This is a genomic window from Streptomyces sp. P3 (genome assembly GCF_003032475.1).
Classification (GTDB): domain Bacteria; phylum Actinomycetota; class Actinomycetes; order Streptomycetales; family Streptomycetaceae; genus Streptomyces.
Genome location: NZ_CP028369.1, coordinates 7,562,121 through 7,676,666, shown reverse-complemented (window position 1 = coordinate 7,676,666; position 114,546 = coordinate 7,562,121). Strand labels below are relative to the sequence as shown.

Genomic DNA, 114,546 nt, shown 5'->3' with positions numbered 1-114,546 from the left:
GCGGCTGCTGCAGGACCACGGCGTGCGCGGGATCGCGTGGCGGGCCGCCCAGCTGCCCACCGACCAGCACCGCGACAAGGTCGCCGAGTGGCTGGACATGCTCCTGGAGAGCGTGAAGCGGCCCGAGTCGTGATCCGGGGGAGAACTGTGAGCATCGCGAAGGAAATGCGCCGGCTCAGCGGCGAGCTGGTCTCGGAGCTGACCCTCCCGGCCCCCGCCCCGCCGGCCGACCTGTACACCGCTCTGTGCGACGGGATGAGCAGACGGCGCGGCCGCCCCGTGCACTTCCGGATGGCGCCCTTCCCCGCGGACACGGCCAGCGGGCTGTGGCTCGACATGGCCGACCAGGACCTCGTCGTCATCGAGGAACGCACCGCGCCCGACCACCAGTTGGTGATCCTGGGGCACGAGCTGTGGCACATGAAGGCGGGGCACTGCAGCCATCACGTCGAGGGCGCCGCGGTCGCGGCGCGTTTACTCAGCGACGGAGCGGACCTGCGGGCGACGGTGCGCAGCGTGGCGGCGCGCACCCGTTTCGACCTGGCCGACGAGCGGCAGGCCGAGAGCTTCGGCCTGCTGCTGGCCAGCAAGTGCCGCACCTGGCTGCCGGGGTCGTCACCCCGGGGCCGGGGTCAGCGGGATCACCTGGCGGGCCGTATCGAGGCCTCTCTCGGGTACTTGGGGCCGCAGAGCTGAGCGGCGGCGCCGTCGGGGGCGCGCGCCGGGCGCGTTCGTGAGGTGACGGGAAGTGGCGCGCTCCGTGCCGATCCGAACCTCCGGCGGCGCGTACCCGGACCCTTCACGCAGCTCAGGAGCGGTTTCTCGCACGGAGTTCCGCGTGGGCGGCGCGTGCGCTGAGCGGGCGAACCGACGTGGAGGACAGCCGGATTGTCAGTGGTGGGCGGCAAGCTGGGGGTGCGCCGCCGCACGGTGGCGTACGCGCCGTGGGGGCGCGTGGCAGACGACGACGCCGACACGGGGAGAGCCGACCGATGCCCACCGCCGTACTGACCGACCGCGAACGCGCAGCCGTCCAGGCCTACCTCCGGCTGCTGCACACCGTGCGCGCCGCCTTCGGCGACGAGGAGGGCGGCGGGACCGCAGGCGCCTCCCGGCCGCCGCACGACCGGCGGCCTCCGGTGGTGCCGCCGGCCGTGCTGGCGGAGGCCGAGCAGGCGCTGGCCGACGCGGGGCTGACCGGCAACGAGGAGGAGTTCTTCCGGCTGCTGCACACCTGGTGCCCCGGCAGGTGACCGCGGGCGGCGGCCGTCTCAGGCGTGCGGCACCGTCACCGCCGTGGCCACCAGCCCGTGCCGTACGGTCCAGCGGCCGTCGAAGTGCTCGACGCGACGTCCGCCGACCACCGGCCCGGGGACCAGCAGCCGGGCCCGGAACCCGCCCTGCGCTCCGGCGGCCGGTCCGGTGTCGACGGCGGCGGGGTCGGCGTCCGCCGAGAGGTCGATGTCGGCCTCCTCGAAGTCCAGCCACTTACGGGTGAGGGGGAACCAGGCCTTGTAGACGGACTCCTTGGCGCTGAACAGGAGCCGGTCCCAGTGCACCTCGGGACGGTCCGCGGCCAGCCGCTCGAGCCGCGCCGCCTCCGCGGGCAGGGCGACGGCGGACAGCACCCCCTCGGGCAGCGGCCCGTGGGGTTCGGCGTCGATGCCGAGCGAGGCCAGGTCGGCGGCCCGCACCAGGGCCGCCGCGGAGTAGTCGGCACAGTGCGTCATGCTGCCCGTGACGCCGTCCGGCCAGTGCGGCGCTCCGCGCAGGCCGGGCAGCACGGGCTGTGCGGGCACCCCCAGTTTCTCCATGGCGCGCCGGGCGCAGCCGCGGACGATCGTGAACTCGCGGCGCCGCTTGTCGACCGCCCGCACCAGCAGCGCCTCCTCCTGCGGGTACAGCGGCGTGTTCCCGAACTCGCGGACGCCCTCCTCGCCGAACGCCTCCACCGCCACCACGGGAGCGGGCAACAGTTCACCGATCACGAGTTCTCCGCCTCCCGGGGCAGGATGCGCCGCAGGCGGCCCGGCGGCTGCGGCCGCTTGCGCCACTCGCGGGGGTAGCCCACCGACACCTCCTCGAAGCGGACGCCGTCCTGCCGGGTGGTGCGCGGGATGTGCAGGTGGCCGTAGACCATCGCCTCGACCCGGAACCGGCGGTGCCAGTCGGCGGTGAGGGCGGTGCCGCACCACATGGCGAACTCGGGGTGCCACAGGACGTCCATGGGGTGACGGTGCAGCGGGTAGTGGTTGACGAGGACCGTCGGCAGGTCCTCGGGGATCGCGGCGAGTCGCCGGCCGGTCTCGGCGACCCGGGCCCGGCACCAGGCCTCGCGGCTCGGATACGGGTCGGGGTGCAGCAGGTACTCGTCGTTGCAGACGATGCCCGTGCCCTCCGCGTAGGCCAGCCCCTCCTCCTTGGTCGTGCAGCCGGCCGGCAGGAACGAGTAGTCGTACAGCAGGAACAGCGGCGCGACGACCACGGGGCCGCCGGGGCCCTCCCACACCGGGTAGGGGTCCTCGGGGCTCGTCACGCCGAGGTCGCGGCAGAGCTCCACCAGGTGCTCGTAGCGGGCGACCCCGCGCAGGGTGACCGGGTCCGTGGGGAACGTCCACAGCTCGTGGTTTCCGGGAGCCCAGACGACCTTGCGGAAGCGGCTCGCGAGGGTCTTCAGCGCCCAACGGATGTCGGCGGTGCTCTCCGAGACATCGCCGGCGACGAGCAGCCAGTCCTCTTCCGTCTCGGGGACCATGGCCTCGACGAGGTCCCGGTTCTCCGCATGGCCGATGTGCAGATCGCTGATGGCCAGCAGTCGCCCGGCGGCACCGGCCGTCGACGTCACTTCGCACCCCCCGCCCAGGAGCCCACGCTCCGTATCCACATGCACACACCAGTGTGCACACGAGAACACATTCGCGGCCGCCGTACAAGGTCGAATCACGTCGTCCGCGGCGGCCGCACAGGGCTTCACCTGCGCCAAAGCGCCCCTTTACCGGACCGGGCGCCGCACGTGAACAAGATCGGCGATTCCGTGACACCCGCGTTGCACGCGGCGCCCCCGGGAAGCCGTATGATCGCCCCAACACCACCGCCATGGACGTCCCTTCCGCAGGGCGGTTTGGTGACCCACCATTCCCCCTGCCCGGGCCGGGCCTGCTTCGCCCTGCCCGCGAACCGTGAAAGGCGGCCTCGCATGGTCTCTCGCGTACGCGTCTGGCTCAACCGCACGTACGCGGAGAACGTGTTCTTCACGGATCAGCTGCGACGAAATCCCAGCGACCGCGCCGTCGAGATCCATGCCACGCACGGTGACGCCGACTCCCCCGTGCTGGCCGCCGCCGACACCGCCGAGCTCGAGCCGGAGGGCCTCTCCCCGGCCGCGTACGTCGAGTACGCGCTGGCCCAGTGCCGGCGCCGCGGCATCGACGTCTTCGTGCCCCGCCTGCACCAGTCGGCGATCGTGGCGCACCGCGCCGACTTCGAGGCGGTCGGCACCGCGCTGCTGGCCCCGCCGCCGGAGGCCGTCGCGGTCTTCCACGACAAGGTGATCGCGTACGAGGCCGTGCAGGCGATCGGCGTACCCGTGCCGCCGTGGTACCGGATCCGGTCGGCGGACGAACTCGTGGCCGCCGTCGAGGAGTTGGAGGAGGCGGGACACAAGCCGTGCTTCAAGCCGGCGTCCGGCGCGGGCGGGGTGGGCTTCCGGATGATCACCCGGGCGCCCTTCTCGCTGACGCACCTCACCGGGTTCCCGAGCCCCTACGTCCAGCTGGACGCGGTGGTCGGGGTGCTGAAGCAGGCCGAGGAGCAGGACGGGGAGCAGGTCGACTGGCTCGTCATGCCGCGCCTGGAGCAGCCGGAGGTGTCCGTGGACTGCCTCACCGGCCCCGACAACAGGGTGCGGATGGCCATCGGCCGGACGAAGAACGGCCGCCGGCGGGGCTTCACCCTGCACGAGCAGTGGCTGGAGCCTGCGCGGCTCATCGCCGAGGGTTTCGGGCTGCACTACCTGTCCAACATCCAGTTCCGGATGTTCGGCGACCGGCCGGTCCTGATGGACGTCAACACCCGCCCGGCGGGCGGACTGCACCAGCTGTCCCTGTGCGGGGTCAACGCCCCCTGGGCCGCCGTGCAGTTGGCGCTCGGCGAGGATCCGGGCGACGTCGTGCCGCCCTTCCTGGGGCAGGACTACACAGTGGTGTCGGGGCCGCGGCCGCTGCGCGCGGTGACGCTGCCGCACCAGCGCGTGGACGAGGTGGCGGCCGAACCGCTGCTGCCGGCCGTGCCCGCCCCGGCCGACTCCGTCGAGGTGCCGGCCGCGCAGGCGCTGCCGTTCTAGAAGGCCCCGAAACGGATATTTCTCTCACCGGTATGGACCAATCCCGTCCGTCGCCTTGACAGCGGGATTGGTCCATACCAACTTTGTTGCGCACCCCCTGCACTCCCCTGCACTCCCGAACACCCCCATTCCTTCAGGGAGATCGCGTGCGCAGCACACCCCTCGGACGCCCGTGGCGTCGCTTCCTCGCCCTGCTCGGCACCGCCGGGCTCGCCCTCGCCGGCGCCGTGGCCCTGCCGGGCACCGCCCAGGCGGCCAACGTCCTCACCAACCCCGGATTCGAGTCGGGCGCCCTGTCGCCCTGGACCTGTACGGGCGATCTCGGCTCCGTCGTCTCCTCGCCCACCCACAGCGGATCCAAGGCCCTCACGGGGGCGGTGAGTTCGAGCGACAACGCCAAGTGCAGCCAGACCGTCTCCGTGAGGCCGAACACCGCCTACGCGCTGACCGGCTGGGTGCGCGGCTCCTATGTGTACCTCGGCGTCGACGGCGGCGCCTCCACCTGGACGTCGTCTCCCTCGGCGTACAGCCGGCTGTCGGTGTCCTTCACCACCGGGGCCTCGCAGACCAGCGCCACGATCTACGTCCACGGCTGGTACGCCCAGGGCGCCTACCACGCCGACGACGTCAGCCTCGACGGACCCGGCGGCGGGGGCGGCACGGACACGCGGGCCCCGACCGCGCCCGGCGGGCTCACCTCGACCGGCAAGACGTCCTCCAGCGTGTCGTTGTCCTGGAACGCCGCCACCGACGACGTCGGCGTCACGTCCTACGACGTCTACAGCGGGTCCGCGGAGGTGCTCACCGTCTCCGGCACGGCCGCCACGGTCAGCGGGCTGTCCGCGAGCACCGGGTACACCTTCACCGTGCGGGCCCGCGACGCCGCCGGGAACACCTCCGCGGCCTCGAACTCCGTGTCCGTCACGACCGACGCGGGCGGAGGCGGGGGCACCGGCTTCAAGCAGGCCGCGCCCTACCTGTTCGAAGGGTGGGGAGACCCGCCGAACGTGTCCACGGTGATGAACGCGACCGGCGTCAAGTGGTTCACCATGGCGTTCGTGCTGGACGGCGGCGGCTGCAACCCGATGTGGGACGGCAACCGGGCGCTGACCGGCGGGGTCGACCAGAGCGTCGTCAACCAGATCCGCTCGGCGGGCGGTGACATCGTGCCCTCGTTCGGCGGCTGGCAGGGCAGCAAGCTCGGCGCCAACTGCTCCTCGGCGAGCGCGCTGGCGGGCGCCCTGCAGAAGGTGATCGACGCCTACTCGCTCAAGGCGATCGACATGGACATCGAGAACACCGACGAGTTCGAGAACGAGGCCGTGCAGGCACGGATCCTCACCGCGCTGAAGACCGTGAAGGCGAACAACCCCGGTCTGAAGACCGTCGTCACCTTCGGGACGTCGACCACCGGGCCGACGTACTACGGCAACCGCCTCATCGAACAGGCCAGGTCGCTCGGCGCCGACATCGACGTCTTCACCGTCATGCCGTTCGACTTCGGCGGCGGCTCGGACATGTACGGCAACACCGTGCACGCCACCGAGGGCCTGAAGAACAAGCTGAAGTCCACCTTCGGCTGGGACGACGCGACCGCCTACGCCCACGTCGGCATCTCGGGCATGAACGGCCTGTCCGACCAGCAGGAGAACACCACCCCGGCGATCTGGACCCAGATCCGGGACTGGGCCAACGCCCACCACATCGCCCGGCTCGCCTACTGGGCCGTCAACCGCGACCGGCCGTGCCCGGGCGGGGGCGTGGTGAGCAACTGCTCCGGCATCGGCCAGAGCACCTGGCAGTTCACCTCCATCACGGCCGGCTTCACCGGCTGAGCCTCCCGGCGAGAGCCGAGGAAGCCCGGCCGAAGCCTCCCCCACGGCCGTGGAAGTCCCCCGGATCCCGGTCCGGGGGACTTTTTTCCGCCGGAGGTGTATCAGGGGCGCACCTGCGGACTCTCAAGGGTGAAGGGCCACCGGGGGAGCGCCGGCCCTTGGGGGGAAGCACAGGGATCGACGGGGGAAGCCCCCGGGGATCGACGGGGGATCCTCGGGGCACGGGGGATCGGGTCGGTCGGCCGCTGTCACGGGGAGCGGCCGACCGACCCGATGGTGCGTCAAGGACGCATGCCCTGGGCGCCGCCTACCCGGGCCCGCGGTGCGGGACGGGCGCTATTCGCCCCGGCGCAGTCGCAGGGTCAGGATCTGGAAGGGGCGCAGGGTCACCTCGACCGTGCCGTCGCCGGGCACGGCAGCCGCCGCCTCGTCCTGCAGCGGCCGTTCCAGCAGGTCGGTGACCTCCGCGCCGGCCAGCGGGAAGCCGGTGCGCAGCACGCCCCGGGCCCGTCCGCCGCGGGACTCGTACAGCCGCACCACGACGTCGCCCGACCGGTCGTCGGCGAGCTTGACGGCCTCCACGGTCACGCCGTCGCCGTCCACGGACACCACCGGCTCCGCGGCGCCCGCCGACTCGGCCACGCGCAGCGGCAGGTTGAGGGCGTATCCCTCGGCGACCGCGTCCGCGATGGTGGCGCCCGGCAGCAGGGAGTACGTGAACCGGTGCCTGCCCTGGTCGGCCCCGGGGTCGGGGATGCGCGGAGCGCGCACCAGGCTGAGGGCGACCGTGGTCGTCGTGCCGCCGTCCTCGCGGACCGTGCGGGAGACGTCGTGGCCGTACGTCGAGTCGTTGAGGACCGCGACGCCGTAGCCGGGTTCGCCGACGTGCACCCAGCGGTGGCCGGAGACCTCGAAACGGGCCGCCTCCCAGCTGGTGTTGGTGTGGGTGGGCCGCTGGACGTGGCCGAACTGGATCTCGGCGGACGAGTGCGGCGCGCGGACGTCGACCGGGAAGGCGGCCTTGAGGATCTTCTCGGCCTCGTGCCAGTCGAGGTCGGTCTCGATGTCGACGCGGGGGCTGCCGGCCCGGAGGGTGATCGTCTGGGTGAGGGTCGAGCCCCTGCCGAAGGACCGGGTGACGCGCAGGGCGCCGAGCAGCGGGTCGTCCTCGACGACGGTGACCGAGTCCGGGTCGAGCAGGTCGGTGAAGCGGTTCCTGTAGTGCTTGTCGATGTCCCAGGCGTCCCAGTAGTTGGGCAGGTCGGTGTGCAGGCGGAGCAGGTTGCCGGGGCCGGCGAGGACCTCGCGGTCCGCCCGCAGGTCGCGCACCGAGGACAGCGTGCCGTCCGCCGCGACCTCCACGCGGACCAGGCCGTTGTCGAGGGTCAGACCGCAGACCGTCACCGGCTGCTGCGGGGACTCGACGGCGGCCGCTGCCAGGGGCGCGGTGCCGCTCGCGGGGACCTCCACGTAGGCCGGCGCCCCCGCGGAGGTACGGACGACCTCGGCGCGGTCGTACGGGCTGGTGTTGAACACCCGGGTGGCGCCCGTGCCCAGCGCGGCGACCGCCTCGGCGGTCAGCGTCTCCAGCTCCCCGGCGACGCGGGCGTACTCGGCCTCCGCCTCGCGGTGCACCCAGGCGATCGAGGAGCCCGGCAGGATGTCGTGGAACTGGTGCAGCAGCACCGTCTTCCAGAGCCGGTCGAGCCGGTCGTACGGGTAGGCGTAGCCCGGCGCGTGCAGCGCGGCCGTCGTCGCCCACAACTCCGCCTCACGGAGCCGGTGCTCGGATCGCCGGTTGCCCTGCTTGCCGCGTGCCTGCGTGGTGTAGGTGGCGCGGTGCAGCTCCAGGTAGAGCTCGCCGACCCACACGGGGGCGTCCGGGTACTCCTCACGGGCCTTGGCGAAGAACGCGTCCGGGTGCTCGACGACGACCTTCGGCGAGCCCTCCAGGTCGGCGAGCCGGCGCGCCCGTTCCATGATCTCGCGGGTGGGACCGCCGCCGCCGTCCCCCCAGCCGAAGGGGGCGAGGGAACGCGTACCGCCGCCCTTCTCGGAGTAGTTGCGCACCGCGCGGTCCATCTCCTCGCCGCTGAAGCGGGCGTTGTAGGTGTCGACCGGCGGGAAGTGGGTGAAGATGCGGGTGCCGTCGATGCCCTCCCACCAGAAGGTGTGGTGGGGGAACTTGTTGGTCTGGTTCCAGGAGATCTTCTGGGTGAGGAACCAGTCGTTGCCGGCGAGCTTGGCGAGCTGCGGGTAGGCGGCGTTGTAGCCGAAGGAGTCCGGCAGCCAGACACCCCTGGTCTCCACGCCGAAGTGCTCGATGAAGAAGCGCTTGCCGTGGACGAGCTGCCGGGCGATGGCCTCGCCGCCGGGCAGGTTGCCGTCGGACTCGACCCACATGCCGCCGACCGGGACCCACTGTCCCTTCTTGACCGACTCCTGGATGCGCGCCCACACGTGCGGGTGGTTGTCGCGCACCCACTCGTACTGCTGGGCCTGGGAGCAGGCGAAGACGAAGTCCTCGTACTCGTCGGCGAGCGCGGTGACGTTGGAGAAGGTACGGGCCGTCTTGCGCTTGGTCTCGCGGATCGGCCACAGCCAGGCGGAGTCGATGTGCGCGTGGCCGACGCCGGAGATGGTGTGGGCGCTGGCGTGCGCGGGCCGGGCCAGCACCGGGGCGAGCACCTCGCGGACGGCTGCGGCGCTGCCGGAGACGTCGTCCAGGTCGAGGGTGTCCATGGCCCGGTCCAGGGCGTGCATGATCTCGTGGCGGCGCGGCTCGTGCTCGGCGAGGTGGACCATCAGCCCGCGCAGCACCTGGAGGTCGAGGTCGAGGTGCCAGACCTGCTCGTCGAGGACGGCGAGGTCGGCGCGGCGGAAGGTGTACAGCGGACGGTCGCCGGCCGTCAGCACGTCGCCGAGCGGGGTCGGCGCGGCGAAGTCGCCGGCCAGGATGTCGGGGTTGGAGGCCGCCTCGACGAGGTAGTCGACGCTCTCGCCGCCCGTCGCCGGGTTGCCGATCGGCACGTACTGGTTGAGCGGGTTGACGGCCTTCAGCGGTGTCCCGTCGGTGCGGTGGACGAGGGCTTCGGCCTGGTTGCCGGGCCAGTCGCCGACGAAGCCGAGGTCGATGACGGCCTCGACGCGCCGGCCGGCCCAGTCGGCGGGCACCCGGCCGCGCATCCGGAACCAGGTGGTGCCCCAGGGCGGGCCCCACGGGGTGTCCATGGCGAAGGGCTCGTACGCGGCGGCCGCGGCCTGGGCGAAGGGCACCGGCTCCCCCGGCGCCTGCCAGGCCTCGACCTCGAGGGGCACGGTGGCCGCGTAGACCGCGGGCTTGACGCGCTGGTTGTGGACGCGCTCGACGCGCTCCTCGATGCGGCGGCGTTCGTCATGCATGGGGAATCTCCAGTGGGGGACCACGAAGTGCGGGAGGCCTGAGGCCGGGTGCTGGACCCAGCGGGGGAAAGCGCTTTCCCCCGCTGGGACTACTTAAGGTACGCCAGCCCCGGATGGACGTCGGCGTAGGCCTCGACCAGCCGGCGCGCGACGTTCACCGAGTCGACCAGCGGATGCAGCGCGAACGCCTTGACGGCCCTCGCCCGGGAGCCGGACTCGGCGGCGGCGAGCACCTCGCGCTCGACGCCCTTCACCGCGCAGACCAGCCCGGTGGCGTGCTCGGGCAGCGGGGCGACGGCCACCGGATGGGCGCCGCCGGAGTCGACGAGGCAGGGCACCTCGATGACGGCGTCGGCGTCCAGCACCGAGAGGACGCCCTGGTTGCGCACGTTGAGGATCAGGGTGGTGCGCTCGTCACGGGCGATGGCCCGCATCAGGGCGAGGGCGACCTTCTCGTAGCCGCCGGAGAGGTCGTCGGCGTCGCGTTCGCCGGCGCCGGCGCTCTCCCGGTTCTCGGCCATGTAGGTGGCCTCGCGTTCGGCGCGGGTGCGGTCCCAGGCGGCCAGGGCCGCCGCGCCGGGGTCGCGCATCTCCTCGTAGAAGCGGGCCTGCTGGCCGGCGAGGAAGGCGCCGCGGGTCTTCTCGGCCTGCCGGTAGGCGCGGACGGCCTCCCGGTTGAAGTAGTAGTAGTGCAGGTACTCGTTGGGGATCGCGCCGAGGGACTGCAGCCAGTCGGCGCCGAAGAGCTTGCCCTCCTCGAAGGAGCCGAGCAGGCTGGGGTCGGCGAGCAGCCGCGGGAGCTCGTCGCGGCCGGCGATCCGCAGGCCGCGGACCCAGCCGAGGTGGTTGAGGCCGACGTAGTCGATCCACGCCTGTTTCGGGTCGGCGCCGAGGACCCGGGCGATACGGCGGCCGAGGCCGACCGGCGAGTCGCAGATGCCGATGACGCGGTCGCCGAGGTGGCGGGACATGGCCTCGGTGACGAGCCCCGCCGGGTTGGTGAAGTTGATGACCCAGGCGTCGGGGGCGAGACGGGCCGCCCGGCGGGCGATGTCGACGGCGACCGGGACCGTCCGCAGGCCGTAGGCGATGCCCCCGGCGCCGACCGTCTCCTGGCCGAGGACGCCCTCCGCGAGGGCCACCCGCTCGTCGTCCGCACGGCCCTCGAGGCCGCCGACGCGGATCGCGGAGAAGACGAAGTCGGCGCCGCGCAGGGCCTCGTCGAGGTCGGTGGTGGCGGTGACCCGGGGGGCGTCGGGTACGGCGGCGGCCTGCTCCGCCAGCACCCGGGCGACCGCCCGCAGCCGGCCGTCGTCCAGGTCGTGCAGGACGACGTGCGTGACGCGCCCCTCGCCGCGGTCCGTCAGGAGCGCGCCGTACACGAGCGGCACCCGGAAGCCGCCGCCGCCCAGAATCGTCAGTTTCACGCCTGCACCTTTCCTGCCAGGACCACCTCGACGCCCGCCTCCTCGAAGGAGGACCGGGTCGCCGGGTCGACCGGCCCGTTCGTCACCACCACGTCCAGGTCCTCGGGACCGCAGACCTTCGCCATGCCCGTGCCCGGGAACTTCGCCGCGTCGGCGAGCAGGACGACCTTGCCGCCGGCCTTGATCATGGCGCGTTTGACCGGCACCTCGACGACCGTCGTGTCCATCACCTGCCCGCCCGGGCGCACTCCGCTGGTGCCGAGGAAGAGCCAGTCGGCGTGCAACTGGCGCAGGTTGTCCTCGGTGAGGAAGCCCACCAGGGAACGGTACTCGCGGCGGACCATGCCGCCGAGGAGCACCAGCTCGATGCCCTCGTCGTCGGCGAGCTCCTCGTAGACCACCAGGTTGCTGGTGATCACCGTGAGTCTGCGGCCGTGCAGCTGCCGGGCCAGCCGGTAGGCGGTGGTACCGATGTCGAGCAGCACCGTCTGGCCGTCCTCGACCATCGCCGCGGCCCGGGCGGCTATCGCGTCCTTCTCGGCCACCCGCACCTCTGCCACCTCGGCGAAGGGCTGGTCGCCCTCCTCCGCGACGGCCCCGCCGTGCACCCGGGTGAGCAGGCCGTCCTCCTCGAGCTTGACCAGGTCGCGCCTGATCGTGGCCGGGCTCACACCCAGCTCCTCGGAGAGGTCGGTCACGGCTGCGGGGCCCCCGGCGCGCAGGGCCCGCAGGATGAGTTGATGTCGTCGTTCTGCCAGCACGACGTGAACACTACTCGTCATCTTCAATCAAATCCATGCTCACTTCTGCTGAGGTATTGACCAATCTCGCCGAGGGGCGCACGATTCCGGTCACTGAAATGAAGAGTTTTGACGAGAGGATGTGCGGTGGACGACGACCGGCCCGAGGTGCTGCTCACCGGGCTGCTCTTCTACGACCTCGTCCTCACGGGTCTCGGCAGGCCGCCGGCGCCTGGCGAGGAGATCTGGACCGGCGGCATGGGCTGCGGCCCCGGCGGCATCGCCAACCTCGCGGTCGCGGCGTCCCGCCTCGGCCTGCGGACCTCGCTCGCCACGGTCTTCGGCGACGACTTCTACGGCGCCCACTGCCGGGAGGTCCTGGCCGGGCAGGAGGGCGTGGACCTCGCCCTCTCCCGCACGGCCGACGGCTGGCACACCCCCGTCACCGTCGCCCTCGCCCTCCCTGCGGCCGGGCCCGCCGCGAACGGGGTCGCCGCCGCCGACCGGGCCCTGATCACCCACGGCCAGGAGCCGCCGTACTCGCAGGACGCGCTGATGGGCGACCCGCCCGAGGCGCGTACGGCCCTCGTGCACCTCGAGGCCGAACCCCGCGCCTGGATCGCCAAGGCGGCCGCGAACGGCACCCATGTGTACGCCGACGTCGGCTGGGACCCCACCCTTCGGTGGTCCGCCGACCTGCTGGACCAGCTCGCCCTGTGCCACGCCTTCCTCCCCAACGAGACCGAGGCGATGGCGTACACCCGCACCGACAGCGCGGTCGCCGCGCTCGGCACGCTCGCCGAGCTGGTGCCGGTGGCCGTGGTCACCCGGGGCGCGCACGGCGCGGTCGCGGTCGACCAGACGACCGGCGAGTACGCGGAGGTCCCCGCCCTGGACGTCGACGTCCTGGACGCGACCGGCGCGGGCGACGTGTTCGGCGCGAGCTTCGTGGCGGCCTCGCTCGGCGGCTGGCCGCTGGCGGAGCGGCTGCGGTTCGCCGTCCTCGCCGCCTCCCTGTCCGTGCGCCACCACGGCGGCGCACTCGCCGCGCCCGGCTGGTACGGCGTGCGGCGCTGGTGGCGCTCGCTCACCGACCCGGGGCTCGGACGGGCGTACGGCTTCCTCGCCGAGCGCATCCCGGCGGACGTGGGCCCGCCCGTGCGGCACGCCCCGGTCACCCCGCCCGTCCTGCGGTCCTGACCCGGGGATACGCGGAACGCCTCCCCACGCACGCCCCTCGAACGGCACCCCGTCTGCGAAGACGCGAACAGATCCGAAAGGCGGTGGGAGCTGTGCGGCTCTCACGAAGAGGCCTGCTGCGCGCGGGCCTGGCCGGCACGGCCGCCACGACGCTCGGCGGCCTGACGGCCGGCTGCGCCGTCCCGACCGGCTCGACCGGCCGGAACATGGTCCTGTGGTACTGGGACGGCGGCCTCGGCGACACCGTCGTCAAGAACGCCAGGTCCCGCTACGGCGGCTCGGTCGACCTGCATGCCATAAAGATCGGCGGCTACTACCGCTCCAAGCTGATCACCACGCTGGCCGGCCGCGCCCACATCCCCGACATCGCGGGGCTCAAGGGCGAGGACATGGCGTCCTACCTGCCCGACGCCGACCAGTTCGTGGACCTGCGCACGCTGGGCGCGGAGAAGTACCGGAGCCGGTACCTGGCGTGGAAGTGGGAGCAGGGTGTCGCCGACGACGGTTCCCTGGTCGGCTTCCCGATCGACTGCGGTCCGGTCGCGCACCTCTACCAGTACGCGGTCTTCCGGAAGGCGGGCCTGCCCTACGAGCCGGCCGACGTCTCCCGGGAGCTGAACACCTGGGAGAAGTTCTTCGCGGCCGGCGAGCAACTGCGCAAGCGGCTCCCGGGGACCTCGCTGCTGACGGACGTCAGCAGCGTCTTCGAGAACGCGGTGCTGCAGGGCAGCGCGCGGTACGTGGACAAGGACCGCCACTTCATCGGCGACCAGGAGCACGTGCGCCGCGCCTGGGCGCTCGCCGTCGAGGCCAAGCAGCGCAAAATCGTCTCGAACCTGGTCAGCGGCACCCCGGACCAGCTGTCGGCCGTGGAGGACGGCAAGCTGCCCAGTCAGCTGGGCGCCTCCTGGGCCACCAACGACCTCAAGACCGGCGTGCCGAGGACCAAGGGCCGATGGCGGGTGGCCGACATGCCCGTGCGGCCCGCCAACAACGGCGGTTCGTTCCTGTCGGTCACCAAGGCGTGCCGGGAGCCCGAGCAGGCGTTCGCGATCATCAGCTGGATGCTGGACCCGGGCAACCAGGCGCAGGGCTTCCTGGACGCGGGGCTCTTCCCCTCCACCCCGGCGTCGTACGGCCTGAAACAGGTGCGCGAACCCGACGAGTTCTTCGGCGGGCAGGTCACGATGGACGTCTTCGGTCCGGCCGCGCAGAAGATCGCCGTCGCCTACAACAGCCCCTTCGACGTGGCACTCGGTCAGCCCCTCAAGGACGAGATCAAGAACGTCGGCGTCCTCGGCAAGGACCCGGAACGAGCCTGGAGTGACGCCATGAACACCTGCCGGCGCATCGCGAAGCACCTGGGGGTGAGCCTCTGATGGCCACCCTCCCCGCAGTCGACAGACCCCCGGCCGTCGTGGCGCCCGCGCCCGCCGTCCGGCCCCGCCAGGGGTTCCGCAGGTACTGGCACCTGTACGCCGCGATCTCGCCCTTCTATCTGCTGTTCCTCTGCTTCGGCCTGATCCCGGTCGGCTTCTCGCTCTATCTGTCGTTCCACCGCTGGGACGGCCTCGGCTCGATGGAGTGGGCGGGGCTGTCGCAGTACCGGTACCTGCTCGGCGACTCCCAGTTCTGGAGCTCGATCGGGACCACGGTCGTCATCTGGGCGCTGGCCACCTTCCCCATGATCCTCCTGGCGATGGTGACGGCCGTGCTGCTCAACTCGGCGGTCCGTCTCAAGACCCTCTACCGGGTCGCGTACTTCCTGCCGAACGTCACCTCGGTGGTGGCGATCGCGATCGTCTTCGGCTCGGTGTTCTCCACCAACTTCGGCCTGGTGAACGCGTTTCTGCAGGCCGTCGGCTTCGAACAGATCGCCTGGCTGAACACCCCGTGGGGCATCAGGATCGCCGTCGCCACGCTGATGACCTGGCAGTGGACCGGCTACAACGCGATCATCTTCCTGGCCGGCCTGCAGACGGTCCCCGGCGAGCTGTACGAGGCGTCGCGCATGGACGGCGCGGGTCCCGTGCAGACGTTCTTCCGGATCACCCTGCCCATGATGCGCCCGGTGCTGCTGTTCGTGCTCGTCGTCTCGACGGTCACCGGTCTGCAGAGCTTCTCCGAACCCCAGGTCCTGCTGCAGAACACCTCGAACGACTCGACGTTCTCGGGCGGTCCGGGACACGCCGGCCGGACCATGGTCCTCTACTTCTTCCAGCAGACCTTCGACAACAACGACTTCGGCTACGGCGCCGCCGTGGCGTGGGGCATCTTCCTCGTCGTCGTCCTCTTCTCGATCATCAACTGGCGGCTGGTGCAGCGCCGGGGCGAAGACTAGGGAGGCCCGCCCACCATGGCATCCAGCCACACCACCCGGCGTACCAGGGGGATCGACGGATCCCGCCGCACAGGGATCGCGCTGCACGCGGTCCTCGTCGTCGGCGTCCTGCTCTCGGCCTTCCCGTTCTACTGGGCCGTGATCATGTCGACGCACACGACGTCCGAGATCTTCTCCTACCCGCCCAAGCTGCTGCCGGGCACGCACTTCCTCGAGAACCTGCGCAGCCTCTTCGACAGCATCGACTTCGTCGGCTCGATGCTCAACTCGCTGCTGGTCGCGGGGTCGGTGACCTTCCTGGTCCTGTTCTTCGACTCCCTGGCCGCCTTCGTCTTCGCCAAGTTCGACTTCCCGGGCAAGCGGCTGCTGTTCGTGCTGCTCATGTTCATCTTCATGGTGCCGGCCCAGCTCCAGGCGATCCCGCAGTTCGTCATCATGGCAGGGCTCGGCTGGATCGGGTCGATGACGGCGCTGATCGTGCCGGCGGCCGCCAACGCGTTCGGCATCTTCTGGATGCGCCAGTACATGCAGGGCGCGATCCACGACGAGCTCCTCGACGCGTCCCGTATCGACGGCGCGCACTTCCTGCGCCAGTACTGGCACGTGGCGCTGCCCGTGGTCCGGCCGGGCCTCGCCTTCCTCGGCATCTTCACCTTCATGGGCCAGTGGAACGACTACGCCTGGCCCCTGATCGCCCTCACCGACCCGGACAACGTGACCCTCCAGGTGGCGCTGTCGCAGCTCAACGGCACCCACGGCACGACGGACTACGGAATGGTCATGACCGGCGCCCTGCTCGCCCTCGTCCCGCTGCTGATCGTGTTCGCGGTCGGCGCCCGCCAGATCATCGGGGACCTCGCCAAGGGGGCCGTCAAGTGAGGGACCCGCTGCTGGCGCTGCGGCCCTGGTCGGCGCCCGAGGTGACCTCCTGGGGCCGGCTGCCCATGAACGCCGTCGACCGGCGCGTCGGAGCACACTCCCTGGACGGCGACTGGCGCTTCCTGTTGCTGCCCGCTCCGGACGCGCCGGTCGGCGGCCGCTGGTCGAGCGCGGCCGTGCCCGGCGTGTGGACGATGCAGTCCGTCGAGGGCGCCGACGACCTCCCGCGGTACCTGAACATCCGCATGCCGTTCGCGGAGGTGCCCCCGCTGACGCCCGCCGCCAATCCGACGGGTGTGTACGAGCGGGGTGTCGACGTCCCCGCCGAGTGGGCCGGACGCCGGATCGTGCTGCAGGTGGGGGCCGCCGAGAGCGTGCTGCTGGTGCACGTCGACGGGCGGCCGGTCGGCGTGTCCAAGGACTCCCACCTGGCGGCCGAGTTCGACCTGTCGGGCGTCGTGCGCCCCGGCGGGCGGGCCCTGCTCAGGCTGACGGTGGTCAAGTGGTCGGACGCCTCGCACATCGAGGACCAGGACCAGTGGTGGCACGGCGGGATCACCCGCTCGGTGCTCCTCTACGCCACCGACCCGCTGCACCTGGCCGACGTGGCCGTGCGGGCGTCGGCCGACGGCGAGCTGCGCGTCGACTGCCGGGTGCGGGACGCGGGCGGCGCGCTGCCCGCGGGATGGCATGTCAGCGGCGAGCTGGACGGGCTGCCGCTGACGCGGGACGCCGGTTTCGACCTGGCCAACGCGCGGGAGGAGCGGGTCTCCGCCTTCCTCGGTGAGGTGCGGCTGGGCACGCGCGTGACCGGAGTGCGGACCTGGACCGCCGAGACTCCCGAGCTGTACGGCCTGACGGTGCGCCTGCACCGCGCGGACGGCTCCGTCGCCGACACCTCCCGCCACCGGGTGGGCTTCCGGGACGTGACGATCGCGGGCCGCGACCTGCTGGTCAACGGTGAGCGGATCTTCATCCGGGGGGTCAACCGGCACGACTTCCACCCGCTCACCGGACGGACCGTGTCGCAGGAGGACATGCGCGCCGATCTGGTCGTGCTCAAGCGCCACGGCTTCAACGCGATCCGCACCGCGCACTACCCGAACGACCCCGCGCTGTACGACCTCGCCGACGAACTCGGCTTCTACGTCGTCGACGAGGCGGACGTCGAGTCCCACGACCACGCCCACGAGATCGCCGACGACCCCCGCTACCTGAACGCGTTCGTGGACCGGGTGTCACGGATGGTGCTGCGCGACAAGAACCACCCGTCGGTCATCGTCTGGTCGCTGGGCAACGAGTCCGACTACGGCGCCAACCACGACGCGGCCGCGGGCTGGGTCCGCCGCCACGACCCGACCCGGCCGGTGCAGTACGAGGGCGCCGCCAAGCGCGGCTGGGCCGACCCACAGGTCGCCTCCGACATCGCCTGCCCGATGTACGCGCCGCTGGCGGACTGTGTGGCGCACGCGCTGTCCGGGCGGCAGACCAAGCCGCTCATCCAGTGCGAGTACTCCCACGCGATGGGCAACAGCAACGGCACGCTGGCCGACCACTGGGCCGCCATCGAGGCCACCCCGGGTCTTCAGGGCGGGTTCATCTGGGAGTTCTGGGACCACGGCATCCTCCAGGGTGTGAACGACGCGAGACCGGTCGGGCGTGGGGGCGCCGGGCTCTATGACAACGGTGTCGCCGCGCCCGGGTACCGCTGGGCGTACGGCGGCGACTTCGGCGAGAAGGACCACGACGGCGCGTTCATCGCGGACGGCGTGGTCTTCCCCGACCGCACCCCCAAGCCGGTGATGTCCGAGCACCGCGAGCTCGCCGCGCCGGTGCGGCTGCGCGGTCTGCGGGAGGACGGCGTGGTGGTCGCCAACCACCAGCACTTCCGCGGTCTGGAGTGGCTCGCGGGCGAGTGGGAGCTCTCGCTCGCCCACGGCGGCACGCTCACCGCGGCCGCCCGGCTGCCCGACCTGCGGCCGGGCGGGTCGGCCGTACTGCCGCTGCCCTTCGACCTTCCGCCGGACGGCGGTGAGGCGTGGCTGACGCTGCGGGTGACGACGGCGCGGGACCTGCCGTGGGCGCCGCGCGGCACCGCGGTGTGCGCGCCGCAGGTACGACTGCGGACGGCCGGGCCCCTCGATGCGCCCGCGGGGTCCGGCCGGGTCGAGACCGACGCCGCCGGACTCCTCGTCCACCCGCTGCTGCGGGCCGCGCCGACGCTGTCGCTGTGGCGGGCGCCCACCGACAACGACGAGCTGGGCGGGATGGCGGGGCGCTGGCGGGCGTGGGGCCTGGACTCCCTCGTGCGCGGGCTGGTCTCCGTGCACCAGGAGGGCGACGGCGTGAGGGTGCTCGCCGAGTACACGGGCGCCGGCGGTGTCGTACGGCACCGGCAGGTGTTCACACCGGTCGAGGGCGGGCTGCGGATCGACGAACAGGCGGAGCTGCCCGAGGAGTTCGACGACGTGCCGCGCGTCGGCTCGGTCTTCGAGACGGTCGCGGGGCTGGACCTGCTGGAGTGGTTCGGGCAGGGGCCGTGGGAGTCCTACCCCGACCGCTGCTCGGGTGCGCCGGTCGGTCATCACTCGCTCGCCGTCGACGAGGCCTTCACCCCCTACCTGCGTCCGCAGGAGAGCGGCGGCCGGCACGGCGTGCGGCGCTTCACGCTCTCGGCGCCGGACGCCACGGGGCTCGCGGTCACGCTGGACGAGCCGCGCCAGGTCTCCGTCACGCGCCACCGCGCCGAGGACCTGACGGCCGTCGCCCACCACGACGAGCTGACCGCGCGGGAGGGCTGCGTCGTACACGTGGACGCCGCGCACCGCGGCCTCGGCACGGCGTCGTGCGGTCCCGACACCCTCCCCTCCTACCTCGTCCCGGCAGGCGTCCACCGCTGGAGCTGGATCCTGCGCGTCCTGTGAATCCCCCTGTCCGGTAACGGACTTCGCACTTCGCAACGGAGCAGCACGTGTGTACTTCGCATGCCCGGTCCCAGGAGGACCCCGTCCCGGCCGACGCCGGCAGACGCGGCTTTCTGCGGGCCACCGCCCTGCTCGGCGCCGCCGCGACGGCCGGCCTCGCGGTTCCGACCGCCGCAGAGGCGGCCCCCGCCCGGTGGCGCCCGGACCCCGACAGCCGCCGTTTCACGCTCGCCGTCATGCCCGACACGCAGTACCTCTTCGACGGGCCGAGCATCGACAAGGCGCCGGTCGAGGCGTCGCTGCGTCATCTGCTGGCACGGGGCGGGGACGAGAACATCGTGTTCCTGTCCCACCTGGGGGACCTCACCCAGAACGGCGCGAAGGCGGAAGTCGCCGCGATCAGCGAGGCGTTCGGGCCGCTGGACCGGCGCGGGGTCGGCTACAGCGTGCTGGCCGGCAACCACGACGTGAAGTCGTCGACGACCGACCAGCGCGGCACGACCCCGTACCTGGAGGCCTTCGGCCCGCGGCGCTTCCGGGGAAAGCCCACCTTCGGCGGGGCCTCCCCCGACGGCTACAGCACCTTCCACCTGTTCCGCGCGGGCGGCCGGGAATGGATGGTGCTGGCGCTCGACTGGCGGCTGTCGGAGCAGGGGTACGCCTGGACCGCCGGCGTCCTCGCCCGGCATCCGAGGACGCCGGTGGTGCTGACCACGCACGAGCTGGTCCTCGCGGACGACTCCCTCTCGGCGTACGGGCAGCAGCTGTGGGACCGGCTGATCGAGGACCACGACCAGATCTTCCTCACGCTCAACGGGCACTACTGGCCCGCCGGCCGCGCGACGCGGAAGAACGCCGCCGGACACGACGTCCATCTGCATCTGACGAACTACCAGAACCGGTACTTCGGCGGCGCGGCGATGATCCGCCTGTACCGCTTCGACCTCGACCGGAACGTCATCGACGTGGAGACCCTCTCCCCCTGGATCCTGGCCCGGGCGGCGAAGGGCCTCAACGAGCTGGAGCGGCAGGAGCTCGAACTGAGCGGCGATGCCGACCGGTTCACGGTCGGCATCGACTTCGCCGAGCGCTTCGCCGGGTTCGACCCGGTGCCGGCCCGTCCGGCGCGGCCCGTGTCGAAGGTCCTCGTGCCGGGCACGGCCGCGTACTGGCGGTTCGACGGACACACCGACGGCTCGGCCGTCTCCGGGACCGTGCGTGACCTGTCCGGGCGGGGCAACGACCTCACGGTCGTCGCGGTCGGCGGCGGCACGCTCGGCTGGTCGTCCGACCACCATCCCGACCAGCCCGGACACGGCAGCCTGGAGTTCCGGGGCTTCAAGTCCCCGCTGCGGGGCGCCTGTCTGCGCACGGTCGACGGCGCCCCGCTGAACTCGGCGACCTTCGCGCAGGGTTACACCATCGAGGCGTTCTACCGCCTTCCCGCCGACTGGGACCCGGCGCACCATGCCTGGTCGGGGCTGGTCGGCCGGACCGGCACGGGCGGCGCCGCGGGCAAGTCCGCCGACGACCCGGACGAACCGCTCGCCACCCTCTCGCTCTCCGACGACCGGGAACCGCAGTGGGCGACGCGTCCGCTGAACCAGCAGGGCATCGCCACCAACTGGGGCCAGGAGACGCCGCTGGAGACCTGGTGGCACCTCGCCGTCGTCAACGACGGCCGGCACACCACGCTGTACGTCGAGGGCTGTCCCGTGGTCCGCAACCCCAAGGCGGTGGCCGTCGGCATCGCCTCCGTCGGGCTGCCGTGGCTGCTCGGCGGCTACACGTACGCCGGACGGATCGACCAGATCCTGCACGGCCGCCTCGGCGACGTGCGCATCGTCGAACGGGCGCTGCCCGTGACCTCCTTCCTGAACCACTGAGACCCATGGACGTTCCGATGACCGAGCAGCAGCTGCCCGCCTGGGCCGACCCGTCCGTCTCCCCCGCCGCGCTCGACCCCCAGGGCGTGTCCCGGCGCCGACTCCTGTGCCGCGCCGGACTGTTCGGCGCCGCGTTCACACTGGCCGGCGCGGCCGCGCCCGCCCTCGCCGGTCCGGCCGCGGCGGGCGGGAGGGGCTGCGGCGGCGAGGACCCGCGTCTGGCCTATCTCGTCGGCGACCACCACGTGCACTCGGTGTACAGCCACGACGCGAAGTACACGTTCTCCCAGCAGGCGCGGGCCGCCGCCCGGTACGGCCTGGACTGGATGGTGTTCAACGAGCACTCCAACTTCGGGCACGCCCGTCACGGCGCCGCGCTGGAGCACCAGGAGATCGTCAGGGCCCGCGCCGCGAACCCGCGACAGCTGATCTTCCAGGGGCTGGAGTGGTACATCCCGGCCGCCGAGCACTGCACGGTGTTCGCCGCGCCCGGCCCGCACGAGGTCGACCTGCTCACCCGGTTCGAGCTCGCCTACGACGGCAAACTGCTGGGGTACGACAAGGGCGGCGCCGCCGACGCCGACACCGCCCGCAACGAGGCGCACGCGGTGAAGGCCGTGAAGTGGCTGGCCGAACAGCGTCGCACCGGTTACGTCGACGACGTCCTCGTACTCGCCAACCACCCGCTGCGGCTGGGCATCGACTCCCCGCACGAGATGCGCGGCTGGCGCGACGCGGCCCCCGAGATCATGATCGGCATGGAGGGCGCGCCCGGCGCCCAGGGCGCGGCGCTCCCCGGCCGGCGCGGCGCCACGTCGATCCGCGGCGAGTACGAGAACAAGCCGTCGGCGCAGTCCTGGGCGGGCTATCCGGCGGACGCGTACCTCACGTACGGCGGCTTCGACTGGGCGACCGCGACCGTGGGCGGCCTGTGGGACTCGATGCTGGCCGAGGGCCGGCTGTTCACGATCACCACCAACTCCGACAACCACCGGACCGTCTTCGACACCTGGAAGAACGGCGACTGGCCGGCCGGGCAGACCTTCGACGACACCGGCAGGCTGCCGGACCCGGTGGACACCGACACCCCGCAGCCGGGCAGCGACTTCTGGCCGGGCCAGTTCAGCCGCACCCATGTGGGCGTCACCCGGTACGGCTACCGCGCGGTGATGACGGGACTGCGCGAGGGCCGCGTCTGGCTGGACCACGGGCACCTGCTGGACGGACTCGAGGTGCGGCTGCGGCGTCAGTACGACGGCGGCCGGGGCGTCACCCTCGGCGGACGGCTGCGGGTGCGCAGGGGCGAGAAGCTCACCCTGGACATCACGGTGACCACCGCCTCCCGCCCCAACCCGCAGGGGATCCTGCCGGAGTTGGCGCACGTGGACGTGATCCGCGGCGCGGTGCGCGGCCCGGTGGCCGACCGCGACTCCTGGCGGGCGCCCGACACCAGGGTGGTGCGCTCCACCGACGTGAGCGGCCGCACGGGCACGTACACCCTGCGCGTCCCGCTGCCGGTGGGCGACGAGTCCTTCTACGTCCGGCTGCGCGGCAGCGACGGCAACCGCAGTGGAACCGGTTACCTGGGCGCTTCGGTGGACCCGCGAGGCCCGGTCCCGCACGAGCCGGGCAACGGCGACCCGTGGGCGGACACCTGGTTCTACTCGAACCCGGTCTTCGTGGACGTCGTGAGCTGAGGCGCGTCGCCGAAGGGGGTGCGGGGAACCGCGCGGCCGGCGACGACCGGTCCGCGGTTCCCCGCACCCCCGCACCCCGCTCTGCTCGGGATCGGCCCTTATCCGTAGAACCGCGAGAGGCTCTGCAGCACGGCCGCGGGCTTCGCGCCCCCCTCGATCTCGATGGCCCCGTCGACGGTGATCTGCACCCCGCCCGGGACGTCCTCGACGTCGGTCAGCTTGCCGACGAGACGGATCCGCGAGCCGACCTTGACCGGCGAGGGGAAGCGAACTTTGTTCAGGCCGTAGTTGACCTTGGTCGTGACGCCCTGGACGTCGAGCAGCTCGGTGAAGAGAGGGATGAAGAGGGAGAGGGTCAGGTACCCGTGGGCGATCGGCGCTCCGAAGGGTCCTGCCGCGGCCTTCTCCGGGTCCACGTGGATCCACTGGTGGTCCCCGGTCGCGTCGGCGAACGTGTCGATGCGCTCCTGGGTGACCTCGATCCACTCGCTGGTGCCCAGGTCGCTGCCGGACAGCTTCCTCAGCTCGTCCAGGCCATTGACGATGATGCTCATATACCGTTCCTCACAAAGGAGTTGCTCATGGCGGAGTCGTTCAGGAATGGGTGCCGAACCGGGAGCGCACCCGGGCTTTGAGGAGCTTTCCGGAGGCGGTGCGCGGCAGTTCGTCGGTGATCACCACCGACTTGGGGATCTTGTACCTGGCGAGCCGGCCCGCCAGGAAGGCCAGCACCCCGCCGGGGTCGAGAGTGACGCCCTCGCGGGGCACGACGACCGCGCGGGGCACCTCGCCCCACTTGTCGTCCGCCACCCCGATGACCGCGCACTCCACGATGTCGGGGTGGGCCAGCAGCAGGTCCTCGATCTCGGCGGGGTAGATGTTCTCCCCGCCCGAGATGATCATGTCCTTGATGCGGTCGACGATGTGCACGTAGCCGTCCTCGTCGACCCGGGCGGCGTCCCCGCTGCGGAACCAGCCGTCGGCGAAGGCCGCGGCCGTCTCCTCGGGCAGCCCCCAGTAGCCGGGCATGACGTGCGGGCCGCGGACCACGACCTCGCCGGTCTCGCCGGTCTCGACGGGAGCCAGGTCCGGCCGTACCACCCGAACGTCGCTGAAGAAGTGCGGGACGCCCGCCGAGCCGGCCTTGCTGACGGCGTGCTCGGCGTCCAGGAAGAGCGTGCCGGGCGAGGCCTCGGTCATACCGTAGCCCTGCAGGAAGGTCAGGCCGCGTTCCTGGTAGGCGGCGATGAGCGGCGAGGGCACCGGGGAGCCGCCGCAGGTCAGGATGCGCAGCGAGGACAGGTCGGCGGCGGCCCAGCGCGGGTGCCGGGCGACCTGGTCGAACATGGTCGGCACCCCGAACATGAACGTGATCCGGTGCTGCTCGATCAGGTCGAGGGTGGCCTCGGGGTCGAAGGCCTCGACGAGGACGCAGCAACCGCCCTTGAGGAGCACCGGCAGGGTCAGCATGTTCAGTCCGGCCGTGTGGAACAGCGGCGCGGAGACGAGGGCGCGTTCGTCGGCGATCAGGTCCGTGTCGACGAGGACGTTGATCGCGTTCCAGGTGAGGTTGCCGTGGGTGAGCATCGCCCCCTTGGGGCGGCCGGTGGTCCCCGAGGTGTACATGATGATGCAGGTGTCGTCGGGGGCGACCGGTGTGTCGATCGGCTCGTCGGGCGCCGAGTCGAGGGCCTCCTCGTACTCGGCCCCCACCTCCAGGTAGGTCCGGACGTCCGTGTGCCCGGGCAGTCCGGCGACGAGGCCCGCGTGCGAGGGCCCGTAGACGAGGGCCTTGGCCCCGGAGTCGGCGAGCTGGTAGGCGATCTCGGGCCCGGCGAGGCGGGTGTTCAGGGGGACGAACACCGCGCCGAGGACGCCGGCGGCGAACAGGGTCTCCAGGTAGGAGGGGTGGTTCGGGCCGAGGTAGGCGATGCGGTCGCCGCGATGCACGCCACGGGCGCGCAGGGCGTGCGCCAGGCGCGTGGTGCGGGTGTGCAGGGTGCGGTAGTCCGTCGGCCGGCCGTCGTGGACCAGGGCGGTGCGGTGCGGGGTCTTGCGGGCCCGGCGGGCGGGCCAGGACCCCAGTCCCTCGTTGCGCATTGTCCACGCCCCTTACGGTGTGGTCAGCCCGAGCAGACGGGCGGCGTTCTCCTTGAGGATCTTCGGCTTCACCTCGTCCTTGATCGTCAGCTTGTCGAAGTCGGCGAGCCAGCGGTCGGGGGTGAGGACGGGGAAGTCGGAGCCGAAGAGGACCTTGTCCTTCAGCAGCGTGTTGGCGTACTGCACGAGCTGCGGCGGGAAGTACTTCGGCGACCAGCCGGACAGGTCGATGTGCACGCCCGGCTTGTGGGTGGCGACCGCCAGGGCCTCGTCCTGCCAGGGGAACGACGGGTGCGCCAGGATGATCTTGAGGTGCGGGAAGTCGGCGGCGACGTCGTCCACGTGCAGCGGGTTGGAGTACTTGAGCCTGATCCCGCCGCCGCCCGGGACTCCGGCGCCGATGCCCGTCTGGCCGGTGTGGAACAGGGCGATGGTCCCCGTCTCCTCGATCACCTCGAACAGGTCGTACGCCACCGAGCGGTCGTTGGGGAAGAAGCCCTGGATGCTGGGGTGGAACTTGAAGCCCTTCACGCCGTACTCCGCGACCAGGCGGCGGGCCTGCCTCACTCCCGCCTTCCCGCGGAAGGGGTCGATGGAGGCGAAGGGGATGAGGACGTCGGCGTTGGCGGCGGCGGCCTCGGCGACCTCCTCGTTGGGCACGGGCGCCGTCCCGGTCGCGGACTCGGCGTCCACCGTGAAGATCACGGCGGCCATCCGGCGCTCACGGTAGTAGCGGGCCGTCTCCTCCAGGGTGGGCTTCCGCTTCCCCTCGACCTTGAAGTAGGCGGAGGACGCGTCGTGCAGGTCGTCGTCCAGGGAGGAATGCCCCTTGGACGACACCTCGGCGTGGGTGTGGACGTCGATGGCGACGAGTTCGTCGACGTTCATGGCGGGGGTCTCGGCGGGGCTCATCACGCCTCCGGGAACGTGGGGGCCGGGATGCCGACCGACTCGAGTGCGGCGCCGACCGAGGTCGGGAAGACGTCGGCCAGCGTCTCGGGCGTCCAGCCGCCGTCGGCGTAGGCCGCGCGGATCTCCTGCGGATGCGACCAGAGTGCCACCTTGTCTCCGCCGATGCCGATGGCCTGGCCGGTGATGCCCCGGGCGGCCTCCGAGGCCAGGAACGGCACGAGCGCCGCGCAGTCCTCGGGGGTGCCGAAGCCCTCGCCCTTGCGCAGGAAGTCCGGGAACGGCTCGCCGTTCCTCAGGGCCTCGATGTAGGGGGCGAACGCCGGAATGGTCTCGGTCATCGCGGTAGCGGCCACCGGGACGATCGCGTTGACGGTGATGTTCGCGCGGCCCAGCTCCATCGACCAGGTCCGGGCGAACGCCGCGATGCCCGCCTTGGCGGCCGCGTAGTTCGTCTGGCCGAAGTTGCCGCGCTGCCCGGCCGGCGATCCGACGAGGATCAGCGTGCCGCCCTCGCCCTGCTCGCGCATCCGCACCGCGGCGGCGCGGGCGCAGGTGAAGGTGCCCTTGAGGTGGGTGGTGATCACCGCGTCGAAGTCGTCGTCGGTCATCTTCCACAGCACCTTGTCACGCAGGATGCCCGCGTTGGTGACCAGGACGTCGAGCCGCCCGAACTCCTCCACCGCCCGGTTCACCAGCCGCTCGGCGGCCTCGGTCGTGCCGACCGGGACCACCTCGGCGACGGCCCTGCCGCCCGCCTCGACGAGGGACTTCACGGCCCGGTCGGCGACCGCCTCGTCGACGTCGTTGACGACGACGGCCGCGCCGTGGGCGGCCAGGACGTGCGCGTAGGCGAGGCCGAGGCCCCGGCCGCTGCCGGTGACGACGGCGACCTTGCCGGTGAGATCGATGCTGGGCACGACGGTGTCCCTTCACATGGGGAGTACGGCCGGCCGCGGGAAGGCGGCCGGACGGCACGAGGGGTACGAGGGGTACGGCTTCGAGATTGAAGCTAAGAGCAATAATTGTCGTCGTCAATAGTTGTTGTCATCCCGTGCGTGCGTCATGCTGAAATCTGTACGACGAACCGCCCCCGGGAGGGGACCGAGACCAGGGAGCCCGCCATCGCCCGTCAGGACAACGCAGTCAACGTCGCCCCGATCGACGGGGACGAGCCGTGGATGCGCGCACTGCACGCCGACACGGGCTACCTGCTCTACCGCCTGGGGCTGCGCTCGGGCCAGCTCTTCAACACGTTCCTCCAGGAGTCGGGGCTGCGGCTGCGCCACTACGCGGTGCTGCGTTTCCTCGCCACCTCCGAGGGCGCGCTGCAGCGCGAGCTGAGCACACGGCTGGGCTACGACCCCAGCGCGATCGTCGGCCTCGTCGACGACCTGGAGAAGCTGGGCTTCGCCGAGCGCAGGCCGTCCCCCGACGACCGGCGCAGCAGGATCGTCGTCCTCACCGAGGACGGCCGCGCGTTCCTGCGCGGCACCGACGAGGCGGGCCTGCGGGTGACGAACGAACTGCTCGGCCCGCTCGCCCCGGCCGAACGCGACGCGCTGCACACCCTGCTCCTGCGGATCGCCGAGGACGGACTCGCGTGAGGCCGTGAGCCCTCCCCGCGTGCCGCCACGCCGGCGCACCCGACCCCGTGAGCCCGATGCCGTGAGGAGGACCCGATGGACCGGCCGGCACCCACCCGGAACACCCGCTCCGCCCCCGACCGCCTGCTGGCGGTGCTCGCGGCGTTCGACCAGACGCATTGCGCGCTGTCCCTCACCGACATCAGCCGCCGCGCCGGCCTCACCCTCAGCACCGCCCACCGGCTGGTCGCCGCACTGACCGACTGGGGCGCCCTGGAGCGTGACGGGTCCGGGACGTACCACGTGGGGCTGCGACTGTGGGAGGTCGCGGCGCTCGCGCCGCGCGGCCTGGCGCTGCGGCAGGCCGCGCTGCCGTATCTGGAGGACCTGTACGAGGCCACCCACGAGAACGTGCAGTTGGCGGTGCGGGACGGCCACGAGGTGGTCTACACCGAGTGGCTGTCCGGACGGTCGGCGGTCGGCGTGCACATCCGGGTGGGCGCCCGCTGGCCCCTGCACGTCACCGGCGTCGGGCTCGCACTGCTGGCGCACGGCAGCCCGGAGCTCCAAGAGGCCTACTGCGCACGTCCGTTGACGTCCTACACGGCCCACACCATCACCGATCCCGTGCGGTTGCGCCGGACTCTGGCCGAAGTGCGGCGCACGGGCGTCGCGGTGAGCAGCCGTCAGGTCACGGACGACGCCCTGTCGGTGGCCGCTCCGGTGCGCGGCCCGGACGGCTCCGTGACCGCAGCCGTCTCGGTCGTGGTCCCGCACGCCGACGCCCAGGTCCCGGTCCTGGCCCCCGCGGTCCGCCTCGCCGCCCGCGGCATCTCCCGAGCCCTGGGCTGGCAGCCACAGGACCACCGCGACTGACCAACCGCCGCGACCACCTCCACCGCCTCGGGCCGGGCGCGAGGAAACCCGGTTGGCACGGTCGGCGTCCTTGGCGAGAATGGGCGACCATGATCGAGACTGGTTCGCTCGGCCCGGAGGACCGCGACGCCTGGGAAGCTCTGGCACGCGGCTACAAGACCTTCTACCGCACCGAGGTGACCGACGCGGTGTACGAGGCCACGTGGCGACGCCTGCGGGACGGGACCGAGGTGCACGCGGTCGTCGCGCGGCTGGAGGGAGACCTGGTGGGCATCGCGCACTACCTGTTCCACTCCACGGCCTGGATGGCGGACAGTTGCTACCTCCAGGACCTCTACGTCGACGAGGCGGCCCGCGGCCGGGGCGTGGCGCGGGCGCTGATCGAACGGGTGGCCGGCGCGGCGCGCGCGCGGGGCGCCTCCCGTCTGTACTGGACCACCCAGGAGGACAACGCCACCGCCCGCGCCCTGTACGACAAGGTGGCGGGCTTCAACGGGTTCGTCCGTTACGACTACCCGCTCGCGTAGGGCCCCGCGCGTCCCGGGCGCGCCGCACGCCCTCGGGGGTGCGGTCGGCAACTGCGTCCGCGCCTGCGCCTGCGTCCGCGGCGCGCTTTCACATGTTTGCGCGGTTCACACCCTGAACTTCCCCGGCGTGGACGGGGTTTCTTTGCTTTGACTCTTGACGGCCCTCGGGGCGGAGAGCACATTGGGCGCACCTTGAGAGCGCTCTCAAAGGTTGGGAAAGGCACCCGCGCCATCACTCCGTACCCGAGAGGCCCCCCCTCATGAGTGCAACCTCCGGCATCCCCCGACGGCGACGCGCGCTCATCGCCGTGCTCAGCACGCTCGGTCTGGCGGCGGCGGCCGCCGCGGCCGTCACCCTGCCCGCGAACGCCTCCGCGCCCACGCCGCCGTCCGGCTGGACGCAGGTCTTCCTCGACGACTTCACCGGAGCCGCCGGAACCGGCGTGAACACCTCCGACTGGCAGTACAGCACCGGCACTTCGTATCCGGGTGGACCCGCCAACTGGGGCACCGGCGAGGTCGAGACGATGACCGCCAGCACGGCCAACGTCTCGCTCGACGGCAACGGCAACCTGCGCATCACCCCGCTGCGCGACTCCGCCGGCCGCTGGACGTCGGGCCGCATCGAGACCACCCGCACCGACTTCCAGCCCCCGTCCGGCGGCAAGCTGCGCGTCGAGGCGCGGATCCAGATGCCGAACGTGACGGGCACCGCCGCCGAGGGCTACTGGCCCGCGTTCTGGGCGCTCGGCGCACCGTACCGGGGCAACTACCAGAACTGGCCGGGCGTCGGCGAGCTGGACATCATGGAGAACGTCCAGGGCCTGAACAAGGTGTGGGCGACGATGCACTGCGGCACCAACCCGGGCGGCCCGTGCAACGAGACGACCGGCATCGGCAACTCCGTCGCGTGCCCGAACACGACCTGCCAGTCCGGCTTCCACACCTACGGCATGGAGTGGGACCGCTCGGTGAGCCCCGAGGCGATCCGCTTCTTCGTCGACGGCGTGAACTACCACACCGTCACCGCGAACCAGGTCGACGCGACGACGTGGGCCGACGCCACGAACCACGGCTACTTCGTCATCCTGAACGTGGCGATGGGCGGGGCGTTCCCCGACGCCTTCGGCGGCGGTCTGGACGGCGACACCCAGCCGGGCCGTCCGATGGTGGTCGACTACGTGCAGGTGCTGCAGGCCGCGGGCACCGGCGGCGGCACCACGACGCCCCCGCCGTCCGGCAGCCGGGACGCCTACGGCACGATCCAGGCCGAGTCGTACGACGGCCAATCGGGCACGATCACCGAGTCCACCTCGGACACCGGGGGCGGGCAGAACATCGGCGCCCTCGCCAACGGCGACTGGGCACTGTACAAGGGCGTGAAGTTCGGCTCGTCCGCGGCCACCCAGTTCAGCGCACGGGTCGCCGGCGGTGCGGCGGGCGGCGTCAGCGGACTGGTCGAGGTGCGTCTCGACAGCCGCGGCGCCGCTCCCGTCGGCAGCTTCGCGGTGGCCGACACCGGCGGCTGGCAGAGCTGGCGGACGATCCCCGCGAACATCAGCGCCGTCACCGGCACCCACGACGTCTATCTGACCTTCACGAGCGGCCAGCCGGCGGACTTCGTGAACGTCAACTGGTTCACCTTCGGCCACTGACCGACGCCTCGACGACGCCGGGGGCCGACCTCCAACCGAGGCCGGCCCCCGGCCTCGTCAAGCGTGCCGCGCGCCGTACGCACGCCCCGCGCGAAGGCATCGCCCGCCCCACGCGCAGGCCCCGCCCACGCCCCACACTCAGGCCCCACGCGCAGGCGGCCGGCGCCGTCAGCCCTGTTCGGCGCGGAAGGCCACCGGGGTCTGACCGGTGTGCAGTTGGAAGAACTTGGAGAAGTTCGCCGGGTCGGGGAAGCCGACCGCCGCGCCCACCCGGCCGATCGGCAGATCTGTGTGGGCCAGCAGCCGTTTCGCCTCCAGGACGACCCGCTTGTCGATGAAACCCTTGGGCGTCTCGCCGGTGGCCGCGCGGACCGCCCGCACCAGGGTGCGCCGTGAGTAGCCGAGGGAGTCGGCGTAGGCGCTGACGCTGTGGTTGGCGGCGAACTCCTTCTCCACCGCGTCCCTGAACAGCGTGAAGGTCGTGTCCGCCTGACGCCGTGTCGCCTCCGCGCCGCTCGCCGCGAGATGCGCGAGGCGCAGCAGGAACGCCGTCAGCGAGTGCCTCAGCACCGCCGCGTGCAGGCTCAGCGGCAGGGTGCCCGCGGCCCCGTCGTCGTACTCCCGTTGCAGGCAGCTCAGCGCCGCGCGCAGCCCGGCGAGCTGCGCCTCGCTCGGATGCAGCAGCGGCGGCAGGTCGTAGCGGTAGAGGCCGGTCGCCTCGACGGTGGCGCGCGGCAGGAATCCGGGCTGCATGGTCAGGGCGGTCCCGCGGTACTCGCTCGACGTCGAGAAGCGGTGGACCTGGCCCGGGCGGATCCACAGCACGTCCCCCGCGGCCGCGTCGTACCGGGTGAAGTCGATCATGTGGCGGACGGGGCCGGCGTCGAACAGCATCACGACGTGGAAGTCGATGCGGTGCACGCGGTCCGGCGGGGCATCCGTGTGCCAGGAGCGGCCGCCGCGTGCGGGACCCATCGGGCCCACCTGCATGCCGATGCCGCCGACACTGTGCTCGACCGGGAAGGGAAAGGTTCTGATGCCGTCTCCGGCGCCGCCTTGGGTAGGTGTGTCCGCCATGTCCTGCTCGCGCCGCCCGGTTGCCGTCCCGGGTGCTCATCTGTCGCCCGCGGGTGTCCCACTTTCACCACAGCCTGACACAGGGAGACCTACCCGCCGAAAAGTCAGACTTTTAAGTTTGAACGCGTCCGAGCCGCTGACCCGGCTCCCGCCGAGGATTTCCCGAAGATGAGCACGCAGACACCGAACGACTTCGCATGGACCGACACCGACCGGCGTGCGGTCGGCACCGCCCGCCTTCAGGCGTCTGACGCCGTGCGCCAGACGGGCAACGGGCATCCCGGAACGGCCGTGAGTCGTCCGGCTCCGGTCGCCCGCACGATCTTCCAGAAGGTGGTGCGGCACGGTCCGGCCGCTCCGGAGCGGACCGTGCGGGACCGCTTCGTGCCGTTGCCGGGCGGCACCTCGCTGACCCTCCGCACCCGGCTCCGCCCCGCCGGCCGCGAGCCGGCGCCGGCGGACCTGAAGCGCTTCCGCGTCCGTCGCTCGAAGACGCCCGGGCACCCCGCGTACGAGCACCCCGCGTACGGGCACACCGCCGGCGTCGAGACGACGAACAGCCCGCTGGGCCGGAGTGCCTCCAACGCCGTGGGCATGGCGATGGCCGCTCGCTACCAGCGCGCTCCGCTCGACCCCGACGCCCGGCAGGGCGAGTGTCGGCGCTGGTGCGGCTGCCGGTGACGTACGTGTGGACACCCGACCCCGTCGGTCTCGGCGAGGACGGCCCCACCCCCGGGCCGGTCGAGCGCCTCGCGTCGCCGCGCGCGCCGCGGACCCACCGCGGCCCTGTGCCTGTGCCGTCCGTACGGGTCCGGGTCACCGTCGAGGCGGGCACCGGCCCGGCCTGGCACCGGTTCGCGGGCGACGCCGGGCGCATCGTCCCCCTCGGGTGCTTCGGCGCCTCCGCCGACGCCGGGACCCTGTTCGCCGAGTACGGCTTCACCGCCGAGAACGTCGCCGCCGCGGCCCGGGAATCCGTCGCCGCCGCCCGCGGTTGACCGCAACGTCAGAGAGAAGATGATCACAGTGACCGAAGCGACCGCGACAGCGGGAGCACTCAGGCGCCCGCCCGGGGAGGGCGGCTCCGCCCGGCCGGACGGCCCGTCCCGGCGGCGGATCGCGTACGGCGGCCGCCGGATCGCGGCGACCGGAGTCCGGACCGGCGCCGGGGCCGGGAAGGACCGGCGGCGTCCGCTGTGGACGTCCACCGGTGTGAAGCATCCTGCTTACAGGGACGCGCCCCACGGGGACGACCCGGTGGCGTCGGGCACGGCCGACACCAGGCCCGGGGCCACGCCGGAAACCGCCGCCGACCACGGCGTGGCACCCGCCGACACCGTCACCGGGAGCCCCGCCGGGACGCCCGCCGGCCTCGCCTCGGCGGAGGCGCCGGGCATCTCCACCGACGATGTGGTCACCCGGATGGAGGACGAGGGCGTCGCCGAGTTCGAGGCGGCGTGGCGGGACGTTCTGGACGCGGTCACGAAGTCGCCGACGAGCAAGGGAGTTGACGCGGAATGAGCAGCAGCAGTCTCGGCGCGGCCTGGGAGAACCCCCTGAGGGACCCCCGCGACCGGCGCCTGCCCCGCATCGCGGGCCCGTCCGGCCTCGTCATCTTCGGGGTGACGGGCGACCTGTCCCGCAAGAAGCTGATGCCGGCGGTGTACGACCTCGCCAACCGCGGGCTGCTCCCGCCGGGCTTCTCGCTCGTCGGCTTCGCCCGCCGCGACTGGGAGGACGAGGACTTCGCGCAGATCGTCCACGACGCGGTGCGCGAGCACTCCCGCACGCCGTTTCGCGAGGAGGTCTGGCAGGAGCTCGCCGAGGGCATGCGCTTCATCCCCGGCGACTTCGACGACGACACGGCGTTCAAGCAGCTCAAGACGGCCGTGGAGGAGCTGGACGCCTCCCGGGGCACCGGCGGCAACTTCGCCTTCTACCTCTCCGTCCCGCCGAAGTTCTTCCCCAAGGTGGTCGAGCAGCTCAAGAAGCACCAGCTGGCGAAGGCCCCGGAGGGCTCCTGGCGGCGCGCGGTCATCGAGAAGCCGTTCGGGCGCGACCTGGTGAGCGCCCAGCGGCTCAACGCGGTGGTGCACGACGTGTTCGAGCCCGACCAGGTCTTCCGCATCGACCACTACCTGGGCAAGGAGACCGTCCAGAACATCCTGGCGCTCCGCTTCGCGAACACGATGTTCGAGCCGATCTGGAACCGGTCCTTCGTGGACCACGTGCAGATCACCATGGCCGAGGACATCGGCATCGGCGGCCGGGCCGGTTACTACGACGGCATCGGCTCGGCCCGTGACGTCATCCAGAACCACCTGCTCCAGCTCATGGCGCTGACCGCCATGGAGGAGCCGGCCGCCTTCGACGCCGCCTCACTGCTCACCGAGAAGCTCAAGGTGCTGCAGTCCGTGAAGCTGCCCGACGACCTGGGCCGGCACACCGTGCGGGCCCAGTACGCGGGCGCCTGGCAGGGCGGTGAGAAGGTACGCGGTTACCTCGAGGAGGACGGCATCGACCCGTCCTCCACGACGGACACCTTCGCCGCCGTGAAGCTGAACGTGGACAACCGCCGCTGGGCGGGCGTCCCGTTCTACCTGCGCACCGGCAAGCGGCTCGGCCGGCGGGTCACCGAGATCGCGGTCGTCTTCCAGCGGGCCCCGCACTCCCCGTTCGACTCCACGGCCACCGAGGAGCTCGGGGCGAACGCCATCGTCATCCGGGTCCAGCCGGACGAGGGGATCACGGTCCGCTTCGGCTCCAAGGTGCCCGGCACCTCCATGGAGATCCGGGACGTCACGATGGACTTCGCCTACGGCGAGTCCTTCACCGAGTCCTCCCCCGAGGCGTACGAGCGCCTCATCCTGGACGTACTGCTCGGCGACGCCAACCTGTTCCCGCGCCACCAGGAAGTGGAAGAGTCCTGGAAGATCCTCGACCCGATCGAGGAGTACTGGGCACGGCACGGCAGGCCCGCGCAGTACCCCTCGGGCAGCTGGGGACCCGAGGAAGCCGACGAGATGCTCGCACGAGACGGACGGAGCTGGCGCAGGCCATGAAGATCGACCTTACCGACACCACCGCAAGCAAGATCAACAAGGCACTGGTGAAGGGCCGCCGCGCCATCGGCACACCGGCCGTGGGCATGGTCCTGACGATGGTCATCGTCACGGACGAGGAGAACGCCTACGACGCCATCAAGGCGGCCGAGGAGGCCTCGCACGAGCACCCCTCGCGCACCCTCGTCGTCATCAAGCGGCACGCCCGCACCCCCCGCGAGCGCACCCGGTCCCGGCTGGACGCCGAGGTCCGCGTCGGCTCCGAGGCCGGCACCGGCGAGACGGTCGTGCTGCGGACCTACGGCGAGGTCTCCGACCACGCCGACTCCGTCGTCCTGCCGCTGCTGCTGCCGGACGCGCCGGTCGTCGTGTGGTGGCCCGTCGACGCGCCGCAGAACCCGTCGAAGGACCCGCTGGGCGCGCTGGCCCAGCGCAGGATCACCGACCTGTACGCCGTCGAGAACCCGCTGCAGGCCCTGGAGACCCGGGTGCGTTCCTACGCCCCCGGCGACACCGACCTCGCCTGGACCCGCCTCACCCCGTGGCGCTCGATGCTGGCGGCGGCCCTGGACCAGGCCCGGGTGCCGATCGTCTCGGGCGCGGTCGAGGCCGAGGCCGACAACCCCGCCGCGGAGCTGCTGGCCCGCTGGCTGGAGGCGCGGCTGAAGGTCACGATCGACCGCGTCGTCACCGACGGCCCGGTCGTCACGGCGGTGCGGCTGGGCACCGCGGACGGTGACATCGTCATCGACCGCCCCGAGGGTCCGCTGGCCACGCTCACCCTGCCCGGCCAGCCCTCGCGCACCCTCGCGCTGAAGGTACGCACCACCTCCGAACTCATCGCCGAGGAGCTCAGGCGCCTCGACGCGGACGAGATGTACGCCATCGCCCTGCGGGGCGAGGGCACCAAGGAGACCCCTGCTCATGTCTGACACCCCCCGCCCCGACCGTCGGCCCGAATGGGCCGCCCTCCAGGACCACCGCGCCGGATGGCAGGCGAGTCTGCGGGACCTGTTCGCCGCGGACCCGCAGCGCGCCGAGCGGTACGTGGTGCGCGTCGGCGATCTGCGCATCGACTACTCGAAGCACCTCGTCACCGACGAGACGCTCGCACGCTTGCGTGAACTCGCCTCCGCCACCGATGTGTCCGGGCTGCGGGACGCCATGTTCCGCGGCGAGAGGATCAACCTCACCGAGGACCGCGCGGTGCTGCACACCGCCCTGCGGGCCCCGCGCGACGCGGTGGTCGAGGTCGACGGGGAGAACGTCGTCCCCGCGGTGCACGCCGTCCTCGACAGGATGGCCGGCTTCGCCGGGCGGGTGCGCTCGGGCGAGTGGACCGGCCACACCGGCCGCCGCATCCGCAACGTCGTCAACATCGGCATCGGCGGCTCCGACCTGGGCCCGGCGATGGCCTACGAGGCACTGCGCAGCTACACCGACCGCGACCTCACGTTCCGGTTCGTGTCCAACGTGGACGGCGCCGACCTGCACGAGGCGGTCCGGGACCTGGATCCGGCCGAGACGCTGTTCATCGTCGCGTCGAAGACGTTCACCACCATCGAGACGATCACCAACGCCACCTCGGCCCGCTCCTGGCTCCTCGACGGCCTGGGCGGCGACGAGAAGGCGGTCGCCCAGCACTTCGTGGCACTGTCGACGAACGCCGGGAAGGTCGCCGGCTTCGGCATCGACACGGCCAACATGTTCGAGTTCTGGGACTGGGTCGGCGGCCGCTACTCCTTCGACTCGGCGATCGGCCTGTCGCTGATGATCGCCATCGGCCCGGAGCGGTTCCGCGAGATGCTCGACGGCTTCCACCTCGTCGACGAGCACTTCCGCACCGCGCCCCCCGAGTCCAACGCCCCGCTGATCCTGGGCCTGCTGGGCATCTGGTATGGCAACTTCCACGACGCCCAGTCGCACGCCGTGCTGCCGTACAGCCACTACCTGTCGAAGTTCGCCGCCTACCTCCAGCAGCTGGACATGGAGTCCAACGGCAAGTCGGTGGACCGCGAGGGCCGACCCGTTCGGTGGCAGACCGGACCGGTGGTGTGGGGCACACCCGGCACCAACGGGCAGCACGCCTACTACCAGTTGATCCACCAGGGCACGAAGCTCATCCCGGCCGACTTCATCGGCTTCGCCCGGCCGGTCGACGAGCTCAGCGGTGAACTCGCCGCCCAGCACGACCTGTTGATGGCGAACTTCTTCGCGCAGACGCAGGCGCTGGCCTTCGGCAAGACGCCCGAGGAGGTGCGCGCGGAAGGGGTGCCCGAGGAACTGGTCGCCCACAGGACCTTCAAGGGCGACCACCCCACGACCACGATCCTCGCGACCGGACTGACCCCGTCGGTGCTCGGTCAGCTCATCGCCCTCTACGAGCACAAGGTGTTCGTGCAGGGCGCGGTGTGGAACATCGACTCCTTCGACCAGTGGGGCGTGGAGCTCGGCAAGGTCCTCGCCAGGCGCGTCGAGCCCGCCCTCACCGAGGGTGCCGAGGTCCCCGGACTCGACTCCTCCACCACCGCACTCGTCGCCGCCTACCGCGAACTCAGGAAGTAGAGAACTGACATGACATCGATGCAGCTGGGCCTGGTGGGTCTGGGCAAGATGGGCGGCAACATGCGCGAGCGCATCCGCCGCGCCGGCCACACCGTCGTCGGCTACGACCGCAACCCCGAGGTCTCCGACGTCAAGGACCTGGCCGAACTCGTCGGCCGGCTCGAGGCGCCGCGCACCGTCTGGGTGATGGTCCCGGCCGGCGCCGCCACCCAGTCCGTGGTCGACGAACTCGGCGACCTGCTCGAGCCCGGGGACACCGTCGTCGACGGCGGCAACTCCCGCTGGACGGACGACGAGAAGCACGCCGCCGAACTCGGCGCCAAGGGCATCGGTTTCGTCGACGCGGGCGTCTCCGGGGGCGTCTGGGGCCTGCAGAACGGCTACGCCCTGATGGTCGGCGGCGACGCCGAGCACATCGCCCGCGTGCAGCCGATCTTCGACGCGCTGAAGCCGGACGGCCCGTACGGCTACGTCCACGCGGGCAGGGTCGGCGCCGGGCACTTCTCGAAGATGGTCCACAACGGCATCGAGTACGCCATGATGCAGGCCTACGCCGAGGGCTGGGAGCTGCTGGAGAAGGTCGACTCGGTGGAGAACGTGCGCGAGGTCTTCCGCTCCTGGCAGGAGGGCACGGTCATCCGGTCCTGGCTGCTGGACCTCGCCGTCAACGCCCTCGACGAGGACACCCACCTGGACAAGCTGCGCGGCTACGCCGAGGACTCCGGCGAGGGCCGGTGGACGGTCGAGGCGGCCATCGACAACGCCGTGCCGCTGCCCGCGATCACGGCCTCGTTGTTCGCGCGGTTCGCCTCCCGGCAGGACGACTCGCCGCAGATGAAGATGATCGCCGCGCTGCGCAACCAGTTCGGCGGCCACGCCGTCGAGTCGGCGGAGAAGTAGGTCCGGCCGTGGGGGACCTTCTGCTGGTCCGCCACGGGGAGACGGAGTGGAGCAGGTCGGGACGGCACACCAGCTGGACCGACCTGCCCCTCACCGCACACGGCGAGGACCAGGCCAGGTCCCTCCTCCCGCTCCTCTCCGGCCGGACCTTCTCGCTCGCTCTGACCAGCCCGCTGCACCGCGCGACGCGCACCGCGGAACTCGCCGGTGTCCCGGGCCTCGCACCCGAGCCCGACATGCACGAGTGGGACTACGGCGGCTACGAGGGCGTCGCCACCGTAGACATCCACCGCACCCGTCCCACCTGGGACCTGTGGACGGACGGCGTGCCGCCCGGTCCGCAGGGCCACCCCGGCGAGTCGCCCGACGAGGTCGGACGGCGCGCCGACCGGGTACTGGACCGGGTGGGCCCGGCGCTCGCCCGCGGCGACGTCGTCCTTGTCGCCCACTCCCACTTCCTGCGGGTGCTGACGGCCCGCCGGCTCGGCCTGCCGCCAACCGAGGGACGGCTGTTCCAGCTCGCCACGGCCACGGTCAGCCGTCTGTCGACGGAACACGGACGACCCGTGATCGCCGAATGGAACGTACGGGCCTAGGCGGTTGACACCGCTCACGTGGGCCCGCCAGAGTCGCGGCTGATGGAGATCAACGCACTGACACCGGCCGAACGGCGAGTCCGGCGGGCCTTCGCCACAGGCACGACCGTGGACTTCCGTGAGGCCCCCGACGAGGCCGTGCGGCCCGACTGGGGCCGCGAACGGACGGTGCGGTCCCGCGTGTTGCGAGAGCTGCTCCTCAACGGCCCCCACCGGCCGGGAGAGGTACCCGCACTCAAGCTCATGGGAGCCCGGATCACCGGAGAGCTGGACCTGCGGTACGCGACCGTGGACAGTGTCGTCCGCCTCGGCCACTGTCACTTCGACACGGTTCCCCGCCTGGCCGGCGCCCACCTCAACTATCTCAACCTGCGCGACTCGGTCCTGCCCGGGCTGGCGGCGGCTCGCAGCCGCATCGGCGGCAGCCTGCGCCTGACGGGCTGCCGCTTCGGCGGCCCGGTGCACCTCGGCGGAGCACAGATCTCCGGAGCGCTGTTCCTGGAGCGGGCGGAACTGGGCGGCGCGGATCCCACGTCGGCCGTGCTCGGGCTGAACCAGGTCACCATCGACGACGACCTCTGTGCGCGAGGGCTGCGCGCCCACGGCGTGATCCGGCTCGACGGTGCCACCGTGGCCGGCTCGATCGACCTGGAGGGCGCCGAACTGAACAACCCCGGCGGCTTCGTCCTGGAGGCGGAGGCCCTCGACGTGGGCGCCAACCTGCTGGGCCGCCGGATGCGCGCGGACGGCCGGATCGATCTGCGCGGTTCCCGCATCCCGGGGCGGGTGGATCTGCTGGGCACGTCCCTGTCCAACCCGGGCGGCACGGCGCTGCGGGCCAGCAGCTGCGTCATCGGGGAGATCTGGCTGCGCGAGGGCCCCCCGGTCAAGGGCAGGCTCAACCTGCGACGGGCCGAGGTGGGCCAGCTCCAGCTGGAGCCGGAGATGCTGCCGGACCAGGTGCGGCTGCTGGACCTCACCTACACCTTCCTCACCCCGCACGAGCCCGCCGAACGTCGGCTGCCGATGCTGGAGCGCGACGACGGCGCGTTCGACCCGCACGCCTACGAGCAGCTGACGGCCGCCTACCGGCGCATCGGCGACGACCGGGGTGCCCGGGTCGTCCAGCTGGCCAAGCAGCGCCGGCACCGCCGCACCCTGCCCTGGTACGGCCGCGCGTGGGGCCGGCTCCAGGACGCGGCCGTCGGCTACGGGTTCCGTCCGCTGCGCGCGGCCGGCTGGCTGCTGTCCCTGCTGGCCGTCGGCTCGATCGCGTACGCCGGGCACCACCCGCCCCCGCTCAAGGCGGGCGAGGCGCCCCCGTTCAACCCGGTCTTCTACACCCTCGACCTGATGCTGCCGGTGATCTCCTTCGGGCAGGAGGGCGCGTACGCGCCGGCCGGCGCGTACCAGTGGCTGGCGTACGTCCTCATCGTGACCGGCTGGATCCTGGCCACGACGGTCGTCGCGGGTGTGACCAGGACGGTCAGCCGGCAGTAGGTCAGCGCACGGCGTGCTGGGCCGCGAGCCGCACCGTAGCGTTCGCGGCGCCGTAACCCTGGTAGCCGCCGTCGCGCTGGACGCGTCCGAAGAAGACGCGGCCGACGGTGTGGGTGGAGCAGTGCCGGAAGACGCCGTGCGCGTCCCGGTCGTAGAGGATGCCGAGATCGCGGTAGGTCTCCGGCTCCCCGTCGGCGGACTAGGAGAGGGTCACGGCCTGACCTCGCCCTCGCACCCGGAGCACTCCCCCTCGGCTCCGTGACTCCGGGCCCCTGGACGCCCTGCCGCTCCGGGGGTCCGGGTCCGCCCGACCACGCAGGCCGGGCACGCCCCCGCGTCCGGCCGGCGCACACCACGCCCGGCTGCCGGCGGGCGACGTCGCGGCCCGGGCCGGCGCGCTCGGGACGCCGGCCCATAGACACTGTCTACCCGCCCCTGGTAGACAGCGTCTATGAGTGATCCGGAGAAATCCGACCCCGATCTGCGCACCCGCCTCGTCGACGTCGGCGTGGACCTGCTCGCCCGGGAGGGCACTGCGGCCCTCACCCTGCGGGAGATCGCCCGCAGGGCCGGCGTCTCGCACGGCGCGCCCCGCCGCTACTTCCCCACCCACCTGGAGCTGCTGTCGGCGATCGCGCACCGCGGCTTCACCGACCTCGCAGCGCGGGTGACGGCCGCACGCGGCGGCGGGGCCCGCGGCCCGCGCGCGGAACTCGCCGAACTGGCCCGGACCTACCTGGAGTTCGCCCTGGAGAACCCCGGCATGTACGAGCTGATGTTCCGTCACGATCTGCTGGAGAGCGGCCACCTGAGGCTGCGCGACACCAGTCTGCCGCTGTTCGGCGTACTGGTGGAGCTGGTCACCGGGGCTCGCCCCGACGTCGGCGACCGCTCCGGCTCCGGCTCGGGTTCCGGCTCCGGCTCCGGCTCCGGTCCGGGGGCCCGTACGGTCGCGGCCGCGCTGTGGGCGAACCTGCACGGCATCGCCCAGTTGTGGCGCTGGGGCAGCCTCCAACTCGCCACCGGGACCGACGACTTCGGCCCCCTGCTGCGCACGGCTATCGACGCGCACCTCGGTCCGCAGGCGGGCGGGTGAAGGGCCTGGGCCGCTCCCCGGCGCTGACGCTGACCGCCAGTGCGGCCGGCGCCGCGGTGGTCGCGCTGGACGGCACCGCCCTCACCGTCGCCCAGCCCACTCTGCGCAGCGACCTCGACGCCTCCCTCGCCCAGGTCCAGTGGGCGGGCACCGGGTACCTGGTCGCGGTGGCCGGCCTGCTGGTGTTCGCCGGACGGCTCGGCGACCGCCATGGCCACCGCCGCCTCTTCGGTGCCGGCATGCTCGGCTTCGGCGCCGCCTCGGCGGGCCTCGCACTGGCGCCGGACGTGCGCTGGGTGATCGGACTGCGGATCGTGCAGGGGGTGTTCGGGGCCCTGCTGCAACCGGCCACCCTGGGCATGCTGCGGGACGCGTACCCGCCCGAGCGGCTGCGGACCGCCCTGGCCGTGCGCACCGCGTCCATCGGAGTGGCCGCGGCGGCCGGACCGGTGGTGGGCGGGGCGCTGGCCACGGAGTTCGGCTGGCGGTCCGTCTTCCTCCTCAACATCGTGCCGACCGTACTGTTCGGCGTCCTCGCCCTGGGCTCCCGGGAGCCGGCCCGCCGCGACCCGGGCGGGGCGCTCGACCTGCCGGGCGCTCTGCTGCTCGGGCCGGCTCTGGCCTGCCTGGTGCACACCCTCGTCACACTCCCCGCACTCAGCTGGTCGGCGCCCGTCGCCCTGGTCGCCGGCGTCGCGTTCGTCCGGCACGAGCGGCGTGCCCTCTCCCCGCTGCTGCCGCCGGGCGTGATCGGTTCACCGGCGGTGGGCGCGGCGCTCGGGATGCTGGTCGTCGCGTCGGCGGCGCTCAACGGCGCGCTGTTCGCCTGCGTCTACGTTCTCCAGGACGGCCTGGGACTCACCGCGCTGCACAGTGCCCTGCTCAGTCTGCCGCTGGCCGTGCTGCTGGTGGCCGCCGCGCCCGCTGCCGCGGTCCTGCTGCGCCGGGCCGGCGCCCGCGCCACGGTCGCGGGCGCGACGGCGGTCCTCGCCGCCGGACTCCTGGTGCTCGCCCGGGCCGTCGGGCCGCTCGCCTTCTGCACCGGGTTCGCCCTGGTGGGAGCGGGGTTCGGCGCGGTGATGGTGGCGGCGACCCATGTCGTCGTACGGCAGGCGCCCGCGGAGTCGGCGGGGGTCGCGGGCGGCCTGCAGCAGACGGCGATGAACATCGGGCCGGTGCTGGGCGTGGCGACGGCGACCGTGCTCATGGGCGTCGGGCCGGCCCCCTCACCTCTCCTCGTGCTGGCCCTGGCCGCCGCGGCGGCCCTGCCGATCTGCCGCGCACTGCCCCGCCGTCCGTCGGGCGCTCCCCCCGCCGCCTGCGTTCCCCCGGCCCGTCGACGCGATGCAACGCACATCGATCTTGACCTCGAAAGGGGTCCGCACGGCCGGTCCCTACGCGACGATGGGATGTGAGGCCGTCCGGGCGAGCCAGGCCGGGACCGCGCCTCGAGTGAACGCCAAAGGAGAACGAACGATGGCACTGCTGCGACAAGAGGTCGAACCGAGCGAGGCCGGGCTCGACCCGGAGGCGCTGGCCCGCCTCGACCGGCACGTCGCCCGCCAGGTGGACGCGGGGCGCCTGCCCGGATTCCTCCTGGCCGTCTCCCGCGGCGGCCGGGTCGCCCACCTCACCGCGTACGGCCGTCGCGACATCGCCGCCGGACTGCCCGTCGAGCACGACACCCTCTACCGGATCTACTCCATGACCAAACCGGTCACCTCGGTGGCCGCGCTGATACTGATGGAGGAGGGCCGGCTGCGGCTCGACGACCCGGTCGCCGACCATCTGCCGGCCTTCGCCGGGCTGCGGGTGTACGAGGCCGGCTCCGGCGCGGATCTCACCACCCGCCCGCTCGAGCGGCCCCTGCTGGTGAAGCACCTGATGACCCACACCGCGGGCCTCACCTTCGCCTTCTACCACTGTCACCCCGTCGATGCCCTCTACCGCGAGGCGGGCCTTGAGTCGGCGGTGCTGCCGGGCTCGGACCTGGCCGGGACGGTGGAGGCGTACGCACGGCTGCCGTTGCAGTTCGAGCCGGGCACGCAGTGGAACTACTCGGTGGCCACCAACGTCCTGGGCCGCGTCATCGAGGTCGTCTCCGGCAAGCCGCTGGACGAGTTCCTCGCCGAGCGGATCTTTCGCCCCCTCGGCATGCCCGACGCCGGATTCCAGGTCACGGCCGGACAGGCCGGCCGGCTGGCGGAGCTGTACGGCGACGGCGAGGACGGCATCGAGCCGATCTTGGGGCTGCCGTTGTCCGGCCGCCCCCGCTTCCTGTCCGGCAGCGGCGGCATGGTGGCGACCGCCTACGACATCCACCGTTTCACCGAGATGCTGCGCCGCGGCGGCGAGCTCGACGGCGTGCGGCTGCTGCGGCCGCAGACGGTCGACCTGATGACGTCCAACCACCTGCCCGGCGGCGTCGACCTGCGCGCCTTCGGCAGCCGCCCCGCCCACGACGAGCCCGGGAACGACGGTGTGGGCTTCGGCCTCGGCGTCTCCGTCGTCGTCGACCCCAGCCGCACCCAGGCGCCTTCGGGGCTCGGCACCTACGGCTGGAGCGGCGTGGCCACCACGACGTTCTGGGTGGACCCGGGCCACGACGTGAGCGTGCAGTTCCTGACCCAGTTGAGGCCGCGGCGGTCCCTGAAGCTCTACCCCGACCTCAAGCGGCTGGTGCACGAGGCGCTCACGGACTGACGCCGCGCCCGCCGGCCGCCGGCCGCCGCGGAATCCCGGACCCTCGGCCCTCACTCCCCCGGCCACGAGGTGAACTCCAGTCCCTCCTGCGCGAGTTCACGCAGCCACGCCTCGGAGCGGGCGGCGGTCCCGGCGGCCCGATGCAGGCCCGGTGGCAGGGAGCCGTCCAGAATGTGGCGGACGCCGAGGGCGAGCGGCCGGGAGACGCAGCGGGCCATCGCGCTCTCCGTCTCGTCGCCCGCCAGGTCCAGCAGATGACCGCCGTACCAGGAGCGGCTCGTGCCGGCGCCCTCTCCGGTCGCGTCGCCGGGCCCGGCGCCCGCCGCCGCGTCCGCGTGGACCTCCAGCGACACGGCGAGGACGACGCGGTCGCGGTCGGCGTCGGTGGTGGGGTGGGCGGCCGCCAGCTCCCGGGCCAGGGCCTCGATCCGGGTGTCGTCGCCCCTCCTCAGCTCCTCGAACACCGGCTCCCAGGCCCGCAGCCAGCCGTCCAGACGCAGCGTGCCGCGCACGAAGGTCAGCGGCCGCCAGGACGGCGGCAGCGCGTACTGCGCGATGAACGGGACGCTGTCCCGGTTGGGATAGGCCTCGAAGCTCTCGTCGCCCACCGTGAGGGCGCGGGTCGCCTCCCAGGGCCGGGCGGCCACGATCTCGGCCCCGTCCTCCACGTAACGGGCGGGCGCCCGCAGGGCGTTGAGGACTCCGAGGGGCGCCCAGCTGAAGCGGTACCGGAACGCGTCGGGGACCGCGGGCACTCCTCCGCAGTAGGAGGTGAGCCGGTACGACGCCGCCGTGTCGTCGCCGATCGCCTCCCGGGCCCGGGCGACGAGACGGTGCGCGAAGAGGTGGTCGACGCCGGGGTCGAGACCGGCCTCGGCGAGGACGACCGTCCCGGCGACCGCCGCCGCGGGCGCCAGCTCCAGGATCTCGTCCGAGACATAGCTGGAGCAGGCGAAGTGGGCCCGCCGGGCCACGCACGCCGACAGCAGCGCCGTGTGCCCGGACGCCGGCAGCATCGAGACGACGACGTCCCCGGGGGCCAGTTCGGCGCTCAGCGCGTCGAGGGTGTAGGCGCGCGGCTCGGCGCGGCCGGTGAGGCCCAGCCGGTGGAGCGCCTCGGCCGCCCGCCCGGCCGTGCGGTGCCACAGGCGCACCCGGTCGGTGTGGGCGCACAGGGTCGCCAGACCGCTGCCCGTGGACAGGCCCGCGCCGACCCAGTGGACGGTGCCGGAGGCGGGGACCCGGTCAGTCACGGCGGGACTCCCCCGAGGCGAGGCCGAGTTCACGGCAGGCGGCGTGGAAGCGGTCCAGGCAGCGCCCCCAGGGTCCGGCGACACCGAAGTCCAGCAGCACGGGGGTCAGGGCCGCGGAGAAGTCGGCGCTGGCCTCGCGGGGCAGCAGGGACGGCAGGTTGTCGATGGCGACGAGGTCGAGCGGGGGCTCCTTGCGCAGCCGGCGCACGGGGTCCGTCCACTCGGTGGTGCGGTCGTACACGGGCAGGACGTTGAGCGGCGAGCCCACGTCGCAGGTGACGTCGGAGAGGGTGCGCAGCCGCCGGGCGGGGTCGTCGAGGTCCTCCTCGCGGACGAACGGAGGCACCGGGGTCGTGGCGAGGACGCAGTTGACCAGGACGTCGTGGGCCAGCAGCGCGGTGCGGTCCAGGTCACGGGTCTCCGCCAGATCCCAGCGGTCGGGCTCGACGCCGGCGACGCCGAACGCGGCCCGAGCGCCCCGGCCACTGCGGCCCAGGGCGCCGACGACCAGGGCGGTGAACTCCTCGTCGCCGGGAGCGGGGCGCAGCACCTCGTCCCACTCGGCCTTCTCCGAGGGGCGCAGGGGCGCGGTGAGCCTGCCCCGGTGGTGCAGCACCGCCAGCGCCGCGCCGAGGTAGCCCGCCCAGTATCCGAAGGCGGCGAGGCGGCGGCCGTGGTCGTCGACCAGGTACTCGAGGTCGAGGAGGGCCCCTCCCCCGGCGGCGAACCGCCGCAACAGATCGCCGGCCCCCGGCTGTTGCTTGTAGGCGTGCCCGAAGAAGATGTGGCGGTGCGTCAGCTCGCGTGGGGCGTCCGGGAGTTCCTTCAGCCCGAGGACGACCGTGTCGCGCGGCGCGGACGTCCAGGAGCCGGTGGGGGCGATCCGTGCGCCGGCCGCCTCGTAGGCGTCGGTCGCGAACACGCGCTGCGGGGAGTCCTCGACGGTCAGCGCCACCCCGGCCTCGAGGAGGCGGCGGGCGTCGTCGGGGACGACCGGGGTGCGCCGTTCGGTGGTGCGGGCCTCGTGGCGCAGCCACAGGTGCAGTTCGGTCATACGCGGTTGACCTCCGGACGCGGGGCACCGGCCGTGAAGCGGTCGGCGCTCAGGGGGGCGACGTCCACGAAGGGTACGCGGCCGAGGTACAGGTCGCGGACGACCTCGCCGACCGCCGGGCCCTGCAGGAAGCCGTGGCCGGAGAAGCCGGTCGCGTACAGGAAGCGGGACACCGACGGCGCCTCGCCGATCAGGGCGTTGTGGTCCGGGGTGACCTCGTACAGGCCCGCCCAGCCGCCCGTGCGGCGCAGGTCGAGCAGAGCGGGGGCGCGGCGTTGCATGGCGTCGGCGAGGCGCGGGATCCACCGGTCGTGGGTGTCGGTGGCGAAGCCCGGCCGCTCGTCGGGGTCGGACATGCCGACCAGGAGGCCGGGGCCCTCGGCGTGGAAGTAGAGGGTGCTGCTGAAGTCGATGGTCATGGGCAGGTCCGGCGGCAGGCCGGGGACCGGTTCGGTGACCGCGATCTGACGGCGCAGCGGCTGCACCGGCAGGTCGACGCCGGCCATCGCGCCGACGGCCCTGGACCAGGCGCCGGCCGCGCAGACGACCGTGTCGGTGGTGATGCGGCCGAGGGTGGTCTGCACGGCGGTGATGGCGCTCCCCCGCCGTTCGATGCCGGTGACCGCGGTGTGCCGCAGGACGCGCGCGCCGCAGCGGCGGGCGGCGGCCGCGTACCCGTGGACGACGGCTTCCGGCGTGCAGTGGCCGTCGTCGGGCGAGAACGCGGCCGCGAGTAACCCGTCGGTGCGGATCAGCGGGGAGAGCCGGCCGGCCTCGGCGGGGCCGATGAGGCGGCTGGGCACGCCGAGCGCGTTCTGCAGCCGCACGCCCGCCTCGAAGGAGGCGACGTCCTGCGGGGTGGAGAGCAGGAACAGGTAGCCGACGCGGCGCAGCCCGATGTCGTGCCCGATCTCCTCGCCGAACCGCGCGAACGCCTCGAGGCTGCGCGCGCCGAGCCGGATGTTGAGCTCGTCGGAGAACTGGGCGCGAACCCCTCCGGCGGCCTTCGAGGTCGAGCCCGCGGCGAGTTCGTCCCGCTCGACGAGCAGGACGTCGCGGACGCCCGCGGACGCGAGGTGGTAGGCGATGCTCGTGCCCATCACCCCGCCGCCGATGACGACGACCGAGGCATGCGTGTTCACGCGAGCGGCTCCTTTCGGCGGCGCCCCGGCCCGTACGCCGGGGCCGGGGCGGTGGTACGCCGGGTCCGCTGTGATCCCTACCCGCGGGGACCGCGGTCCGAAGCGCGCTCAGGACCAGTGGGCCACCGCGTCCAGGTGGGGCAGCCGGTGGTCCATCCGCTCCCGCTTGGTGCGCAGGTAGGTGATGTTGTTCTCGCACGGCTCGATCAGCAGGGGCACCTCTTCGGCGACCCTGATGCCGTTGTCCGTCAGCGCCTCCCGCTTGCGCGGGTTGTTCGACATCAGGCGGACGGATTCCACGCCCAGGTCGCGCAGGATGTCGGCGGCCACCTTGTAGTCGCGGGCGTCGACCGGGAACCCGAGGGCGACGTTCGCCTCGACGGTGTCCAGGCCCTCCGCCTGCAGCGCCATCGCCCGCAGCTTGCCCAGCAGGCCGATGCCCCGGCCCTCGTGGCCGCGCAGATAGACGACGATTCCGCTGCCCTCGGCGACGACCGCCCGCAGCGCGGACTCCAGCTGCGCGCCGCACTCGCAGTGCTGGGAGCCGAAGGCGTCGCCGGTCAGGCATTCGGAATGCAGCCGGGTCAGCACCTCCTCGGCGCCTATCTCCCCGTACACCAGGGCGACTTGTTCGTCACCGCGGTCGTGGTCCATGTAACCGATCGCCTGGAATTTGCCGTACACGGTGGGCAGAGGGGCATTCACCACGCGTTCCACACCGGTGCGCTGCGGGGTCTTCGTGCCGAGTACGCCAATTTTTTCTGTCATGATCTGGTTCCTAAGCAGAGACGAAGGGCCGGGAAGAAATGAGTGGTTCGGACATACGGTCGGCGGCGTACGGACTGGTGCCGACGGACACTACCGAAGACGTACGGACCCGGGGCGCCGGCGTCTCGACGCAGGTGGCGGTTCTTCCCGTCGGGAGCTTCGAACAGCACGGCCCGCACCTGCCGCTGGCCACCGACACCCTGGTGGCCTGCGCCGTCGCGCGGGAGATCGCCGGGGCGTACCCGGTGCACCTCCTCCCGCCGGTGACCATCGCCTGCTCGCACGAGCACGCGGCCTGGCCGGGAACCGTCAGCATCTCCTCGGTGACCCTTCACGCGGTGGTACGGGACATCGCGGCGTCGCTGCGCCGCTCGGGCGTCGAGGCCCTGGTACTGGTCAACGGACACGGCGGGAACTACGTCCTGGGCAACGTCGTCCAGGAGTCCTCCGCCGCAGGCGAGCGGATGGCGCTCTTCCCGGCCCCGGAGGACTGGGAGGCGGCGCTGGTGCGGTCCGGGGTGTCGACCTCGCTGCTCACCGACATGCACGCCGGGGAGATCGAGACCTCGATCCTGTTGCACGCCCACCCCGAACTCGTCCGGCCCGGTTACGAGTCGGCCGATTTCGTCGCGGACGACCGCCGTCATCTGCTCACGCTGGGAATGTCCGCCTATACCGATTCGGGCGTCATCGGCCGTCCTTCCCTGGGGTCCGCGGAAAAGGGGAAGGAACTCCTGGCGAGCCTGGCGGATTCCTTCGGCGCGTATTTCTCCTTGCTCACCGCGGAATCCCCCGGCGCCTGAACGGCCGCGGCCACCCCGGCGGCCGCCGCGACCTCGTCGGGCTCGAAGAGCGGCGCGGACGGGGCCGGCGCCGGCGCGGACGGCTCCGCGCGGTGCGCCCCGTCGCGCGCGGGCCCGGCGCCGACGCTGCGCTCACGCAGTCCCGCGTACCAGCGGACGACGAGTACGACCGCCCCCGGCAGCGCCGCGACGAAGCTGAGCACGCCGTACACGACGGCGACCGCGAGGCCGGTGCTCGCGCCGAGCCCGGCCGCGCCGAACGCCCACGCGGTGACGCCCTCGCGGGGACCCCAGCCGCCGACGTTCAGCGGCAGGCCCATGGCGAGCAGGGCGAGGACGGCGATCGGCAGCAGCGTGAGCACGGAGGCGCCGGAGCCGGCGACCCGGGCGGCCACCACGAACATCCCGAGGTGCCCGGTCAGCACGACCGCCGAGGACAGGGCGACGCCCGGCCCGTTGCGCCGCGACACCAGCCCCTCGCGCGCCTCGGCCAGCGCCGCCCGCAGCCGCCCGCCGCGCCGCGGCGCGGCGGAGTTCATCCGGACGGCGAGGACGACGGCGAGCGCGCCCGCCCCGGCCAGCAGGACGATCGGCGCGATCTGGCGGGCGTCCGCCATGACCGGGGAGGGCAGGGTCAGCAGAACCGTCACGCCTGCCACGGTCAGCACCAGCTGTCCCGCGGTGCGCTCCAGGACGACGGCCCGCACGCCCCGTCCGACGTCGCCGGCGCTCTGCCCGTGCCGGACCGCGCGGTGCACGTCGCCGAGGACTCCGCCGGGCAGCGCCGCGTTCAGGAACAGGGCCCGGTAGTAGTCGGCGACGGCGGGGCCGAGCGGCAGCCGGATGCGCAGCGCGCGGGCCACCAGCGCCCACCGCCAGGCGCTGAACACGGTGGTGACGGCGCCGATGCCGAGCGCCGCCAGCAGGGTCGGCGTGTCGATCCGCCGCAGCCCGTCCAGGAAGACTCCGGTGCCCAGCTTCCACAGCAGGGCCGTGAGGATGACGACTCCGGCGACGGTCCCGAGGTGCGTGCGCAGCGCACGTTCGGCGAGCAGCGCCCGCAGCCGCGAGGGCTTCGTGTGCGGCTCGGTGACGATGACCCCGATGCGGGCCTCGGACACGGCCGGGCCGGTGCGGACGGCCACCGGGCCGCGCGGCGGCCGTCGCGCGGCCGGCAGGGCGCCCTCGCCCCACAGCACGGGCGCCGCGGCCGTCACGCGCGGGCCGACCGTCTCCGCGCTCATCCGGCTCCGCCCGTGGGGCGGGCCAGCGCCAGCAGGTCGCTGTGGTGCACGGTGACCTGGAGGTCGCCCGCCGCGCAGGCCGCGAGCCGGGCGGCCAGGTAGGGCTCGGCGCGCTCGGCCAGTTCGGGGCGCTCCTCCACGGCCGCGCCGACCCAGCCGCGCAGCCACTGGGCGGTCAGGCCGACGTTCTCCGGGCCGAGCCGCCACGGGCTGGGGTGCACCTTGACGGTCGCGCCCTGGTCGGCGAACGCCTCGCAGGCGACGTTGACCGCGTCGGGGCCGAGGAGTCCGTCGCGCCGCTGGTGGTCGTTGAAGGCCGCCGCGATCTCCTGGTCCAGCGGGTCCGGCGCGCTGAGTTCGACGCGTCCGGCGACCGACAGCGTCAGCAGCGCCGGGCAGCCCGCGCCCGCGCAGGCCGCGGCGAGCGTCTCGATCTCCTCGCGGGTGAGGACGTCGAGCAGCGCGGAGGCGGTGACCAGCGAGGCGCCGGCCAGCGCGTCCGGGGTGAGCCGGGCGACGTCGCCGCGCCGCGTCTCCACGGTGACCCGGCTGCCGTCGGCGGCGGCCCGCGGCGAGGCGACGGCCGCGAAGTGCAGGAGGTAGGGGTCGCGGTCGTGCAGGACCCAGTGCTGGGGGCCGTCCAGCCGGGGGGCCAGCCAGCGTCCCATGGAGCCGGTGCCGCAGCCCAGGTCGTGGATGGCGAGCCCGCTGCGGCCGGGCAGGTTGGCGAGCCGGATCCGCAGCGGGTCCAGCAGGTCCATCGCCCGGGCGGCGGCGTCGGCGGGCTCGCGCAGCTCCAGCCACTCGGGGGCGTACCGGGGCTGCTCCTCCGGCGCGCTGTCGCGCAGCCGCACGGTGGGCCGCTCGCCCGGCCGGCCGACCGGTCCGGCGCCGGCGATGACGGCCGGCCGCACGGGGCCGCCGTCACCGGGAACCAGGATCTCCGTCACGGAACCGGCCTCCGTGCGGCCCGGCTGGGCCGGGATGCCGCCCACGCGTCGCGCCACGTCGGCCGGGGTCGCCGTCGTCTTCCTCATGCCGCCCTCCGGGGATCGCTCGGGAGCCGGCCGAGCACGCCGGCCAGGCTCTGGGCGGTGCTCGCCCAGCCGTTCAGGGCCGCCCGGCGGCTGCGCGCGGCCGCCTTGAGACGGCGTCGCACGTCGGCCTCGCCGAACCAGCCGCGCAGTTCGGCGGCGAGCGCGGCCGGGTCCTCCGGCGGGACGAGGATGCCGGGGACGCCGCCGTCGGGGGCGCGGCCGACCGCCTCGGGCAGACCGCCGACGTCCGTCGCGAGGACCGGGATGCCGCGGGCCAGCGCCTCCGTGACGGCCATGCCGTACGTCTCGGCGTAGGAGGTGAGGACCATGAGGTCGGCGGCGGCGTAGGCGGCGTCGAGTTCGGCGCCCGCCTTGGGGCCCGCCAGCTCCAGCCGGTCCTCGAGGCCGTGTCTGCGGATGAGGCCGCGCAGATGGTCGACGTACTCCGGGTCCTGCCCGAGGCCGCCCACGCACACGCAGCTCCACGGCAGGTCCCTGGCCGCGGCCAGCGCCTCCACGAGCCGGTGCTGGCCCTTGCGCGGTGTCACCGAGGCCACGCACAGCAGCCGGGAGACGCCGTCGGTGCCGGAGGCGAGCGGGGCGATGTCGGCGCCGGGGGCGGCGACGTGCACACGCTCGGGGGCGAGGCCGTGGTGGGAGACGAGACGACGGACCGCCCACTCGCTGGTGGCGATCACCGCGGGCACGGCCCGCAGCACGGCCCGCTCCCTGGCGTCGAGTTCGGCCGCGGTCTGCGGTGCGAGTCCGCGCTCGTCGCCCAGCGGCAGGTGCACCAGGACGGCGAGCCGCAGCCGTTCGGCCTCGGGCGCGATGATCTCCGGCACTCCGCAGGCCACCAGCCCGTCGAGCAGGACGATCGTGCCGTCGGGGAACTCACGCAGCGTGCGCGCCAGTTCCGCGCGGTCGGCCGCCTGGGGCCGGGGCCACGAGCCGGCCACCAGGTGCTTGTGGACCTGCCAGCCGAAGCCGGGCAGATCCAGGCACAGGCGGCGGTCGTAGGCGTTGCCTCCGCTCGGGTTCGCCGCGTCGTCGACGCCGCCCGGCATCACGAAGTGCACGGAACGCAGGGACATGGGGATGATCCCGCCGATCTGGTGGAGCGCCGTCTGCGTGGGCACGTAGGCGAGCGGGGCCGCGGGCACGGCCTTCTCCAGGGTCGCATCGGTCACAGCGCACGCTCGTAACTCGCCCAGGCGATGTGCGACTCGTGCAGGGAGACGGCGATGGCGGTGATGCCCCGGGCTCCCTCGCCGAGCGCGCCCTTGTGGATGCGCTCGGCGAGCCGGTCGGCGACGACCTTGGCGAGGAACTCGGTCGACGTGTTGACCCCGGCGAAGTCGGGCTCGTTGTCGAGGTTGCGGTAGTTCAGCTCGCTGACCACGGCCCCGAGCTCCTGCGTGGCGAGCCCGATGTCGACGACGATGTTGTCGTCGTCGAGCTGCTCACGCCGGAATGTGGCGTCCACCAGGAACGTCGCTCCGTGCAGGCGCTGTGCGGGTCCGAAGACCTCGCCGCGGAAGCTGTGGGCGATCATGATGTGATCGCGGACGGTGACACTGAACAACGGACGACCCTCCAGGTGCGGCGCGTCTGGTCCCCCGGCCATCTGCCGCCGGGGGATGCCGTGTAGTACGGCTCCTCGGTTCCCCCCGTTCAGCCGGATCTCACTCTTTTCTCAGGTCAGGCGCTCCTGTCCGTACCCGATGCGGTGGCACAGGGCCGGGATCTCGCCGGATGCGAGCTTCGGCATGACCTCGGGCAGCTCCTCGAAGGCGCTGTCCCCGGTGACGAGGGCGTCGAGCGCGGGGTCGGCCAGCAGCTCCAGCGCGAGGGCAAGCCGGTCGGCGTAGGTGCGGCTGGAGCGGCGGGCCGGGGAGACGGTGCCGACCTGGCTGCTGCGGACGACCAGCCGGCGGGAGTGGAAGTCCTCGCCCAGCGGGAGGGACACCTTCCGGTCGCCGTACCAGCTCAGTTCGAGGACCGTGCCCTCGTCGGCGAGCAGCTGAAGGGAGCGGGCGAGGCCCTGCTCGGTCGCGCTGGCGTGCACCACGAGGTCGCGGCCGCCGAGCGCGTCCGCGGGGGTCGCGAAGTCGACGCCGAGCGCTTCGGCGATCGTCGCGCGCGCCGGGTCGGCGTCGACCAGCTGCACCCGCACGCCGGGGAAGCGGGCGAGCAGCGCGGCCACCGAGCAGCCGACCATGCCGCCGCCGACCACCGCGATCCGGTCGCCGGCCAGCGGTGCGGCGTCCCACAGCGCGTTGACGGCCGTCTCGACGGTGCCGGCGAGCACGGCGCGTCCGGCGGGCACCGAGTCCGGCACGACGGTCACCGCCGTCGCGGGGACGACGTACCGCGTCTGGTGCGGGTAGAGGCAGAAGACCGTGCGGCCGACGAGCGCCGCGGGTCCCTGTTCCACCACCCCCACGTTGAGATAGCCGTACTTCACGGGCCCGGGGAAGTCGCCCTCCTGGAACGGGGCCCGCATGACCGAATGCTGGCTCTCGGGCACGCCGCCGCGGAAGACGAGGGTCTCCGTGCCGCGGCTGACGCCCGACCACAGCGAACGCACCAGGACCTCGCCCTCCGCGGGGTCCGGAACGTCGACGTGGCGGATCTCGCCTTCTCCCGGAGAGCTGACCCAGAACGCACGTGCGCCGGTCGACATCCACATCCTCCTGAACGATCGGGAACCTGTTCACGTACCGAGGTGTGCACAGTCCGCGCACAGTACGCGGCACTGATCATCTCTGTCATCTGGCCGGAGGAACGTGCGGTGGCCCTGAACAACACTTACGACGCGAGGCTCGTCCAGCAGGAGACCGCTGTGGGAGCGGGCGTGCAGATCCTGTTGCTGGCCCTGCTCGGCACGGCGATCGGCATGGGGCCGGCGGGCTGGGTCACCGGCCTCGTCTTCGCCATCGCCACCTGGGCGGTCCTCTCCCGGGCACTGCACCGCTCGAGCCTTCGCTCCTTCGGCCCGGCCAACCGGGTCACGCTCGGCCGCGCGACACTGGTCGGCGGGGTGACCGCGCTGGTCGCGGACTCCTTCGAGAGCACGCCGCCGGTGACACTGCTGGTCGGTCTGACGGCCGTGGCCCTGATCCTCGACGGCGTCGACGGCAAGGTCGCCCGCCGCACCAACACCTCCACGGCACTGGGCGCGCGCTTCGACATGGAGGTCGACGCGTTCCTGATCCTGGTGCTCAGCGTGTACGTGTCGATGGCGCTGGGCCCGTGGGTCCTGCTCATCGGCGGCATGCGGTACGTGTTCGTCGCCGCGGCCCGGGTCGCCCCCTGGCTCAACGCCCCGCTGCCGCCGAGCACCGCCCGTAAGACGGTAGCCGCCCTGCAGGGCGTCCTGTTGCTGCTGGCCGGCGCCGATCTGCTGCCGTACGCCGCCAACTTCGCGGTCGTGCTGCTGGCGCTGGGCTCGCTGGTGTGGTCGTTCGGCCGGGACGTGCTGTGGCTGCGGCGGACCTCGCGGGTCGCGGCGCAGACCCCGTCGGAGAAGGTGCTGGAGCTCGTGTAGTTCGTCCTGACGCCAGGGGAGGGGCCCGGCCGTCCGTGAACGCGTTCTCACGGTCCGGGCCCCTCCCTTTGGGCTTCTCGTGCCCTCACGAGCGCTTCGGGCGCGTCCGTACGACGCCGTCCGAGTAGGTCCGCTGCGTCTCGAAGGTCGGCCGGCCGGTGTCGTCGGGGCGCTGCCCGAAGGCGACGTCGAAGTCCTCGTGCCCGCCGGGACCGGTCTTCCCGCCGGTCCAGGTGATCTCGGAGGCGGCCTCGGTGGTCGGGCCGTCGTCGGTCTTCACGGGCGTCCCGCGCCCACCGACTCGGCACAGGCCGTGGGGCGTTCACCGCAGCGTGCGCGGACGTCGGTTTCCGCCGCACGGCGTCGCCTCGGGCTTCGCCGCAGTCCGGCCGCCGTCACCGCCAGGGCGCCCAGCAGGGCGAGGACGGCGGCGGGGGCGAGGACGGCCCAGGGTGCGCGTTCGGCGTAGGGCTGGTTCTCGGCGAGCAGCAGGCCCCATTCGGGGGACGGCGGCTGCGCGCCGAGGCCGAGGAAGCCGAGCGAGGCCAGGGCGAGCGCGACGCCGGGCAGGCGCAGGAGGGCGTGGCGGGCGACCGGCGGCAGGACGGCGGGCAGGAGTTCGCCGGTGAGCAGCCGCCAGGGTCCGGCGCCGAGGGCCCGGGTGGCGGTGAGATGGAGGGTGGCCCGCTCCTCGCGCAGCAGTGCGCAGGTGTGCGCGGCGAGCGGCGCCCAGGCGACGACGGCCACGGCGACGACGGGCGTCCAGACTCCGCCGCCCCGGACGGCGGTGACCAGGAGCGCGGCGAGGACGGGCGGGACGGCGTTCACCGTGTCGACGAGCGGCCCGGACAGCCGGGGCAGCAGCCCGAGCAGGAGACCGGCGGTCAGCGCGATCGCGCTGACCGCGAGGGCGAGCGCGAGGGTGTCGAGGGCACCGTGCGCGACCCGGGCGAGGACGTCGCGCCCCAGTGCGTCGGTGCCGAACGGGTGTGCCGCGGAGGGGGCTCGGAGGCGGGCGCCGGTGTCGAGGGCGAGCGGGTCGCGGGGCAGGCCGGCCAGGACGACGGCGAGCAGCGCGACGGCGTGGGCGAGGGGCGGGATCCGGCGGGCGGGCGGCGCCGGCCGGTGCAGGGTGTGCAGGGCCCCGTCGCGCAGGGCGGGACCGATGAGCCGCCGGGCGGCGAGCCGGACCACGGCGGTGGTGACGGCCGCGAGCGCGACGAGCACGAGGACACCCGCCTGGAGGACGGGGAGGTCCTGGGCGATCGCGGCCTGGAGGGTCGTCCGGCCGAGGCCCGGGATGTCGAAGATCTGCTCCACGGCGACGGATCCGCCGGTCAAACCCACCAGGAACAGCCCCAGGTTGGGCAGCAGCGCGGGCACGCAGCGGCGCAGGGCCTTGCGGGCGACGCTCGGTCCGGGCAGTCCTCGGGCGGCCGCGGCGAGCGCCCAGGGCTCGGCGAAGGCGGCGGGCAGTTGGTCGTCGAGTAGCCGGCCGAGGACGGCCCCGGCGGGCAGGCCGAGGGCGAGCGCGGGCAGCACGGTCCACTGCGGGCCGTACCAGCCGAGGGCGGGCAGCCATCCCAGCTGCACGCCGACCACCGTGGCGAGGACCGAGGCGATCAGGAACTCCGGCAGCGCGGCGAGCACCGCGGAGCCGGAGCCGCCGGCGGGCCGGCCGTCGAGGAGCCGTCGCGCGCCCAGGCGCAGGGTGCGGGCGCACACGCCGGCGGCGGTGACCAGCGCGACGGCCAGGGCCACCGTCACCAGCAGCAGGGACGCGCCCAGGGCGGCGAGGACGTCGGGCGCGACCTCGGCTCCGGAGATCCAGGACCGTCCGGCGTCGCCGCGCGGCAGGCCCGCCAGCCACTGCCCGAGCAGGTGCGGCGGGCCGTCGTCCAGGCCGAGTCGGGCGCGGACGTCGGCGAGCGCCTGAGGGGTGGCGTCCCGGTCGGCGGACTGCGCCCTGAGCACGGTGAGCGCCGGGTCGGTGTGCGAGATCCACGGCAGCAGCCCGGTCCCGCACACCAGCAGCGCGGCCAGCACGGCACGCCACAGGAGCGTGCCCGTCCTCCTTCTCATGCCGTCAGCGCCGGGTCCCGGCGCTGACGAGGGTGCGCTCGTAGGGGTCGAGGAGCACCCCGCTGACGTCGTCGTCGACGCCGGTGACGACGCGCTGGTGGACGAGCGGGACGACGGCGTCGGTGCCGAGCACCGCGGCCTCGGCGGTCATGGCGGCGTCCTGCCGTTCGCCGGATCCGGTCACCGCCTGTGCCGCGGCGACGGCCCGGTCGACCCCCCTGTCGCAGAGCAGCGCCAGGTTGTAGCCGCCCGCGCAGGTGAAGTCGCTCGCCAGCAGCGACACCGGGTCACCGGTGTCCAGGAGGCTGTTGCGGGCCCCGACGACGGCGTCGAACTTCCCGGCGAGCGCGTCGGTCTCCAGCCGTGAGTACTCGCGCACCTCCAGCTTCACCGTGAAGCCGGCCTTCTCCAGCTGCTGCTTCAGCACCTGGGCGACTTCCGGGAGTTCGGGCCGGTTGTCGTAGGTGGCGAGGGTGACGAGGGCGCCGCCGGGGGTCGCGGGCCTCGCTCGTCCGGTGGGCTGGACGCGCTTGCCCGCGGCCCAGGTGACGGCGGGGCCGTAGAGGCCGGCGCCGGCGTCGGCGTGTCCTTCGTAGACGCCGTCGGCGAGGGCCGAGGTGTCGACGGCCGCCCGGGCGGCGGCGCGCAGCGCCGGGTCCGTGAAGACGCCCGACCGCGTGTTGAGGTGCAGGCCGGTGGTGCGGGTGGTGGCGGTCTCGTGGCGGGTGTCCGCGTCGAGGCCGGCGGCCTGCGCCACGGGTATCGCCTCGGCGACGTCGACCTGGCCGGTGCGCAGGGCGTTGGCGCGGGCGGCGCCGTCGGCGACGAACCGCACGTCGACGCCGGATGCCTGGGCCCGGCCGCCCCAGTGGTCGTCGAAGCGGTCGAGGACCGCTGCGGTGGCCCCGGTCACGTGGGTGAGTTCGAAGGGGCCGGTGGCGGTGCCGGCGGGGTCGACGGCGCCCTTCTTCGCGTATGCCTTCGGGGAGAGGACGGCGAGACCGGGACCGGACAGCCGCAGGGGCAGGACGGGGTCGGGCCGCGCGGTCGTGACGCGCACGCCCGCGGCGCCCTCCGCCTTCGCCGTGAGGGTGACGCCGGTGAGGGCGGCCGGGGCGGGCCCCGCGAGGGTGGCCCGGGTGAGGGACGCGGCGACGGCGGCGGGGGTGACGTCCGTGCCGTCCTGGAAGACGGCCTCGCGCAGGGTGAACAGCCAGGTGCGGTCGTCCTCGCGGCGCCAGGACGCGGCGAGCGCGGGGGCGGCGGCCCCGTTGGCGTCGAGGGTGGTCAGCCCCTCGGTGACGCCGAGCCTGCTGAGGATCGTCGCGTCGGCGCCGTACGGGGAGAGGTGCTCGGCGGGCGGGAAGGCGAGGGCGACGCGCAGCCGGGCGCCGTCCCCGGCGGCGGACCCCTCGCCGTCGCCGTCGCCTCCGGAGGCGGCGAAGCAGCCGGTGAGCAGCGGGGCGAGGCAGAGGGCGGCGAGGAGCCCGGGGCGGCGACATCGCGGGAAGGCGGGGCGGGCCGGGGGCGTGAGTGGGGCGGGCGGGACGGGACGGGCGAAGCGCATGGGGTTACCGGCCTGTGCTGCGGGGACGGGGGGAGAGGTAGGCGGGGAGGAGGGCGTCGAAGGGGACGTCGAAGTGCACGATGCCCTGGCCGCCGTCCGCCTCCTCCCGTTCGTCGTGCACGACGGCGCCGAGCGACCGCCAGAACGCCTCGGCGCCCTCGACGGCGGGGTCGGTGTGCAGATAGACGGAGCGGTACCCGCCGTCGGCGACCGCGAAGGCGAGCAGTTCGGCGACCAGTCGGCGGGCGAGACCGCGCCGGCGGTGCTCGGGACGGACGTAGACGCGGCGCAACTGCGCGGTCGTGCCGCAGGGGTAGCGCTCGGCGACGTGCCGGGGGTTCGGCGGATGTGCGGGGCCGCGGGAGTCGAGGGCGGCGGTGGCGACGACCTCGCCGCCGCTCCCGTCGCCGCCACTCCGGCCGTCGGTCGCGACCAGCAGGGTGTGGCGGTCGGGGGTGAGGTAGGCGGCGGCGGGATCGATGATGTCGCGGTGCCAGCGGGGGACGTAACCGCTGCCGAACTCCCGGTAGACGGTGTCCAGCATGACGGCTCGGGCGCCGTCCAGGTCCTCGGGGCCGGCAGGTCTTATGCAGTAATCACGCACTTGCACATCGTATGCAGTAAGAGGAGCGAGGGTGATCACGGCATCACCGCTCCGGGATATGGATTTGACAGAGATCATCGGGCACCCCTAAATCTAGCCACATGACATTCATTTTCAACAAGGCGCTGTGATGCGCGTCGCATTCGTGGGGAAGGGCGGCAGCGGCAAGACCACCCTGTCGGCCCTGTTCGCCCGCCGGTTGACGCACTCCGGCGCACCGGTACTGGCCGTCGACGGCGACATCAACCAGCACCTGTCCGAGGCCCTGGACCCCACGGCCGGCGCACCGCCGTTCACGGCCCCGCCGCTGGCCGCGCACCTGGACGACATCAAGGACCTGCTGCGCGGCGACAATCCGCGGATCGCCTCCCGCGAGGCGATGGTCAAGACGACCCCGCCGGGCCGCGGTTCACGGCTGCTGCGCCTGCTGGGCGACGACGAGCTGCACACCCGCCACGTCCGGCAGGTGGGCGGCGTCCCGCTGATGGTGACGGGCGCGTTCGACGAGAGCGACCTGGGAGTGGCCTGCTACCACTCCAAGCTGGGCGCGGTGGAGCTCTATCTGAGCCACCTGGTCGACGGCCCCGGCGAGTACCTGGTGATGGACATGACGGCGGGCGCCGACGCCTTCGCCTCCGGCCTGTTCGCCCGCTTCGACATGACGTTCCTGGTGGCCGAACCCACCCGCAGGGGCGTCTCCGTCTACCGCCAGTACCGCGACCACGCCCGCGAGTACGGCATCCCCCTCGCCGTGGTCGGCAACAAGGTGACCGGCGAGGACGACCTGCTCTTCCTCAAGGAGGAGGTGGGCGACGACCTCCTCACCCACGTCACCCTCTCCCCCTGGGTCCGTTCGGCCGAACGCGGCCACCCGCAGGGCGAGTTGGCGGAAGCCGACCGCCACGCCCTGGACGTCCTGCGCCACACGGTCGACGCCCGCCCGAAGGACTGGCCGGCCCTCCACCGCCACGCCGTCCACTTCCACCTGCGCAACGCCCGCTCCTGGGCGAACGAGGCGACCGGCCAGGACCTGGCGTCCCAGGTCGACCCCGACTTCACCCCGCCCCCGACCCCCTTGCCCTGACCGCCCCCGCGGCGCACCTCCCACCCTGCTCCACGCCCACCACAGAAACAGGAAACCCATGTCTCTCGACGTCTCCCCCGAACTCCTCGCCGAAGCCGAAGCCGGTCACCTCCGCGAGGAGGACTTCGTGGACACGATCCGCACGTCCCTCCCCTACGCCTACGGCCTCGTCTCCGACCTGGCCACCCGACTCCACGGCGGCATCGCCGAGTTCGCCGACAACCAGACCCCGCCCGCCTCCGAACAGGATCGCGGCCAACTGCTGCGCGCCCTCGCCAGCGACGCCATCCGCGGCAGCCTGGAACGCCACTTCGACATCACCCTCGCCTTCCAGAACTGCCACCGCGTCGCGGCCTTCCGCCCCGAAGCCCGCGGCAGCGCCACCCACACCCGCTTCACCTCCCAGCGCGCTCAGATCCTGAACCAGTCGGCGGAACTGCGGGACTGCTGAACCCGTGGCGGACCCGGCCTCGGCGGCCTCCGGGAAACCCGCCGACGCCGAGTCCGCGGCGGCGGACGGCGTCACCGACCTTCTTCCACTCCTCACACCGGTTGGTCTTGAAGTACTCCCCCTTGTGGAGGGTCACCCGCCCCGGACCCTCCAGGCTGTTGTCGGCGATGATCGAGCCGAACTCGCCGCCGGCGTCCTTGGCCCGCTCCCAGTAGCAGCCGAACTCACCCTCGGGACCGGCCGACTTGTACGTCCTCGGCTTGACGTCCTCGCCGACCAGGTACTCGCCCTCCCCCGAGAAGGTGGTCGCGGCGCCCGCTGCCTCGGCCTTCTTCGGCTGGGCGGTGACCGTCTCGCTGACGGTCTCGGTGACCGTGGGAGCGGGTCCCGCCTCACCCCGCGCCGTCTCGGTGACGATCACCGTCGGGCCGGGCACGGCCTTGGCGTCGACGGTGCCGCCGGACGCCGGCCCGCCACCGGCGGCGCCGATTCCGACGCCGACGAACAGAGCGACGGCGGCCGTCGCACCGAACTTGATCCGCTGTCTGCGCCGGGACGGTATCCCGAGCGAGGGCTGAGGGAGAGGCGGCGTCGCGGCCCAGCCGCTCCGCGGGTCGTGCGGGCGCTGCTGCGGTTCGGGGGTCGGGTTCGGCATGGCGCGCTTCTCCGTTTCGCCGATGTCCGGCCGGGTCCGTCCACGACGGAAGGGCCCGGCACGGGATCTCAGGGAACCTGCTCTGCTACCGCTTCCAAGCGGAAGCGTTCACAGATAACCTGGCGGCGGACGGGGCCCGCACCTGGCTCCAGACGTGCGCGCAGGCGGCCCGGCTGCTGGAGGCGAAGGGCCCGCAGTACCGGCACGTGGTCGTGGACGAGGCGCAGGATCCGCACCCGGCGCAGTGGCGTCTCCTGCGCGCGGCCGTTCCCGCCCGGACGACCTGTTCATCGCGGGCGACCCGCATCAGCGCATCTACGACTCGAAGGTCTCCCTGAAGTCGCTCGGCATCAAGGTGACCGGACGGTCGGTGAAGCTGCGCAAGAACTACCGCAGCACACAGGAGATCCTGCGCTGGTCCACCGCCCTGCTCGTCGGCCGGCCGATCGCCGAACTCGAGGACGCGAACCGCACCGACACGCTGCTCGGCTACCGCTCCGCCCTGCACGGCGACGGGCCCGTCGTGCACGCTGCGGCGCCCGAGGACGCCGAGCTGGACGCGCTCGTCGCCCGGGTGCGGGCGTGGACGGACGCGGGCGTGGGAGCCGGGGAGATCGGGGTCAGCACCCGCTTCAACAAGACGTGCGCGAAGGCGGTGGCCCGGCTGAAGGACGCCGGCATCCCCGCCGCGCCGCTGCGGTCCGCCGGCGCCTCGGCCGACGCGGCGGCCGTCCGGGTCGGCACCATGCACTCGTTCAAGGGTCTCGAGTTCCGCTGCGTCGCCGTGGTCGGCGTCAACGAGGACGCACTGCCGTTCCCGAAAGCGGTCACTCCCGCCGACGTGGACCCCCAGCAGCACGAGACCGACATGATGTCCGAACGCTGCCTGCTGTTCGTCGCCTGCACGAGGGCCCGCGACAGCCTGTACGTCTCCTGGTCGGGCGCGCCCAGCCCGTTCCTGACGGAGGCGGGCGTCTGAAAGGGGCTCATCGCAGTAGAGGGTGCAGTCGGGGTCTGTCGGTTTTCGAGGTCGCCGACACGGATCTCAGGCTCGGCTGCACTCCTGTCCGAGCGCGACGAGACGTGCGCCGCGGAACGAGCTATGCACCCGCGTTGTCATCGCGCAGGGAATGGATCATCCTCTGCAGGATCCGGAACGCGTCCGACTGCTCGGTCCCGGTCAGGCCGGCCAGCATTCTGGCCTCGACGAACCGGACGGCTGCGCTCGCCTTCTCGAGGCTTCGTCGGCCGCGAGGCGTGAGCCGCGTGGGAAGCGCCTTCCCGACGGGCGCCTCCGCAGGCCTGGTCACGTAGCCGTCTCGTTCCAGGGCCTGGAGCAGCACGTTCATCGTCTGCCGTGTCACGAACGCGCCCCGCGCAAGCTCGGAGTTCGACAAGCCCGGTCGTTGCGCCAGCAGCTCGAGGCAGGAGTAGTGCGTCACGCTCATCCCGAGCGGCCGCAGCACTTCCTCCATGGCCGCACGGAGGGCGCTCGACGCTTCTTTGAGCAGGTAGCCCAGTGACGTCTCCAGGTCGACGCCGACACCTTCTTGACTCATGTCAGCATTCTGACATAGGTTGATGCATGTCAGAAAACTGACACAGGAAGAAGGAGCGTCTCATCATGCCCGCCACCGGCCCCGACTTCATCTCGCTCCAAGTGCGCGACCTCGACGCTTCGCAGGCGTTCTACGAGCAGTACCTGGGCCTCGTCCGCTCGCCGGCCGGACCTGCGCACGCCGTCGTCTTCGAGACGAAGCCGATCGCGTTCGCACTCCGCGACGTCATTCCCGGCACCGACCTCGCATCCGTCGCTCAGCCCGGCATCGGTGCCGCGATCTGGCTCCACGCCACCGACGTCCAGGCCATCCACGATGCGCTCGTCGCCGACGGTCACACCATCGTCTCCGCACCGATCGACGGCCCCTTCGGCCGGACCTTCACCTTCGCCGACCCCGACGGCTACCAGGTCACGCTGCACGACCGCGCTTGATCGACCAAACGCCACCGGACGATCATCAGCGGCTGCGCCCTGGGCTCGTGCGTGACGCTGCCTTCTGATCAGGGCGGGCAGGAGCAGCAGGTAGGGCAGTGCGACGCGGCGGATGCGGCCGGGGCGCGGTCGCCGGGTCCCGCCGTCGCCCGGGCGTGCGGGAGGTTTCGCGACCTCGACGGTGGTGGTCATCGGGCTCACTTCGCCGGCATCTGCTGCTGGGCCTTGGCGAGTCGGGCCCGGACCGACTCGGTGGTGATCGCACGGCCGGCGGCGGCGTCGGCGAACAGTTCCTTGACGGCCGTGCCGACCGCCGTCTCGAACTGCGACTCGTCGGCCACCTGGGGCAGCGCTGCGGCACTCTTGGCCAGGGTGTCCTTGGGGCACACCGGGCCGGACGGCGACGAGGTGGCACCGGAACCCCGCGGGATCACACCGAGGCCGTCCAGACCCGGTCCGCGGCCGGCCGGCGAACGCGTCGGGGCAGGGAACGGGGGCCGGGCGGGCGAACGGACAGGCCGGACCGGGTGACGCACCGGGAAACGGACCGGGCGGACCCGTGAACCGGCCGGCCCGGCCCCGGGAGCACTCCGGGCAAGTCCGGTCGCACCACTTGACGCACACGTTCGGGTAGTTGAAGCATTCAGCGCTGAGAGAGCGCTCTCAAGCACGTGCCCGTTCACTTCCTTTAGCCAGCCGCTCCCGTGAGCGGCCCGCACCGAGGAGAGCCGCCCATGCCCCAGGCCCAGCCGCCGTCGGACACCCCGGCCGTGCGCCGCAGAGCCGTGCTCGCGGCCGCAGCCACGGCCGCAGCCGCCCCCGCCCTCACCTCACTGGCCGCCGCACCCGCCTCCGCCGCACCGGCGTCCGCGGGGTCGGACGGCGCCGCGTCGGCCGGCAGCGCGTCGGCCGACGCCTCGCGCGGCAGGCGTCCGTGCGCCCTGCCGGGCGGCGGCGACCTCGGTCCGAACGTCCTCGTCTTCGACCCGTCTACCCCCGACATCCAGGCCCGCCTCGACGAGGTGTTCCGGCAGCAGGAGTCGGCCCAGTTCGGCACCGGACGCTACGCCCTGCTGTTCAAGCCCGGCGTCTACCACGGACTCAACGCTCAACTCGGCTTCTACACCTCCATCGGCGGCCTCGGCCTCTCCCCCGACGACACCACCATCAACGGCGACGTGACCGTCGACGCGGGCTGGTTCGGCGGCAACGCCACGCAGAACTTCTGGCGTTCGGCGGAGAACCTCGCGCTCGTCCCGGTCAGCGGCACCAACCGGTGGGCCGTCGCCCAGGCGGCCCCGTTCCGCCGGATGCACGTCCGCGGCGGTCTCAACCTCGCACCTTCCGGCTTCGGTTGGGCCAGTGGCGGGTACATCGCCGACAGCCGGATCGAAGGCGAGATCGGCCCCTACTCGCAGCAGCAGTGGTACACCCGGGACAGCAGCGTCGGCAGCTGGCTCAACGGCGTGTGGAACATGGTGTTCTCGGGCGTCGAAGGCGCCCCCGCCCAGAGTTTCCCCAGCCCGCCCTACACCACCCTCGAGACGACGCCCGTCTCCCGGGAGAAGCCGTTCCTGTACGTCGACCGCGGCGGCTACCGCGTGTTCCTGCCCGCCAAGCGCACCGACGCACGCGGTGTGACCTGGGGCCGCGGCACCCCGCGTGGCAGCTCGCTGCCCCTGTCGCGGTTCTACGTGGCCAAGCCGGGCGTCTCCGCGGCCACCCTCAACCAGGCACTCGACCAGGGCCTGCACCTGCTGCTCACGCCGGGCGTCTACCACCTCGACCGGCCGATCCGGGTGAACCGCGCCGGCACCGTCGTCCTCGGCCTCGGCTACGCCACCCTGATCCCCGACAACGGCGTCACGGCGCTGAAGGTCGCCGACGTGGACGGCGTGCGGCTGGCGGGCTTCCTCGTCGACGCCGGCCCGGTCAACTCCGCGACCCTGCTGGAGGTCGGTCCGCCCGGAGCGCGGCGCGACCACAGTGCCGACCCGACCACCGTGCAGGACGTGTTCATCAGGATCGGCGGGGCGGGCGCCGGCAGGGCCACCACCAGCATGGTGATCAACAACCGGCACACGATCGTCGACCACACCTGGGTCTGGCGCGCCGACCACGGCGAGGGCGTCGGCTGGGAGACCAACCGGGCCGACTACGGGGTCGTCGTCAACGGCCACGACGTGCTGGCGACGGGCCTGTTCGTCGAGCACTTCAACAAGTACGACGTGCAGTGGTACGGAGAGCGCGGCCGCACGATCTTCTTCCAGAACGAGAAGGCCTACGACGCCCCGAACCAGGCGGCGATCCGCAACGGCGCGCTGAAGGGCTACGCCGCCTACAAGGTCGGCGACGACGTCACCGCGCACGAGGGCTGGGGTCTGGGCAGTTACTGCTTCTACAACGTCGACCCGACGATCGTCCAGCATCACGGCTTCGCCGCCCCGAACGTGCCGGGCGTGAAGTTCCACGACCTGCTGGTGGTCTCGCTCGGCGGCCAGGGCCAGTACGAGCACGTGATCAACGACCTCGGAGCGCCGACCTCCGGCACCTCGACGGTGCCGTCCACGGTGATCTCGTATCCCTGACCGCGTCCGGGACCCGGATTCCGGCGGTGCGGCGGGGCTGCCGCCCGGATTCCAACGGTGCGCCGGGGCTGCCGCCCGGATTCCAACGGTGCGCCGGGGCTGCCGCCCCCGGCCCGGTGCGGGCCGCGAACACCCTCTGTTCGCGGCCCGCACCGGGGAGCTGCCGGGACGGAACACCCGGCGTCCCCGCCCCGCGCCGGGAGCTACCGCGCCGGCGTCGTGGTCGGCGTCGTGGTCGGCGCCGGGACGTACCCCGTCGGGCGGGCCGAGAACGCGCCGCGCCCCTGGGTCCGGCTGCGCAACCGGGTGGCGTAGCCGAACAGTTCGGCCAGCGGCACGGTCGCGGTGACGACCGCCGAACCGCCGCGCACGGTCGAGTCGGTGACCCGCCCGCGACGGCCGGCGAGGTCTCCGAGGACCCCGCCGACCACTGCCTCGGGCACGGTCACCGTGACCTCGACGACCGGTTCCAGCAGCACCATCGCGCAGCGGCGCAGCGCCTCCCGGAGCCCGAGCCGGCCGGCCGTGCGGAAGGCCGTCTCGGAGGAGTCCTTCACGTGCGTCGCCCCGTCGGTCAGGGTGACCCTGAGCCCGGTGACCGGGTGTCCGCCGAGCGGACCCTCGGCGAGGGCGTCCCGGCAGCCGGCCTCCACGGCGCGCACGTACTCCTGCGGCACCCGTCCGCCGACGACGGCCGAACGGAACACGAACCCGGTCGCGGCGCCGCCGTCCCGGTCCGGCGATCCGGCGCGCTGCGGTTCGCCGTCCAGCGGTTCGACGTCGAGCACGACATGCGCGAACTGCCCGGCCCCGCCGTCCTGTTTGACGTGCCGGAAGACGACACCGGACACGCCTCGGGCGACCGTCTCGCGGTACGTCACCCTCGGACGGCCGACGGTGACCTCCACCCCGAGGCTGCGGCGGATCTTCTCCACCGCGACCTCCAGGTGCAGTTCACCCATGCCGGACAGCACCGTCTGACCGGTTTCGGGATCGGTCCTGACCACCAGCGACGGATCCTCCTCGGCCGACCGCGCCAGCGCCGACGCCAGACGGTCGGCGTCGGCGCTCGTACGCGCCTCCACCGCCACCGAGACCACCGGCGCCGCGACACCGGGCGGCTCGAGGACGAGGGGCGCCTCCTCCGGCGCGCACAGCGTCGAGCCCGCGCGGGCCGCCTTCAGCCCGACGACCGCCACGATGTCCCCGGCGACCGCCCGCTCCAGCCGGGCGTGCCGGTCGGCCTGCACCCGCAGGATCCGTCCGATCCGCTCGGTGCGCCGGGTGCCGGACTCCCACACCGCGTCTCCCTTCTCGATCGTGCCCGAGTACACCCTGAGGTAGGTCAGCCGGCCCGTGGGCGTGGCACCGACCTTGAACGCGAGGGCCGCGAACGGCGCGTCCGGGTCCGCTGGACGCTGCTCGCCGCCCGCGTCGCGCTGTTGGCCGGCACCGCGGTCCCCGCCGCCGGCCGGATCCGCACCGCGTACCGGCGGCACGTCCAGGGGCGACGGCAGATACGCGACGACGGCGTCGAGCAGCGGTTGGATTCCCCGGTTGCGGTAGGCCGAGCCGCACAGCACGACCACCCCGTCACCCGTGCGGGTGAGGTCGCGCAGGGCTCCGGAGAGGGTTCGCGCCGACAGCGTCCCCCGGTCGCAGAACTCCTCCAGGGCGGCCGGGTGCCGCTCCGCCACGGCTTCCTCCAGCCGCCTGCGCCGGCCCATCGCCTCCTCCCGCAGTTCGTCCGGAACGGGTGTGTCGACGGCCGCGTCGCCGCCGTCCGCGCTCCAGGTCAGCGCCCGCATGCACAGCAGGTCGACGACGCCCACGAAGGAGTCCTCCGCCCCGATCGGCAGCTGAACGACCAACGGCACGGGGTGCAGACGGGCGCGGAGGGACTCCACCGCGGCGTCGAGGTCGGCGCCCGCCCGGTCCAGTTTGTTCACGAACGCGATCCTGGGCACGCCGTAGCGGTCGGCCTGCCGCCACACGGACTCGCTCTGCGGTTCCACGCCCGCCACGGCGTCGAACACGGCCACCGCCCCGTCCAGCACCCGCAGGGACCGCTCCACCTCGTCGGCGAAGTCGACGTGCCCGGGGGTGTCGATCAGGTTGAGGCGGTGGCCTTCCCACTCGCAGCTGACGGCCGCGGCGAAGATGGTGATGCCTCGGTCGCGTTCCTGGGGGTCGAAGTCGGTGACGGTGGTGCCGTCGTGGACCTCGCCGCGCTTGTGCGTGGTGCCGGTGGTGTACAGGATCCGCTCCGTCACGGTGGTCTTGCCCGCGTCGACGTGGGCGAGGATGCCCAGGTTGCGGACGGCGGAGAGACGGGTGAGATCACGATCGAGGTTGTTGCGCACGGCCCTTGGCCTTTCGGGATGTTCCTGGGAACGGGCAGCGCGATGTGCCGGACGAGGCCGGAGGCGACGGACGGGCAGGGACGTCATGCCGCGGAACCGACGATGATGGACCGTCAGATGTGTTGCGGGGACTGCCTCTTGTGTCGCTCGGGCTTCGTCAGGAGATCCGGTGCCGGCCGCGCCGCGGGCACCGGACGGACGAGGACACGAGGATCACCTCGTAGCGGGAACGGGGAGCGACGGCAGCGGTGCGGTCACGCATGGCCGGGCTCCCCTCGATCGTCGCGGTACGGCGCGCCGCTGTACAAGCGGCCGCGCTCCGTCTGCGGTGAGTGTAGAAGCGAAGGGTGCGGCCCGGCACGCGATTTGTCGTCGGCCGGGGCGAGGGCCCCGGCACCGGCGCGCGGGAAAGGCCTACGCCGCCGGGTAGAACCGCCTGCGGACCCGGCGCAGCCAGGCGTCGGCGGCTCGCTCGTCGGGGTGGTCCGGCAGGACGCTGCGCGTCTCGGCGAACGCCTCCTCTACGCGGCGCAGCAACGGCAGGGCGGCGTCGGGATCGGCGGCGACCTCCTCGCCGAACCGGTGGTAGCTCTCCGGGTCCTCGACCCGGATCGTCAGCCGTCCCGCGGAGTAGAGCTCGTACCCCTGGGCGCACAGCCGCTTGAGATGGCGGGCGTGCTTGGCGCTGCGTCTGCGGCTGTCCGCCGCGGGAGCGCCCGCGCTGCGGTTCTGCAGTTTCCTGAACTGCTGGGTGGCGTAGCCGAGATAGGCGTCGCGGACCCGGCCGGCGCTGAGCAGGGTGGTGCGCAGGGCGATGAGTTCGTCGCCGAGCGGGGTGCGCACCTCGTACAGCTCGTCGGGCAGCCAGACGAGCTCCATGACGGTCGGGTTGCCGCCGAGTGCGAGCCGGCACCACTTCGCGGCCTCGTGCAGGGTGCGGTCGGGCGCCGTGCTGACGTGCGACTCCTTGGGAGTGTGCAGGCCGTGCAGTTCCTCGGTGGGGGCGGCGAACATGCCGAGCCGGTCCACGTCGGAGCCCTCGTGGGCGAGTCCGTAGGCGGTCGAGCCGACGATGCCGGACAGCAGGATGTTGGTGACGGTCACAGGTGCCCCCGGTCGTTCCCCGACGATGATCACCCCGGCGCCGCGATCGGGCGGCGGGATCGCCATGATGCCCTGCGCCCGGCGCTCAGCACCTCGTGTTTTCCCGGCGGGCCCGCGGCCGCGGAGCCGTCCCTCGCCTGCGCCGCGGCCTCACCCGTACGGATCATTGCGCTGGTCGAGCGGCCTGGCCGGTGGTGCCGTGGAGGGCAGGGCAGCCGACCCCGTCCTCTGGAGGTACCCGTGAGCACCCCTCGTCCGTCGCCCCGCCCGACCTGCCCGCCCCGTCCGTCGGGCCCGGCCGGTCCGACACGTCCGGGCCGCCCGGTGCGGGCTCTGACCGCCGTCCTGGCCGCGGGAACGCTGCTCGCCACGGCGACCGCCTGCTCCGGCGGGGAGGACGGCGCGTCCAGCCCGACCAGCGCCTCCGGCGTCGCGGCCTCGCCGGTGGCCGAACGGACGACCACCGCCTCTCCCGGGGACAGGACACTCACGTCGGCGGGTGCGCGGACCGCTCTGATCACCGAGGGCGACCTGGAGGACGACTGGAACCAGGTGACCAACGCGGCGTCCTGGGAGGACAAGCTGCTCATCGGCACGGTCGACGCCCAGCAGTTCCTCACGGGCCAGACGCAGGCCGCCGACTGCCAGCGGCTGCTCGACGGGCTGTACGGCGACGACCTGTTGGGCCGCCCGTCCGGCGCGTCGGCGCTCACCGGCTTCACCGAGGGCGACTCCCGGCTGCTCTACCAGGTCGCCGCCTACGACCGGGACGACCTCGACACATCACTGGACTGGCTGGGGTCGCTGACCACCGACTGCGACCAGTTCGAGGCGAAGGCCTCCGACGGCTCCACCCGCACCGTGCAGGTCGTCGAAGCCTCCCTCCCGAAGTCGGGGGACGCCCGTGAGGGCATCACGGTGACGGTGAAGGGGACCTCCGGCGGCTCGCCGGTCACCCTCACCCTGGACGTCGCGGCCGTGCGGGTCGGGAACGACGCGATCACCGTGACCAACGGCGGGTACGGCGGTGCGGACCACGACAGCACCAAGGACGCGGTGAGTCACGGCACCACCCGGCTCAAGGACGTCCGGGAGGGCCGCACTCCGGCCCCGGAGCCCAGCGAGTTCGACTGAGCGCGTCGGCTGAGCGGGCCTGCTCGACGAGCCGTCGGCCCCCGCCCGTACGCCGTCCTCCCCTGACAGTGGCCGGCCTCATCTCGTCGCCGGTCCGGCTCACGTGATACGTCGCAGGATGCGGTCCTTGAGGGGGGTGTAGGGCGGATAGGTAACGCGCAGCGTGTCGGCCTGGAGCGGCTTGTCGAGGACGGACTTGATGTGGCTGAAGGTGTCCAGGGAGTACGAGCCGTGGTAACGGCCCATGCCGCTCTCACCGACGCCTCCGAAGGGCAGTCCCGGTACGCCGAGGTGGGCGGTCGGAACACCGAAGGTCGACCACACCCTGCGTCATCTCGACCGGTGGCTGCGCCCGAGCAGGGTCTCGGTGCCCCTGTCACTGATGCCGTCCCGGGCCTGGACCCTGCGGGAGCCGCTGGGCGTCGTGCTGGTCATCGCCCCCTGGAACTATCCGGTCACCAGGCACACCGACACCGGCACCCTCGAAGGCGACCTCCGCGCCCTGCTCCGGGACAAGGCGGCTTCCCTGACCGGGAAGGAAGGGGGGTGCTGCAGACCCTGATCGGCGAGGCCCGGCACAACATCCCACTGGCCGAGGCCCTCACGAACACGTTCGTGCTGCCCATGCGCCGGCGCATGGAGGAGATCACGAAGCGTGCGGCGGAGCGAGGCAAGATCCCGCCCGTGGAGCACGCCGACCTGCTCGGCGATCTGGTCCTCGGCCCCATGGTCAGCAGGTTCTTCCTCACCCCCCTGCCGCCGGACCAGGTGGACGCCGCAACCGCGACGCAGACCGCCGACCGCCTCCTGCCCTTCCTCCTGCGCGCCGTCGGGCACACAGAGCACGCCTGAGCGAAGGCAGCCCCCGAACGAGTCCACGAAGGGCAGGGGCTACCGCGCAGTCGGGCTGGAGGCGGGCGGCGCCGTTTCACCCCCGCTCGCCGTCCAAGGACTCCTGGGACATCGAGAACAACCTCCGGGCACCCAGGCTCGGCACGCACGGCATCCAGCGGATTCATCCGCTGGATGCCGTCTTGTCGCCGGCCGGCCGGGGCGGGTGCCGCGGTGAGCCCGACGGCCTGCGCGCTTGCCCGGGCCGGTGCACAGGGACCCGGCTTCCGCGTGATCGCATCCGCAAGGCGCCCTTCTCGCCCAGAAGGCTGTGGAGTTCGTTCCCTGACCGAGACGGCCCCTCCAGTGGCCGGGACCCGATCATGAACGCCGCACCCCGGTAAACGGCCTTCAGGAAGAGGCGGGAGCGGGACCGACGGGACGCTGGACAGCACGTCCGAGTGCCGACATGATCGCGTTCATGACAGCCGAGGATGCCATTGTCGTCACCGCCGACCGGATCGCGGAGCTGTTGCAGGCGGGGGCCGCCCCGCACACGCCGCTGCGGGGCGCGGAGTGGACGGTGGGGGAGGCGGCGGCGCATCTCGCGCTGGCGGGGAAGCTGATGGCGGACATCGGGGCGGGCGAGGAGCGCCCCTACGGCGACGGGACGCCGGGCGGTCTCGCGGCGGCCAACCGTGCGGCCTTGGCCGTCTTCCCGCAGCGGGATCCGGCGGTCCTCGGCGCGGAGATCGCGGACACGGCCCGGGCCTTCGTCGCGGCCGCGGCCGGCCGCGGTCCCCAGGAGGCGGTACTGACGCCGATGGGGCCGATGAACATGGCCACCCTGGGCTCGTACCTGCTCACCCACCTGCTCGGGCACGGATACGACATCGCGGCCGCGCTGCGCGGGCCCCACATGGTCAACCGGGAAGTGGTCGCGTTCACGCTGCCCTTCATGCGGCTGGCCATGCCGCGTGCAGTGAACGCCGGCGCCGCAGGCCACCATGCCTGCTATCTGCTGCGCATCGGCCGCGACCGCTTCGCCGTCACCTTCGCGGACGGCGTGCCCACGGTCACCGACACCCCGCCCCGCCGGCCCGACTGCACGATAGCCATCGACCCCGTCGCCTTCCTCCTCCTGGCCCTGGGCCGCTGGACCGCCCCCACCGCCATGGCCCGCGCCAAGGTCTTCGTCTGGGGCCGCAAACCGTGGCTGGGCCTGCGCTTCCCGACGCTCTTCACAGCGCCGTAGACCAGCGGGCGGACCGCCGGCGCAACGGCCTCTCTTCGACTCGCCCCCGGGCACGTGACATGCGGTTTCGGCAGGCCGCCGAGGCCGGGAGCATCTCCGCGCTCCACGACGCGAATCGCTCCGTCACCTGCTGGATCGCAGTGCTGGTCGGCTTGTCGCCGGCCACGTCGAAGCCGAACCCGACCCGCGCGAGCGGGATGCGCTTCCCGATGCCGGCTGACCTACTCCGGCCTGGACAACACGGTTGCATCGGGAGAAGACCGGACGGCACCATCGCCGGACCGGGAACCTGCGGACTTCAAAACCCTTCAGCACGCGAAGGCAGCCGTGGATCACGGTCTCGGCCGCCCCCCAGGAGGAAACCGATCGGTTTCTCATTGATGCCAAACCGATCGTTTTCGTTATTCAAATCGGCCACGCCGTCCCCGGGAAGGCCCCGTCCTGATCACGAGCTGTCGGCATCGAGGCGGCCACGCCGACCCGGACCGGGCTCCCGGTGTTCCGGAGCTCCTGACGGTCGGCTCGCGGCCGCGCCACACGGTCACTCGCGCTGATCACCCCCAGCCGGCGCGCTTCGGTGTCGTGATGGATCGGCGTGTGTGACTCGCTCAGGGGCAGGCCCGTACCGCCGTGGCGGGCGGCGACGATCTCGGCGGCGATGGACAGGGCGGTCTCCTCGGGCGTGCGGGCGCCGAGATCGAGGCCGATCGGTGAGCGCAGACGGGCCAGTTCGGCGTCGGTGAGGCCGATTTCGCGGAGCCTGCGGTCGCGGTCCTCGTGGGTGCGGCGGGAGCCCATCGCGCCGATGTAGGCGGCCGGCAGCCGCAGGGCCGCTTCCAGGAGGGGCACGTCGAACTTGGCGTCGTGGGTGAGCACGCACACCACCGTGCGGTCGTCGGTCCGGGTGCGGCGCAGGCAGCGGTGCGGCCAGTCGACCACGATGTCGTCGGCCTCGGGAAACCGCGTCCGGGTGGCGAACACGGGGCGGGCGTCGCACACGGTGACGTGGTAGCCGAGGAACTTGCCCACGCGCACCAGTGCCGCGGCGAAGTCGATGGCGCCGAAGACGAGCATGCGCGGCGGCGGCACGCTCGACTCGACGAACACGCTCAGGCCTGGCTCGCAGTGCGGCCCTCCCCCAGACTCCGTCCGGGGCGACCCCCATCCCGCTCCGCTCGGCGCGACGTCGAAGGTTGCGGTGCGGCCGGCGTCGAGCAGGGTGCGGGTTTCGTCGACGACGGCGCGGTCCAGGTCCGGACGTCCGCCGAGTCCGCCTTCGTAGGAGCCGTCGTGACGGACCGCCAGCGCCCGTCCGAGGAACCGGGGAGGGCCGCAGACCACGCGGGCAAGTGCCGCCGCCTCGCCCCGGGCGGCGGCCGACAGCGCCGTCTGGAATGTCTTCCTGCCGGGTCCGTCGGAGGGCACCGGGGCGACCAGGATGTCGAGGACACCACCGCAGGTCAGCCCGACGGCGAAGGCGTCCTCGTCGCTGTAGCCGAACCGCTCGCGCACCGTCTCACCGTCGGCGAGCGCCTGCATGCACAGCTCGTAGACCGCGCCTTCCACACAACCGCCCGACACCGAGCCGATGGCCGTGCCGTCGGCGTCGACGGCGAGCGCGGCGCCCGGCCCGCGCGGTGCGCTGCCGCCCACGGCCACCACGGTGGCCACGGCGAAGTCCCGCCCTTCCTCGAGCCATCGGTTCAGCTCGTCCGCGATGTCCAGCATGGGAGTTACCTTCTCGTCGTGTCGTGTCGCGCAGACCGGGCCGGCGTCAGAGCAGCTTGTCCAGCGTGATCGGCAGGTCCCGGATCCGCTTGCCGGTCGCGTGGTACACGGCGTTCGCGATCGCGGCCGCCACGCCGGTCATGCCGACCTCGCCCAGCCCGATGATTCCCAGAGGCATCGTCCTGTCCGGTTCGTCGAGCCAGTCGACGTCGATCGGGGGAATGTCGGCGTGCACCGGCACGTAGTAGGAGTCGAGCCCGGCGCTCATGGTGCGCCCGCTGCGGGGATCGATCAGGGCCTGCTCCGACAGCGCCATACCGATGCCCATGACCACCGCCCCGCGCAGCTGGCTGGCCGCGGTCTTGGGGTTGATGATGCGGCCGACGTCGAACACGCCGAGCCAGCGCGAGATCCGCAGTTCGCCGGTGTCGGCGTTCACCCGCACCTCGCAGAACTGCGCGCCTCGGGCGGCCTTGGACCAGCGCTGGTCCTTCAGGAAGGTGGTCAGGAAACGGCCCTGACTGCCCAGCGCACCCAATCGGGTGTCCGACCCGACCGAGGCCTCGATGAACGGCCGCCGTGCCGCCCTCAGGGTGGCCGCCGGTTCCTGACCGGTCGTGCCCGTACGCCGGGCCAGGGCACTCACCTTGCGGGTCAGCTCGCCGCACGCGGCGAGGACGCTGGTGGCCACCGTCGCCGTCTGGTTGGAGTTGCCGGCCATCGGTCCGGACGGCAGGGCCGAATCGCCGTACTGGACTTGGACCTTCTCGTACGCGATGCCGAGCGCGTCCGCGGCGATCTGTGCCTGTACGGTCGCGGCGCCCATGCCCATCTCGTGGAAACCGCACTGCACGAGCGCGCCGCCGTCGTCGCTCAGCCGTACCTTGACATCGGCGACCAGGCGCAGGGTCGGGTGGTAGGCGGTGGCCGTGCCCGTCCCGACGAGCCACTCGCCGTCACGCATGGAGCGAGGTTGCGGGTTGCGGTCCGCCCAGCCGAAGCGTTCGGCGCCCCTCTCGAAGGCTTCACGCTGCATCCGCTGGGAGAACTTCTTGCCACCCGTCGGATCCGTTGCGGGCTCGTTGCGCAGGCGCAGGGCGATCGGGTCCATGGACAACTCGTAGGCGAGTTCGTCCATCGCCGATTCCAGCACGAAGCTGCCGATCGCCTCGCCGGGAGCGCGCAGCCAGGTGTTGGGCATCAGATCCATCGTGACGAGGTTCTGCCGGGTCAGCATGTTCTGGGCGCCGTAGAGGTGCCGGGCCGGCGAGGTGGTCGCCTCGAGCAGGCCCCCGGCCGAGCCGGTGCGGGTGATGCTGTCCTGGATCAGTGAGGTGAGCCGGCCGTCGCGGGTCGCGCCGAGCGCGATCCGGTTGGTCGAGGCGGTACGCCCGCCGGTGGCGCGGTTGACGGCCGTGCGGCTCAGCGCCAGGCGCACGGGCCGCCCGACGGCCTTGGCCGCCATCGCCGCGATGACCGTGCCCGGCCAGACGGCGAACTTCCCGCCGAAGCCACCCCCCAGGAACTCGGCACGGACTCGGACGTGGGACGCGGGCACACCGAACCGCCAGGCCAGGTGGTGGCCGGTCTGGTGGATGGACTGGGTGGTGTCGTGCACCGTGAGGTGGTCACCGTCCCAGACGGCGACCGTCGCGTGCGGCTCGATCGCGTTGTGCTGCAGGCCGGGCGTGGTGTAACGCAGGTCGAGCGACACCTCCGCAGCGGCCAGCGCCGCCTCGGCGTCGCCCTTCTTCTTCACGGCGGCGAAGGTGAGGTCGCCCTTCGCCAGGGTGGCGTTGGTCTGCTCGATGGCGAAGTCCACGCGCGCGGGCAGCAGGTCGTAGGTCACTTCGACGAGGGGCGCCGCCTCGTTCGCCGCCGCGGAGGTCTCCGCGATCACGATGGCGATCGGCTGGCCGTCCCAGAAGACCTGATCGGTGTTGAGATAGTCGACGTCGGTTCCCGAGACGTCGGGTCCCAGATTCCGCACAATGTTGAGTTTGCGGGGTGGTTTGATCCTTGGCGCGTTGAGGTGGGTGAGGACCGCCACGACGCCGGGCACCGCGGCCGCCGCGGCCGTGTCGATGCCGGTGATCGTGCCACGGGCGACGGTGGCATGGACCAGCTTCGCGTACGTGAGGTTCGGGTAGTGGTGCTCGGCGGAGAACCGCACCGCCCCGGTCACCTTCGCGTGGCCGTCCCGGCGGTCCACCGGCTGTCCGACCGCTCTCCCCACGGGTACGGAAGCGTCCGCGCCAGGGTCGGAGCCTGTCCAGGTGCGTGTGGTCACGATGCGCTCCGCTCAGCGTTGAGTGTCCGCAGCACGGCCACGACCGTCCGCTGGGCCAGGTCGATCTTGAAGGCGTTGTCGGACTGAGGAAGGGCGGGGGCGAGTTCCGCGGCGGCGGCCCTGGCGAAGTTCTCGTCAGTGGCTTCGGCGCCGAGCAGCAGCTCTTCCGCGATACGTGCCCGCCACGGCTTGGTCGCGACACCGCCGAGTGCGAGGCGGACCTCGGTGATGCGGCCGTCCTCGACGGCCAGCGCGGCGGCGACAGACACCAGGGCGAAGGCGTAGGACGCGCGGTCGCGGACCTTGCGGTAGCGCGAATGCGCCGCCACCGGCACCGGCGGCAGCTCGACGGCCGTGATCAGTTCGTCGGGGGCGAGGACCGTCTCGATGTGGGGGGTGTCGCCGGGCAGCTGGTGGAAGTCGGCGACCGGGATACGCCGGCTGCCGCGCACGCTCTCCACCTCAACGACGGCGTCGAGCATCACCAGCGCCACCGCCATGTCCGAGGGATGCGTCGCGATGCAGTGCTCACTGGTGCCCAGTACCGCACTGCCGCGGGAGAACCCGCCGATCGCGTCACAGCCGCTGCCGGGTGCACGCTTGTTGCAGGCGGAGGTCTCGTCGTAGAAGTACATGCAGCGGGTGCGCTGCAGGAGGTTCCCGCCGACGGTCGCCATGTTCCGCAGCTGGGCCGAGGCTCCCAGCAGGATCGCCTTGGCCAGGACCGGACAGCGGGTCCTGATGAGGGGGTCCGCGGCGAGCCGACTGTTGGACACCAGTGCGCCGACGCGGATGGTGCCGTCGGGGAGTTCCTCGATCCCGGTCAGCGGCAGGCGGGTGATGTCCACGACCGTCGCCGGGTGTTCGATGCCCTCCCGCATGAGGTCGACGAGGTTCGTCCCGCCCGCGAGGAATTTCACGTCCTCGCCGTCCGCGATCGTGCGCAGCACCGTGCCCACATCCGGGGCACTGAGGTAGGAGAACGGCTTCACTTCGCGACCTCCTTGATCGCCGAGACGATGCCGTTGTAGGCGCCGCAGCGGCACAGGTTGCCGCTCATCCGCTCCCGGATCTCCGCCTCGTCCAGCTCCCCGCCGCTGTCGGCGAGATGCTCGGTCGCCGCGCTGGGTATCCCTTCCTTGTGCTCGGCGAGCATGCCGATCGCCGAACAGATCTGGCCCGGCGTGCAGTAGCCGCACTGGAACCCGTCCGCGCGGACGAACGCCTCCTGCAGCGGATGGTCGATCCCTTCGATGGTCGTGATCTCACGGCCCTGGTACTGCACCGCCAACGCCAGGCAGGCGTTGATCCGCCGGCCGTCCACCAGCACCGTGCAGGCACCGCACGCACCCTGGTCGCAGCCCTTCTTGGTGCCGGTCAGGCCCAGGTACTCACGCAGCGCGTCGAGCAGGCTCACTTGCGGCGCGACATCCAGCCTCCGGGCGGACCCGTTGATCCGCAGCTCGATCTCCACCGTGTCATTCCTCCGGTTCACCCGTGGGCTCGTTCTCATGGGGGCCAGGGGGCCAGGCGGCCATCAGGCACATGAGCCAGGACCAGAGCTCCGCGGACTTCAGAAACCGCCGACCGGGGAGCCGAATCACGAGAGCAGGTCCATGATCTAAAACAGGAATGTAGCAGTTCCACCAACTACTCGCATCACGCTTGTCGCAATTTTATATTCCCACGCAACATCATTGATGCAAATCAGCACAAATCTGCAGGTCGGGCGTATGGTCTTCGGGGCATCACGAATCAACAACGGGAGTGGATACGTCATGGGCCGACCCCTGCGGGCCGATGCCGCGCGCACCGTGCGCGCGATTCTGGGGGCGGCCGAGCAGGTCCTCGCCAAAGACCCCGGGGCCTCCATGGAGCAGATCGCGGAGGAGGCAGGAGTGGCCAGAACGACCGTGCACCGGCGGTTCGCCAACCGCCAGGCCCTCATCGAAGCACTCGCCGCCTCGGCGAAGCGACAGCTCATGGAAGGCGTAGCGGACGCCCACATGGACACCGCCCCACCGCTCGTGGCACTCCACCGCGTCACGGCGAACGTGCTGCGGATCAAGAGCGTCTGGCCGTTCACCCTCGGCCACCCCCTCGCCGACTCCCCCCTCACGGCGGTGATCTGGTCCGAGGTCAACACCGGCGCCCTCGAGTTCTTCGCCCGAGCCCAGCGCGAAGGGCTCCTCTCCCCGGACACGGACCTCATGTGGGCGCGGCGGGTCTACTACGCCCTCGTCGACGAGGCCCAGCACGGAGGCGGCGCGGATCTCGACCCGGACCAGGTCCGGCAGAACGCGGACGCACTGGCAACACTCGTCGTCGACACGTTTCTGCGCGGGACGGGTCCCCACGGCTGAGCCGCCCGGCCGGCAGCTCCCGTCCCGTCCTGCCCTCCGCCACCGACCGTACGATCGCGGACAGTGCCCAGGCACAAGGCAGAAGAGCCAGGCGCACCATGCCTCGCGCCAGGAGACAGCACGGACAGGCCCGGCTGCCGTACACCTCCACCCACTCAAGTGGCGCCGACGGCCAACGTGCCGCGCCGGCGGACAGCACCGCCGCCACATTCAGCGGCCCGCCCTCGAAAACCGACAGGTGCATCCTGTCCACCGCGCCGCCGGAGAGCGACGTGCGTCACCTACGTCTTGAGGTATCCGCTCTCCTTCGCACTCTCATGTCGAGGTATTCACTCTCACTTCGAGGTGCCGCGCCCAGTCGGCCCGCGCCCGTACGCCGTCTTCTCCACGCCCGTACGCCGTCTTCCTCGGGATAGCGCCATGTGACATATTACTGGAGTGACCAAGCGACCGAGCGGTGACGTGGTGGTCGTCGGCGCGGGCATGGTGGGCGCGGCCTGTGCGCTGTACGCGGCGCGCGCCGGACTCGACGTGATCGTGGTGGACCGGGGCCCAGTGGCCGGCGGCACCACCGGCGCCGGCGAGGGCAATCTCCTCGTCTCCGACAAGGAGCCCGGGCCGGAGCTCCAACTGGCCCTGTTGTCCCTCCGGTTGTGGCAGGAGCTGGCCGAGGAGGAGCTCGCCGCGGCCGTCGAGTACGAGCCCAAGGGCGGCCTCGTGGTGGCGTCGACCGCGGAGTCCCTCACCGCGCTGACGGTCCTCGCGGCCGGGCAGCGCGCCGCCGGGGTGCGGACCGTCCCCGTCGACGCGGCTCGACTTCGGGACCTGGAACCCCACTTGGCGTCCGGACTCGCCGGCGGGGTGCTGTACCCGCAGGACGCCCAGGTCATGCCCACCCTCGCCGCCGCCCACCTGATGCGCGCCTCGGGCGCACGGCTGGAGACCGGCCGTGCCGTGACCCGGATCCTGCGCGGCCCCGACGGCGCGGTGCGGGGCGTGCGAACCGACCGCGGCGACATCCTCGCGCCGGCCGTGGTCAACGCGGCGGGCGTCGAAGGAGCGGAGGTCGCCGCCCTGGCCGGCGTCGGACTGCCCGTACTGCCCCGTCGTGGCTTCGTCCTGGTCACCGAGCCGCTGCCGCCGCGCGTACGGCACAAGGTGTACGCCGCCGACTACGTGGCCGACGTGGCGAGCGACTCGGCGGCCCTGCAGACCTCCCCGGTCGTCGAGGGCACGGCGGCCGGGCCGGTGCTGATCGGCGCGAGCCGGGAACGGGTCGGGTTCGACAGGTCCTTCTCGTTGCCGGTCGTGCGCGCCCTGGCGGCGGGGGCCACCTGTCTCTTCCCGTTCCTGGCTCACGTCAGGGCGATGCGCACCTACGTCGGCTTCCGCCCGTACCTGCCCGACCACCTGCCCGCGGTCGGCCCGGACCCACGGGTGCCCGGACTGTTCCACGCCTGCGGACACGAGGGCGCGGGCATCGGCCTAGCCACCGGCACGGGCCGGCTCCTCGCGCAGACGCTCACCGGAGCGAGCCCGGAGCTGGATCTGACGCCGTTTCGCCCCGACCGCTTCGACCGCCCGCACCGCGCGCGCCGTTCCCCGCCTCCCGGCCGCCCGGCCGGCCGATCAGACCGTGCGGAACCCCTCAGCGAGGAGGCCTCCCCGTGAATCCCCTGCGGTTGGTCCGGGCCCGTCCCGGCGCCCCGTTCACCGTCACCTTCGACGACAGGGCGCTCGAGGCGCTGCCCGGGCAGACGCTGGCCGCCGCGCTGTGGTCGTCCGGTGTCACGGCCTGGCGCACGACCCGGGGTGCGGGGCGGGCGCGCGGGGTGTTCTGCGGGATCGGAGTCTGCTTCGACTGTCTGGTCACCGTCGACGGCCTGCCCAACCAGCGGGCCTGTCTGGTGCCGGCCACGCCGGGAGCCGTCGTCCGCTCGCAGGCAGGGTCGGGCCACGATGAGTGAACGCCGCCCGGTCCTCGCGGTGATCGGCGCCGGCCCGGCGGGGCTCGCCGCCGCCCTGGCGGCCGCGGCGCGCGGCGTGCGCGTGGTGCTGACCGACTCCGCCGCCGAGGCGGGCGGGCAGTTCTACCGGCAGCCCGCGCGCGGCCTCGGCGCCCGGCGTCCCCGGGCGCTGCACCACCAGTGGCGCACCTGGGAGCGGCTGCGCGCCGGACTCGACACCCACCTCGGCGCGGGTCGCGCGACACACCTGAGTGATCGTCATGTCTGGTGTGTGGAGCGGCAATCGGGGTCATTCCTCGTGCACACGTTGCTCGGTCCGCGGCAGACGGACTCCGTCGCCGTGCGGGCCGACGCGGTACTGCTGGCGACCGGCGGATACGAGAAGGTCCTGCCCTTCCCCGGCTGGACCCTGCCAGGAGTGGTCACCGCGGGCGGCGCGCAGGCACTGCTCAAGGGAGGGCTGTCGCTGCCCGGCCGTACGGCCGTCGTCGCCGGCACCGGCCCGCTGCTGCTGCCCGTGGCGACCGGTCTCGCGGCGGCCGGCGCCCACGTCGTCGCCCTGGTCGAGTCGGCCGGCCCCAGGGGCCTCGCACACAGCGCCCGCGCCTGGGCCGCGGCCCCCGCGAAGCTCGCCGAGGGAGCGGCTCTCGCGGCACGACTGGCCCTTCACCGCGTTCCGGTGATGGCCCGTCATGTCGTGCTGGAGGCCCATGGCGTCGACCGAGTGGAGTCGGTCACCGTGGCCGCGCTGAACGCCGACGGCCGTCCCGCGCCCGGCGGCGAACGGCGGCTCTCCTGCGACACCCTCGCCGTCGGCCACGGTCTGCTGCCGCACACGGATCTCGCGGACGGGCTCGGCTGCCGCCTCGACGGACCGGGCGTGTGGGTCGACGCCGAGCAGCGCACCGACGTGCCCGGCGTCTGGGCCGCGGGCGAGACGACGGGCATCGGCGGTGCCGCGCTGTCGCTGGCTGAGGGGCACATCGCCGGACGCTCGGCGGCGGCGAGACTGACGGGGCGGGTCCCCGACCCGGCCGGCTGGGCCCCGGCCGCCCGGACCCGTGACCGGCTGCGGGCGTTCTTCTCCGCGCTGGACGACGCCTATGCCGCGCAGCCCGTCCGGTGGACGGAGCAGGTGACCGACGAGACGGTCGTGTGCCGCTGCGAGGAGGTGCCCGCCGGCGCCGTCCGCGAGGCCGTCGGCGCACTCGGCGCCGGTGATCTGCGCACCGTGAAGCTGCTGACCAGGGCCGGCATGGGCTGGTGTCAGGGCCGCATGTGCGAGCCCGGAGTGGCCGGTGTGGCGGGCTGTGCGCCCACTCCGGCACGACGGCTGCTGGCCCGCCCGGTTCCGCTCGGCGTCCTGGCCGCCCCGGCCGAACCTCAGGCCGAACCGTGACATGTCACACCTCACCCACGTCACCGCCAGTGAAGGGATCCGTGCATGACCGCCCCCGCCACCCCGTCCGTGCCCGCCACCCCGCCCGTGCCCGCCCGTCCCCCTGCCGCCGCCCCGGCTCCCGCCGCCTCCCGGCGGCGCCCGTGGCACGGGGTCCTCGTCGCCACCGCGCTGCCGCTCGACGACGACCTCCGCGTCGACCACGACCGGTACGCCGAGCACTGCGCCTGGCTGGTGGCGAACGGCTGCGACGGCGTCGTGCCCAACGGCTCCCTGGGCGAGTACCAGGTGCTCACTCCCGAGGAGCGCGCCAAAGTGGTGGAGACCGCGGTCGCCGCCGTGGGCGGGGCGCGCGTCATGCCGGGCGTCGCCGCGTACGGCTCCGCCGAGGCCCGCCGCTGGGCGGAGCAGGCGGCCGGGGCCGGCTGCTCGGCGGTGATGCTGCTGCCGCCCAACGCCTATCGCGCCGACGAGCGAGCCGTCGTCGCCCACTACGCGGAGGTGGCCCGGGCGGGCCTGCCGGTCGTGGCGTACAACAACCCCGTCGACACCAAGGTCGACCTGGTGCCCGAACTGCTGGCACGGCTGCACGGCGAGGGTCATGTGCACGCCGTCAAGGAGTTCTCCGGCGATGTGCGCCGCGCCTACCGCATCGCCGAACTCGCACCCGAACTCGATCTGCTGGCGGGTGCGGACGACGTGCTGCTGGAGCTGGCCGTGGCCGGCGCGAAGGGCTGGGTGGCCGGCTACCCCAACGCACTGCCGAAGGCCTCGGCCGAGCTGTACCGGGCAGCCGTCGCGGGCGACCTCACCACCGCGCTCCCCCTCTACCGCCGACTGCACCCGCTGCTGCGCTGGGACTCGCGCGTCGAGTTCGTCCAGGCCATCAAGCTCTCGATGGACGTCGTGGGCCGGCACGGCGGCCGCTGCCGTCCGCCACGGGTCCCGCTGCTGCCGGACCAGGAGGCGGCCGTCCGGGCGGCCACCGAGAAGGCCGTCGCCGCCGGTCTCGCGTGACCCGTCCTGCCACGGCGCGCACGCCACGAGGAGACTCCCCGGGGACGCTCCCCTCACACACCACGCCGGCAGACGACAACCGCCCGGCGGCCGACCGCACGGCACGGAAAGGCACCTCATGCGCAGCAAGCTCGTCCTGCACGCCGTCGACTCGCACACCGAGGGCATGCCGACCCGGGTGATCACGGGCGGCGTCGGGGTCGTCCCCGGCGCGACGATGAACGAGCGTCGGCTGTGGTTCCGCGAACACCGGGATGACATAAGGCAGTTGCTGATGAACGAGCCGCGCGGGCACTCCGCGATGAGCGGCGCGGTCCTCCAGCCGCCCACCCGGCCGGACTGCGACTGGGGCGTGCTCTACATCGAGGTCTCCGGCTACCTCCCGATGTGCGGGCACGGCACGATCGGGGTGGCGACCGTCCTCGTCGAGACGGGCATGGTCGAGGTCGTCGAACCCGTCACCACGATCCGGCTGGACACCCCGGCAGGGCTCGTCGTCGCCGAGGTCGCGGTCGAGGACGGCGCGGCCACGTCCGTCACGCTGCAGAACGTCCCCTCCTTCACGGTCGCACTGGACCGCAGGGCGGCACTGCCCGACGGCCGCACGGTGACCTACGACCTGGCGTACGGCGGGAACTTCTACGCGATCCTGCCGCTGGAGGAGTTCGGGCTGCCCTTCGACCGCGCCCGCGGGGACGACATCCTGCACGCCGGCCTGTCGCTGATGGAGGCGATCAACTCCGAGGCGGAACCGGTCCACCCGCAGGACCCGTCCATCCGCGGCTGCCACCACGTCCACCTGTACGCGCCCGGCGCCACCGCCCGGCACTCCCGGCACGCGATGGCCATTCACCCCGGCTGGTTCGACCGCTCGCCGTGCGGCACCGGAACCAGCGCGCGCATGGCCCAACTGCACGCGCGAGGCGAACTGCCGCTGCACACCGAGTTCGTCAACGAGTCCTTCATCGGCACCCGTTTCACGGGCCGGCTCCTCGGGCGGACGGAGGTCGCCGGCCGTCCGGCGGTGCTGCCCAGCTTCACCGGCCGCGCCTGGATCACCGGCACGGCCCAGTACCTGCTGGACCCCACGGACCCCTTCCCGGCCGGCTTCGTACTCTGACCGGCGCCCGGCCGGCGCCCGTGAGCGACGCGTGCCCCGCCCCATGGCCGAGTGGTGCGTGGATACTGGTGGCACGTGACATGGCACAGCGTTCGGAGGAGACACCCATGGCCCCGAGCACCGGCAGCCGGACACCCGCCTCACCGGCGCCCGCACCGGCCGCGGCGCCCGCACCCGCCCTGCCGGTGCTCGGCGGCCGCCGGAGCAGTTACCGTGAGCGGGTCGCCGACGCCCTGCGGGCCGCGCTGATCGCGGGCGAGCTGCTGCCCGGCGAGGTGTACTCGGCGCCGGCCCTCGCCGCCCGCTTCGGCGTCTCGGCGACCCCGGTGCGCGAGGCGATGCTCGACCTCGCGAAGGAGGGTCTGGTCGACGCCGTCCCGAACAAGGGGTTCCGGGTCACCGATGTCTCCGACCGGCAGCTGGACGAGTACACACACGTCCGCGCCCTCATCGAGATCCCCACCGTGGTCGCACTGGCCACCACCGCCGACCCGGTGTCCCTGGAGGCGCTGCGTCCGGCGGCCCGTGAGATCGTCGCCGCCGCGGTCGCGGGCGACCTCATCGCCTACGTCGAGGCCGACACCCGCTTCCACCTCGGTCTGCTGGCCCTCGCCGGCAACGCCCATCTCGTCCAGGTGGTACGCGAGTTGCGCGGTCGCGCCCGGCTGTACGGACTGACCGCCCTGTCCGCGTCGGGGCGCCTGCTGGCCTCTGCCGAGGAGCACCTGGAGCTCCTCGACGCCCTGCTGGCCCGCGACGAGCGGGCGGTGCGCGAGGTCATGACCCGGCACCTGGGGCATGTCCGGGGCCTGTGGGCCGCCGCTCGCGGGTAGCCGCCCGCCCGAAGTGGGCGGCTCACCCCACACAGTCCGCCCTACCCCCCTCCGCTCCCCGCGCCACCCCCGCCCGTCGAACACGTCTGTGATCCTTGTCGCGGGTGTGCGAAGCGTGACGAGTGTGCCGAACGGGCATGCAACTGCCCGTGCGCGAACGATCGGTGTCTTTTCTGTGGGGGAACGCGTGAGCCTGTGTGTCATCGGTGCTGGACTGTCGGGGCTGGCGACCGCACACGCCCTGAAGTCCGAAGGCGTCGACTTCGTCGTCCTGGAGCGGGCGCCCGAGGTCGGCGGGCTCTGGCGGCAGCCGCAGGCCGGCGAACGCGGGCCGGGCTACCTCTCGCTCCACCTCAACACCAACAAACGGCTCACCGGCTACGCCGACTATCCGATGCCCGACTCCTACCCCGTCTACCCACGGCACAGTGACGTCGCCGTGTACCTGCGTGCCTTCGCCGAGTGGGCCGGTCTGCCGGACCACATCGAGCTGGGGACGACGGTCGAGTCCGTGACACGGGGCGCCGACGGTTCCTGGACGGTGGCCGGCCGGGACGCCCGAGGGCGCCGCACCACACGCGAGTTCAGCCAGGTCGTCGTCGCCTCGGGGCACAACACCGAGCCGGTCCTGCCCGCTCCGCTCCCGGGTTCCGACACCTTCGAAGGAGCGGTTCTGCACGCACTCGACTACCGCGACGGCAGCGACTTCACCGGCCGGCGGGTCGCCGTGGTGGGGCTGGGCGCCTCGGCGGTGGACATCGCCGCCGACCTCTCCCGCTACGCCGCGCAGACCGTCCTGTCCGTGCGCCGGGGACTGCACATCGTGCCCAAGCAGCTCTTCGGCATGCCGTTGGACGACGTCGCCGAGGCACCGTGGTGGACGGCCATGACCCTCGCGGAACAGCGCCGCTTCATCGAGCAGGCTCTGCTCGTCGCGCGCGGCAGGCTCTCGGACTACGGGCTCCCCGAGCCCGACCATCCGATCTTCGCCTCGGCCGTGACCGTCTCCGACGAGATCCTCACCCGCATCCGGCACGGCGGGGTCGTCCCCAAGCCCGCGATCGAGCGCCTCGACGCCGACCGTGTGGTCTTCACCGACGGCACCTCGGTGCCCGCCGACGCGGTGGTCCACTGCACCGGGTACCGCATGGCGTACCCGTTCCTGCCGCCGGGCTGCCCGATCGGTCCGCGGGGATCCGTCGAGTTGTACAAGCGGGTCGTCGCGCCCGACCACCCCGGTCTGTACTTCGTCGGCCTGGTCCGCCCGCACGGTTCCATCACCCGTCTTGTGGAGGCCCAGGCCCGTTGGGTGGCACGGATCGTGGCGGGCAGGGCGACGCTGCCGGAGCGTGAGGTCATGCGCAAGGAGATCTCCGACCACCTGGACGGCATCGCCGGTCAGTACGGCCAGGCGCAGGGCGCGTCGATCCAGGTCGGCGTCGCCCCCTATCTGGAGGAGCTGCGGGCCGAGTGACGCCTCGTCACCCGGCGTCGGCGCCGACGGGGTCGAGCCCGACGCGTCCGTCCGCCGGGGCGTCCCGGTGGTCTCGCGATCCGTGCGGACGAGGGGAGCGGTTCGACGGCATCGGCGCACGGCCCCCCTCGGCGTTCTCATCCCCGGTTGCGGGTCACCACACGCTCACGCCTCGGCGGGTACCGGGGCCGGGTGCGGGACGACGGCCGGCACATCGGTCGGCACGTCGGCCGGCGACAGCACCGTGGGCGGCCGGACCTCGTACGCCTCCGAGGAGATGTACGTCATCACCCGCGGCGGACGGCCCCGTTGGTGGGCCAGCCCCAGATAGGCGACGAGGCCCACGCCGTCCTCCGGCTGCCGCGAGGTGACGGCTGCCGAGGCGCGCCGCACCGAGACCGGGTCGATGCCGTAGCGGGCGTGCAGTGCGGCGGCCCGGTCCAGGGCCACGCCGTCGTGGCGGGCGTAGTCGCGGACCGGGATGTAGACCGTGAAGCCGCTCGGCAGGCCGGTTCCCGTCTCGGTGAAGGCATGGCACGTCTGGACGGGCCGGCGGTCGAGCTGCGGTTTGTGCTCCTCCCCCGCCACGATGCGGAAGAACTCCTCGATTTCCGCGCTGCCGGGGCCGTCTCCCGTACGGGACAGGGCGCCCGCCTCCGCGGCCGACAGGTCGTCGTGCGCCAGATAGACCTTCACCCGTGGCTCCGCCCAGTCACCGAGGTCCAGGGCGAAGAACAGATGGCGGTCACCGTCGGGCAGCGCCTGGAACGCCTTACGGTGACCGAGTCGTTTCAGCGCCTGCCGTACGGTCTTGGCGGCCCGCTTCTGTCCCGAGGCCGCGGGATTCAGGTAGACCTTGACCCTGGGTACGCCGCCCGCACGAAGCTCCAGCGCGCACCAGAGCGCCAGCGGCCCCTGAGGCGACGGCGGGAAGAACAGGTCCTCCAGGTCGTCGAGCGGGTCAGTGCCGAAGCCCCAGCGCCGGCCCATCTCGCGTATCACCCGCAGTCCGGTGCGGCCGTTGTCCGTCAGGTCGCCGGCGCCCGCCCCCGGCTCGAGGAGTACCCGCAGGGTCGGCGGCGCGTCCGGTTCGCAGGAGAGGGAGAACTCCACGGGGGTGTGGTCGTCCGAGAGGAAGCTGCGGCTGGGCGGCGGCAGTTCCAGCGGTCGCTGCGCGAGAGGGCCCAGCACGTCGAGAAGCGTGCGCGCGTAGACCTCGGAGTCGACGGCGGGCAGACCCGCGATCTCGCTCAGTCGCAGTAACTGACGGGCCGCGTGGCCGCCGAGCGTGCCCACCGTCGGCTCGCCCGTGGCGCCGGGGCGCGCGCCGGTCATCGGACCTCGCCCTCGGGAACGGGGCGGGCAAGAAGATACCCGCCTGGGGAGGCGGGTATCAGGGGGTGCAAGACGATGGGGTGTCGTATGAAATCGGCGTCGGCGGATCTGGAGTCCACGACATCTCCTCCTACTCATGAGGAACACGGAATATCGCGTTCCTCACTACCCCTGCGGTTGAATCGTCATGCAGTGAAGCAGAGTTGACGGGTGTTGTGTGCATCACCTCGTCAGCCAGTTGAGGAACTGGCTCCACACGCCTCCGCGTTCGCTCCTGCCGCCCGCCGGGGCCGTGTACTGCGGACGCACCGGGGACTCCCTGCGGGCCGGCGCGGGCCGCTGGACGATCTGCACCGGGGTGAACTTGGCGGGCAGCACCGTGAGTCCGCGGTTGAAGGGGCCCGGCCGCCAGGTCAGGCTCTCGGTGGGCACCGCCAGCTCGACGTCGGGCAGCTTGTTCAGCAGGTTCTCGATGGCCGTCACGGTGATCTGCCGGGCGGGCTCCTTGGACGGGCAGGCGTGCGGGCCCGCGCTCCAGGCGAGGTGGGCGCGGTTGCTGCCGGCCTGGCGTGCGGCCGTCAGCGCCGGACCGGTGTTGGCCGCGGCGTAGCTGACCAGCAGGAGGTCGCCGGCCTGCAGCTTCTGTCCGGCGAACTCCATGTCGGACACCGGGTAGTGGGCGCCGAGGTTCTGCATCGGCGGGTTCTCCCACAGCGTGTCGTCGATCGCCTCGTCGATCAGACCGCCCTGGTGGGCGTACGCGTCATGGGTGAGCAGGCGGTGCAGGGTGTTCCCGATGAGGTTGCGCAGCGGCTCGTTGCCCGCCACCAGCAGCAGGGCGATCTGGTGGACCATCTCCTCGTCGGTGAGCTTGGCCGGGTGCTGCATCAGCCACGAGGGGACGTCGTCGCCGGGCTTGGACCGCTTGAGCGCGACGAGTTCGCCGATGGCCCCGAACATCACCCCGACCGCCTGCTCGGCGTTCACACCGTCGAACATGCCGGTGATGCCGAAGACGACGCGGTCTCCGATGTCGGCGGTGCAGCCGAACAGCTCGTTGAACACGAACAGCGGCAGCTGCTTGGCGTAGTCGCCGAGCAGATCGGCCGAGCCACGTGAACCGAACTGCGAGATCAGGTAGTTGGAGACCTGCTCGGTGGTCTGGCTCAGCTTGCGCGAGTCGACCCGGGCCATGCTGTCCGTGATCGCCTGGCGCAGCCTGTGGTGCTCCGCGCCGTCGCTGAACATGGCGTTGGGCCGGTGCGCCAGCAGCGGTGCGACCGGGCTGTCCGCAGGGATGCGGCCTTCGTTGAGGTCCCGCCAGCGGCGTGCGTCCTTACGGAACGCACCCGAGTCCTGGAGCAGTTGGAGGGCGAAGGCGTAGTCCGTGACGAGGGTGGCCTCGACCCCCGGCGACAACTCGACGGGCGCGGTGGGCCCGTAGTGGCGCAGGTAGCTGTAGTAGGCCTGCGGGTCGGCCGCGAAGTCCGGCCCGTACAACGGCACTCTGCCGTCGGCCTGGTGCGCCGGACACCCGGGCGGGGGCACGGGTGCGGTGGGTTGGTCCATGTGTGCTCCTAGTGTGCACGTTCCTGCAGATGGCGGACGAGGGTGATCAGCGCGTCGGCCGACGACCGTTCGTCTCGCGCGTCGCAGGTGACGACGGGGGTGTCGTCGAGCAGGTCGAGTGCTTCGCGCAGAGCGTTCTCGTCCCGCGGCGGGGCGCCGTCGAAGTGGTTGACGGCGATGGCGTAGTCGAGTCCGTAGTGTTCGATCAGATCGATCACGGCGAAGGAGTCCGCGAGCCGCTCGGGATCGACGAGGACCAGCGCGCCGAGCGCGCCGCGCGCCATGTCCTCCCACATCTGCACGAAACGCTGCTGGCCCGGCGTTCCGAACAGGTACAGCACGACACGGTCGCTGATGGTCAGGCGGCCGAAGTCCATGGCGACCGTGGTGGTGGTCTTGCCCTGGACCCCCTTGAGGTCGTCGACCGCCTCGGCCGCCCGGGTCATCGTCTCCTCGGTCGACAGCGGCTCGATCTCGGAGATCGCCCCGATGAACGTGGTCTTGCCGACCGCGAAGTGGCCCACGACGAGGATCTTGACGGCCGTCTGCGTCTCACCGCCGCGGACGTACGCCTGCTCATCCAAACTTGGCCCTGAGACCATTCAGCACCTCCTCCAGGATGTCCCGGTCGGCGAGCGGAGCCCGCTGGACGGGCGGACGGGTGATGAGGTAGCCGCCCTCGGTGAGTGCGGCCAGGAGGATCTTCACCACTCCCAGGGGGAGTTGGGTGTGCCCGGCGATCTCGGCGACCGACAGGTAGCCGGCCGCGCACAGGTCCAGCAGCTTCTGTTCCTCGGGGGACAGTCTCGTGGGCCGCTGCTCGTGGTCGGCGGCAGCCGTGACCAGCGTGATGAGGGACAGCTGCCCCTCGTCGGGCAGCCCGCGCCCCTTGGTGATGACGTACGGACGCACTAACTCCGGTGTCTGCGGCTCCAGTTCGCCGTAGCCGGTCATGACCGCACGCCAAGGTTCTCGCGCGGCGGCGTGGTGAGCGCCTTGCCGAGCTGGCCGACGAGCTGCTGCATCCGGAAGGTGATGTCCGCCATGTCGACGTCCGGGGAGGCGGAGACGCCGAGGTAGGCACCCTCGCCGGCGGAGATCAGGAAGACCCAGCCTCCGTCGAACTCGACCAGTGTCTGCCGCCAACGCATCTGCGGGTCCTCGCAGAAGAAGGCGAGCGAACGGCTGAGCGACTGCACACCGCTCATCGCGGCGGCCACCCGGTCCGCGTCGTCCTTGTCGAAGTCCTGCGTCCGTGCCATCAGCAGGCCGTCGGCGGAGATCAGGACGGCGTGCAGGGCCCCGGGAATCTCCAGTGCGCTGTCAAGCATCCATGACAGATCGTCATTCACGAGAACTCATGCCCTTCGCTGCTTGCACCACGGGTGCTCGACTGTTCCGCCGGGTCCGCCTGCACGGCCCGGCCCGACCGGGTGCCGCGCTGGAAGGCGCCCATGATCGCCGCCGTCTCCGCTCCCGTCCGGGAGGGGCCGGGGGCGTTCGACGCGCTACCGGGGACGATGGCCATCGGCCGCTTGCGGCGCCGCTTGGGCAGACCGTCGGACGTGGTGGTCGCGGTCAGCGCGGTCTCGGGGCCGCCGCCGACGGGGGCGGGCGTGGCAGCGGGAACGACCGGAGCCGGTTCCTTCTGCTCGGGTGCGTTGGTGAGCAGATCGTGCGGCAGGAGGAGAACTGCCCGGACGCCACCGTAGGGCGAGGTGGAGTCCACGGACACCTCGAAGCCGAAGCGCTCGCTGAGCACGCCGATCACGGCGAAACCGAACTGCGGGGGGTTGCCGAGGCCGGAGACGCCCGACACCCGTTCGCTCGACAGGAGTTTGTCCGCCCGGGCGCGCTCCTCGTCGTTCATGCCGACACCGGCGTCGTCGACGACGATGCAGATGCCCTTGGGCACGGTGCGAATGTTGATCTCGACGACGGTGTCGGGACTGGAATAGCTCGTGGCGTTGTCGAGCAGCTCCGCGAGGGCCAGTGCGACGGGCTCGACGGCACGGCTCGTGATGCCGAAGTCGACCTGGGAGAGGATCTCGATACGCCGGAAGTGGCGCACCCTGCCCTGGGCGCTGCGCACCACGTCATAGACGGACGCGACATCGCGCGCGCGCCCCAGCCAGCCGTCGCAGAGCACGGCGATCGACTGTGCGCGCCGGCCGAACTGCGAGTTGGTGTGGTCGATCTCCAGGAGGTCCTGGAGGATGACCGACTCGCCATATTTGTTCTGCAGCCGGGAGACGATCAACTGCTGTTCCGCGGCAAGGCCCTGAAGGGTCCGCATAGCGGACTTGAGGACCGTTTTCGTAGCCTCTTCGGCTCTTTCCTGAGCAGCCTCGACCGATTGCGCGTACTCGTTCTCCAAGGCGGAGTAGTGGGATCTGAGCCCCACAATCTCCTGCCTTAAGGCACGCGCCGCCCTGCGCTGGCGAACAATGAGGGCGACTGCGATGAGTACGGCGGCGAGGAGAGCCCAGAGTACCGGGTTCCGTATGTAATCAGTCATAAGACTCTCTTCAGGCGACTGACGGCCAGTTGCTGAATTCCCGTCAACACGGGTGGACCGGCGGACCATCCGCACGGGGATGACCGCCCGGACTGTCCCCCCGTAGCCGGAGATGTCGTCTTGCACCCATCCGCCCGCCCACAAGCGAGCGTGATCGTATCACCACAAGAAGGAACCACAGACCGCCAATATCCCCACCGAGATGAACATTGACGATCCGTCAATCGCACTGGTGGGCGGCGGTGGAACGGCCGGGCAATCGCCTTTGTGACAGCCAAGTCAAGCAGCGTGACGCGACAACCGATAAGTGGTCTTCCGCGACAATCCGGAACCAATGGCTACCGAAAACAACAAAACCCGCATCCGGCGGAACGCCGAATGCGGGTCAATGAGTTGTCACCGAGTGAAATCCGCTCGGTACGGAGAGTGAAAAGTGTCCGAGGGGGGACTTGAACCCCCACGCCCGATAAAGGGCACTAGCACCTCAAGCTAGCGCGTCTGCCATTCCGCCACCCGGACCAGGTGATGCCGCCCTGCGAGGCGTTCCCCGCGGCGACACGGACAACAATACCAAGTTTTCGGGATAGCTCTCACCTGCATATCCGCTGGCCGCGCAGGGTGACGGCGCCCTCACCGCGAAGCCCCGCACCTCCCGCCCGGCCCCCGGCCGGCCGGGGGCGGGCATCGGCCGGCGCTCCGGGAAACAGCCATGGATCGCCTGCGCGCCCGGCGAAGGGGACGAGGGTGGGGAGCCGCCCACGGCCGGGCGGCTCCCCAGGACTGACCCGCCCCACGCACGGGTCAGGACGTGTCGCGGGCGTGCTGCGAACTGCGGGTGTGCTCGGTGTGCTCGCGCATCAGCCGGGCGGCCCCCTGTTCGTCGTGATCGGCGATGGCCGCGATCAGGTCGCGGTGCTCGCTCCAGGACCGGTGGCCGTGTTGCCGGGCGATAGGCGTGCAGTACCGGCGTACCCGGCGGTCGACCTGGGCCGCCAGCTCGGCGAGGACCGTGTTGCCCGACAGCTCGACGACCTTCGCGTGGAAGCGGGCGTTCAGTGCGAGCGCGGCGTCCTCGTCGTCCTCGGTGGCGGCCAGCACACCCTGCGCCAGGATCTCGTTCAGGACGGCGATGCCGTCCTCGTCCGCGTGCGCGGCCGCGAGACGTGCGGCTTCGGCCTCCAACAGGGTTCGCACGGCTAGGAGTTGGTTTATCTCCCCTGCGGTCGGCTCGTGCACGAACGCGCCCTGGGCCGGCCGGAGATCGACCCAGCCCTCGGTGTTCAGCCGCTGCAGCGCCTCGCGCACGGGCTGCCGTGAGACGCCGAGCAGACCGGCGAGTTCGCTCTCGACGAGGTGCCGGCCGGGCTGCAGCGCGCGCGATGTGATGAGTTCGAGCAGTGCCTCGTAGACGCGGTCGCGCAGCGGGCCGGGCCGTTCGAGCTTGGGCACCGCTCCGTGCGGCAGTCCTGTCGACAACATCGGTCGGTCCCCTCCTGGGCAGGCGCCGGGCGACCGTGGCCGAGCCGCGGGTCGGACGACACCGCGAACGGCTGCGGCCCGGCCGGACTCGCGGGCGACCGGACACCGGACAACCGGCCATCGGACAACCGGCCCTCGGACTGCGGGTGGCGAGCGGTGGGCCCGGGAACAGCCGGTACGCCGGTGCGGCAATCGGGCGACTGCCTCCAGCCGAGTGTCGATCGTCTTTCGTCTGCAGTCTACGGCGCACGCACGCCGGACGCGGAGGCAGTCGCCGCCACTCGCCGGGTCACGCGGTGGCTCGGCGCGCGGTCACGGGCAGCGCACGACCTGCCCGGCATACGACAGGTTGCCGCCGAAGCCGAACAGCAGTACGGGGTCACCCGTGGAGACGGCGCCCTGTTCGACGAGCTTGGAGAAGGCGAGCGGGATGCTGGCGGCGGAGGTGTTTCCCGATTCGCTCACATCGCGCGCGACGACCGCGTTGACAGCCCCGATCTTCGCCGCGAGGGGCTCGATGATGCGCAGGTTCGCCTGGTGCAGGACGACGGCGGCCAGGTCCTCGGGCTTGAATCCCGCCCGCTCGCAGGCCTGCCGGGCGAGCGGCGGCAGCCGGGTGGTGGCCCAGCGGTAGACGCTCTGGCCTTCCTGGGCGAACCTGGCCGGCTGACCCTCGATGCGCACCGCGTGCCCCATCTCGGGCACCGAGCCCCACAGCACGGGCCCGATCCCGGGCTCGGCGCCGTCGGGACAGGCCTCGACCACGGCGGCGCCCGCTCCGTCGCCGACGAGCACGCAGGTGGTGCGGTCGCTCCAGTCCGTCACCTCGGACATCTTGTCGGCGCCGATGACCAGGGCGCGGGTGGCGGCGCCGGCGCGGACGGTGTGGTCGGCGGTGGCCAGCGCATGGGTGAAACCGGCGCAGACGACGTTGACGTCCATCACGGCGGGCTGCGGGATGCCGAGGCGGGCGGCGACCCTCGCGGCCATGTTGGGCGAGCGGTCGACGGCCGTGGAGGTGGCGACGAGCACCAGGTCGATCTCGTCCGGTGCGAGGCCCGCCGTGGCGAGCGCCTTGGCCGCGGCGTGCGCGGCGAGCTCGTCCACCGGCTCGTCGGGGCCGGCGATGTGGCGCGTGCGGATGCCCACCCGGCTCCTGATCCACTCGTCATTGGTGTCCACCAGTTCCGCCAGGTCCTCGTTGGTGAGCACCTTGGCGGGCTGGTAGTGGCCGACGGCGGTGATGCGCGAGCCGTTCATTCGGGGGTCCCCTCGTTGCCGTGGGTTGCGGGATCCACCAGTCTGATCAGTGACTCACCGGTACGAGGGCGTGTGAAGCGACAGGAAACCGGTTCCCCGGTTGTCGGCTTCCCCATAGCTCTCGGACGCCCGACCACCTGCCGAACGTCCGCCCGCCCGGACACGCGCCCCGGGAACGAAGGCGGGTGCGCCCGCGCCCTGCCGGCATTCGTGCCGCGCAGCCGCCCGGCCGCCCGCGGGGACGGCCGGGATCCCCGGACTTCAGCCCGGGGATCATGTCAACCGGTGAACAGTTGCGTCGCCTTCTGTACGAGCTCGTACAGCCCGTAGACGAGCGGCGCCCCCACCCACAGCCAGGCGAAGGCGGTCAGCGGCCGCCGGTCAGGCTGCGGACTCGGGCTGCTGTCGTTCGGCATCGGCTGCCTTCCTCTGGGCGGGTACGTGGTGGCGGACGTGGACGGGCCGGACGAGCTCGTTGGCGACGAACCCGACGGCCAGCAGCCCGATCATGATGAACAGGGACAGGGTGTACAGCGACGAGCCGTCCTTGCCGGCCTCCTCCTGGCGGTCGGCGATCCAGTTGACGATCAGCGGGCCCAGCACGCCGGCCGTCGACCAGGCGGTGAGCAGCCGGCCGTGGATCGCGCCCACCTGATAGGCCCCGAAGAGGTCCTTGAGATAGGCGGGAATGGTCGCGAAGCCCCCTCCGTAGAAGGAGAGGATCACCAGCGCGCACAGGACGAACAGCGGTTTCGACGAGTCGCCGATCAGGGCGATGAGGGCGTACATCAGGGCGCCGACGCCCAGGTAGAGACGGTAGACGTTCTTGCGCCCGACCAGGTCCGAGGTCGACGACCAGCCGATCCGGCCGGCCATGTTGGCCGCGGACAGCAGGGCGACGAAGCCAGCGGCCGCGGAGGCCGAGACCGGGGTGGAGGTGTCGGCGAAGAAGTCCGTGATCATGGGCGCGGCCTTCTCGAGGATGCCGATGCCGGCGGTCACGTTCATGCAGAGCACGATCCACAGACACCAGAACTGCGGGGTGCGCACCGCGCTGCGCGCCGAGACCTGCACGCCCTCGACGGCGCTCGGCGCGCCGGCGACCGGCCGCTCGCCGCGCGGCACGCGCACCAGCAGGACGCCCAGCGTCATGAAGACCGCGTAACTGAGACCGTGCACGAGGAACGCGAGGGCGATGCCCGAGCTGTCGGAGCCGAACGACTGGAGCATCTGCGCGGACCAGGGAGAGGCGATGAGCGCGCCGCCGCCGAAGCCCATGATGGCGATTCCGGTGGCCATGCCGGGGCGGTCCGGGAACCACTTGATCAGGGTGGAGACGGGCGAGATGTAACCGATTCCCAGCCCGATTCCGCCGACGAAGCCGTAGCCGAGGACGATCAGCCAGTACTGCTCGACGGCGGCGCCGAGGGCGGAGATCAGGAACCCGGACGAGAAACAGACCAGGGCGACGGTCATCGCCCAGCGCGGCCCGTTACGTTCCACCAGGGTGCCGCCGAAGGCCGCGGACAGGCCGAGCATCACGATGGCGAGCTGGAACGGGAGCGCGCTCTGCGTCCCGCTGAGACCGAGCGCGGACTCCAGCGACGGTTTGAACACCGACCAGGCGTAGGCCTGGCCGATGGAGAGGTGGACCGAGAGGGCGGCCGGGGGGACGAGCCAACGGCTCCAGCCGGGCGGCGCGATGGGGGGACTCATGAAACCTGAACGGTAGAAACCCGTTTCTGACGCTGAGAAGGGGGAGCGTGAAGCGTTTACGGTGAGCGGTAGGCGGGGTGCGCCGAACGGTCGGGCCGTCCGAGGGCACTGCCGTTCGGTCGGCGTACGTCCGGCGGGCGGCCGGGTACCGGCCGGGACGAGGCGGCGGGCACGCGGACCACGACCGTGTGCGCGTGCTGCGGGGTGGGGCGCGGTCCCACACTCCATGTGCAGGACAATGAGAACGTGAAGGTCACGTCACCGCACGACAACCCGGTGACCCACGACAACCTCTGCATCAAGGGCCGCTTCGGCTACCAGCACGTACAGAACCGGGGCTGATCACGACATGGGACGAGTCACCGAACGACGCAAGGTGGTCCGCATCAGGGACGGCGCGGTCTCCACCCGCCCGGACACCCTGGTCGCCGAGGAGCCACTGGAGATCCGGCTCAACGGCAAACCGCTGGCGATCACGATGCGCACGCCCGGTGACGACTTCGCGCTGGCCGCCGGTTTCCTGGTCAGCGAGGGCGTGCTGGCCGAGCGGGACGACCTCCAGAACATCGTCTACTGCGCGGGCGCGACAGCCGACGGGAGCAACACCTACAACGTGGTGGACGTACGCACCGCGCCCGGAGTGGCGATCCCCGACATCACCCTCGAGCGCAACGTCTACACCACCTCCTCGTGCGGCCTGTGCGGCAAGGCGAGCCTGGACGCGGTGCGCACGACGACCCGCTGGCCCGTCGCCGACACCCCCCGGCTCCGGATCGAGCCCGAGCTGCTCGCCGTCCTGCCCGACCGGCTGCGCGCGGCGCAGCGGGTGTTCGACCGGACCGGAGGGCTCCACGGGGCCGCCCTGTTCTCCGAGGACGGCGCACTGCTCGACGTCCGGGAGGACGTGGGCCGGCACAACGCGGTGGACAAGCTGGTCGGCCGTGCCCTGCAGAGCGGGGACCTGCCCCTGTCGCGGGCGATCCTGCTGGTCTCGGGCCGGGCCTCGTTCGAGCTGGCGCAGAAGGCCGTGATGGCGGGCGTCCCGGTGCTCGCGGCGGTCTCCGCGCCCTCCTCGCTGGCGGTGGACCTGGCCGTGGAGACCGGACTGACCCTGGTGGGCTTCCTGCGGGGCAGCTCCATGAACGTGTACGCGGGTGAGGACCGCATAGCCCTGAGGGCCCCGGCCGCCCAGGGCTGACCCGGTCCCCCGCGGCCCGGCGGCGCGGCCCCCACCGGCGGGGAACGCCCCCTGCGCCGCGGTGCCCCCCTTCAGCGCGCCCCGCTCACCCGCGCGCCGGCCCGGTCCCGGCACCCGCACCGCCACCGGGCTGCCTGCTGCCCGAGCTGACGCTGCCGGGCCGCCCGCTGCCTCGGCGACTCCGCCGTCGGCCGGCGCCCCGGCCGGGCGCGAGGAAGCCCCTCGCCGGACGCGTCCGGAGGCCTCCGTCCCCCTCGGCCCGCCGCTGCCGCCGCTGCCGCCGCCGCTGCCAGGGTCGGCCCAACCAGGCTCAGTCCCGCGTGAAGCGCACGTCGGCCGTGTGGACCACAGTGCCGAGCCGGGGGAAATCGAGCTTCACCGACGCCTCGTGTTCGGGCCCGGTGAGGGCGGCCATCGCATCCTCGACGAAGACCAGCTCGTATCCGAGGTCGCCGGCGGCGCGGGCGGTGGACTCGACGCCGAGATTCGTCGCGATGCCCGCGAACACGCAGGTGGTGACGCCTCGTTCACGGAGACTGTCGTCCAGGCCGGTTCCCTGGAAGGCGCCGATCGTCCGTTTGACGATCTCCACGTCGCCGTCCCGCGACAGCCCCTGGACCAGTCCGCTGCCGGACGGCTGCTCGACGACCCCCGGACGCTCGACGCGGACGAGCACGACGAGGGCTCCCGCCGAGCGGAAGGAGTCCGCCAACTCCTGTGCGGCCTGCAGCACTTCGGCGCCGTTGCGGGGCGCGAGGGGGAGGGCGACGATGCGGTCCATCAGATCGACGAGGATCAGTGCGGTGCGCGCGGGATCGAGCGCGTGGGGGACGGTCATGACGGAACGCTATCCCCCGTCAGCCGTCCGTGCCGGAGATCAGGGATCAACAGCCACGTGAACTGATTCGCGGGTCGGGTGCCGTGCCCCCAACCCGCTGTCCGGGTGCCGAAACCGCTCCCGCAACGCGATCCGAGGGTGGAAACCGCTATCGCCACACAGTCCGGGTGTCGAAACCGCTACCGTAACGCAGTCCGGGCGCCGCAACCGCCCGCGCGCGTGACCCCGGCGCCGAAACCGCTCCCGCAACACGATCCGGGCGCCTGATGGGTTTCGTAACGTCGGCGCAGGCACCGTAACGGGTTTCTTGCCGTACCGGGTTTCTCCTCTTCCCCCGGCGAACGGCTCACGCCGTCGCCTGTGTCCGCTCGCCGGTGCGTTCGTGCGGCGGCTCCAGTGGATCGCGGGCCCGGCGCTTGGCGATGACCGCGCACACCATGAGCTGCATCTGGTGGAAGAGCATCAGCGGCAGCACCGCGAGGGAGGCGTGCGCGCCGAACAGGACGCTCGCCATGGGCAGTCCCGAGGCGAGGGACTTCTTGGAGCCGGCGAACTGCAGGGCGATCCGGTCCGCACGGCCGAACCGCAGCGCCCGGCCGCCGTACCAGGTCAGGGCGAGCATCACCGCGAGCAGCACGGCCTCGACCACGAGCAGTCCGCCCAGCCGCACCGCGCTCACCCGGTGCCAGATGCCCTGGACCACGCCCTCGCTGAAGGCGGTGTAGACGACGAGGAGGATCGAACCGCGGTCGACGAGCGCGAGCACCTTCTTGTGCCGGGTGACGAAGCCGCCGATCCAGCGTCGCAGCACCTGCCCCGCGAGGAACGGCACGAGCAGTTGCAGCACGATCCCGACGACTGAGTCCGCCGAGAAGCCGACGCCGTTGCTGCCGAGCAGGGCCGCCGCCAGCAGCGGGGTGACGACGATGCCGACCAGGGAGGAGAAGGAGCCCGCGCAGATCGCCGCGGGCACGTTGCCACGGGCGATCGAGGTGAAGGCGATCGACGACTGGACGGTCGACGGCACGAGGGTGAGGAAAAGCAGCCCCTGGTAGAGCGGGTGGGTGAGGAGGACCGGGACGAGGCCGCGGGCGGCCAGGCCGAGCAGCGGGAAGACCACGAACGTGCAGGCCAGCACCGTCACGTGCAGTCGCCAGTGCTTCAGCCCGTCCAGCGCCTCGCGGGTGGACAGGCGGGCGCCGTACAGGAAGAAGAGGAAGGCGATGGCCGCGGTCGAGGCGCCGGAGGCCACATCGGCGGCGGCACCGCGCGCCGGGAACAGCGCGGCGAGCCCGACGGTCGCGAGCAACAGCAGGATGTAGGGGTCGACCGGCATCCGGCTCGGCCACTGCAGGCGTTTCACGGTGCTCCACGTGCTGTTCGAAGGAGTGCTTGTTCCCGAAAGGTTTCCGACCCCTGGTACGTGCGGACCGCCGGCACGCACCGGAGGTCCGTCGCTGCGGGCGAGCGGGCAAGCGGGCGGGGCCGGGGACCGGAGGGCCCTCTCCATCGTCCTCCTCGGGTCCGTGATCGGGAATCCCGTACACCGCTCTCACCGTCATCACGGAACACGATGACCGGCACTGGGGCAGCCCTGGGGTGGCGTATGTGTACGAGCCCTCCCATCTGCGCGCCTTCCTCGCCGTCGCCCAGACGCTCAGTTCCACGCAGGCGGCGCGGCGGCTCGGACTGCGCCGGTCCACCGTCGGTCAGCACGTGCGAAGGCTGGAGGACGCGACCGGTCGCACCCTGTTCACCCGGGACACACACTCGGTGGAACTGACCGAGGACGGTGAGGCCATGCTCGGCTCCGCACACCGGATCCTCGACGCCCACGATCAGGCCGCCGCGTTCTTCACCGGCACCCGGCTGCGCGGCCGGCTGCCCTTCGAAGCGTCCGAGAACTTCGTGCCGACCCGGTTGCCGGAAATTCTGGAAAGTTTCCGCTCCGATCACCCGGAGGTCGACCTGGGACTGACGGTGGAACTGTCGGGCACCCTGCACGAGCGGCTCGCCGCGGGCAAGCTGGACCTGGTGTCGGCCAAGCGGCGCCCCGAGGATCCGCGCGGCAAGCCGGTGTGGCACGACGAGCTGGTCTGGATCGGCGCAGAACGGCTGCGCCCGGACGCGGGGCGGCCGGTCCCGCTGATCCGCGGGGCCGAGAGCGCCGCGGGACGCCCTGGCGGCGGCGATGCTGGCGGGCGGCGACCGGCTGCACCGGCCGACCGCCGCCCCGCGGTCGGCGCCGCGTCCGCCCGACGGCCCGGGCTCGCCGCCGAGGAGAGCCGCCGCGCCGTGAAGGGCCCGGCGGGAGGGTCGGGCGGCGTAAGCGGTACGGGCAGATTCGGTGGAGATTACGGTGCCGAAACTTACTCAACCGTCAGCTTTGTGTCCGGCCCTTCCCCTTGTGAGCCCTTTTTCCCGCCCTGACCAGCGTGGACGGGAACGTCTCCCGCCTGCGGCACCCCTCCCGCCCTGTCGCCGGGTGGGGTAGCTTTCACGGCGCTGTGCGGCCATGGGAATGCGGGGTACGGAAGCGGGGTGGGAAGTTTGCGGGAGTTCACCAACCCTGCGTTGGCGCTGCCACCACCGGTCGGCGGTCTGGCCGATGTCGTCTTCCGGCACGCCCAGGAGGACCCGCACTACATCGCGCTCGGCCGCAAGGACGAACACGGCGAGTGGCGGGACGTCACCTCCGCCGAGTTCCGCGACGAGGTCCTCGCCCTGTCCAAAGGCCTTCTCGCCCAGGGCATCCGGTTCGGCGACCGCGTCGCGATCATGTCCCGCACCCGCTACGAGTGGACCCTGTTCGACTACGCCCTGTGGACCATCGGCGCCCAGGTGGTGCCGGTCTACCCCACCTCGTCCGCCGAGCAGTGCTTCTGGATGCTCTACGACGCCGAGTGCACGGCCGCCGTCGTCGAGCACGAGGACCATGCCATGACGATCGCCACCGTCATCGACCGCCTGCCGCAGTTGCGGCAGCTGTGGCAGCTGGACTCGGGCTGCGTGCAGGAGCTGTACGACGCCGGCGCGGCCATCGAGGACGAGGTGGTCCACCGTCACCGGGAGGCGGTCACCCCCGACTCCACCGCGACGATCATCTACACCTCGGGGACCACCGGCCGGCCCAAGGGCTGCGTCGTCTCGCACGGCAACTTCATGTTCGAGGCGGACACCGTCATCGAGCGCTGGGAACCGGTGTTCCACTCCAGGAAGGGCGACGAGGCGGCGACCCTGCTGTTCCTGCCGCTGGCGCACGTCTTCGGACGGATGGTACAGATCGCCGCGATCCGTGGCAGGGTCCGCTTCGGCCACCAGCCCCAGCTGCACGCGTCCGCGCTCCTGCCCGACCTGCAGGCGTTCCGTCCGACGTTCTTCCTGGCCGTGCCGTACATCTTCGAGAAGGTGTTCGGCGCGGCCCGGCGCAGGGCGGAGCGGGAGGGCAGGGCGGGGCCGTTCGAGAAGGCCGTGGACGTGGCCGTGCAGTACGCCGAGGCGGTCGAGGCGAAGGCGTGGGGCACCGGGCCGGGCCCCTCCGCGGGGTTGCGCATGCAGCACCAACTGTTCGAAAAGCTCGTCTACGCCAAGCTGCGCGCGGCCATGGGCGGACGCGTGCGGCAGGCGATGTCCGGCGGCTCGGCCATGGACCGCAGGCTCGGCCTGTTCTTCTCCGGCGCGGGCGTGCAGATCTACGAGGGATACGGCCTGACGGAGACGACGGCGGCGGCGACGGCCAACCCGCCCGGACGCACCCGGTACGGCACCGTCGGCCAGGCCATCCCCGGCATGACCGTGCACATCGCGGACGACGGCGAGATCTGGCTGCGCGGCGACAACGTCTTCCAGGGGTATCTGAACAACCCCAAGGCCACCGACGAGACCCTGCACGACGGCTGGCTGGCCACCGGCGATCTCGGCGCCCTGGACGAGGACGGCTATCTCACCATCACCGGCCGCAAGAAGGAGATCCTGGTCACCTCGGGCGGCAAGAGCGTCGCGCCGGGGCTGCTGGAGGAGCGGGTGCGCGACCACCCCCTGGTCCACCAGTGCCTTCTGGTGGGCAACGACCGGCCGTTCGTGGCCGCCCTGGTCACGCTCGACCACGAGGCCGTCGAGCACTGGCTGCAGATGCGCGGCAAGCCGCAGATGACGCCCGCGGAGCTGGTCCGCGACGCCGACCTGGAGGCGGAGGTCCGCCGGGCGGTGGTGGCCGCCAACACGCTGGTCTCGAAGGCGGAGTCGATCCGCACCTTCCGCATCCTCGGCCAGCCCTTCAGCGAGGAGCACGGGCTGTTGACCCCGTCGCTGAAGCTGAAGCGCAAGGCGATCGAGAGCGCTTACGCAAAAGAGGTCGAGGCGCTGTACGGCTCCTGAGCCGGAGGCTGCTCGAGGTCTTGGACGGGCGGGGAGCGGGTACCGGAGGGGAGGAATGCATCGACCGTCGTGATCGTTGACGATGGGAGTACCCCTTGACGGACAACCGAAGGATCAAGAGCTCGTGAGCAGCAAGGTCCCCCCGATCATCCTCAACAACGGCGTCGAGATGCCCCAGCTGGGCTTCGGGGTCTGGCAGGTGCCGGACGACGAGGCGGAGCAGGCGGTCACCACCGCACTGGAGGCCGGGTACCGCAGCATCGACACAGCGGCGATCTACGGCAACGAGAAGGGCACCGGCAAGGCCCTCGCCGCCTCCGGCGTCCCCCGCGAGGACATCTTCGTCACCACCAAGCTCTGGAACTCCGACCAGGGGCACGACTCGACGCTGCGCGCGTTCGACACCTCGCTGGAGAAGCTCGGCCTGGACCACGTGGACCTGTACCTGATCCACTGGCCGCGGCCGGCCCGCGGCCGGTACGTCGACACGTACAAGGCCTTCGAGAAGCTCCTCGCCGACGGCCGCGTCAAGGCGATCGGCGTGTCGAACTTCCTGCCGGAGCACCTCGAGCGGCTGATCGACGAGACGTCGGTCGTGCCGGCGGTCAACCAGATCGAGCTGCACCCGCATCTGCAGCAGCAGGCGTCCCGCGCGTTCCACGCGGAGCGGGGCATCGCCACCGAGGCCTGGTCCCCGCTCGGCCAGGGCAAGGGCCTGCTCGAGGTCCCGGCGGTCGTGGCGATCGCCCGCAAGCACGACCGCACGCCCGCCCAGGTGGTGCTGCGCTGGCACCTCCAGCTCGGCAACGTGGTGATCCCGAAGTCCGTGACGCCGTCGCGGATCAAGGAGAACATCGACGTGTTCGACTTCAGCCTGGACACCGAGGACCTCGCGGCGATCAGCGCCCTGAACGAGGACCGTCGCATCGGCCCGGACCCGGCCACGTTCGACGTCGGGTGACGATGTGCACCCGTGGCGGGGGGCGCCTCCGTCCTGGGGGCGCCCCCCGCCACGTCGCGGAGCTCGTCAGTTGGGCTGGCCGATCGGCCGGACGACGACGGTGTTGACGTCGACCCCGGCGGGCTGCCGCAGGGCCCACACCACGGAGTCGGCGATCTGGTCGGCGGTCAGCAGATGACCGGGCGGCAGGCTGCCGTAGCCGTCCCAGAACGGGGTCTCCACCCGGCCGGGCGCGACCAGCGTCACTCCGACGCCCCACTCGGTGACCTGGCGGCGGGTGTTCTCCGCGAGTGCGGTGACCGCGTACTTGGTCGCCCCGTAGAGGTTGCCCGGGGTGGGCACGAAGCCGGCGACACTGCCGATCAGCACGATCCGCCCCCGGGTCTCCTTCAGCGCGTCGATCGACGCCCGGATCAGCAGCGCGGGCCCGAGGACGTTGGTCAGCACCATGTCGGTCCACCCGGCCGGATCGCCCTCGGCGACCGAGTCGTGGGTGGCGGTCCCCGCATTGGCGACGACCGTGTCCAGCCGGCCGTGGGCGTCGAGGGTACGGTCGACCGCCGACCGTACGCTGTCGTAGTCGGCGGCGTTCCCGGTGAAGGTCGACAGGGCCTTCGGGTCGCCGAGGTCCGCGGCGAACGCGCGCAGCCGTTCCTCGCCCCGGCCGGTGACGGCGACCCGGTGCCCGAGGTCCAGCAGTTGCCGCGCGACGGCGGCGCCGATGCCGCTGCCGCCGCCGGTGATCAGTGTGACCGGTGAGTCGGTCATGGTTGCCCCCTGTGTCTCGGTGTACCGGCGGGGAGTCCATCAGTTGGAGTGCTCTCGAGGTCAAGTGCCCTCGCCGGTGGGGCGGTGGGCGGCGGAGGAGAAGTGGCGGCGGCACTGCGTCTCGCCGGGACCGCCGTCCGCCCGCGCGCACACCTCGGCGGCGGTCGCAGCCGGATCCGACCAGCGCCTCCGGTGTGGCAGATGAGACGAACCGACGTGCAACTCCTCGCCGGCCGTGGTGCTTTGGAGGGCGAGGGCGGGGGCACCGACGGGCAGGACGGCCGGGTGCCGGGCAGGTGGGGGCAGCAGGCGGCGGCGTCTCCCGCACCTGGACGGAGCCGTCCGGGGCGCCGGCCGCGTGCAGGGCGCCGTCGGCGGAGAAAGCGAGGGCCACGCGGTCCGCGGCGCAACCGACGGCTCTCGACATCGGCGCCCTGCTCCGGCCGCGCGCATCCCAGAAGGTCGGGCGGCCCCGCCGGTCGGCGACGGCCAGACAGCGGCGGGTGTGCCTGAAGGCGCCCACGGTCAGGTGGTCCTCGCCGGTCAGGCCGACGGCTCCCGCGCGACACCTGCCCGTCAACCGCGTCGACGAGTGTTCCCTCCACGGCACCGGCCCACCCCGACCCTCGACCGCAGACCGGGCGGCCGGCCGTCCGCCGACCGATCACCCGCTGATCGCCGATCACCGGCCGCGGGATCGCGGCTCTGAGCCCGCCCGTCAGCCCGCCCGTACGGCGGTGTGCACGGTGTGGGCGGCGAGCACGAAGACATCGGCCCGGCGGTGCACGCTCGCCTCGTCGTCCGGGTCGAGGAGGCGGTCGACCGTGGCGCGGTCCTCGGGGTCGAGGTCCTCGCCGAAGGCCTCGCGCAGCCGGGACAGGCTCGCGACGACGTAGGCGCGGGCCCGGTCGGAGGCGGGCGCGGGCAGGTCGAGCAGGAAGCTGCGGCTGCGGCTGTGCGTCAGGCCCGCGGCGCCGAGCAGCGCCGCCCAGTCCTCCGTCACGGCGACGGAGCCCGGCAGGTCGGCCCGCATCCGCGCGAACCACTGCGCCTCCAGCACGTCGAGCCGTGCCTCCAGACCCGGCCGTCCGAAGCCCGGGTCGCGCGGCAGGAACCGGGTCGGCAGTCCGCCCTCCATGATCGCCAGCGTTCCGCCGGGCCCGAGTCGCTGCGCGAAGGCCGCCAGGGCGGCGCGCTGGTCGCCCAGGTGATGCAGGCTGCGCCCGGCCCACAGCAGGTCGGCTGGGTAGTCCAACTCGTCGAGAACGCCTGGCAGTTCACCGGCCAGGGTGCCGAACCGGTCGGCGTAGCCGAGCCGGGACGCGCGTTCCCCGGCCCGCCGCAGCAGCGGCTCGGAGCCGTCGACCGCCAGGACGCGCGCACCGGGGAAGGTCTCCGCGAACAGACAGGAGACGACCCCGGGGCCGCTGCCCGCGTCCACGATCAGCCCGGGCTCGGTCACCTCCTTGGCGAGCCAGGCCAGGGCCCGCTCGTAGAGGGGGGTGAACAGTTCGGCCTGCGCCTCCAGATGCTGTGCCATCTCGGCCCAGTCGATGTCGGTGCGGTGACCGTGCGGGTGGCCGTGATCGTGCGTGTCCTGGTCGGCGTGGGATGCGTGCGGGTGGTGCGCCATGGTGGTCAGCCTCTCGTCCGGTGTGCCGTCAGCGTGCGCCGACGCACCGGACGAGGACCACTTCTGTTGCCGGGACGGCAAAAAGACGGGTGCGGACGGCAAGCCGTTCCACACCCGTTTTCCCGCGCGATTCCGCATCCGTTTCCTGTGCGTTTCCGCATCCGTTCGCCCGTCTGTTTCCGGGTCCGGCGCAGCCGCCGCTGCGCCGGACGACGCCCGGCGGGCCGGAGTGACGGGAGCGGCCGAGCGGAACCCCGCCCGGCCGTCCGGTCGGCGATCCGCCGGGGACCGGCCCGGGAGGGCCGACCGCCCGGCGGATCACCCCGACCGCGGCTTCACCGCCGGGCGGATCCGCTCACCGGCTACAGCGCCGGGTACGCGTTCTGCAGCAGCTGCTGGAACTGGGCCGAGAACCAGTGCCCGGACAGCGGCGCGTTCCCCAGGGAGCCCGACATGCTGTTGCCGTTGCGGGGGTTGCCCGTGTAGGTCGGGTCGCACATCCGGTCGAAGCCCTTGCCCTCGTCGTTGGCGATGGCGGAGCTGGAGCCGTCGGACTCACCCGGCGGCTTCATCCAGACGTACGCGTCGATCCCGGCGGCCGGAGCGGCCTTCGGGCGCTCGCCGAGTCCGGCGCCGGACTGGTTGCACCAGTTGCCGACGTGGATCCGACGGTCGTAGCGTCCGCCGTTCACATAGGTGTCCACGCTGGTCGTGGCGCCCGGTCCGGCGGGCCGGGCGGAGCCGCCCCAGCCGTTGCGGGAGGTGTCGATCAGCATGCCGATTCCGGACCGGAAGCCGGTCGTGACCAGCTGGTTGCGGAACGCCTGGGCGTAGGAGAGCTCATCGACGTACCGGTTCCAGTCCACCCACTTGGACTCACGGACCGACTTGCCGGCCACCTGGTCGTTGATGGTGAAGTTGTTCTCCTTCAGGGCGCTGTAGTTCGCCGTGTTGGTGATGAAGCCGTGCACGTCGTCGACGGTCGCGCCCTCGGCGTTCGCGGCCTGGAACATGATCTGGGCGGAGGCGGCGAAGTTGTCGTCCCAGCCGAGCCAGCCGTGGTGACCGGCGTCGATGTAGTTGTAGACGTTGGGTATGGCGCCGAGCTTGTTCAGCGCGTAGCCCACGCCCTTCACGTAGTTGCCGTTGGCCTTCATGGTGTCGCAGGTCGGCGTGGCGGTCGGCCGGCTGCCCGTGTTGGTGACGAGGTTGGGCAGCGAGTCGATCTCGACGGTGGTGACGATCCGCAGCGAGGCGTACTTGCTGTCCGAGAGGATCGCCGCGATCGGGTCGATGAACTGCGTCTTGTACTTGTCGATCTCCGTCGGGCCGAGCTCGCCGTTGGAGGCGAGAGCGGAGCAGTCCCGCCCGGGGAGGTCGTAGACGACCAGTTGGACGACCTCTTCGCCGCTGCCCTTCTGGGCGAGGGCCGCGTCCAGGTGGGCGCGCAGCCCCATGTGGCCGCCTGTGCCGTTGATGGCGGCGATGCGGTCGAGCCAGACGCCGGTGGGCTGGCTGGAGATGCGGCTGCCGCCCGGCTCGGCGGCGGCGTTCGCCGACCACTCGGGGTTCACGTACACCTTGGCCCCGGCGTAGGGGTTGTCGACCCTGGTGGAGGGGGTGCCGGGGTCGGTGGGGCCCGGATCGGTGGGGCCGGTCCCGCCGTCCACGTTGCAGGTGACCCCGTCGAGGGTGAACGCGGTCGGGACGGCGTTGCTTCCGCTGTAGGTTCCCTGGAACCCGAAGCTGACCGAACCGCCGGTCGCCAGATTCCCGTTGTAGGTCTCGTTGTTGGCGGTGACGGTCGTACCGGACTGGGTGACCTTGGCGTTCCAGGCGTTGGTGACCTTCTGGCTGCCGGCGTACGCCCACTTCACCGCCCAGCTCGACTTGGCTGCCGAGTTGTTGGTGACGGTGACGGCGGCCGTGAAGCCGCTGCCCCAGTCGTTCTGCACCTTGTAGTCGACGCTGCACGGGACGGCGGCGAGCCCCGAGTCGCCGGGGACCACGGCGAGCGCCGTCCCCGAGGCGCCGGCGACCAGCGCCAGCGCGGCGAGTACCGCTGTTCTGCTACGGCTCATGAGTGCGGGTTCCTTCGTGGTCGAGGGTGATGTCCGTTCTGCTGCTTGCCGGGTGGCGCCTATCCGTCGAGTGCGCGCAGATGGTCGCGCAGTCCGATGCCGTACGCCGTGGGCGTCCCGTCGTAGGCGGAGATGAGGGACGGACCGGTGGAGCAGTCCCAGGCGTTCCAGGTCCAGCCCAGGTACGACAGGCCGCGATCGTCGAACCACTTCATGACGCGGTCGACGAAACCGTGTGAGCAGGTGTTCTCGCCGATCTCCCCGGCCACCAGCGGCACCTGGGCGGCCACGGGGGCGAGCGTGGAGTTCCAACAGGTTTCGTTGGAACAGGAGTTGAAGTTGTACACGTGGTACGCGGCGGCGAGATTCCCGGTGGGGTCGGTGGGCTTGTGGGCCAGCCACTGACCGAGGTCGTTGGAGTAGGCGAGCCCGCCGGCCAGGATCACGTTCCTGGCCCCGGTCGCCCGTACGGAGTCGACGAGGTCCTGCATTCCGGCGACCTCGTAGCCGATGCCCGGGCAGGTCCCGCCGTCCCGCCAGCACTGCCACGCCTGGGCGGTCGTGGCGGTGGCGCGGTCCGGGTAGGGCTCGTTGAACAGGTCGAACACCACGCTCTGGTCGCTCTTGAAGGCATCTGCGACCGAGGTCCAGAACGCCGGCGAGTACTGCATGTCGGGCATCGGCTTCTGGCAACTGGCGTGCGCGTCGGAGCAGCCGGCCGAGTTGCCCGTGTACTGGCCGTACGTCCAGTGCAGTTCGACGATCGGGGTCATGCCGTGTGCCTTGACGCGGGCGACCAGGTCCTTCACGGCGTTGACGTAGGTCGCGCCCCGGTACGCGGGATCGATGTTCGAAAGACCCAGCCAGCACTCCTCGTTGAGCGGTATACGCACGGTGTCGACGTGCCAGACGGCGATCGCCGCGACGGCGGCGTCGTCGACCGGTCCGTCCCAGATGCCGCGCCCCTGCACGCACATGAACTCGCCGCCCGAGCGGTTCACGCCGAGCAGTCGGCGGGTGTTTCCGGCGGCGTCGACGAGCTTGTTGCCCGAGACGTGCAGGGCGGGCGGCTCGTCACCGGTGCCGGGCGGGTCGGTCGAGGGCGGTGCGGTGGGGGTCGGCGTGGACGTGGGGCTCGGCGTGGGTGTGGGTGTGGGGTCCGTACCGGCGTTACAGGTCGTGCCGTTGAGCCGGAAGCCGCTCGGCACGGCGTTCACCCCCGCCTTGGAGGCGATGAATCCCGCGCCGACGCTCGCGCCGGTGCCCAGGGAGCCGTTCCAGCTCTCGTTCGCGGCGGTGACGGTCGCTCCGGACTGGGACCACTTGGCGTTCCAGCCCTGGGTGACCTTCTGGCCGCCCGCGAAGTCGAAGGCGAGACTCCAACCGCTCACGGCCGCCGCGTTGTTGGTGATCCTCACGGCACCCTGGAAGCCGGTGTCCCACTGACTGGTGACCGAGTACTCCACCGTGCAGGCAGGCGCCGCTCCTTGCGCCGCGACGACCGGCGACAGGGCGCCCGCGACGAGGGCGACCGTGCCGGCGACGGCTAAAAGTACTGAACGCGGGGGGTGACGCATGAGCGACTCCTTGCAGCTCAGGCGCGCCGTGACGGACGCGTCGACTGATGGAACCGCTCCCACTGGTGTCTCGAAGTTAGCGCCACGTGCCGGCAAAGAACAGGGGAGTAACTGACTTTTACTCAACTCCGGCAGTCGAATCTTTTCGACTCTTCAAGCATCTTGACCCCGTTCGCCCTCATCCCCACTATGGGAGCGCTCCCACTGGTTCAAGGCTTGTTGCTCCTCCCCCACTCCCCGAGCCGCAAGGAGGAACCAGCACCATGAAACCCTCACGCAGACGTCGCGGGGCGCGGCGCCTGTGGACCGCCGCCCTGGCGGCCCTGGCGCTCCCTCTCGCCATGCTCAGCACGAGCACGACACCCGCCCAGGCGGCCGCGCTCGCGTGCAGCGTCGACTACAAGACCAACGACTGGGGCTCCGGGTTCACCGCGGACCTCACCCTCACCAACCGGGGCACCGATCCGATCAGCGGCTGGGCCCTGACGTACTCCTACGCGGGCAACCAGAAGCTGTCGAACGGCTGGAACGGCAGCTGGTCGCAGTCCGGTCAGCAGATCACCGTGAACAACGCCTCCTACAACGGGACGATCGCCCCCGGCGCGGCGGTCGGCACGGGCGCGCAGTTCACCTACAGCGGCACGAACGCCGCTCCCACGAGCTTCGCCGTCAACGGCACGCCCTGCGTCGGCGCGCACCAGCTGCCGGTCACGGTGCTGACCAGCCCGACCGCGGGCGCCGTCTACACCCAGGGCAGCGCGGTGCCGCTCGCGGCGACCGCCGCGGCCGCCGACAACGCGACCATCACCAAGATGGAGTTCTACGACGACACGACCCTGCTGGGCACGGACACGAGCGCGCCGTACACGCTGTCCGCCTCGGGGCTGTCCGTGGGCAACCACTCCCTGGTGGCCAAGGCGTACGACAGCCTGGGCGCGTCGGCGTCGTCCACACCGGTCGGCATCACGGTCGCCTCGGGGCCCGCGGTGGTCGCCTCCACCACCCAACTGGCCGTGCAGCAGGGCAAGACGGGCACGTTCACGCTGAAGCTGTCGACCCAGCCGTCGGCCAACGTGACCGTCACGACCGCCCGCACGGCCGGCAACACGGGCCTGACGGTGAGCGGCGGCGCGAGCCTCACCTTCACCCCGGCGAACTGGAACACCGCCCAGACCGTGACCATCACCGCCAACGCCTCCGGCACCGGCGCCGCGACCTTCGAGTCGAGCGCCACCGGGCACGCGAAGGCGACGGTCACCGCCACCGAGATCGCCGGGACCAAGGCGTACGACGCCCGGTTCCTCGACCTCTACGGCAAGATCACCAATCCGGCGAACGGCTACTTCTCCCCCGAGGGCATTCCGTACCACTCGGTCGAGACACTGATCGTCGAGGCACCGGACCAGGGCCACGAGACCACCTCCGAGGCCTACAGCTACCTCCTGTGGCTGCAGGCCATGTACGGGAAGATCACCGGCGACTGGACCAAGTTCAACGGCGCCTGGGACATCATGGAGAAGTACATGATCCCCACCCACGCCGACCAGCCGACGAACTCCTTCTACAACGCGTCCAAGCCGGCCACCTACGCGCCCGAGCTGGACACGCCGAACGAGTACCCGGCGAAGCTGGACACCGGGGTGTCCGTGGGCTCGGACCCGATCGCCGGTGAGCTGAAGTCCGCCTACGGCACGGACGACGTCTACGGCATGCACTGGCTGCAGGACGTGGACAACACCTACGGATACGGCAACGCGCCCGGCAAGTGCGAGGCCGGCCCGGCCGACACCGGCCCCTCGTACATCAACACCTTCCAGCGCGGCGCCCAGGAATCGGTGTGGGAAACGGTTCCGCAACCGACCTGCGACGCCTTCAAGTACGGCGGCAAGAACGGTTACCTGGACCTCTTCACCGGTGACGCCTCCTACGCCAAGCAGTGGAAGTTCACCAACGCCCCGGACGCCGACGCGCGCGTCGTGCAGGCCGCGTACTGGGCGGACATATGGGCCAAGGCCCAGGGCAAGGGCAGCGACGTCTCCGCGGCCGTCGGCAAGGCCGCGAAGATGGGCGACTACCTGCGCTACGCCATGTACGACAAGTACTTCAAGAAGATCGGCAACTGCGTCGGACCGACCGCCTGCCCGGCCGGCACCGGCAAGGACGCCTCGCACTACCTGCTCTCCTGGTACTACGCCTGGGGCGGCGCCACCGACACCAGCGCCGGCTGGGCATGGCGCATCGGCTCGAGCCACACCCACGGCGGCTACCAGAACCCCCTGGCCGCCTACGCGCTCAGCAGCTACGCCGACCTGAAGCCCAAGTCGGCGACGGGACAGGCGGACTGGGCGAAGTCGCTCACCCGGCAGATGGAGTTCTACCGCTGGCTGCAGTCCAGCGAGGGCGCCATCGCGGGCGGCGCGACGAACAGCTGGGCGGGCCGCTACGCGACTCCCCCGGCCGGCACGTCGACCTTCTACGGCATGTACTACGACCAGCAGCCCGTCTACCACGACCCGCCGTCCAACCAGTGGTTCGGCTTCCAGGCGTGGTCGATGGAGCGGGTGGCCGAGTACTACCAGCAGACGGGGAACGCGAGCGCGAAGGCGGTCCTCGACAAGTGGGTCGACTGGGCGCTGTCCAAGACCACGATCAACCCGGACGGCACCTTCCGGATCCCCTCCACGCTCCAGTGGTCGGGCCAGCCCGACACCTGGAACGCGTCGAGTCCGGGCGCCAACAACGGCCTGCACGTCACCGTCGCCGACTACACCGACGACGTCGGAGTGGCCGCCGCGTACGCCAAGACCCTGACGTACTACGCCGCCAAGTCCGGTGACACGGAGGCGAAGACGACGGCCAAGGCGCTCCTGGACGGCATGTGGACCCACAACCAGGACGCCCTCGGTGTCGCGGTCCCGGAAACCCGCGCCGACTACAACCGCTTCGACGACGGCGTGTACGTGCCGAGCACCTTCAGCGGCAAGATGCCGAACGGCGACACGATCAGCTCCTCCTCGACCTTCGCCTCGCTGCGGTCCTTCTACAAGAACGACCCGGCCTGGTCGAAGATCGAGAGCTATCTCGCGGGCGGCGCCGCGCCCGTGTTCACGTACCACCGCTTCTGGGCCCAGGCGGACATCGCCATGGCCATGGGCTCGTACGCGGAGCTTCTCGAATAAACCCCCGCTGAGCGCTTCGCCGGCCGGGCGGCGTCCGACCGCGGGCAGGATGCGGCCGGCCGCGCGGTTCCCCGCGGCCCCTCGCCCCTCGGGGCCAGGGGACACGGGGTGGCGCCGCCCTCCGGCGGAGCGCTCGAGGTTCCGCGTACGTGGCCCCGTCACCTGACGACGGGGTCCAGCCGGGCGGCCCCCACCCGCACAGGGGGCCGCCCGGCAATCGCACGTCCCGTCACGGCCGGTCCCGCCCGGCCACCGCAGGCTCGGCGACCACACCCTCGGGCACCGGGCCTCCCACCACCCGCACGTCCCGCACGTCCCTCTCATCCAGACCGTCCCGCACGTCCTGAACGTCCCGCATCCCTCTCCCCCGCACCCCGTCTCCTCCCCATGGCTTTCGCGAGGAAGGACCCCCACCGTGCGAAGAACCCGCATCCTCACGGCCGTACTGGCGCTCGCCGCAGGCCTCATCGCGGGCAGTCCGCCCGTACTGGCCGCGCCCGGCAGCCCACGCACGACATCGGCCGCGGAGTCGTACACCTGGAAGAACGCCCGGATCGACGGCGGCGGCTTCGTCCCCGGCATCGTCTTCAACCGCAAGGAGAAGAACCTCGCCTACGCGCGCACCGACATCGGCGGCGCCTACCGGTGGCAGGAGTCGAGCGGGACGTGGACTCCGTTGCTGGACTCGGTCGGCTGGGCGGACTGGGGACACACCGGCGTGGTCAGCCTGGCCTCCGACTCCGTCGACCCGAACAAGGTGTACGCGGCGGTCGGCACGTACACCAACAGCTGGGACCCGGGGAACGGGGCCGTGCTCAGGTCCTCCGACCGGGGCGCGAGCTGGCAGAAGGCGGACCTGCCGTTCAAGCTGGGCGGCAACATGCCCGGCCGGGGCATGGGCGAGCGGCTCACGGTCGACCCGAACAGGAACAGCGTGCTGTACCTGGGCGCGCCGAGCGGCAAGGGCCTGTGGCGGTCCACGGACTCGGGCGGCACGTGGTCGCAGGTGGCGAACTTCCCCAACGTCGGAAACTACCAGCAGGATCCGACCGACACGAGCGGGTACGCGTCCGACAACCAGGGCATCGTCTGGGTCACCTTCGACGAGTCGACGGGTACGTCCGGCACCGCCACGAAGACGATCTACGTCGGGGTGGCGGACAAGGACAACGCGGTGTACCGCTCGACGGACGCCGGCGCGACCTGGTCGCGGCTGGCCGGGCAGCCGACGGGATATCTGGCGCACAAGGGCGTGCTGGACGCCGTCAACGGCTATCTGTACCTGGCCTACAGCGACAAGGGCGGGCCGTACGACGGCGGCAAGGGCCGGCTGTGGCGGTACGCGACGGCCAGCGGCACCTGGACGGACATCAGCCCGGTGGCGGAGGCGGACACCTACTACGGCTTCGGCGGTCTGACCGTCGACCGGCAGAAGCCCGGCACCGTCATGGCGACCGCCTACAGTTCCTGGTGGCCGGA

General features: G+C 72.2%; 97 protein-coding genes, 1 tRNA gene and 8 pseudogenes (2 of these 106 running past the window's edge). 54 read left to right on the top strand and 52 right to left on the bottom strand.

All coding sequences use genetic code 11. The features are described 5' to 3' along the window. From C6376_RS33905 to C6376_RS33895, 3 genes are all read left to right on the top strand, one after another. Nucleotides 1-133 carry the 3' end of a helix-turn-helix transcriptional regulator gene (locus C6376_RS33905; RefSeq protein WP_107446892.1) on the top strand. 521 nt of this gene lie to the left of the window's left edge, so the window shows 133 of its 654 coding nt (coding positions 522-654); the start codon falls outside the window, past its left edge; the stop codon is at nt 131-133. Between the two features lie 32 nt (nt 134-165). Beyond that, a complete protein-coding gene (locus tag C6376_RS33900) occupies nt 166-696 on the top strand; it encodes a toxin-antitoxin system, toxin component (protein ID WP_107446891.1) in 531 nt (176 codons plus the stop codon). 296 nt (nt 697-992) lie between these two features. Next, nucleotides 993-1,253: a hypothetical protein gene (locus tag C6376_RS33895; RefSeq protein ID WP_107446890.1), complete on the top strand. Its 261-nt coding sequence runs from the start codon at nt 993-995 to the stop codon at nt 1,251-1,253. A gap of 18 nt (nt 1,254-1,271) precedes the next feature. Here the strand turns inward: C6376_RS33895 and C6376_RS33890 are convergent, their stop codons facing one another. Beyond that, nucleotides 1,272-1,988, bottom strand: a complete 717-nt coding sequence (locus C6376_RS33890) for a 4'-phosphopantetheinyl transferase (protein WP_107446889.1) — start codon at nt 1,986-1,988, stop codon at nt 1,272-1,274. Further along, a complete protein-coding gene (locus C6376_RS33885; RefSeq protein ID WP_107446888.1) occupies nt 1,985-2,845 on the bottom strand; it encodes a metallophosphoesterase in 861 nt (286 codons plus the stop codon). The genes C6376_RS33890 and C6376_RS33885 overlap by 4 nt, the downstream gene beginning before the upstream one ends. 351 nt (nt 2,846-3,196) lie before the next feature. On the opposite strand from C6376_RS33885, the gene C6376_RS33880 reads away from it, so the two are divergent. Both C6376_RS33880 and C6376_RS33875 read left to right on the top strand, forming a co-directional pair. After that, nucleotides 3,197-4,342 carry an ATP-grasp domain-containing protein gene (locus C6376_RS33880; protein ID WP_107446887.1) on the top strand — a complete coding sequence of 382 codons (1,146 nt, stop codon included), beginning with the start codon at nt 3,197-3,199 and terminating at the stop codon, nt 4,340-4,342. Nucleotides 4,343-4,488: 146 nt separating this feature from the next. Then, nucleotides 4,489-6,177 (top strand): carbohydrate binding domain-containing protein, encoded by a 1,689-nt coding sequence (locus C6376_RS33875; protein WP_107446886.1) that lies wholly within the window; start codon nt 4,489-4,491, stop codon nt 6,175-6,177. A gap of 336 nt (nt 6,178-6,513) precedes the next feature. On the opposite strand, the gene C6376_RS33870 is transcribed toward C6376_RS33875, so the two are convergent. From C6376_RS33870 to C6376_RS33860, 3 genes are all read right to left on the bottom strand, one after another. Next, nucleotides 6,514-9,579 carry a glycoside hydrolase family 38 C-terminal domain-containing protein gene (locus C6376_RS33870; protein ID WP_107446885.1) on the bottom strand — a complete coding sequence of 1,022 codons (3,066 nt, stop codon included), beginning with the start codon at nt 9,577-9,579 and terminating at the stop codon, nt 6,514-6,516. 89 nt (nt 9,580-9,668) lie between these two features. Continuing rightward, nucleotides 9,669-11,006, bottom strand: a complete 1,338-nt coding sequence (locus tag C6376_RS33865; protein WP_107446884.1) for a 6-phospho-beta-glucosidase — start codon at nt 11,004-11,006, stop codon at nt 9,669-9,671. Then, entirely contained in the window at nt 11,003-11,767 is a 765-nt protein-coding gene (locus C6376_RS33860; RefSeq protein WP_107446883.1) for a DeoR/GlpR family DNA-binding transcription regulator, read from the bottom strand. Before C6376_RS33860 ends, C6376_RS33865 begins: the two co-directional genes overlap by 4 nt. 126 nt (nt 11,768-11,893) lie before the next feature. Between C6376_RS33860 and C6376_RS33855 the strand changes: the two genes are divergently transcribed. From C6376_RS33855 to C6376_RS33825, 7 genes are all read left to right on the top strand, one after another. After that, complete coding sequence (locus tag C6376_RS33855; protein ID WP_107446882.1) at nt 11,894-12,946, top strand: PfkB family carbohydrate kinase; 1,053 nt, start codon at nt 11,894-11,896, stop codon at nt 12,944-12,946. A 92-nt stretch (nt 12,947-13,038) separates the two neighbouring features. Continuing rightward, nucleotides 13,039-14,325, top strand: coding sequence for an ABC transporter substrate-binding protein (locus tag C6376_RS33850; RefSeq protein ID WP_107446881.1), 1,287 nt, complete (start codon nt 13,039-13,041; stop codon nt 14,323-14,325). After that, complete coding sequence (locus C6376_RS33845) at nt 14,325-15,287, top strand: carbohydrate ABC transporter permease (protein ID WP_107446880.1); 963 nt, start codon at nt 14,325-14,327, stop codon at nt 15,285-15,287. Before C6376_RS33850 ends, C6376_RS33845 begins: the two co-directional genes overlap by 1 nt. A gap of 15 nt (nt 15,288-15,302) precedes the next feature. Beyond that, entirely contained in the window at nt 15,303-16,166 is an 864-nt protein-coding gene (locus tag C6376_RS33840; protein WP_107446879.1) for a carbohydrate ABC transporter permease, read from the top strand. Further along, nucleotides 16,163-19,090, top strand: coding sequence for a glycoside hydrolase family 2 TIM barrel-domain containing protein (locus C6376_RS33835; RefSeq protein ID WP_107446878.1), 2,928 nt, complete (start codon nt 16,163-16,165; stop codon nt 19,088-19,090). Before C6376_RS33840 ends, C6376_RS33835 begins: the two co-directional genes overlap by 4 nt. A gap of 47 nt (nt 19,091-19,137) precedes the next feature. After that, complete coding sequence (locus tag C6376_RS33830) at nt 19,138-20,976, top strand: LamG-like jellyroll fold domain-containing protein (protein ID WP_107446877.1); 1,839 nt, start codon at nt 19,138-19,140, stop codon at nt 20,974-20,976. Between the two features lie 17 nt (nt 20,977-20,993). Next, on the top strand, nt 20,994-22,673 hold the full coding sequence (locus tag C6376_RS33825; protein ID WP_107449348.1) for a PHP domain-containing protein: 1,680 nt from the start codon (nt 20,994-20,996) through the stop codon (nt 22,671-22,673). Nucleotides 22,674-22,771: 98 nt separating this feature from the next. Here the strand turns inward: C6376_RS33825 and C6376_RS33820 are convergent, their stop codons facing one another. The 4 genes from C6376_RS33820 to C6376_RS33805 are packed head-to-tail and all read right to left on the bottom strand — an operon-like array spanning nt 22,772 to nt 26,602. After that, nucleotides 22,772-23,227: a MaoC family dehydratase gene (locus C6376_RS33820; RefSeq protein ID WP_107446876.1), complete on the bottom strand. Its 456-nt coding sequence runs from the start codon at nt 23,225-23,227 to the stop codon at nt 22,772-22,774. Between the two features lie 40 nt (nt 23,228-23,267). Further along, the gene (locus tag C6376_RS33815) at nt 23,268-24,773 is read right to left on the bottom strand and encodes a long-chain fatty acid--CoA ligase (RefSeq protein ID WP_107446875.1); all 1,506 of its coding nucleotides are present in this window, start codon (nt 24,771-24,773) and stop codon (nt 23,268-23,270) included. 12 nt (nt 24,774-24,785) lie between these two features. Next, on the bottom strand, nt 24,786-25,661 hold the full coding sequence (locus C6376_RS33810; RefSeq protein WP_107449347.1) for an amidohydrolase family protein: 876 nt from the start codon (nt 25,659-25,661) through the stop codon (nt 24,786-24,788). A 23-nt stretch (nt 25,662-25,684) separates the two neighbouring features. Next, entirely contained in the window at nt 25,685-26,602 is a 918-nt protein-coding gene (locus C6376_RS33805; protein WP_107446873.1) for an SDR family NAD(P)-dependent oxidoreductase, read from the bottom strand. A gap of 261 nt (nt 26,603-26,863) precedes the next feature. On the opposite strand from C6376_RS33805, the gene C6376_RS33800 reads away from it, so the two are divergent. The 4 genes from C6376_RS33800 to C6376_RS33785 all read left to right on the top strand — a co-directional run bounded on the left by C6376_RS33800 (nt 26,864) and on the right by C6376_RS33785 (nt 30,326). Then, a complete protein-coding gene (locus C6376_RS33800; RefSeq protein ID WP_107446872.1) occupies nt 26,864-27,289 on the top strand; it encodes a MarR family winged helix-turn-helix transcriptional regulator in 426 nt (141 codons plus the stop codon). A 75-nt stretch (nt 27,290-27,364) separates the two neighbouring features. Continuing rightward, nucleotides 27,365-28,144, top strand: coding sequence for an IclR family transcriptional regulator (locus tag C6376_RS33795; RefSeq protein WP_107446871.1), 780 nt, complete (start codon nt 27,365-27,367; stop codon nt 28,142-28,144). Nucleotides 28,145-28,233: 89 nt separating this feature from the next. Further along, nucleotides 28,234-28,671, top strand: coding sequence for a GNAT family N-acetyltransferase (locus C6376_RS33790; protein WP_107446870.1), 438 nt, complete (start codon nt 28,234-28,236; stop codon nt 28,669-28,671). A gap of 260 nt (nt 28,672-28,931) precedes the next feature. Further along, complete coding sequence (locus C6376_RS33785; protein ID WP_107446869.1) at nt 28,932-30,326, top strand: glycoside hydrolase family 16 protein; 1,395 nt, start codon at nt 28,932-28,934, stop codon at nt 30,324-30,326. Between the two features lie 168 nt (nt 30,327-30,494). Here C6376_RS33785 and C6376_RS33780 read toward each other — a convergent pair whose 3' ends face one another. Continuing rightward, on the bottom strand, nt 30,495-31,403 hold the full coding sequence (locus C6376_RS33780) for an AraC family transcriptional regulator (protein ID WP_107446868.1): 909 nt from the start codon (nt 31,401-31,403) through the stop codon (nt 30,495-30,497). Between the two features lie 168 nt (nt 31,404-31,571). Here C6376_RS33780 and C6376_RS33775 point away from each other — a divergent pair. The 9 genes and pseudogenes from C6376_RS33775 to C6376_RS33735 form a co-directional block, all read left to right on the top strand. After that, a pseudogene (locus tag C6376_RS33775) lies at nt 31,572-32,057 on the top strand (transketolase); the annotation flags it as partial. A gap of 23 nt (nt 32,058-32,080) precedes the next feature. Continuing rightward, the gene (locus C6376_RS33770) at nt 32,081-32,401 is read left to right on the top strand and encodes a hypothetical protein (RefSeq protein WP_159083341.1); all 321 of its coding nucleotides are present in this window, start codon (nt 32,081-32,083) and stop codon (nt 32,399-32,401) included. A gap of 28 nt (nt 32,402-32,429) precedes the next feature. Further along, nucleotides 32,430-32,924: a transaldolase family protein gene (locus C6376_RS33765; RefSeq protein WP_254076174.1), complete on the top strand. Its 495-nt coding sequence runs from the start codon at nt 32,430-32,432 to the stop codon at nt 32,922-32,924. Continuing rightward, nucleotides 32,921-34,465 (top strand): glucose-6-phosphate dehydrogenase, encoded by a 1,545-nt coding sequence (gene zwf / locus C6376_RS33760; protein WP_107446864.1) that lies wholly within the window; start codon nt 32,921-32,923, stop codon nt 34,463-34,465. Before C6376_RS33765 ends, zwf begins: the two co-directional genes overlap by 4 nt. Next, nucleotides 34,462-35,397, top strand: coding sequence for a glucose-6-phosphate dehydrogenase assembly protein OpcA (gene opcA / locus C6376_RS33755; protein WP_107446863.1), 936 nt, complete (start codon nt 34,462-34,464; stop codon nt 35,395-35,397). The genes zwf and opcA overlap by 4 nt, the downstream gene beginning before the upstream one ends. Continuing rightward, nucleotides 35,390-37,030, top strand: coding sequence for a glucose-6-phosphate isomerase (pgi, locus tag C6376_RS33750; protein ID WP_107446862.1), 1,641 nt, complete (start codon nt 35,390-35,392; stop codon nt 37,028-37,030). Before opcA ends, pgi begins: the two co-directional genes overlap by 8 nt. Nucleotides 37,031-37,048: 18 nt before the next feature. Then, nucleotides 37,049-37,930 (top strand): phosphogluconate dehydrogenase (NAD(+)-dependent, decarboxylating), encoded by an 882-nt coding sequence (gene gnd, locus C6376_RS33745; protein ID WP_107446861.1) that lies wholly within the window; start codon nt 37,049-37,051, stop codon nt 37,928-37,930. Nucleotides 37,931-37,938: 8 nt separating this feature from the next. Next, complete coding sequence (locus C6376_RS33740; RefSeq protein ID WP_107446860.1) at nt 37,939-38,526, top strand: histidine phosphatase family protein; 588 nt, start codon at nt 37,939-37,941, stop codon at nt 38,524-38,526. A 42-nt stretch (nt 38,527-38,568) separates the two neighbouring features. Beyond that, a complete protein-coding gene (locus tag C6376_RS33735; RefSeq protein WP_107446859.1) occupies nt 38,569-40,026 on the top strand; it encodes a membrane-associated oxidoreductase in 1,458 nt (485 codons plus the stop codon). A 1-nt stretch (nt 40,027) separates the two neighbouring features. Here the strand turns inward: C6376_RS33735 and C6376_RS45780 are convergent. After that, nucleotides 40,028-40,222: pseudogene (locus C6376_RS45780) on the bottom strand (sugar phosphate isomerase/epimerase and 4-hydroxyphenylpyruvate domain-containing protein); the annotation flags it as partial. A gap of 255 nt (nt 40,223-40,477) precedes the next feature. Here C6376_RS45780 and C6376_RS33725 point away from each other — a divergent pair. From C6376_RS33725 to C6376_RS33715, 3 genes are all read left to right on the top strand, one after another. Further along, the gene (locus C6376_RS33725; protein ID WP_107446858.1) at nt 40,478-41,122 is read left to right on the top strand and encodes a TetR/AcrR family transcriptional regulator; all 645 of its coding nucleotides are present in this window, start codon (nt 40,478-40,480) and stop codon (nt 41,120-41,122) included. A gap of 5 nt (nt 41,123-41,127) precedes the next feature. Further along, on the top strand, nt 41,128-42,537 hold the full coding sequence (locus C6376_RS33720) for an MFS transporter (protein WP_107449346.1): 1,410 nt from the start codon (nt 41,128-41,130) through the stop codon (nt 42,535-42,537). Between the two features lie 61 nt (nt 42,538-42,598). Beyond that, a complete protein-coding gene (locus tag C6376_RS33715) occupies nt 42,599-43,825 on the top strand; it encodes a serine hydrolase (protein ID WP_107446857.1) in 1,227 nt (408 codons plus the stop codon). A gap of 50 nt (nt 43,826-43,875) precedes the next feature. Here C6376_RS33715 and C6376_RS33710 read toward each other — a convergent pair whose 3' ends face one another. The 4 genes from C6376_RS33710 to ribA form a co-directional block, all read right to left on the bottom strand. Beyond that, a complete protein-coding gene (locus C6376_RS33710) occupies nt 43,876-45,078 on the bottom strand; it encodes a saccharopine dehydrogenase family protein (protein WP_107446856.1) in 1,203 nt (400 codons plus the stop codon). Then, entirely contained in the window at nt 45,071-46,132 is a 1,062-nt protein-coding gene (locus tag C6376_RS33705; RefSeq protein ID WP_107446855.1) for a saccharopine dehydrogenase, read from the bottom strand. The genes C6376_RS33710 and C6376_RS33705 overlap by 8 nt, the downstream gene beginning before the upstream one ends. Beyond that, complete coding sequence (locus C6376_RS33700; protein WP_107446854.1) at nt 46,129-47,274, bottom strand: FAD-binding oxidoreductase; 1,146 nt, start codon at nt 47,272-47,274, stop codon at nt 46,129-46,131. Before C6376_RS33700 ends, C6376_RS33705 begins: the two co-directional genes overlap by 4 nt. 108 nt (nt 47,275-47,382) lie before the next feature. Beyond that, the gene (ribA, locus tag C6376_RS33695) at nt 47,383-48,042 is read right to left on the bottom strand and encodes a GTP cyclohydrolase II (RefSeq protein ID WP_107446853.1); all 660 of its coding nucleotides are present in this window, start codon (nt 48,040-48,042) and stop codon (nt 47,383-47,385) included. A 38-nt stretch (nt 48,043-48,080) separates the two neighbouring features. Between ribA and C6376_RS33690 the strand changes: the two are divergent. After that, a pseudogene (locus tag C6376_RS33690) lies at nt 48,081-48,830 on the top strand (creatininase family protein); the annotation flags it as partial. Here the strand turns inward: C6376_RS33690 and C6376_RS45775 are convergent. The 5 genes from C6376_RS45775 to C6376_RS33665 form a co-directional block, all read right to left on the bottom strand. Beyond that, nucleotides 48,713-50,089: a lysylphosphatidylglycerol synthase transmembrane domain-containing protein gene (locus tag C6376_RS45775; RefSeq protein WP_107446851.1), complete on the bottom strand. Its 1,377-nt coding sequence runs from the start codon at nt 50,087-50,089 to the stop codon at nt 48,713-48,715. The pseudogene C6376_RS33690 and the gene C6376_RS45775 sit on opposite strands and share 118 nt — an antisense overlap. After that, the gene (locus tag C6376_RS33680; protein WP_107446850.1) at nt 50,086-51,126 is read right to left on the bottom strand and encodes a methyltransferase domain-containing protein; all 1,041 of its coding nucleotides are present in this window, start codon (nt 51,124-51,126) and stop codon (nt 50,086-50,088) included. The genes C6376_RS45775 and C6376_RS33680 overlap by 4 nt, the downstream gene beginning before the upstream one ends. Then, nucleotides 51,123-52,316 (bottom strand): glycosyltransferase family 4 protein, encoded by a 1,194-nt coding sequence (locus tag C6376_RS33675; RefSeq protein ID WP_107446849.1) that lies wholly within the window; start codon nt 52,314-52,316, stop codon nt 51,123-51,125. Before C6376_RS33675 ends, C6376_RS33680 begins: the two co-directional genes overlap by 4 nt. Next, on the bottom strand, nt 52,313-52,711 hold the full coding sequence (locus C6376_RS33670; RefSeq protein ID WP_057582088.1) for a 6-carboxytetrahydropterin synthase: 399 nt from the start codon (nt 52,709-52,711) through the stop codon (nt 52,313-52,315). The genes C6376_RS33675 and C6376_RS33670 overlap by 4 nt, the downstream gene beginning before the upstream one ends. Before the next feature lie 111 nt (nt 52,712-52,822). Further along, entirely contained in the window at nt 52,823-53,812 is a 990-nt protein-coding gene (locus C6376_RS33665; protein WP_107446848.1) for a zinc-binding alcohol dehydrogenase, read from the bottom strand. Between the two features lie 108 nt (nt 53,813-53,920). Here C6376_RS33665 and C6376_RS33660 point away from each other — a divergent pair, with 108 nt between their 5' ends. Continuing rightward, nucleotides 53,921-54,676 (top strand): CDP-alcohol phosphatidyltransferase family protein, encoded by a 756-nt coding sequence (locus C6376_RS33660; RefSeq protein ID WP_107449345.1) that lies wholly within the window; start codon nt 53,921-53,923, stop codon nt 54,674-54,676. 85 nt (nt 54,677-54,761) lie between these two features. On the opposite strand, the gene C6376_RS33655 is transcribed toward C6376_RS33660, so the two are convergent. The 4 genes from C6376_RS33655 to C6376_RS33640 are packed head-to-tail and all read right to left on the bottom strand — an operon-like array spanning nt 54,762 to nt 58,929. Next, nucleotides 54,762-54,956 (bottom strand): DUF1775 domain-containing protein, encoded by a 195-nt coding sequence (locus C6376_RS33655; protein ID WP_319595363.1) that lies wholly within the window; start codon nt 54,954-54,956, stop codon nt 54,762-54,764. Then, a complete protein-coding gene (locus C6376_RS33650) occupies nt 54,953-56,758 on the bottom strand; it encodes an ABC transporter permease subunit (RefSeq protein WP_107446844.1) in 1,806 nt (601 codons plus the stop codon). The genes C6376_RS33655 and C6376_RS33650 overlap by 4 nt, the downstream gene beginning before the upstream one ends. 4 nt (nt 56,759-56,762) lie before the next feature. Beyond that, the gene (locus C6376_RS33645) at nt 56,763-58,325 is read right to left on the bottom strand and encodes an ABC transporter substrate-binding protein (protein ID WP_107446842.1); all 1,563 of its coding nucleotides are present in this window, start codon (nt 58,323-58,325) and stop codon (nt 56,763-56,765) included. Between the two features lie 4 nt (nt 58,326-58,329). Further along, nucleotides 58,330-58,929 (bottom strand): GNAT family N-acetyltransferase, encoded by a 600-nt coding sequence (locus C6376_RS33640; RefSeq protein ID WP_173985791.1) that lies wholly within the window; start codon nt 58,927-58,929, stop codon nt 58,330-58,332. 130 nt (nt 58,930-59,059) lie between these two features. Between C6376_RS33640 and C6376_RS33635 the strand changes: the two genes are divergently transcribed. Together C6376_RS33635 and C6376_RS33630 are read left to right on the top strand one after the other, a co-directional pair. Then, the gene (locus C6376_RS33635) at nt 59,060-60,013 is read left to right on the top strand and encodes an ArsA-related P-loop ATPase (protein WP_107446838.1); all 954 of its coding nucleotides are present in this window, start codon (nt 59,060-59,062) and stop codon (nt 60,011-60,013) included. A 58-nt stretch (nt 60,014-60,071) separates the two neighbouring features. Continuing rightward, nucleotides 60,072-60,464 (top strand): SCO5389 family protein, encoded by a 393-nt coding sequence (locus C6376_RS33630; protein WP_107446837.1) that lies wholly within the window; start codon nt 60,072-60,074, stop codon nt 60,462-60,464. Here C6376_RS33630 and C6376_RS33625 read toward each other — a convergent pair. Beyond that, complete coding sequence (locus C6376_RS33625) at nt 60,409-61,119, bottom strand: hypothetical protein (RefSeq protein WP_107446835.1); 711 nt, start codon at nt 61,117-61,119, stop codon at nt 60,409-60,411. The two genes, C6376_RS33630 and C6376_RS33625, sit on opposite strands and share 56 nt — an antisense overlap. 101 nt (nt 61,120-61,220) lie before the next feature. On the opposite strand from C6376_RS33625, the pseudogene C6376_RS33620 reads away from it, so the two are divergent. Then, nucleotides 61,221-62,098, top strand: a pseudogene (locus C6376_RS33620) (3'-5' exonuclease); the annotation flags it as partial. Nucleotides 62,099-62,219: 121 nt separating this feature from the next. On the opposite strand, the gene C6376_RS33615 reads toward C6376_RS33620, so the two are convergent. Then, complete coding sequence (locus tag C6376_RS33615) at nt 62,220-62,678, bottom strand: MarR family winged helix-turn-helix transcriptional regulator (RefSeq protein ID WP_107446833.1); 459 nt, start codon at nt 62,676-62,678, stop codon at nt 62,220-62,222. A 65-nt stretch (nt 62,679-62,743) separates the two neighbouring features. Between C6376_RS33615 and C6376_RS33610 the strand changes: the two genes are divergently transcribed. Next, nucleotides 62,744-63,112, top strand: coding sequence for a VOC family protein (locus C6376_RS33610; RefSeq protein ID WP_107446831.1), 369 nt, complete (start codon nt 62,744-62,746; stop codon nt 63,110-63,112). 197 nt (nt 63,113-63,309) lie between these two features. On the opposite strand, the pseudogene C6376_RS33605 reads toward C6376_RS33610, so the two are convergent. Further along, a pseudogene (locus C6376_RS33605) lies at nt 63,310-63,492 on the bottom strand (sugar ABC transporter substrate-binding protein); the annotation flags it as partial. A 354-nt stretch (nt 63,493-63,846) separates the two neighbouring features. On the opposite strand from C6376_RS33605, the gene C6376_RS33600 reads away from it, so the two are divergent. Beyond that, nucleotides 63,847-65,700 carry a coagulation factor 5/8 type domain-containing protein gene (locus C6376_RS33600; protein WP_107446829.1) on the top strand — a complete coding sequence of 618 codons (1,854 nt, stop codon included), beginning with the start codon at nt 63,847-63,849 and terminating at the stop codon, nt 65,698-65,700. Between the two features lie 203 nt (nt 65,701-65,903). On the opposite strand, the gene fusA is transcribed toward C6376_RS33600, so the two are convergent. Further along, nucleotides 65,904-68,063, bottom strand: coding sequence for an elongation factor G (fusA, locus tag C6376_RS33595; RefSeq protein ID WP_254076173.1), 2,160 nt, complete (start codon nt 68,061-68,063; stop codon nt 65,904-65,906). 414 nt (nt 68,064-68,477) lie between these two features. Continuing rightward, nucleotides 68,478-69,167: a nucleotidyltransferase domain-containing protein gene (locus C6376_RS33590; protein ID WP_107446826.1), complete on the bottom strand. Its 690-nt coding sequence runs from the start codon at nt 69,165-69,167 to the stop codon at nt 68,478-68,480. Nucleotides 69,168-69,491: 324 nt separating this feature from the next. Here C6376_RS33590 and C6376_RS33585 point away from each other — a divergent pair, with 324 nt between their 5' ends. Further along, nucleotides 69,492-70,301, top strand: a complete 810-nt coding sequence (locus C6376_RS33585; protein ID WP_173985789.1) for a hypothetical protein — start codon at nt 69,492-69,494, stop codon at nt 70,299-70,301. 99 nt (nt 70,302-70,400) lie between these two features. Here C6376_RS33585 and C6376_RS33580 read toward each other — a convergent pair. Further along, nucleotides 70,401-70,613: pseudogene (locus C6376_RS33580) on the bottom strand (aldehyde dehydrogenase family protein); the annotation flags it as partial. A gap of 55 nt (nt 70,614-70,668) precedes the next feature. On the opposite strand from C6376_RS33580, the gene C6376_RS45770 reads away from it, so the two are divergent. From C6376_RS45770 to C6376_RS33570, 3 genes are all read left to right on the top strand, one after another. Further along, entirely contained in the window at nt 70,669-70,863 is a 195-nt protein-coding gene (locus C6376_RS45770; RefSeq protein ID WP_254076172.1) for an aldehyde dehydrogenase family protein, read from the top strand. Continuing rightward, nucleotides 70,848-71,153: a TetR-like C-terminal domain-containing protein gene (locus C6376_RS33575; RefSeq protein ID WP_173985544.1), complete on the top strand. Its 306-nt coding sequence runs from the start codon at nt 70,848-70,850 to the stop codon at nt 71,151-71,153. The genes C6376_RS45770 and C6376_RS33575 overlap by 16 nt, the downstream gene beginning before the upstream one ends. 460 nt (nt 71,154-71,613) lie before the next feature. After that, nucleotides 71,614-72,387: a maleylpyruvate isomerase family mycothiol-dependent enzyme gene (locus tag C6376_RS33570; protein ID WP_107449343.1), complete on the top strand. Its 774-nt coding sequence runs from the start codon at nt 71,614-71,616 to the stop codon at nt 72,385-72,387. 405 nt (nt 72,388-72,792) lie between these two features. Here C6376_RS33570 and C6376_RS33565 read toward each other — a convergent pair whose 3' ends face one another. Genes C6376_RS33565 through C6376_RS33550 form a run of 4 tightly spaced genes read right to left on the bottom strand, consistent with a single transcriptional unit; the run spans nt 72,793 to nt 77,900 of the window. After that, nucleotides 72,793-74,115, bottom strand: coding sequence for an XdhC family protein (locus C6376_RS33565; protein ID WP_107446824.1), 1,323 nt, complete (start codon nt 74,113-74,115; stop codon nt 72,793-72,795). A gap of 46 nt (nt 74,116-74,161) precedes the next feature. Continuing rightward, nucleotides 74,162-76,405: a xanthine dehydrogenase family protein molybdopterin-binding subunit gene (locus C6376_RS33560; RefSeq protein ID WP_107446822.1), complete on the bottom strand. Its 2,244-nt coding sequence runs from the start codon at nt 76,403-76,405 to the stop codon at nt 74,162-74,164. After that, nucleotides 76,402-77,397 carry a xanthine dehydrogenase family protein subunit M gene (locus C6376_RS33555; RefSeq protein ID WP_107446821.1) on the bottom strand — a complete coding sequence of 332 codons (996 nt, stop codon included), beginning with the start codon at nt 77,395-77,397 and terminating at the stop codon, nt 76,402-76,404. Before C6376_RS33555 ends, C6376_RS33560 begins: the two co-directional genes overlap by 4 nt. Next, nucleotides 77,394-77,900, bottom strand: a complete 507-nt coding sequence (locus C6376_RS33550; protein WP_301554726.1) for a (2Fe-2S)-binding protein — start codon at nt 77,898-77,900, stop codon at nt 77,394-77,396. Before C6376_RS33550 ends, C6376_RS33555 begins: the two co-directional genes overlap by 4 nt. A gap of 283 nt (nt 77,901-78,183) precedes the next feature. On the opposite strand from C6376_RS33550, the gene C6376_RS33545 reads away from it, so the two are divergent. The 8 genes from C6376_RS33545 (at nt 78,184) to C6376_RS33510 (ending at nt 86,578) form a co-directional block, all read left to right on the top strand. Continuing rightward, nucleotides 78,184-78,768 (top strand): TetR/AcrR family transcriptional regulator, encoded by a 585-nt coding sequence (locus C6376_RS33545; RefSeq protein WP_107446818.1) that lies wholly within the window; start codon nt 78,184-78,186, stop codon nt 78,766-78,768. A 438-nt stretch (nt 78,769-79,206) separates the two neighbouring features. Continuing rightward, complete coding sequence (locus C6376_RS33540; protein ID WP_107446817.1) at nt 79,207-80,439, top strand: FAD-binding oxidoreductase; 1,233 nt, start codon at nt 79,207-79,209, stop codon at nt 80,437-80,439. Then, nucleotides 80,436-80,735 carry a (2Fe-2S)-binding protein gene (locus C6376_RS33535; protein WP_107446815.1) on the top strand — a complete coding sequence of 100 codons (300 nt, stop codon included), beginning with the start codon at nt 80,436-80,438 and terminating at the stop codon, nt 80,733-80,735. Before C6376_RS33540 ends, C6376_RS33535 begins: the two co-directional genes overlap by 4 nt. Then, the gene (locus C6376_RS33530; protein WP_107446813.1) at nt 80,728-82,134 is read left to right on the top strand and encodes an NAD(P)/FAD-dependent oxidoreductase; all 1,407 of its coding nucleotides are present in this window, start codon (nt 80,728-80,730) and stop codon (nt 82,132-82,134) included. The genes C6376_RS33535 and C6376_RS33530 overlap by 8 nt, the downstream gene beginning before the upstream one ends. 45 nt (nt 82,135-82,179) lie before the next feature. After that, on the top strand, nt 82,180-83,151 hold the full coding sequence (locus C6376_RS33525; RefSeq protein ID WP_254076171.1) for a dihydrodipicolinate synthase family protein: 972 nt from the start codon (nt 82,180-82,182) through the stop codon (nt 83,149-83,151). Nucleotides 83,152-83,269: 118 nt separating this feature from the next. Continuing rightward, complete coding sequence (locus C6376_RS33520; protein ID WP_107446812.1) at nt 83,270-84,271, top strand: proline racemase family protein; 1,002 nt, start codon at nt 83,270-83,272, stop codon at nt 84,269-84,271. 107 nt (nt 84,272-84,378) lie between these two features. Further along, nucleotides 84,379-85,104 carry a GntR family transcriptional regulator gene (locus C6376_RS33515; RefSeq protein WP_107446810.1) on the top strand — a complete coding sequence of 242 codons (726 nt, stop codon included), beginning with the start codon at nt 84,379-84,381 and terminating at the stop codon, nt 85,102-85,104. Nucleotides 85,105-85,291: 187 nt separating this feature from the next. Then, nucleotides 85,292-86,578 (top strand): NAD(P)/FAD-dependent oxidoreductase, encoded by a 1,287-nt coding sequence (locus C6376_RS33510; RefSeq protein WP_107446809.1) that lies wholly within the window; start codon nt 85,292-85,294, stop codon nt 86,576-86,578. 165 nt (nt 86,579-86,743) lie between these two features. Here the strand turns inward: C6376_RS33510 and C6376_RS33505 are convergent, their stop codons facing one another. From C6376_RS33505 to C6376_RS33460, 11 genes are all read right to left on the bottom strand, one after another. Then, a complete protein-coding gene (locus C6376_RS33505) occupies nt 86,744-87,913 on the bottom strand; it encodes a tryptophan dimethylallyltransferase family protein (protein WP_107446807.1) in 1,170 nt (389 codons plus the stop codon). Between the two features lie 222 nt (nt 87,914-88,135). Next, nucleotides 88,136-89,482 carry a cytochrome P450 gene (locus C6376_RS33500; protein WP_107446805.1) on the bottom strand — a complete coding sequence of 449 codons (1,347 nt, stop codon included), beginning with the start codon at nt 89,480-89,482 and terminating at the stop codon, nt 88,136-88,138. A gap of 8 nt (nt 89,483-89,490) precedes the next feature. Further along, nucleotides 89,491-90,084: an ATP/GTP-binding protein gene (locus C6376_RS33495; protein WP_107446804.1), complete on the bottom strand. Its 594-nt coding sequence runs from the start codon at nt 90,082-90,084 to the stop codon at nt 89,491-89,493. Continuing rightward, nucleotides 90,059-90,436, bottom strand: coding sequence for a DUF742 domain-containing protein (locus C6376_RS33490; protein ID WP_057582153.1), 378 nt, complete (start codon nt 90,434-90,436; stop codon nt 90,059-90,061). The genes C6376_RS33495 and C6376_RS33490 overlap by 26 nt, the downstream gene beginning before the upstream one ends. Then, nucleotides 90,433-90,834, bottom strand: a complete 402-nt coding sequence (locus tag C6376_RS33485; protein WP_057582154.1) for a roadblock/LC7 domain-containing protein — start codon at nt 90,832-90,834, stop codon at nt 90,433-90,435. Before C6376_RS33485 ends, C6376_RS33490 begins: the two co-directional genes overlap by 4 nt. After that, a complete protein-coding gene (locus C6376_RS33480; protein ID WP_107446802.1) occupies nt 90,831-92,000 on the bottom strand; it encodes an ATP-binding protein in 1,170 nt (389 codons plus the stop codon). Before C6376_RS33480 ends, C6376_RS33485 begins: the two co-directional genes overlap by 4 nt. Before the next feature lie 434 nt (nt 92,001-92,434). Then, nucleotides 92,435-92,519, bottom strand: a tRNA-Leu gene (locus tag C6376_RS33475). Between the two features lie 282 nt (nt 92,520-92,801). Beyond that, complete coding sequence (locus tag C6376_RS33470) at nt 92,802-93,479, bottom strand: GntR family transcriptional regulator (protein ID WP_107446801.1); 678 nt, start codon at nt 93,477-93,479, stop codon at nt 92,802-92,804. A 312-nt stretch (nt 93,480-93,791) separates the two neighbouring features. Continuing rightward, nucleotides 93,792-94,739, bottom strand: coding sequence for a beta-ketoacyl-ACP synthase III (locus tag C6376_RS33465; RefSeq protein ID WP_107446800.1), 948 nt, complete (start codon nt 94,737-94,739; stop codon nt 93,792-93,794). Nucleotides 94,740-95,017: 278 nt separating this feature from the next. Beyond that, entirely contained in the window at nt 95,018-95,155 is a 138-nt protein-coding gene (locus C6376_RS44565) for a hypothetical protein (protein WP_173985788.1), read from the bottom strand. Further along, nucleotides 95,121-96,455, bottom strand: coding sequence for an OFA family MFS transporter (locus tag C6376_RS33460; protein WP_107446799.1), 1,335 nt, complete (start codon nt 96,453-96,455; stop codon nt 95,121-95,123). Before C6376_RS33460 ends, C6376_RS44565 begins: the two co-directional genes overlap by 35 nt. Nucleotides 96,456-96,599: 144 nt before the next feature. Between C6376_RS33460 and C6376_RS33455 the strand changes: the two are divergent. Further along, nucleotides 96,600-96,797 (top strand): annotated as a pseudogene (locus C6376_RS33455) (Fe-S-binding domain-containing protein); the annotation flags it as partial. A 7-nt stretch (nt 96,798-96,804) separates the two neighbouring features. Further along, entirely contained in the window at nt 96,805-97,653 is an 849-nt protein-coding gene (fdhD, locus tag C6376_RS33450; RefSeq protein ID WP_107446797.1) for a formate dehydrogenase accessory sulfurtransferase FdhD, read from the top strand. A 310-nt stretch (nt 97,654-97,963) separates the two neighbouring features. Here the strand turns inward: fdhD and C6376_RS33445 are convergent, their stop codons facing one another. Next, nucleotides 97,964-98,491, bottom strand: a complete 528-nt coding sequence (locus C6376_RS33445) for an isochorismatase family protein (protein WP_107446796.1) — start codon at nt 98,489-98,491, stop codon at nt 97,964-97,966. 346 nt (nt 98,492-98,837) lie between these two features. After that, entirely contained in the window at nt 98,838-99,827 is a 990-nt protein-coding gene (locus C6376_RS33440) for a bile acid:sodium symporter family protein (protein WP_254076432.1), read from the bottom strand. 272 nt (nt 99,828-100,099) lie between these two features. On the opposite strand from C6376_RS33440, the pseudogene C6376_RS33435 reads away from it, so the two are divergent. The 3 genes and pseudogenes from C6376_RS33435 to C6376_RS33425 form a co-directional block, all read left to right on the top strand. Then, nucleotides 100,100-100,642, top strand: a pseudogene (locus tag C6376_RS33435) (LysR family transcriptional regulator); the annotation flags it as partial. A 399-nt stretch (nt 100,643-101,041) separates the two neighbouring features. Next, the gene (locus C6376_RS33430; RefSeq protein WP_107446792.1) at nt 101,042-102,868 is read left to right on the top strand and encodes a long-chain fatty acid--CoA ligase; all 1,827 of its coding nucleotides are present in this window, start codon (nt 101,042-101,044) and stop codon (nt 102,866-102,868) included. Nucleotides 102,869-102,992: 124 nt separating this feature from the next. Next, complete coding sequence (locus C6376_RS33425) at nt 102,993-103,829, top strand: aldo/keto reductase (RefSeq protein ID WP_107446791.1); 837 nt, start codon at nt 102,993-102,995, stop codon at nt 103,827-103,829. A gap of 66 nt (nt 103,830-103,895) precedes the next feature. Here C6376_RS33425 and C6376_RS33420 read toward each other — a convergent pair whose 3' ends face one another. From C6376_RS33420 to C6376_RS33405, 4 genes are all read right to left on the bottom strand, one after another. Beyond that, entirely contained in the window at nt 103,896-104,597 is a 702-nt protein-coding gene (locus tag C6376_RS33420; RefSeq protein ID WP_107446789.1) for an SDR family oxidoreductase, read from the bottom strand. Nucleotides 104,598-105,315: 718 nt separating this feature from the next. After that, nucleotides 105,316-106,230: a trans-aconitate 2-methyltransferase gene (locus C6376_RS33415; protein WP_107449341.1), complete on the bottom strand. Its 915-nt coding sequence runs from the start codon at nt 106,228-106,230 to the stop codon at nt 105,316-105,318. Nucleotides 106,231-106,592: 362 nt separating this feature from the next. After that, the gene (locus tag C6376_RS33410) at nt 106,593-108,311 is read right to left on the bottom strand and encodes a glycoside hydrolase family 6 protein (RefSeq protein ID WP_107446787.1); all 1,719 of its coding nucleotides are present in this window, start codon (nt 108,309-108,311) and stop codon (nt 106,593-106,595) included. Nucleotides 108,312-108,370: 59 nt separating this feature from the next. After that, nucleotides 108,371-109,888, bottom strand: a complete 1,518-nt coding sequence (locus C6376_RS33405; protein WP_107446785.1) for a cellulase family glycosylhydrolase — start codon at nt 109,886-109,888, stop codon at nt 108,371-108,373. A 263-nt stretch (nt 109,889-110,151) separates the two neighbouring features. Here C6376_RS33405 and C6376_RS33400 point away from each other — a divergent pair, with 263 nt between their 5' ends. Then, nucleotides 110,152-113,067 (top strand): glycoside hydrolase family 48 protein, encoded by a 2,916-nt coding sequence (locus tag C6376_RS33400; protein ID WP_107446784.1) that lies wholly within the window; start codon nt 110,152-110,154, stop codon nt 113,065-113,067. A 229-nt stretch (nt 113,068-113,296) separates the two neighbouring features. Here the strand turns inward: C6376_RS33400 and C6376_RS46255 are convergent, their stop codons facing one another. Beyond that, the gene (locus C6376_RS46255; protein WP_301554725.1) at nt 113,297-113,425 is read right to left on the bottom strand and encodes a hypothetical protein; all 129 of its coding nucleotides are present in this window, start codon (nt 113,423-113,425) and stop codon (nt 113,297-113,299) included. A 57-nt stretch (nt 113,426-113,482) separates the two neighbouring features. Between C6376_RS46255 and C6376_RS33395 the strand changes: the two genes are divergently transcribed. Beyond that, nucleotides 113,483-114,546 carry the start of a cellulose binding domain-containing protein gene (locus C6376_RS33395; RefSeq protein ID WP_107446782.1) on the top strand. It continues 1,612 nt past the right edge of the window, so only the first 1,064 of its 2,676 coding nucleotides appear in the window; the start codon lies at nt 113,483-113,485; its stop codon lies off the right edge, out of view.

Excerpts from the sequence above, each read along its gene's own strand:
- C6376_RS33545 (WP_107446818.1), top strand. The coding sequence starts at position 78,184 with ATGGGCCGACCCCTGCGGGCCGATGCCGCGCGCACCGTGCGCGCGATT.
- C6376_RS33725 (WP_107446858.1), top strand. The coding sequence starts at position 40,478 with ATGAGTGATCCGGAGAAATCCGACCCCGATCTGCGCACCCGCCTCGTC.
- C6376_RS33415 (WP_107449341.1), bottom strand. The coding sequence starts at position 106,230 with ATGGCGCACCACCCGCACGCATCCCACGCCGACCAGGACACGCACGAT.
- C6376_RS33815 (WP_107446875.1), bottom strand. The coding sequence starts at position 24,773 with ATGCGCAACGAGGGACTGGGGTCCTGGCCCGCCCGCCGGGCCCGCAAG.
- C6376_RS33895 (WP_107446890.1), top strand. The coding sequence starts at position 993 with ATGCCCACCGCCGTACTGACCGACCGCGAACGCGCAGCCGTCCAGGCC.
- C6376_RS33440 (WP_254076432.1), bottom strand. The coding sequence starts at position 99,827 with ATGCCGGTCGACCCCTACATCCTGCTGTTGCTCGCGACCGTCGGGCTC.
- C6376_RS33460 (WP_107446799.1), bottom strand. The coding sequence starts at position 96,455 with ATGAGTCCCCCCATCGCGCCGCCCGGCTGGAGCCGTTGGCTCGTCCCC.
- C6376_RS33570 (WP_107449343.1), top strand. The coding sequence starts at position 71,614 with ATGACAGCCGAGGATGCCATTGTCGTCACCGCCGACCGGATCGCGGAG.
- C6376_RS33445 (WP_107446796.1), bottom strand. The coding sequence starts at position 98,491 with ATGACCGTCCCCCACGCGCTCGATCCCGCGCGCACCGCACTGATCCTC.
- C6376_RS33680 (WP_107446850.1), bottom strand. The coding sequence starts at position 51,126 with ATGAGGAAGACGACGGCGACCCCGGCCGACGTGGCGCGACGCGTGGGC.
- gnd (WP_107446861.1), top strand. The coding sequence starts at position 37,049 with ATGCAGCTGGGCCTGGTGGGTCTGGGCAAGATGGGCGGCAACATGCGC.
- C6376_RS33520 (WP_107446812.1), top strand. The coding sequence starts at position 83,270 with ATGCGCAGCAAGCTCGTCCTGCACGCCGTCGACTCGCACACCGAGGGC.
- ribA (WP_107446853.1), bottom strand. The coding sequence starts at position 48,042 with ATGACAGAAAAAATTGGCGTACTCGGCACGAAGACCCCGCAGCGCACC.
- C6376_RS45775 (WP_107446851.1), bottom strand. The coding sequence starts at position 50,089 with ATGAGCGCGGAGACGGTCGGCCCGCGCGTGACGGCCGCGGCGCCCGTG.
- C6376_RS33630 (WP_107446837.1), top strand. The coding sequence starts at position 60,072 with ATGTCTCTCGACGTCTCCCCCGAACTCCTCGCCGAAGCCGAAGCCGGT.
- C6376_RS33565 (WP_107446824.1), bottom strand. The coding sequence starts at position 74,115 with ATGCTGGACATCGCGGACGAGCTGAACCGATGGCTCGAGGAAGGGCGG.
- C6376_RS33410 (WP_107446787.1), bottom strand. The coding sequence starts at position 108,311 with ATGAGCCGTAGCAGAACAGCGGTACTCGCCGCGCTGGCGCTGGTCGCC.
- C6376_RS33705 (WP_107446855.1), bottom strand. The coding sequence starts at position 46,132 with ATGACCGAACTGCACCTGTGGCTGCGCCACGAGGCCCGCACCACCGAA.
- C6376_RS33505 (WP_107446807.1), bottom strand. The coding sequence starts at position 87,913 with ATGACCGGCGCGCGCCCCGGCGCCACGGGCGAGCCGACGGTGGGCACG.
- pgi (WP_107446862.1), top strand. The coding sequence starts at position 35,390 with ATGTCTGACACCCCCCGCCCCGACCGTCGGCCCGAATGGGCCGCCCTC.
- C6376_RS33735 (WP_107446859.1), top strand. The coding sequence starts at position 38,569 with ATGGAGATCAACGCACTGACACCGGCCGAACGGCGAGTCCGGCGGGCC.
- C6376_RS33525 (WP_254076171.1), top strand. The coding sequence starts at position 82,180 with ATGACCGCCCCCGCCACCCCGTCCGTGCCCGCCACCCCGCCCGTGCCC.
- C6376_RS33880 (WP_107446887.1), top strand. The coding sequence starts at position 3,197 with ATGGTCTCTCGCGTACGCGTCTGGCTCAACCGCACGTACGCGGAGAAC.
- C6376_RS33790 (WP_107446870.1), top strand. The coding sequence starts at position 28,234 with ATGATCGAGACTGGTTCGCTCGGCCCGGAGGACCGCGACGCCTGGGAA.
- C6376_RS33615 (WP_107446833.1), bottom strand. The coding sequence starts at position 62,678 with ATGAGTCAAGAAGGTGTCGGCGTCGACCTGGAGACGTCACTGGGCTAC.
- C6376_RS33810 (WP_107449347.1), bottom strand. The coding sequence starts at position 25,661 with ATGAACGTCGACGAACTCGTCGCCATCGACGTCCACACCCACGCCGAG.
- C6376_RS33480 (WP_107446802.1), bottom strand. The coding sequence starts at position 92,000 with ATGACTGATTACATACGGAACCCGGTACTCTGGGCTCTCCTCGCCGCC.
- C6376_RS33665 (WP_107446848.1), bottom strand. The coding sequence starts at position 53,812 with ATGTCGACCGGCGCACGTGCGTTCTGGGTCAGCTCTCCGGGAGAAGGC.
- C6376_RS33795 (WP_107446871.1), top strand. The coding sequence starts at position 27,365 with ATGGACCGGCCGGCACCCACCCGGAACACCCGCTCCGCCCCCGACCGC.
- C6376_RS33625 (WP_107446835.1), bottom strand. The coding sequence starts at position 61,119 with ATGCCGAACCCGACCCCCGAACCGCAGCAGCGCCCGCACGACCCGCGG.
- C6376_RS33465 (WP_107446800.1), bottom strand. The coding sequence starts at position 94,739 with ATGAACGGCTCGCGCATCACCGCCGTCGGCCACTACCAGCCCGCCAAG.
- fdhD (WP_107446797.1), top strand. The coding sequence starts at position 96,805 with ATGGGACGAGTCACCGAACGACGCAAGGTGGTCCGCATCAGGGACGGC.
- C6376_RS33800 (WP_107446872.1), top strand. The coding sequence starts at position 26,864 with ATGCGCGCACTGCACGCCGACACGGGCTACCTGCTCTACCGCCTGGGG.
- C6376_RS33840 (WP_107446879.1), top strand. The coding sequence starts at position 15,303 with ATGGCATCCAGCCACACCACCCGGCGTACCAGGGGGATCGACGGATCC.
- C6376_RS33405 (WP_107446785.1), bottom strand. The coding sequence starts at position 109,888 with ATGCGTCACCCCCCGCGTTCAGTACTTTTAGCCGTCGCCGGCACGGTC.
- C6376_RS33600 (WP_107446829.1), top strand. The coding sequence starts at position 63,847 with ATGCCCCAGGCCCAGCCGCCGTCGGACACCCCGGCCGTGCGCCGCAGA.
- C6376_RS33785 (WP_107446869.1), top strand. The coding sequence starts at position 28,932 with ATGAGTGCAACCTCCGGCATCCCCCGACGGCGACGCGCGCTCATCGCC.
- C6376_RS33420 (WP_107446789.1), bottom strand. The coding sequence starts at position 104,597 with ATGACCGACTCACCGGTCACACTGATCACCGGCGGCGGCAGCGGCATC.
- C6376_RS33500 (WP_107446805.1), bottom strand. The coding sequence starts at position 89,482 with ATGGACCAACCCACCGCACCCGTGCCCCCGCCCGGGTGTCCGGCGCAC.
- C6376_RS33780 (WP_107446868.1), bottom strand. The coding sequence starts at position 31,403 with ATGGCGGACACACCTACCCAAGGCGGCGCCGGAGACGGCATCAGAACC.
- C6376_RS33515 (WP_107446810.1), top strand. The coding sequence starts at position 84,379 with ATGGCCCCGAGCACCGGCAGCCGGACACCCGCCTCACCGGCGCCCGCA.
- opcA (WP_107446863.1), top strand. The coding sequence starts at position 34,462 with ATGAAGATCGACCTTACCGACACCACCGCAAGCAAGATCAACAAGGCA.
- C6376_RS33650 (WP_107446844.1), bottom strand. The coding sequence starts at position 56,758 with ATGAGAAGGAGGACGGGCACGCTCCTGTGGCGTGCCGTGCTGGCCGCG.
- C6376_RS33470 (WP_107446801.1), bottom strand. The coding sequence starts at position 93,479 with ATGTTGTCGACAGGACTGCCGCACGGAGCGGTGCCCAAGCTCGAACGG.
- C6376_RS33715 (WP_107446857.1), top strand. The coding sequence starts at position 42,599 with ATGGCACTGCTGCGACAAGAGGTCGAACCGAGCGAGGCCGGGCTCGAC.
- C6376_RS33635 (WP_107446838.1), top strand. The coding sequence starts at position 59,060 with ATGCGCGTCGCATTCGTGGGGAAGGGCGGCAGCGGCAAGACCACCCTG.
- C6376_RS44565 (WP_173985788.1), bottom strand. The coding sequence starts at position 95,155 with ATGCCGAACGACAGCAGCCCGAGTCCGCAGCCTGACCGGCGGCCGCTG.
- C6376_RS33610 (WP_107446831.1), top strand. The coding sequence starts at position 62,744 with ATGCCCGCCACCGGCCCCGACTTCATCTCGCTCCAAGTGCGCGACCTC.
- C6376_RS33825 (WP_107449348.1), top strand. The coding sequence starts at position 20,994 with ATGACCGAGCAGCAGCTGCCCGCCTGGGCCGACCCGTCCGTCTCCCCC.
- C6376_RS33400 (WP_107446784.1), top strand. The coding sequence starts at position 110,152 with ATGAAACCCTCACGCAGACGTCGCGGGGCGCGGCGCCTGTGGACCGCC.
- C6376_RS33820 (WP_107446876.1), bottom strand. The coding sequence starts at position 23,227 with ATGAGCATCATCGTCAATGGCCTGGACGAGCTGAGGAAGCTGTCCGGC.
- C6376_RS33900 (WP_107446891.1), top strand. The coding sequence starts at position 166 with ATGCGCCGGCTCAGCGGCGAGCTGGTCTCGGAGCTGACCCTCCCGGCC.
- C6376_RS33870 (WP_107446885.1), bottom strand. The coding sequence starts at position 9,579 with ATGCATGACGAACGCCGCCGCATCGAGGAGCGCGTCGAGCGCGTCCAC.
- C6376_RS33530 (WP_107446813.1), top strand. The coding sequence starts at position 80,728 with ATGAGTGAACGCCGCCCGGTCCTCGCGGTGATCGGCGCCGGCCCGGCG.
- C6376_RS33845 (WP_107446880.1), top strand. The coding sequence starts at position 14,325 with ATGGCCACCCTCCCCGCAGTCGACAGACCCCCGGCCGTCGTGGCGCCC.
- C6376_RS46255 (WP_301554725.1), bottom strand. The coding sequence starts at position 113,425 with ATGCGGGACGTTCAGGACGTGCGGGACGGTCTGGATGAGAGGGACGTG.
- C6376_RS33645 (WP_107446842.1), bottom strand. The coding sequence starts at position 58,325 with ATGCGCTTCGCCCGTCCCGTCCCGCCCGCCCCACTCACGCCCCCGGCC.
- C6376_RS33495 (WP_107446804.1), bottom strand. The coding sequence starts at position 90,084 with ATGGTCTCAGGGCCAAGTTTGGATGAGCAGGCGTACGTCCGCGGCGGT.
- zwf (WP_107446864.1), top strand. The coding sequence starts at position 32,921 with ATGAGCAGCAGCAGTCTCGGCGCGGCCTGGGAGAACCCCCTGAGGGAC.
- C6376_RS33490 (WP_057582153.1), bottom strand. The coding sequence starts at position 90,436 with ATGACCGGCTACGGCGAACTGGAGCCGCAGACACCGGAGTTAGTGCGT.